This window comes from Psychrobacter sp. AOP3-A1-26, from assembly GCF_052378235.1.
Classification (GTDB): Bacteria; Pseudomonadota; Gammaproteobacteria; order Pseudomonadales; family Moraxellaceae; genus Psychrobacter.
This window is the reverse complement of record NZ_JBQSXN010000003.1, coordinates 1-95,565: the sequence shown is the minus strand read 5'-3', so window position 1 is coordinate 95,565 and position 95,565 is coordinate 1. Positions and strand designations below refer to the sequence as shown.

Genomic DNA, 95,565 nt, shown 5'->3' with positions numbered 1-95,565 from the left:
AAATATATAAATTGAATAGCACGTATAAAGGATATTGACTAGTGGATGGTAAAAAACAAGGAAATGAAACAATAAGAATAAGCTCTGATGGCCTTTATCGAGGAGCTACAGTTCATACCCCTTTCCCTCTAGAAAATAGTGATTTCCTAAAATTAACAAAGGTTAATAGCTTACTACCAATTTGGGCACACACTTTTTTTACTGGTACGAGTGTTTTTTCTATTACAGTATTAGCTAAATGGCTAAACCATAAATATTTTAATGGGATCGAAACTGTATCAAACACCGAAGGACTCACTCTACTAATCCTCATAGTATTGGCAGTAATATTCGAGGCTTTATATATAATATCACCTTCAGATAAGAAAAAAACGATCTCAAGAATTGAGAAGCACTTCTCAGAAAACAAACCTAAAGCAGCAGGATTCGGAAATGAATAAGCAATTGCCTAAAGAATATAGTCCTTTTAATAAAGTCTGGGTTTGCAGCAACACGTTCAATGAAGGTGAAATAATTTTTGAGGTTGAAGGTAATCCTGTTTTTCTCATAGGACGTGACAATGAAAGTCACAAAACATTATTATGGTTTAATGCACCAATAAAAGGAAATAATACAAATAGATGGCACAATATAATATCAAAAAATAAAGTTAATGATGTTAAGTATGAACTAAATACTACCGAGTATGGTAATGAAGTGACTTTCTTAGACCAACCTTTGCTTCAATTTAAAATAATGGACGATAATTTGGTTATTAATATAATAAACCTTACACCCATTGGTTTAAATATTTATGGAGGATTATCGTCATTAACTATTGTAGGCAACACTTTATCCGGCAATACATTTACTGGCGTTAGTACTATGATAGCTATTGGCAAATGATGATTGAGATTTACAATCTTACAAAGTACTAAATATCCGAACTCTAACTATATAAAAAAACAGCAAGATAATCTACCTTGCCGCTCTTATAAGCTCTAATTTAAATTCTAAATACTCGCCGCAACCTCTGCGCCATCACGAATGGCGCGTTTGGCATCTAGCTCAGCGGCTAGCTTTGCGCCACCGATTAGGTGATATTGCGCGTCTGGTGCATCACCAACATTTGGCATCAGCTCAACCACTGATTCTTGACCAGCACAGACCACGACGCTATCGACACGTAGCAACTGGCTTTGACCTTGATTGTTGGTGATCCAAATACCCTCATTGGTGATTTTATCGTACTGCGCGCCTGATACTTGGATGACACCATGCGATTTAATGTGCGCACGATGTACCCAGCCCGAGGTTTTATTGAGACCACGGCCCAAGCGACCTTTGGTACGCTGCATTAAATATACCTGACGAATAGGTTTAATGGCCTCAGGCTTAATCAACCCACCATCGGTTTGATACTCAGTATCCTCCGTTACGCCCCACTCTTCACGCCATTCGCTGACCGATTGCGCTTTTGGACGATAGCTTGGATCTTTTAGCAATTCAGGGCCTAGCTCATCGAGCGGCTGACCATGGCGCGCTGTGAGATATTCACTAACATCAAAACCAATACCGCCCGCACCGATGACAGCAACGGTATCACCGACTGATTTTTCACCAGAGAGCAATTCAGCATAGCTCATCACTTGTGGTAAATCAGCGCCTTCCAATTTACCTGCAAGACTTCTAGGAACGACACCAGTAGCAACGATGACGTGATGGAATTTGGCTTTCTCTAACATGTCTTTATCGACTTTGCTATTGAGTTTAATCTCAACGCCTAAGTGCTCAAGCTCGTTGATATAGTAGCGAATGGTTTCAAAGAACTCCTCTTTACCAGGGATAACTTTGGCGTAGTTAAACTGCCCACCCAAGATATCTTTTGCTTCAAATAAAGTCACATCATGACCACGCAAGGCAGCGACATGAGCGGCTGACATACCAGCCACACCACCACCGATAACGGCAACTTTTTTAGGTTTTTTGGTTTTCTTATAAACCAACTCAGTCTCGTAGCAAGCTTGTGGATTGACCAGACAAGTCGAGCGTTTATTTTCAAAAGTATGGTCTAGGCAAGCTTGGTTACAAGCGATACAGGTATTGATGCGATCGGCTTGACCGTTTTTGGCTTTATTAACCCAATGCGCATCGGCTAAGAATGGGCGCGCCATCTGAATCATATCTGCTTGACCACTAGCGACGATTTCTTCAGCCGTTTCTGGCATATTGATACGGTTGGCGGCCATCATCGGGATACTGATGTGCTTTTTAATTTCAGCGGTAAAATCAACAAACGCGGCACGCGGTACGCTGGTAACAATCGTTGGGACGCGCGCTTCATGCCAGCCGATACCGGTATTCATGATGGTCACGCCCGCCTCTTCTAAGGCTTTGGCGACGGTGATAACTTCATCCATGACGTTGCCGTCTTTGACCAAATCAATCACTGATAAGCGGAACAAAATAATAAAATCTTCACCGGCCGCTTCGCGTACTGCTTTGACCACATCGACAGCCAGCTTCATACGACCTTGAATATCACCGCCGTATTCGTCGTCGCGCTTATTGACATGACGCGATAAAAACTGATTGAGTAAATAGCCTTCTGAGCCCATGATTTCAACGCCGTCATAACCCGCTTGCTTAGACAATTTTGCACAGCGTGCATAGTCTTTTACCGTCTGCTCGATGTTTTTGATACTCATCTTACGCGGTTTAAATGGTGAGATTGGTGATTTTATCGGACTTGATGACACCACAAATGGATGATAACCATAACGACCACTGTGCAATATTTGCATGATGATTTTGCTATCATATTTATGCGCAGCACGGGTCACACGCTGATGATTAATGACGTCAGCTTTGGTATTCATCGTACCGCCAGCAGGCAGCAACCAGCCTTCGCGATTGGGCGAGATGCCGCCCGTGATCATCATCGCCACGCCGCCTTTGGCACGCTCTGCAAAATATGCCGCCAACTTACCGTAATTATAAAAACGGTCTTCAAGACCCGTATGCATTGAGCCCATGACCATGCGATTTTTTAGCGTGGTAAAGCCCAAATCCAGTGGCTCAAATAAATGCGGATAGTGTTCATTGGTGCTAGCAGTCTCAATGGTATTGGCAGTATGGCTGGCGGACATATCATTTTCCTTATGAATGGTTTATCAAACTACTTCTTAAAAGTAGAGCGGCTATGGGATTTAGCGTTACCACTATCGTAACACACCGCCATTATTATCAGCTATGCAGACAAGCGACTGATGAGTGAACACTATGTTCTCCTAGCTATCGATGACAGCTATTGACCTCACTGATCGATAGCATTTGGTTAAGTAAACACCACAAAATCAGCCCAATCTTTCACCGCGATTGTCTATAATAACCAGTTACTGATACAGTAGTTTCGATAAAAAATGGTATTACCGAATACTAGAACAACGATAAAGGACTATCACAATGACTGACTTTCACACCGGTCTTGGCAAAAATCCTGCCAACCATCAACCGCTTACCCCTATTGATTTTATCATCCGCAGCGCGCAGGTTTATCCTGATAAAACCGCCATCATCTATGATGACCTAGAACATAATAACCTAACCCAAAGCTGGCAGCAGACTTACGATCGTTGCCGGCAGCTAGCGGATGGTCTGCGTAAATTGGGCATTGATAAAAACGACACGGTGGCGGTTATGATGCCGAACACGCCAGCGATGGTTGAGTGTGCCTTTGGGGTGCCGATGTCAGGCGGCGTGCTGTGTACACTGAACACCCGACTCGATATCAATGCGCTGACCTTTTGCTTGCAGCACTCAGAAGCCAAAGTATTAATTTTAGACAGTGAGTTTGCTGAGCACGCTGAAATTATTGATGAAGCTTTTCCTAACCTTACTGTTATTCATGCCACCGATGCTGCCGTCGATACCGAGCGTTTTGGGCAAATGACTTATGACGAACTCATTGCCAGCTCCGACAGCTTAGACAACTGGGAAAAACCATTAGACGAATGGGACGCCATCGCCCTCAACTATACCTCTGGTACGACTGGCAAACCCAAGGGCGTGGTCTACCATCATCGCGGCGCGACGCTCAATGCCATCTCCAATATTCTAGATTGGGACATGCCCAAGCATACGATGTACCTATGGACGCTGCCATTATTTCATTGTAATGGCTGGTGCTTTCCGTGGACGATTGCAGAGCGCGCAGGCGTCAACGTCTGTTTGCGTCAGATTAATGCGGATTTAATTTTGCAATTGATTGCCAAGTATAAAGTCAGCCATTATTGCTCAGCGCCTGTGGTACACAATATGATTGCCAGCGGCAAGCCTGAATATAAAGACGCCATCACCCACGAAGTCAACGGCTGGGTCGCTGGTGCGCCGCCCTCTGAAACCATGCTCGCTGCTATGGAGGAAATGGGTTTTCATATCTCCCACGTCTATGGACTGACCGAAGTCTATGGACCGGTCACCGTCTGTGCGGAGCAAGAAGAATGGAATGCGCTCGATGTCGCAGAACGGTCACAGAAAAAATCACGCCAAGGCGTCACCTCTCATCTTATGACAGGATTTGATGTGTTTAAGCAAGGAACGACTGAACCCGTTGCTGCCGATGGTGAAGAAATGGGTGAGTTGGCACTGCGCGGCAATATGGTGATGAAAGGCTATCTAAAAAGCCGAAAAGCCACCGAAGCGGCCTTTGCTGATGGCTGGTTTCGTACTGGTGATTTGGGCGTTAAATATCCTGATGGCTATATTAAAATTATGGATCGCCTCAAAGATATCATCATCTCAGGCGGTGAAAACATCTCCAGTATTGAAGTCGAAAACGTCTTATATAAAATGCCAGAAATTCAAAGCTGTGCTGTCGTCGCCGCACCGCATGATAAATGGGGCGAAGTGCCCGTTGCCTTTATCGAGATTTATGCTGGCAGCACTTTACAGCGTGACCATGTAATGGAGCATTGCACACAATATTTAGCGGGTTTTAAAGTGCCAAAATATATCGTTTTTGCCGAAATACCGAAGACCAGTACCGGTAAAGTGCAGAAGTTTGAGCTACGCCAAGCCGCTAAATCACTGGCCCATGAAACGCCAAAAGTAACTTTTAGCACAAAATAATATCTTCAAAAGCTAAGGTGGCAAGGAAAACGAGCGTAAGCACTACAATCGGTAGGTTTAGCGAGTTTGACAAAGCTAACTTATTTTTGAGGATATTATTAAACCAGCCCATGCTAATTAAGCTTGGGCTCAAGCCATTGATAGATTAGCATGCCCGCTATCATCGCTGGGATAAAGACATAAGCCTGCCACTGTCCTGTTCCAAGTAGCACGATACCGGGACCTGGGCAAATACCAACCAAACCCCAACCGATACCAAATAGCATCGCGCCGATTAATAGTTTTTTATTAATCATCGTTTTACTTGGCATTTCAATTAACGTGCCAATCCAGCTGGTCTGTTGACGCTTCGCCAGTTGTACACCGACGATTGCCACTATCAAACCACCGCCCATCACTAGCGCAAGTGAAATATCCCACGCCCCAAAGACGTCCAAAAACCCTTGTACTTTAACAGGATCGGTCATTCCAGATATCAGCAGTCCAAAACCAAATAGTAACCCTGCTAGTAATCCAATTATATTTTTTAGCATTATTATTTCTCGCTATTCTCTTTTATTAATTTTTCGCTGGTATAGTTAATTCGTTTTAAAAGGTTATAGAGAGGCGGATAGAAATTTTTGCAGCCTCTGTCTGCGCAGGCACAGTACGCCAGAAATTTTTTATCCGCCTCGTGTATAAATGACATACTTATTACTCATACTGTGATTCAAAACACACTCAAAATATGCCGACCCAAATAAACCGTCACAATACCAAAGAACATAAAAGTCACCGTCGCCGCCATCGAACGTGGAGACAGGCGCGCATTACCACAGATACCATGTCCACTGGTACAGCCTGAGCCTAAACGTGTGCCAAAACCGACCAGCAACCCCGCGCCAATTAATAACGGCAGTGAGGTACTAACTTCTATATCAGGTAACGGTTTTACCAAACTATAAAATAGTGGCGAGACGACCAGACCCAGTATAAATAATACCTGCCACATCTCTACACGCTTGGGCTTTAATAAACTTGAGAAAATACCACTAATCCCAGCAATACGCCCAATACCTAATAACAGGATGACGGTTGCGACGCCCAGTATCAGACCACCTACTAAAGAGAGTGGCGTAAATGCTTGCCAGTCTATTTGTATACTCATAATAGTTACCTAAGCCAATTTTTATTAATACCAAACTCAAAAAGTACGATTAGCTGGGTCAAACTCGTTTAGTCTACAGTACGTAGCACTTGCACTCGTTTTCCTTGCTACTCTAATTTTTGTGAATGCTATAAGAACAGTTTTAGAAATCGATTTATAATAAAACATTATATAATAAAACATAATAAATAGGTAAAAAAATACTGAACCCCGCGTATGCAAGGCTCAGTATCTCTTTATTTGATTACTGACTGGCTAAATAAACCTATTGGCTAATAAACCAGTCAACTGCTCAAATTATTTTGCTAATACTTCATCGAGTGCTTTTTCAAAACGCTCTACCGCACCGTCAACGTCCGTTAGTTTATCTAAACCAAACAGACCCAAACGGAAGGTTTTAAAGTTATCAGGCTCACCAACATTTAATGGTACGCCAGCGGCAATTTGTAATCCAGCTTCAGCAAAGGCACTGCCCTTATGGATATCATCACGGTCGGTATAAGAGACCACAACGCCTGGCGCTTTAAAGCCATCAGCCGCCACACTTTCAAAACCTTTGCCAGCCAATACTTCACGGATGCGGTTGCCCAATTCCCACTGTGCCGCGCATAGTTTATCAAAGCCAATTTCTTTGGCCTCGTTAATAGTATCGCGGAACTGGCGTAAGCTATCAGTTGGCATGGTGGCATGGTACGCATGACCGCCATTTTCATAAGCGCGCATGACCGTTAGCCATTGTTTCAAATCAAGACTGAAGCAATTAGATTCAGTACTTTCTACTTTTTTGATTGCAGCGTCGCTTAGCATGACAAGACCTGCACATGGGGTACTGCTCCAACCTTTTTGCGGCGCACTGATTAGGACATCAATACCCAAGTCTTTCATATCGAGCCATACGCAACCTGAGGCGATACAGTCGATGACCAATAAACCACCAACGCTATGTACTGCTTCACTCAATGCTTTGATGTAGTCTTCTGTTAAAATAATACCCGATGAGGTTTCAACGTGCGGGGCATAAACGATAGCTGGTTTGTCTTCTTTAATTTTGGCAACAGCACTGTCGATATCGACTGGCGCGAATGGTTTTGGTGCTTCACCATCATCAGCACGCTCAGCCGTTAAGACTGTAGACGATTTGGCAAATTTACCTTTTTCTAGAATTTGCGTCCAACGATAACTAAACCAACCATTACGGATGATTAGGCAGTCTTCGTCAATGGTCAGCTGGCGGGCGACCGCTTCCATACCATAAGTACCAGAACCTGGAATGATAACCGCTGCTTCAGCGTTATAAACTGTTTTTAGGTTGCTCAATAAATCATTCATCACCTCTTGAAAGGCTTTTGACATATGATTGAGGGCGCGGTCGGTATAAACCACTGAGTATTCTAATAAGCCGTTTGGATCAATATCTTGACGTAATGCAGTCATGTGACGCTCCTGTCTGTTGTAATGTTTTTTAAGTATGGGTTTGAACAAAATTTAGATATTATCTTAGCAAATTTAGGCCAACTATTATTTTGATTAAATGTTTTTTTGACCAAAAAATAGGATAGCCAAATACTACTATAGATAGTATGAACTAAGTACTAATATCGAGTAATAATCGAGAGTTTGACGCTGGGTTGACGATATAGCACTTTATCCTAGCGCTATTGCCGTTGATGGTTGTATCTTTTACGTCGTTGGTGTTCTTAACGTTAAACGAAAACGCATATGATGTGCGCACCATCATTATTGCTACGCAGAGGTAGAAGGATAATAATGGTCATTGATAGCTAGTGAAATGAGCAGATATTAAGTGAGAATAAATGCGCTGGGATTTTTTAAAACGTAATTTTTAAAAAAATAGTAGTCAGCGACGTACTATTACAGCATAACAGCAAATTATCACTACTTAATATATTCATAACAGCTTGATATTAGCACTGATAATGCAGGTTGACAACGCTATATTTGCATAATAATTTTGCATGGGAATAGCGTTTATGTGATTTAAAAATTATTGATAAATAGATGACAACTATCGATGGCTACGGTGAGCATCTTGTAGCCCTGATACCACAAAGTCTAGCAATTCATTATCACCCTCGCGCGCCGCTTTTCGCATCAATTTCGATGGTGCGTGCGTTAACGTCTGGGTCAAACGCCGTGACAATTCAGTGATAATGTCTTCAGGACTGGCGTTATCCTGTTGCAGCTTAGCAATAGACTCATGCAGCAGTTTATCGACTTGATCGTGGGTGCGCGCCCGATACTTTTGAATGTCCTTGCCCACTTGACGCACTTGAAAACGCCGATCCATCTCAACAACCAACTGGCTGACTAACAGCTCAGCATCTACCGCTGCTTGGCGGCGTTGCTCAATATTACCGGCAATCACATGCTGCAAATCATCGACAGAATACAAATACACATCATCGATGCGGCTAATGGTCGAGTCAATATCGCGTGGAACTGCCAAATCGATCATCAGCATCGGTTGATAGCGACGAATTTTAAGCGCTCGCAGCGTCATGGTTTTATCAATCAGTAAATCCATACTCCCACTACAGCTACTGACAATATCGGCTTCTGCCAATACTTGCGGTAGCTGTTGTAGAGGCTTGACCTCAACGAGACGTCCTGGTCGACGCAGCTCGGCAGCTAAAGCTTCAGCGCGCTCAGGATTACGGTTACAAATAATAACCCGCCCAACCCCAAGCCCAGCAATATGCGTCGCCACCAAGCGATTCATCTCGCCTGCGGCAACCACCAATAAGGTGCGATTGGATAAATCGTCAAATATTTGCGTCACCAATTTGGCCGCAGCATAGCTAAGCGATACCGCTTGAGCGCCAACTTGGGTTTCGTTACGTACCCGCTTAGCAGCAGCATAGACTTGATCGACAACCCAGCCCAGCTGATTACTGAGTGCGTTTTGATCTTGCGCCAGATGGACGGAGCGCTTGATTTGACCCAGTATTTGCGGCTCACCCAGTATCATAGAATCAAGCCCAGCGGCGACTCTCAGCCAATGCGTCAAAGCATGAGTATCACGATGGACATACAGATAAGGGTCGACTTCACTTAGTGGCAACTGCTTAAAATCCGCCAGCCACTGTTTGATTTTTAAGATATGGGCGCTGATGGCCGCTGAAGAGGTCTGAGAGCTACTAGTATTATTGGTAGAGACAACAGTAGCAACTTGCTGTTCTGATATTGGCGCGCCTGATATCTGTGGGACTAGCGCATAAATCTCAGTGCGGTTACAAGTCGAGACTATCACGCTACCATCAGTAAAGCCTTGTAGCTGCCTAAGCCCGAGAGCCACATCGTCACCCACAAGCACCAAGCGCTCACGTAGAGCGACTGGTGCAGTTTTGTGATTGACCCCAATGACCACTAATCTCATTATTGATAGACCATAAATATAACGTTCACCTGCCAGCCAAACTCTATTAGAGCTTTAACAAACAATTTTAACCAGCAACTTATCAAAGATATTTTTTCAAAAATAGCTGCAAATCTAACCATAGCTGCAAACACAGCACTGGATAAACTGCCTTTGAAAAAATCTATTCAAAAAAAGTATATTTAAAGAGCCCTGCCAAAGCAAAACCCTAAAAGCCGCTTATTATATCATCATTGCCAGCTTTATTTAACTCTCGCCCCTCTGCGAAGGCTATTTGTCTGTATCTGGGCGCAGATGTCATAAATCAACTACCGAGACCATTTGTAAAACCAATCTCTAGATTTTAGCAAGTATTTATAAAGTCAGACCCATACCACTCGCTTATTTGAAGCTAAATTGTTATATTTTTAACCTGGTTCAATTATGCCGTATTGAATACTCAATCATGGCATTGATAGAGACTGTTTTTAGACGATTCGACGTTATAAGATATTATAAGACGTTATAAACAGTCCGCTTAATCATTCTAAGGGCTTATTTTTAGCAGTGCAGCGGCTAAAGGAACCCTGACTCTAGGGGCTGATGCCGATATCTGAGTAACACGACCACTATTGTTTGTAGCATATATCTACTCTTATAATGTTTGTCGTGGGTATTCGTAACCGACATTTAGGGTTTGTTTAATATTCAAATACTAGGGCGTGTCCGCAATCTGAATAAAAGTGATTAAATAGGCTAAAAATGAGGACAGGCCCTAGGACTGCTGATGATATGGGTTTTTTGCTGCCGCAGCACGTTGCTATGAATGTATCTTTTTTATTGAGACCTAACTATTAGGTAAATAATGGGCGAATACGGTTATCTATGATTTATTTTGAGTCATTATTTCGATCAAATCCGGCGCATGACGACCAAGTGAGCCTTCGTGATTTATTGCGTGTTGTCATTGAGCGTCTCTGCCACCGTTACAAGCTAACTTTATCATTGGCCGTTTGCTTATGCTTGTCATATTCGGCTCATGCCAACCCCATAAGCCCATCATTGATAAACGCTTCTTCAACAAATGCACCTATAATGGCCTCAGCACTAACCAATGATAGTGCCACCTCTGATAAGGTTTCTAATAAAAATAATAACCGTCAAATACAAACTATAGAAGATTCTATAGACGTCAATCGTCTGGCGCCGAGCGGTGCGTCGTCTACCCTTAATAAGCCAAGTTTTAGCGAGCCAAGCCTATATGCTGTTTTGGATGCCGAATTTGCAGCAGATCGTGGTGACCCTCAGCGAGCCATCACTATTTATAAACAGCAATCCTTCAAAGAAGATGCGACAGCGGTATTTGAAAGGGCGCTTAGTCTGTCTTTACGTAGCGAAAAGGTCGAGAAGTCATTACACTTTGCCCAATCGTGGCAAAACCAGAATCCTGACCACGTACCTGCTTGGTTTTATGTGGCACATTTAGCCCTGCGAGCACATGACTATATATTGGCGGGTGACACGCTAAACCGTATTTTGCGTTATGACCCTCGAGCAGATTTAAGCGAAATCCTTATCGGTATTTATCCCAATAACGATAAAGATAAACGCGACCTACTCGCCGCTTTGCAACCACTGGACAGCGAGGAAAACGCCTCCTTGTCTGTATTAAAAGCGGGTTTGCTCTACCAGTTTAATGAGCCTGAGAGTGCCATTGTTCATATCAACCACGCTTTAGAGCACCAGCCTGATTATGTGCCTTTTATCACCTTAAAAGCCGATATCTTGCGTAAAATAGAACCGGCTGAAGCGGTCATCAATTATGTTGCCCAAGCGCGCCTACGTCATCCTGATAATAAAAGTTTATATCTATATGAGATTCGCTATTTGCTGGATTTAAAACAAAGCCAAGAAGCATGGCAATTATTGCTTGAAGCGCATAACCGCTTTAGTGACGATGCCGAGATTACTTTATTAGCCGCATTGGTGAGCTTGGATATCGAAGAATACGCCAGTGCCGATGTGCTACTTAACCAGTTAGCCAAAAGCCCTACTTATCTTGATCAAGCCTACTATTATCTCGGTATCAGTGCCGAACGCCAGCAGCGCTTTGAGCAAGCCAAATACTATCTCAATGGCGTCATGCAAGAAGACTTAGTGCTAGAAGCCCGTCGAAAGGTGGTGGCTTTTGAATTGCTCAATGATGATATCGATGCAGCCATCGCCACTCTAGAAAAACTCCGCAAAGATTTTAGTGTATTTGCCCCTGATAGCCTTGTCATGCAAGCTGATATTTTATGGCAGCAAAACGAGAGCGAAGAAGCGTTGCGTTTATTAACTAAAGCCACTCGTAAGTACCCTGATAGTGAGATGCTTTTGTTTGCGCGTGCCCAACTCCTTGATGACCAAGACGACTATATCGTTAAGCGCACCCTTCTCAATCATTTGCAGGCACTAGATCCTAAAAACTTGGCTTACCAGCTCAGTTATGCACAATTACTACTGGCTAATGAACGTGGCTCTGAGCAAGGGTTGGCATTAGCGACGGCTATTATTCAGATTCGCTACGATGACCCACGTTATGATAATGATCTGCACCTGCAAGCACTGAATGTGCTGGCGAGCAATGCGTTAGCCAATAAAAATCACCAACAGGTTATCGACTATTTACAAACACCTTATGATGTATTCCCTACCTTGCGTTCAGGTACATTGCTACTACGGGCTTATCAAGGGTTGGGCGATAATGAAAAAGTCGAGGCGTTGCTCGCAGATTTACAGCAGCGCTTTTCATTTGGGCAGCACAACATCAATGACCGTATACAGCTTTATTAGGCCGTGTTGAACATCGACCATAGCAGTGAAAAACCGTAAAAAACAATCGATGGTTAATGATAAAAGTAGCAAAATATAGTTACCATAAAAGCTACAAGCCACTTATAAGAAGCTAACAGCCACGCATCACTGGGTAACAAATAACGCTTAAGCTAACCTATTTTCTAGACAATAATTTTGCAAATTTATCCATTTTTGAGGAAACATCATGTCAGCACTACCCCTTTCTTATAAGTCTAATAAGTTAATTCTCCTAACTGCGATCACCGCAACAATGGCCATCACCGCAACAATGGCCATCATGTCCGGCTGTCAATCGATGAAAACCGCCAGCGCAACCAATCAGCCCACCACCATCCAAGGTCAAAACGCTGAGCAACCAAAAAAGCTAGAAAACTTTAACATCACTGGCAAGATTGGGGTGACAACGCCTGGTAATGACACCTCAGGAACCCAAGGCGGTAGTGCGTTTTATGCATGGGGACAACAAAATGATCGCTTTGCTATCGAATTGATTGGTGCGCTCGGTATTGGTAAAACCAATATTGAATTTAACGGTCAGTCGGCTACCTTAGTGAGCGAAAAAACCGGTACATTAACCGCTGATGACCCCGAAACCTTGCTAAAAAAGGCCACCGGTTGGCAAGCGCCTATCTCACAAATGCCGTATTGGATATCTGGTCGCCCAGCACCATCCGATAGCACTCCACAATTGGATGCCCAAAATCGTTTAATCAGCTCGGTAAACGGTGATTGGCAAGCCAGCTTCACTTATAAGGGTGCTGATAAACTGCCTAACAAAATCAGCGCGGTTCAAGCACAAGGCAATAAAGTCGTAATGACCATTAACCATTAAACCGTCATTGATTCATGCCCCAATATTTAGCCCACACTCTACCACCACTGCTTATTAAGATAGCTATTAATGACTGAAAGTTATGATTAAAAACTTAGCCGCGCTGCCCGCTTCTACCATTTCCCGTTTATCACCGGCGAAAATTAATTTGTTTTTGCATATTACGGGTAAGCGTGCCGATGGTTATCATAACTTGCAGACGATTTTTCGCCTGCTCGATTGGGGTGATTACCTGCATTTTTCGGTTATTAATAAAGCAACGGTTATAGAGAGCACAGCAGATATCAACCTCCTTTGTAGTCGACTGCTAATACTGACTGGCGCAGACACCATCACCAGCAGTGTAGAAGATAATCTCATCTTTAAAGCCGCCCGTGCATTACTAGTGTTTGTCATTCAATCAAACAAGCTACCTAAACAGCTGCCGCAGATACAAATCACTCTAGACAAACATTTACCGATGGGTGCAGGCTTAGGCGGTGGCTCATCCAATGCCGCGACGACATTAATTGTACTGAACGAAATCTGGCAACTTAATCTTAATCAAAATGAGCTGATAAAAATTGGCACAAGTATTGGTGCGGATGTACCTATATTTATCTTTGGTCAAGACGCTATTGCCATGGGTATTGGTGAGCAGTTGACTGCCATTGATTTGCCGGATCAGCAATATTTAGTACTGACACCAAATGCTCACGTCAATACTGCTGAGATTTTTTCGCATACCAAGCTACAGCGAGATATCGCCCCGCTATCAATTGAAACCATGAAAAACCAGTCTAATGATTATAGGCAACATTTAAATGCGCCTTATCAAAACGTCTTTACCCCTGTAGTCACTAGCCTTGCCCCTGCCGTCGATGAAGCATTACGTTATTTACATGGGCTAGAGACGCAAGCACTCGGCACAGCAAGAATGACTGGCTCAGGTAGCGCGGTATTCTTGCCGTTGGATGCGAGTATTACGACTGATAAGGCGCTGTTAGCAAAATGGCTTGAAGATGCACCTTGCTCGGGGTATGTGATTGGGAGTTTATAAGTTGGACGTTAAGCCCGCGTAAGGTGCGCCCAGCGTACCAAATGGACTACCAAAACCACATCAGTATTCGTTGTTTACGAATAAAAGCCAGAAAAAGGCGCAAATGACTTGCAAAAGCTGAATATTTATTTATAATAGGTCGCCTCAATAGGGGTATAGCCAAGTTGGTAAGGCATCAGGTTTTGATCCTGACATCCGTTGGTTCGAGTCCAGCTACCCCTGCCATTTTTAAGCTCAAAGCGTTTGAAGTGCATTTATGATAAGTGGTTTAAGATAGCTGCTTATTGACATTGACAACGTTATCCCAGTTTCGGTATAGTTCGCAATGAGCACCGTTAGGGAAAAGTTATGTTTTAGACGATTTACTCGTTTATCAGATAACGAACAGGTCGTGACGCTATTCTAATAATGACTTTTAATAGAAATTACTTTTAGATATCGACGTACACAGCCTAGACATTACAGGGGTATAGCCAAGTTGGTAAGGCATCAGGTTTTGATCCTGACATCCGTTGGTTCGAGTCCAGCTACCCCTGCCATTTTTTACTGTAATAGTAGTCATCAATACTTTTCACCACTCTTTTCTGAATTTGAGCAGTTTGACACTGCTTAGCGGTCGCTGCTTGAGTCAATCAATAGGACTTCTGTCATGCCTTATTTGGCGATTTTTACGGGTAATGCCCACCCAGAATTAGCAAAAACCGTAGCCGATCATCTCCATATACCTCTTGGTAAAGCTGACATCACGCGTTTTTCTGATGGCGAAATTGCCGTGGAAATCAAAGAGCACGTACGCGGTAAAGACGTGTTTATCATGCAGCCTACTTGTGCTCCGACCAATGACAATTTGATGGAAATCATGATGATGGCCGATGCTTTGCGTCGTTCTAGTGCTGGTCGTATCACTGCTGTCATGCCGTATTTCGGTTATGCCCGTCAAGACCGTCGTCCACGTTCTGCTCGTGTGCCTATCTCAGCCAAAGTCGTCGCTGATATGCTCAACATCGTCAGTATCGATCGGGTGATGACCGTTGATTTGCACTCAGACCAAATTCAAGGTTTCTTTGATATTCCTGTCGATAACATCTATGGTACGCCGGTACTATTAAACGATCTACAAAAACAAGATTATGACAACATCATGGTTGTCTCTCCTGATGTCGGCGGTGTGGTTCGTGCGCGTGCCATGGCCAAGCAATTGGGCGATACCGATATGGCGATTATTGATAAACGCCGCGCCCGTGCCAATGAATCACAGGTAATGCATATTATCGGTGATGTTCGTGACCGTGATTGCGTCATCGTTGATGATATGGTCGATACCGCAGGAACCTTATGCAAAGCCGCTGAAGCGCTAAAAGAAAATGGCGCACGCCGCGTATTGGCCTATATCACCCACCCTGTCCTATCTGGTAACGCCCTGAAAAATATCAGCGAATCAGCATTGGATGAGATTGTGGTTACCGATACGATTCCATTGTCTGATGCCGCCAAAGCTTGTAGCAAAATTCGCCAAGTCAGCATCGCGCCGATGTTAGCTGAGAGCTTACGCCGTATCAATAACGAAGAATCTATCAGCGCCATGTTTGATGCGTAAGGTTTAAGCCATCACTCCTGGAATTTTTGGTAGCAATACTCGTTAGGATAAACGATAAGTAGCTTCTAACTAATAGAGTATCAATAGAGCGTCAAGTTTAATTACTTGGCGCTTTTTTTGCATAACAGTTTTGTGCTGTTATTTGCATAGGCCTTTTGCATAGCGATTTTACGTAGGTCTTTATTATTACTACATAATCACGTATAATGCGCGCCTGTGCCGACCGTTTATTTAATTTAAAAGGTCGGCCGACTAAAAAGTGCTGATCATGCTTAAAAGTAACGGCTACTATGATAATTAACATCATAAAAATCGTTATATTGAGCAAATAGCCAAACTTAGACCTTGTGCGTTTTAGCAGCAACGATAAGTCTTAGCTATCATCACGTATTAGTGGATTGGTCGCAAATCCACTTTTTTATGACCAGACACTTCATCATTCTTTTTATAGGATTACATCCATGAGCATTAATCATTTTGAACTAAACGCTGTTGATCGTTCTGCTGAACAGCAAGGTAAAGGTGCGAGCCGCCGCCTACGTAAGCAGAATCTAGTTCCTGCTATCATCTATGGTGGTGGCGAAGAGCCAACGGCTATCTCTATCAAGATTAACGAGTTGGTAAAATCACTTGAATTCGAAGCTTTCTTTTCACACATTTTAACGCTAAATGTTGATGGTGAAGAGCATCAAGCCGTTATCAAAGACTTGCAACGCCATCCAGCTAAAGGCTTCCCAATGCATGCTGACTTCCAGCGCATTGTAAAAGGTCAGAAAATCAACATGAACGTTCCTGTTCATTTTGCTGGTCGTGAAGAAGCACCAGGTACTAAGGCTGGCGGTATCTTGTCTACGCTAGTTTCTGATATCGAAATCGTTTGCCTACCATCACAGCTACCTGAATACTTAGAAGTTGATGTGTCTGGTATGGAAATTGGTGATTTATTCCGTCTATCAGACATCGATCTGCCTGAAGGCGTTATCATCTTTGAACTTGATATGGAAGATGCACACGACCGTACTATCGTTAACATGCAGCCACCAACGGTTGAAGAAGTTGACGAAGACGCTGACGACGTTGATGCAGCTGACGTGCCTGCTACTGAGCAAGGTGCTGAAGCTGAAGACAAAGACGGCGAATAATAAACTACTTCTATATAGCGACCTATCGTTTGCTATATAGAAGCTGGTTCGTTTAGTCAAAAAACAGCAGGTGATGAATATCTCCTGCTGTTTTTTTAAGTAAGGTTTGAAAAGTAGGATAGCTGTTATGTAGGACAATTATCATAGATTCATCTTACTTTTCAAACCTTACCACTCATTTATTAAATTTAAGCAGGATATTTTTATGGCCATAAAGCTTATTGTCGGTCTTGGTAATCCTGGTCAGCAGTATATGTTTACGCGTCATAATGCAGGATTTTGGTTCGTCTATCATTTGGCTCAGCAGTTTAATATCACCCTTGCCCATGACAAAAAATTCCATGGAATGACAGGACGTGGACAAATTCACGGGCACGATGTGCGTTTATTACTGCCACTGACCTTTATGAATAAATCTGGCCAGTCAGTAGTGCCGATGGTCAATTTTTATGGTATTGATAATAATGAGCTATTAATTGCCCATGATGAGCTCGATATTCCAGCTGGTAGCATCAAACTCAAAACCGCTGGCGGTCATGGTGGACATAATGGTTTGCGTGATATCACCCCACATATTGGTAACGATTTTCATCGCCTGCGTGTGGGTATTGGTCATCCTGGTCACAAGTCTAAAGTCAGTGGGCATGTGCTTTCTAAAGCCTCTCCTGATGAGCAGACAGCCATCGATAGCGCTCTAAGCGCCGCTTTTGATGCTTTACCACTGTTATTAGATGGTGATATCGAAAAAGCACGCGCACAAATTAATGGTTTTAAATTACCTGAATAGTATTCGGTCATTCGGATGAGCTGTTTAAATAGCTAAATCGATAATTTATGAGTGACTTTTATTCAAATAACTTTTATTCTACCAATCTTGTCCCCATTAAGCTTTTGATTTGGTTCATTTATATCAGTTACGCTAAGGAAGCAACCTATGCTACTTAATATGCTCAAATGCAAATTACATCGCGCCCGTGTTACTCATGCCGAACTTCACTACGAAGGCTCATGCGGTATCGACGGTGATCTGTTAGACCTTGCCGGTCTGCGTGAAAACGAATCTATCGACATCTATAATGTCACCAATGGCAAACGCTTTCGCACCTATGCTATCCGCGCTGAAGCCGGCTCTGGTATCATCTCATTAAACGGTGCCGCCGCTCATATGGCAGACTTAGGTGATATTGTTATCATCTGTGCTTACGCGCATTTTGATGAAGCCGAGGCCGAAACGTATCAGCCAAAACTGGTCTATTGCAACGAAGACAATACCGTTAAAGACACCGCCAATATTATCCCTGTACAAGTGGCTTAACTGTCATAGTGTTAAGCCGCTGACGTTTATCCGATTGGATACTTTACTAAAATAGCTGAATCTGAATAAGGTTTGGCTTTTTTTTATACAGCCCCTATTTTTAAATTCATAAGGAAGCCTACTAGGGCGTGTCCTCATTTTGAAAATGGTGATAAAAACGAGATAAATTGCAGTCAAACAAGGAAAATAGCGTAGATAATATCAGGATATTGACCAGCTATTTGACGCAGTTTGGCAAAATTTAACCATTTTTAGCCCATTTAATCATTTTCGTTCAGATTGAGGAGATGCCCTAATGTGGTTGGCAGTTATTGCAGTGCTCATTGGTCTGGCTATTCTGGTTTGGAGTGCTGACGTTTTTATTGATGGCGCAACGACCTTAGCCAACCACTTACGTCTCCCTAGCTTCCTTGTTGGTGTGGTTGTTTTGGGTTTAGGGACGTCAGCACCCGAGATGGTAGTCTCTGTATTAGCAGCACTAAACGGTAGCCCTGAGCTGGCGTTAGGCAACGCCTATGGCTCGAATATTATGAATATTGCTCTAGTCTTGGGTACCACGGCACTTATTAGCCCTATTGTTATCCAAAAAAGCATCGTCAAGCGCGACTTACCGCTGTTGCTACTTATCACCCTACTGGCAGCGTGGCAGCTACGCGATGGGCAACTTAGTCAAACAGACGGCGCGCTGTTATTACTAGGGTTGGTAGCGGTATTAACTTTTCAGATTTTGGTAGCTCTGCGGGAAGTGGGTAAAAAAGAAAACAAGAAGAATAATGTGAATGGTGAAGCGCAAGCAGCGGGTCTATTTCGTGGTTTGGCAAGCTTAATAATTGGTATGCTGATAATAGTCTTCAGCTCACGCGCTATCGTTTGGGGTGCGGTTGAGCTTGCAACCTACTGGGGACTGAGCGAGCTGATTATCGGCTTAACGATTGTCGCAGTGGGTACGTCATTGCCTGAATTGGTGGCTAGCTTATCAGCGGCCCGTAAGGGTGAGCATGATATGGCACTGGGCAACATTATCGGCTCTAACCTTTTTAATACCTTGGGTGTCGTAGGACTTGCTGCACTCATCGCCCCTATTAACGCTGATCCCATTATTTTGTCACGTGATGTGTTGGCGATGGTGCTACTCACCGTATTATTGGTGGGGCTCTGTACTTTTTGTTTTATCAGCAAACGACAATTTGGTCGTATTTCTGGATCAATACTGCTGCTGTTCTTTATCGGTTATACAGTAATACTGTCGCAAACTTTTAATCTATAAATTAAAATGGCAGCTATCTGTTTATTTGCTTTGTTTGCGGTTTCTAATCACCCGCCACAGCCCTTCATTCTCTGTTTTTGGCATTTTTAACGTGATGGTATTCGATAGCATATCTTGCACCGCGAGGCCGCGAGGGTTAAACAAGCAAAATGCATAATTAAAGACAAAGCCCAAGAATACACTGGTTAATAAGATAGGACGTGAGCCGCCAATAATACTACCAATAATACCAAATATAAGCGGCATGATACTGGCTGCTAAAATCCGTTTGAATGATTGTCCCCACGTCAGCAAATGACCATTACTATTAACCGTCTTTAAACGCCAGGTCTGCATACCCAAAGTTTGACCACCGCGGCGCCAAAATAAACCATAAAATCCAACCAGCGTCAGCATAAAAGACGGCGTCATAATAAGGTTTTGGTACCATCTCGGCAGTGACTGGGCTTGCGATGATTCTGTACCCGTATTCATGGTCAATAAGGTTCCAATAACGGTCAACACGGTACCGACCAAAAATAATAACGCTAAAATCAACATACCATCATAAAGAATAGCCGCCATACGAGTGCCAGGCTTAGCAATCATTAGCTCTTCAATTTCAGGGGTATGATGCGCTGATGATTTATTTTTCGTAGCAGCTTTTGACGGGCGTTTAGGTAAACTCTTTGACATGGTACAAGCTCATAGCCAGCAGTGAATAGTGGCTCTATTGTACCGTAATTCATCGACTTATCGTACATTATGATGGGAGAAGAATGGCGAGGAAAAGAGTGCTTACTGAAGTTTAGTAGAAAATTAGCACTATTATAAATATAACAGACATAAAAAAATCGCCAAATTGTCATAAGACAGGCGATTGATTTAGTTTTTATCTCAGCTTAATAGTTATATTAACCAATAAGCTTTTATGCAAATGGTGCGCCTGGAGAGATTCGAACTCCCGACCCCTTAGTTCGTAGCCAAGTGCTCTATCCAACTGAGCTACAGGCGCGTATTTTGCACATCATCCACTGCGTTGTTAACAACAATTGCAGCAAATTAGATTGGTTATTATATAGATAATATCGCTTGTGTCAACATCTTTAACCATTAAAACCAAATTATTTTTTGCTTTAATTTATAAAGTTAAGTAACACCAGTTTTTTGCGTTATTACTCTAAAAACAACGAAATAAATGGCGGTGAAGGAGGGATTCGAACCCTCGATACGCTTACACGTATGGTTCCTTAGCAGGGAACTGGTTTCAGCCACTCACCCACTTCACCGAACGATTTAAGACACTTATCAAAATATTTATATTAAAAAATGTATTTAAACAAAACACTCTTTAAAATACAAAATATTCTTTTAAATATAGTATCGAAGCTAACGATACGTCTCATGTCGTGGGCGAGTATTATAACAAAGCCAAAATGAATTGCAAGCATTGTCTACAGTTTTAATCCTGCTTTTACTATAATTATTTATTCATATGACTTTATGGCTTTTTTGACAATGGGTAGCTATAGTATTTGCTACTGATTATAGACTATATTAAAGGATGTGTTATGCGACCAGTCGTATTATGTTTTTCGGGGTTAGACCCCTCTGGCGGAGCTGGGCTACAAGCGGATATTGAAGCCATCGGTCAGGCAGGGGCGCATGCTGCGATTGCCTGTACTGCGATTACGATACAAGATTCGCAGCAAGTTTTTGGCTTTGAGGCGTGCGCGGCAAATTTGGTAAAAGAACAAGCGACAGCGGTACTCGATGATTTACCGGTCAGCGTCATCAAATCGGGAATGCTGGGTACGACGGATAATATTGCCATGCTGACTGATATGTTTACTGAAAACATCATCGCTGAAGGCACGCCTTTTGTATTAGACCCCGTATTGGTGGCCAATAGCGGAGGCAGCTTAGGCGATGAGCAAACGCTAGTTGCTGCCTTTAGAAAGCTATTGCCGTATGCGACTTTAATCACCCCAAACACGCATGAATTACGCGCCTTAAGCGGTGAGCAAGATTTGCATAGCGGTGCACAGAAATTATGCGAACAAGGTACCTATGGCGTGTTGGTCAAAACATCACACGACTTTGATAGTGGCGATATTGAGCAGTATTTATATATAAAGGGTGAAATGGTACATCAAAGTATTTTACCGCGCTTAAATGGCGAATTTCATGGCTCTGGCTGCTCATTGGCAAGCTTTATTGCTGGACGCTTAGCGATGGGTGACGCGCTTGTCGATGCGGTTAAATCAGCAGATAGCTGGATTACCCAAACACTGCGTGCCGCTGATGCCCCGCATCCTGATAATGCTACAGCCCAGCTGATACCGAACCGCTTTATAGATTTTTCAGTATAACTTCTAAATGATAAATAAAAAAAGGCACTCTAATTAAGTTAGAGTGCCTTTTTTATGATATAGCAAAATTATTGCTATACTTCTTAAATCTCACTTATCCCAACATTGGCATAAAGCTCGATGCAAATCCACCAATAAACATCTCAAGTAAATAAAAGGCAAAAAAGGCGACCATTGGCGATAAGTCAATCATACCTAAGTTTGGAGTAATACGGCGGAACGGTGCTAATATCGGCTCCGCTAACATGATAATGATACCAATAATCGGATGCTGAGACTGGGTAAACACCACAATCCAGCTGACGATGATGGAGCCAATGACTAGATAGCGACACATACGCAAAAAGTCTAACACCAAGCTAATGGTACCCGTAAAAAACAGCGGAACGGGCGCGATACCTTTATGCGTCAACGCCGCCTTGCCCGAGATATCAATCAGACGAATTAAAAACATCAAGACGATAGCCGCAATACTGATACGCCCTTGCCCGACCGTTGGAAAAATACGCCCAAACACATCGACAATATGAGTCGCTTTATAAGCAGGGGCAATCATAGGATTGCTGGCATCCATCCCTGCGAACTGCAGCATAAAACGGATAAAAACCAACATCATGGCGAAGGTGGTGACCAAATCAAAGATTTGAAATAACATGTTGTTCATGAAGTGCTACTCAATGTGACATTATTAACAGATTTTAAGATGACGAATGTTATTATCAGGTATTTTTATTACAAATAGGGTATCTCACTAATAAGTGACATACCCCATAAATAGATGGCTACCAGTTAATGAGCGATGGCTATTTACTCATCTCCTCGCTCAGCGCTTGGCTGCGATCGTAGCACGCTTGCATGGCTTCAACGATTTGGCGACCGATTTCATTGGCTTGCATCGACTCAACCGCTGCCTGAGTAGTACCGTTCGGTGAAGTAACCTTGCGACGTAGCTCAGCAGGCGCATCATCGCTGCCCATTGCCATTTTTGCGGCACCCAGCATGGTTTGCATGGCCAGTGCTGATGCTTGCTCTTTATCCAGCCCTAAAGCCACTGCCCCATCGACCATCGATTCGATAAAGTAAAACATATAAGCGGGCGCTGAGCCTGATACGGCGGTCACCGCATGCATGTGTTCTTCATTATCTACCCACATGACCAAGCCTGAGGCTTCCATGACGGCGGTTGCTAGTTGCTTTTGCTCAGCCGTGATATTATCAGTACCGTACAGACCCGTCGCGCCCATTTGAATCATCGCAGGCGTATTAGGCATCGCACGCACGATATTGCCATAGCCGTTCAGCATGTCAGATAAAAGATCAGTCGACAAACCTGCTGCAACAGAAATCACCAGCTGATTGTCCAAGGCATCCGCAAAAGCACTCACCACAGGTTTCATCACTTGCGGCTTTACGGCTAATACCACGATGTCAGCATCAGTAATAGCCGCTGTTGCATCTGCTGTTGGATCAACCGTGCTCAGGCCTTTAGCAGCCAGTTGCTCGCGCACTTCGCTACTAGGATCAGCCACTGTAATCGAACTTGGTTTGATACCGCAGCTCACAAGCCCGCTAATTAAAGCTTGCGCCATGTTTCCGCCGCCTATAAAGCTTATTTTCTTATTATCTAATACTGACATACTTGTCTCCTACTCAAAAAATTCAAAGGTATTCAAACTAACATAACGATGGATAAAATGACACTCAGTTTACCATACTGCTACTGCCATGGTTTGATAAATTGCTGGCGCTGAAGATAGCCCTAACTTTTAAACAATCACTATCAAATAACTACTATTTAGCCTGTTTTATGTAAAACTAAATGATTGGTGATTATTTCAGGAAGCTGGTTGCGTTCAATCTCAATAAATGACTTATCAGACCCTAGCGCCCAACTCTCAAAGGGCGATAATAGTAATAACGGCAACTCATCCTTATGAGCGAATACAGCACTAACCACCACTAAGCTATCACGCAACCAGACAGGCACGCCAAGTGTTTGAAACAGTTTTTTCCCCGCTTGCGTTCGTGATGCCAGCGCAGTGTGTATGCGCTGTTGCCGACCTAATGGCGCAAATGTAATCTCAACCTCACCTTTATCCTTATTTAATAATTGTGCCATCACATTTGGCATAACCTGCACTTGCCAAGTAAAATATTGGCTGCTACGTAAGGGGAGAAAATCAGGTTGATGGTTGGTTAAATTATCACTAAATAAAGAACGTTTAGATAGTGTCTGCGCTTGCTCAGTAAGCGGTATTTTAAGCCATGTTAGCCAGTTATTGCTTAGGCGATACAGCTGCTTACGATAACGACGGATGGTGTACGACTGCTTGCGACCTTGCCAAAAAAGCTCAGTTTGATGGTCGTGGTCATGGCGCTGGCTTAGGTTCAATACATCATCGACAAGCTGCTTAGCAGGCGGTAATGACTCATCTTGCCCCAGCCAATGATGTAGCAATTGGCGTTGGCGCTGGATAGGTCGTTTTTGTAACACCTCAATATTTAGCACCCGTTGCGCTGGAGCACAGCAGAGAGAGCTGACCTCACTATCATGCATATCTTTTGCCGCTTGTGCACTGATTGTTAATTGAGCATCACTTAATAACTGTGCACTACGAGCAATATTATCGATAACATTTGGATTGTGTTTCGCCAATATCGGCATGATGTCACGGCGCAGTCCACTACGTACGTTATCGCCGCCCTCATTGGTAGGATCATCGATATAGGGCAGTTTTAGATGTTGAGCATAGGCGCTAATATTGGCCCGCTTTATAGTGAGCCAAGGTCGCCATAATACGATACGATGCACGCCTTGCTGTTGTACGCGCCACGGCTGCATACCCGATAAACCATTAACCCCAGCTCCTTGAATCAGGCGCATTAATACCGTTTCCGCTTGGTCATCAGCATGATGCGCTAATAATAAAACATCGTCTTGACTGAGTTGCGCGCGCATCACGTCATAACGGGCTTGGCGGGCGGCTTGTTCATCATGGCCCTTTACCTGCGCCTGTAAAATAGTGCAAGGTATGTTTTGAGCTGCTGCCCAATCGGCAACATGCTGCGCCCAAACACCACTATCTGCCTGCAAGCCATGATTGACATGTAAAAGCTGGGGTAAAAATGACAGCACGCCTTGTTGGTATAATTGCACACACAATGCTGCCAATACCAATGAATCACGCCCACCGCTACATGCCAGCCAAAGTCGCCGACCGTGTAGTTGTGCACCATGTTCAGCCACACTGTCCAATAATGCTTTTGCCAAACTATCCTCTATCGGCAGTTCTGCGATTGGCTCGATAGGATATGGAAGAATTGCACTGCTAGTCATAATCGCTCTTATTGTTTGACATATATAATTAAAATACTTTAAAAACGCTACGATACTGCGGGTATAGTTTTTTTGCAGCCTCTGTCTGCGTAGGCACAGCAAGCTAGAAAAAACGGTACCTGCAGTACGTGATGTAGCGATATTACTTCTCACTGACTATAAATGAATCAGTCTAGAAGCTTAGGGGCTGTATAGAATTCAGCCCCTAAAGGTTCATAAGTTAATAGACACAAAAAAACGCGCCATAAAATGACACGTTTTTATTTTAACATTAAGCACAGACTTATAGGATTAAAAGCTACCTATTAGCCGTTCTAAATAACATCGATGCGCTGGTCGATACACTGTTAGCCACGTGCTACTATTATCGGTTTTAAAGTGAGTCAACTATACGGCCCTCTAACAATACAAAAGCTAGTAAAGCATAAAGCCAGAAAAACAGTACACTAGCAAGGCAACATGACTTCAGAATCAAAGGACTTCAACCTTTCATAGCGTTGCTCACAACGCTCATGCGCATCCAAATCTTTGAGCCCATCTAATTGCTCAACCAATAGTGCTTTTAGCGCATTCATCACTGGCTGTGGCTCAACATGAGCGCCCTCACCCTCATCAATGACCGCATCAATTAAGCCCATTTGATATAAATTAATAGCGTTCAACTTCAATGCTTCACTGGCATCTTGGGCTTTTTCAGCGGTTTTCCATAGAATGGACGCACAGCCTTCAGGAGAGATGACCGAATAAATACTGTTTTGCAGCATGTTCACTTTATCACCAACGCCAATCGCTAATGCGCCGCCTGAGCCGCCTTCACCGATAATAGTGACGATAATAGGCACTTTTAAGCTAGAAAAAACTGCAATACTTTCAGCGATGGCTTGCGCTTGACCACGCTCTTCGGCACCGATACCAGGGTAGGCGCCTTGGGTATCGACAAAGGTCATGACCGGAATATTAAAGCGCTCAGCCATTTTGACCAAACGAATAATTTTGCGATAACCTTCAGGGTTTGCCATCCCAAAGTTATGGGCGATACGCTCACGCGTGCTACGACCACGGTGCTGACCGACCACCATCACTGGCATACCATTTAGACGCGCAAGTCCGCCAAGGATGGCCTTATCATCAGCATAGGCACGGTCGCCATGCAACTCATCAAATTCAGTAAACAGCTTATTCACATAGTCCATAAATAATGGACGTTTGGCATGCCGTGCAAGCTGAACGCTATCCCAGACGGTACTCATAGACGCTTCCCTTTCATAGTTCTGTTTAATATAGTGACGTTTAGTATAATGATATTTAATATAGTGACGTTTAATCTGGTATCGTTATCGGTCTAAAATAATAAAAGTACAGTTGTAAACTCAATAAAAGCTATAGTAGCACATCTTATATGGCATGACATTATCGACGAAGGCGCTTTTGTTACGTTTATATTTAACGTAATACCTATAATCGTAACCACCAAAAACTGTAACCACTAAAATCTAGGCTTCTACAATACTCAACTTCACACCCCATTTGGCGAACTGATCAATTTCAGTATGTAGGTCGGGCAATAAGAAAGCATAGTGTTCGTTGCTCTCGCCAACGGTGATTTGCCAGCAATTTTCATCAATGACTTTTAGCGCTAATGCCGGTAATTCATAATCACTGCGGCTGTGATGCGCCAGTACGGCCAAACGTAGCAACAAACACAGGTAAACAAGCGCATTGCCGCCAATCACACAAGTCTGCTCTAGCATATCGGCCTTAAGCTTTCGGCGATGATTGAGCATCAACTGCGCCATACGCTTTTGATCGACTTGCGAAAACCCAGGTATGTCCGAATATTCCATCAAATAGGCGCTGTGCTTATGATAGCTACTGTGGGCAATCGCCAACCCTATTTCGTGTAAGGATGCGGCGCGTCTGAGTAAATCCCCGTCATCACTACTCAAGCCAAGCTTATCTTGTACTTGCTCAAATAAATGACGACTGGTTTTTACCACTTGTTTGGCTTGTTTTTTATCGCCTGAATAACGCTTAATCAGCGCCAATACACTGCGGTCACGCACATCTTCGCTCGCAAAACGCCCAAGCATGTCATACATAACCCCTTCGCGTAGCGCACCGTCTGAGTAAGTAATGGTCTCAACACCCAGTACTTTCATCACTGCTCGCAGTACCGCAACACCCGCTGGGAAGACCGCTTTTCGGTGTTCTTTGACGCCTTCTAAGTCAATATCTTCGACGTTACCGATTTTAAGTAGTAATTTTTCTAATTTTTTGACCCCTTTATAAGTGATGCGCTCCTGTTCATCGGCCCAGCCTTTAGAAACAAGGACGTTACGCACCGCTTTAATCGTACCACTTGAGCCAACCACACTGCTCCAGCCCGTCTTTTGATAACGACCACTAATCGCCAGCACTTCTTTGCGAGCGCCTGATATCGCATTAGTAAACGCTTCTTTGGTAATCTGTCCGTCAGCAAAGTATTTTTGGGTAAAAGCAACACAGCCCATCTGTAAGCTTTCGGTCAGTAATTGATTGAACTCTTGACCAATAATAAATTCTGTCGAACCACCACCAATATCAATGACCAAGCGCTTATCACTACTGGCATTGGTGTGCGAGACGCCCAAATAAATCAAACGCGCCTCTTCACGCCCAGCAATGATTTCGATAGGTTTAGGTAAAATCTTATTGGCACGGGTAATGAAGTCATCGGCGTTTTTGGCTTGACGTAAAGCGTTGGTCGCGACAATTCTAATACGCTCAGGAGGTACCGAATCTAAGCGTGCGACAAAGCGGCTTAGGCATTCAAGACCGCGCTTTTCAGCAGCGGCACCTAAAATATTATGCTCATCCAATCCTGCCGCCAACTGTACCTTTTCAGACATAGACACTACTTTTCGCACCTCACCATGATCCAGACGAGCAATGGCCAAATGAAAACTGTTGGAGCCGATATCGATGGCTGCCATCATTTCATCTTCAGCAAGTGGTGGGTTTTTCAGGTAATTATTGGGCATAAGAAAAATCGTACCGTGTCAGATAAAAAGAGAGTATATTTAAAAGATTTCGCACTTTTAAAATATAGAATGTAGGGGATAAAAAAGTAATCACACTTAGGAATTAAAGACATCAAACTTATAGCAATTCAGCACTGAACAGAGGCATTCATATCGATAGCGCCGTATAGCACGGTTGCGCTCTTAAATCGAAGCAATTATATAGCAATTTTTGCCATTAAAGCATTTATGCCAAATGCTGGCAAGTAAGCAACCAGCATCGCTAAACACTGTTTTAACCATCATTAATAAAAAACTGAGAGTCAACTTTTAAGCTTGTGTTGCCAATGCTGGTTTGCTACATTGAAAATATAGATATATTGCGATAAATAACAATTACTTATCTTAATATTTATGAGTGCTATTAGACAATAGCCGCATTTACTTTTTTGCACTAAATGCACCTCATGAACCAACTAGGTTATATAGCCAGCAAGGAAGCTAATATCATGAAACAGCCTACCGCCCCAACAACGCAAACCAAAACAATCATCGCCGAAAAGGCCAGTAATGGTTATCTTGTCAATGCAGAAAACCCAACCAAACAGAAGTTTTATGACTTTTATTTAGACGAGCATCAAAACATGGCCTGCCGTCGGCTACATTTCGCCGGCAGTAGCTTTGGTCTGCTAGGATTAGCAAAGTCTCTCAAGAATCGCTCAGTAAAACCTCTTGTTAAAGGCATTGCCGCCGGATACGCCTGCGCATGGGTGGGACATTTTTTCTTTGAAAAAAACAAACCCGCCTCTTTTAAATCTCCGCTAAAAAGCTTTGCCAGTGATTTTCGTATGTACACCGATGTACTGCGCGGCAATTTAAGCTTAAAAGATAGAAAATTTGATAAAGCTCGATAAAAATAAGTATAGTCGATCTACTATAAAACAAACACAGTAAAACGAACACCGCGCTACTGGGATAAATTTTGCGCAGCCTCTGTCACGCTTGCGAACAGCAAGCAAAGAAGATTTATCCCAGTAGCGCGTTATAATATTTGTACTTATTTTATTTTTTAGTACACAGCTATTTAGCGCAAGGATTTACGGAGTATTTTACCCACAGCCGTTTTAGGGAGCTCATCAATAAAGGCATAAGCTTGCGGACGTTTATAGCCTGTCAAACGCTCTTTGGCAAACGCAACCAACTCATCAACCGTCAAGCTTGGATCATTTTTAACCACAAACGCTTTGGGTACTTCACCGCTATGCGCATCTTCAATCCCAACGACGGCTACCTCCAGCACTTTAGGATGTTCGGTCAGCGCCGCTTCCACCTCATTAGGATAAACATTAAAACCTGACACCAGTATCATGTCTTTTTTACGATCAACCAATGTCAAAAAGCCCTTTTCGTCTAACCTACCGATATCGCCAGACTTAAAATAACCATCGTCGGTAAAGGTCTCTGTATTATCAAGACCCCAATAACCTTGCATCACTTGTGGTCCTTTAATCCCCACTTCTCCCGGTGTTCCAATCGCACAGGCCGATCCATGCTCATCGATGATTTTGATATCCATCATGGCCAAAGGTAAACCAACACTGCCATTAAAGGTATCTATCCCTGGTGGATTAAAAGAAATAACCGGCGAAGTCTCTGACATACCATAACCTTCATTGATAATCATGCCAGTCACACGCTGCCAGCGTTCAGAGACGGCTTTGATAATTGCCGTACCGCCACCGATAGATAATGCCAGCCGACTAAAATCAAGACCAGCAAATTTTGGATGATGCAGCATGCCGTTAAATAAGGTATTAACCGAAGGAATCACGTGTGGTTGATGCTGCTCAATGCTATTGACTAACCCATCAATGTCACGCGGATTGGTGATCAAAACATCTTCCCAGCCGCCATAAATACCCAGTAAACCACAAACGGTAAACGAGAAAATATGATAAAGCGGCAAAGGATTCAGTATTTTAACCTGCTCGCTACGATCTGCTTCGACAACTGTCCCAAACATCGCATAACACTGGCAGATATTGGCCATCACATTATAGTGCGTGAGCATCGCACCTTTTGGCTTGCCCGTTGTGCCACCCGTATATTGTAGTAACGCCAAATCTTCGCGTGCAATCGTCACCGGCTGACATTGCCCAGCATGGTATGACTGCATAATATGAGCAAAACTAATATCACGTTTCACATCAGTATTAGCTGATGTGGCATTGGTGGCACTAGATGCTATAGTTTCTGAGCGTTTGTTAATAACGTCGTCGCTCTCATTGGTAATAACTGACAAATCATTAATTTGACTAAGTAACGCAATATCGTTGTCTTGCGCGGCAGCGCTTGGGTCAATAGAACAATGTACGACTAAGGACAGTTGCGCTTTAACCTCATCGTCCAACTTATCATAAGCAGCTGTCATACCACCAAGAACAATCAAGCCACAGGCTTGAGAATCTGTCAGCTGATGCGCCAATTCATAGTGGGTATACATCGGATTGACGTTTACCAATACTGCCCCTACCCTAAAACAGCCGAGTAATACCACCGCATATTGCAATATATTTGGTAATTGCACCGCAATGCGCTCACCTTTTTGGATATTTTGCGCTTGCAAAAAAGCAGCAAAGCGGTGACTCGCAGTATCTAACTGTGCAAAAGTTAAGGTGGCCGCGCCCATACTAAAAGCAATAGAATTACTGTGCTGATCGATTTTCGGTTGTAGTAAGTCGAGCAAATTGTGCTTATCGTTTAATACATCCAAATTATTTTTTAATCCATACTCCTCGTAAGCCGTTTGCCATAATGGTGGAACATGGGAGCTTGGCGCGCTATTTTCAAAGCTATTATTCATCAGGTTGCATCCTTGCTAAATCGTGATTGTTATCCTCAGGATAGCACAACTGGGTCTTTGTATTACAGGCTCAGAAACAAGGAGACTTTTAGGTTGTAGAGCATTTTTATTCCTAAAAAACACCCTATATTTATTAAAAAATGCTTTGCTAAAATAAGATTCAACCACAAAAAAACCAGCACAATAACTTTAGCTACTGATGCTGGTTTTTATTTTAGTTATTTAGCGCTTGATACTTTCAGTAAATGACTTAGGCTTTTGCCATTTCAGCAAATATCTCATCAGCGGCCTGAATCGTTGCTTCGATGTCTGCATCGCTATGTTTAATAGACATAAAACCCGCTTCATAAGCAGAAGGCGCCAGATAAATACCGCGATCTAGCATACCGTGGAAAAAAGTGTTAAATACGTTCATATCGCATTCGGTCACTTCATCAAAGTTTTTTGGTGCGCTCGTTGCAGTGTCTTTGACAAAGAACATGCCAAACATGCCGCCCAATTTATTGGTGCGTAGATTAATGCCATGTTTGTCAGCAGCAGCTTGAATACCATCTATAAGCTTATCTACTTTAGTCGATAGTTCATCATAAAAACCATCTACCGTTAAGTCTTCAAACATGGCGATACCAGCACGCATTGCTAGCGGATTACCTGATAGCGTACCCGCTTGGTAAACGCCGCCTAGCGGTGCGATACAAGACATGACTTCTTTTTTGCCGCCAAATGCACCAACGGGTAAGCCGGCGCCGATGATCTTGCCGAAGCAAGTCAAATCAGGGTCAATACCAAAATGCGCTTGCGAACCGCCAAGTCCAACGCGAAAGCCAGTCATGACTTCATCAAAAATCAATACGGCGCCATTTGCTGTACATTCGGCACGCAGCGTATCATGGAATTCTTGCGTCGGAATAACCATGTTCATGTTGCCGGCGATTGGCTCAACGATAACACAAGCAATCTCATCGCCCCATTTCTCAAAGCACTCTTTTATCGCTTGTGGGTCATTATAAGGCAAAGTAATGGTGTGCTTAGCAAAATCCGCTGGTACACCTTTAGACGTTGGCTCGCCGATATCGAGCATGCCCGAACCCGCTTTTACCAGTAAGCTATCTGAGTGACCATGATAGCAACCTTCGAACTTAACAATCTTATCACGCTCAGTATAGCCGCGCGCCAAACGAATCGCACTCATGGTCGCTTCTGTACCTGAGCTGGTCATACGAATCATTTCAACACTTGGAACGATTGCACAAATTTTATCTGCAACGGTAGTTTCAAACGGTGTTGGCGTACCAAAGCTTAAACCATCGTCAGCAGCTTTTTTGACCGCATCGATAACTTTTGGGTGCGCATGGCCCAAAATCATTGGACCCCAAGAGCCTACATAATCAATGTAAGCATTGTCTTCGGTATCATAAATTTTGCTGCCGTTAGCACGGTGCATAAAGATTGGCGTACCGCCAACCCCTGCAAAGGCGCGGACGGGCGAGTTCACACCGCCAGGAATATGTTTGCGAGCTTGCGCAAAAAGTTGTTCATTCTTTGTACTCATAATTATTCTCTATTTATTATTTCTCTATCACTTTATTAGGGCGTATTGAACATTGATGGTCTTAAGCTTTTTTAACTACTGACGACTTCAGCTTCATTTGACCAAAACCGTCAACTTTACAATCAATGTCATGCCCATCTACTGGATCATCTAGCAGACGGATGCTTTTAACTTTTGTGCCAACCTTAATCGACGTCGAGGAGCCTTTAACCTTTAAGTCTCTAATTACCGTCACTGCATCACCATCTTGCAGCTCATTACCAACGGCATCACGAATAACCGCCTCTTGGTCTTCAGCATCTGCCGCGTCGGTTTCAGCTGCGGTCCACTCATGAGCGCACATCGGACATACCAGTAACGCGCCATCTTCATATGTATATTCAGCATCGCATTTTGGGCAATTGGGTAAGCTCATAATTTCCTCGTCAGCCGTGATAAATTGGGTGTATTCTAGAAATATCATTGTACCGTAACTCGCCAGCTTTAACCAATTTGTAGCGTTGAAAACGCTGCGTTGCGCCCAACTTACATCTTAACGATTGTCTTATTGATGACGTTTTTTATGATGGTGTTTTTTATGGTACTCTTCTTTAACTTGACTTGTCTTTAACTTGATTCGGTTCTACCCCTTTTATCTTTAAAGAGTAAAACTGAAATAGACACTCTAACAATGGGGTTTTACGTTAAAGTTTCGATAAACACAAACCTTTGATAAATACATACTTATAAATAGGATAATAACAATGGCTCAATCTATAAATGAATCGACACTGCCACAGTTTTCCCAACTAACCATTCAAGGTGAAGATGCCGAAAAGTTCTTACAAGGGCAGTTGACTTGCGACATGACCAAGCTAGGGCTCAGCTATCAAGCAGCAGCCATCGGTAACCTAAAAGGTCGGATTGAATTTGGTATTTGGATTAAAAAACAGGCTGAAAAGCATTACGATGTGGTGATTAGCGCTGATTGTGGTGATGCGCTGCAAGCCCACTTAAATAAATTTGGTGCATTTTCTAAGTTTGAAACCAGCGCGCCTACTGCCATTTATCCTTGCGTGCTTGCTGATGAGCCGACTTTTAGCCACAAGGACGACCACAATACACTCGATGACACCCAAGCTTGGATGCAAGCTAGTATCGCAGCGGGCAACTATTGGATTGTAGCGGCAACGCAAGGTGTGTTTCAGCCACAAGAGTTGCGCCTACACCAGCGCGGCGGTATGGACTATGATAAAGGCTGCTATCTCGGTCAAGAAGTCATTGCCCGTATCTATTTTAAATCAGCACCGAAAGCATTTTTACACTACGTGCAAGGGTCAGGCGAAGTGCCAGCCCCAGGTGAAAAGTTAGAGAAAATCCAAGTGGTTAATGCTATCGAAAATGCAGAGGGTTTTGCAGCCCTAGTTGTTGCCCGTCCAGAATATCTTGCTGATAGTGAGCTGACGATATTAGCATTACCGCCTGCTTTGCAAGCTGATGTTGCCCGCCAAAAATAAAGCCAATCATCAGCACTATTTAATGCAGTTTTACTAAAACGCAGCAGAGCAATTTATGAGCCATATTGCGGTACTCGGAGCAGGCGTGGTAGGTGTTACCACCGCATGGTATCTTCGCCAAGCGGGCTATGATGTTACCGTTATTGAGCGTGAATCTGCCGCAGGGTTGCAAACCTCATTTGCCAATGGTGGGCAAATATCTGTCTCACATGCCACGCCTTGGGCCAATCCTTCAACTCCGATGAAAGCAATCAAATGGCTGTTTCACGAGGATGCGCCACTACTTTATCGTCTACGTGCGGATAAAGCGCAACTGAAATGGGCGCTGCAGTTTTTACAAGAATGCCGCGCAGATAAAGCCGATGCCAATTTGGTACAAATGGTTCGTTTAGGACTATATTCACGCGACGCTTTGCAGCAACTGCGTGCTGATATCGGCATTGATTACGAGCAACAAACCCGCGGTATCATGCATTTTTATACCAATCAAGCTGAATTTGATGCCGCCATCGCGCCGACAGAGCGCATGCAAGCGTTAGGCTGTGAGCGTTATGTGATTGATATCAACAATGCTGTTAGTCTCGAGCCTGCCCTTTATCCCATCGCCCATAAGTTAAAAGGCGCGACTTATACCAGCTGTGACGAATCAGGCAATGCCCATTTATTTACCCAGCGTTTGGCGCAACGCTGTGCCGAATCGGGCGTGCGGTTCTTATACGATACTGACATTTTAGCCATCAATATCGACGCCCATTCCGCTCATCCACACATTCATAGCATTACCATTCAACCCAAAGATCAAAATGCGCAGACTTTTAGTGCCGATAGCCATGTACTGGCACTTGGTAGCTATAGCGTGTCGCTAATGAAGCCACTCAATATTCATTTGCCTATTTTCCCTGCCAAAGGCTATTCTGCGACTTATCAGGTTAATCCACGAGCCCCGCATTTAGCGCCATTTATTAGCTTGATTGATGATGAGTTTAAATTGGTCACCTCACGCCTTGGAGACAAGTTGCGCGTGGCTGGTACAGCAGAGTTTAATGGTTATAATCTAGATTTGAATAGCACACGCTGCGAAGCTATTACTCGCCGAGTGCAGCAATTATTTCCTAAAGGCATCGTTGCCAACTCAGTACAATATTGGGCAGGACTACGTCCGATGACCCCGTCAAATGTGCCGCTCATTGGACGCGCCCATATGGGTCAAGTCCGTCATGGTAGCCAAAACGCGGATGCTACCTTTGATAATTTATGGCTCAATACTGGTCATGGCACGCTTGGCTGGACGCATGCTTGCGGCTCGGCAAAAGCCATTAGTTTATTGATACAAGGCGAGAATCCACAGGTAGATTTTGATTTTATAGGTAGATAGTCGATCCACTATAAAACAAACACAGTAAGCGAATACCGTGCTACTGGGGTAAATTTTGCGCCGCCTCTGTCTGCGCAGGCAAACCATTCATCACCGCATTACCACTTAACTGATTCATTGAAGTATCGCTGATCAGCTCGTTACGTACAGCGCGGATAAAACACCTCAAACTTACACAAGGATACTGCACATAACATAGCAAGGGCTTTTATCATAATTAAGTAACACTACAAACATTGGTCATACAGACAAAGCGTTTGAAAATTCATATATTGGTATCACAAGTTAGCCATTGGCTGTCTGCATTGCAGTTTCAAGTAATCGTAAGCAGTCAGAAATAAGCTACTTATTAAAAGCAGTACTGAGTAAGAATCATAAATAATAACTTGGATACTAAAGCGCTTTATAAGCTATTAATTTAACTTTTAATTAATTAACACTATAAAAGACGCAATAACTTATAAAAGGAATATAACTATGAATGAACATACTCTAAAAGGCGATTGGAAACAAATGAAAGGCTCAGTAAAGCAAAAGTGGGCTGACCTTACCGATGATGACCTATTACACATTGAAGGTAGCCGTGATAAGCTCGTGGGTAAAGTCCAAGAGCGTTATGGTCACAGTAAAGATGACGCTGAGCGCGAAGTAGATACGTGGCGTACTGAAAACAAATACTAATTCATGACTTTTTTATAACATGATTTTCTATAAAGAATCATTTTTATAAATAGTTAGCTAAAAGCCGCATTAACCTTAATGCGGCTTTTTTATGGGCTAGATTTATAGTTTGGCGTATACGGTATTAGGAAAACATAAAACCCAGACACGATAAAACCGCATAGCAATCGACTGTTATGCGGTTTTATTGTTAACTATCCATGTTACTTATCACGACTGTCTTTTATGCATCCTTGCATAGCATTCAGTATATTGTGATACTGGGCATCCTGCCCTATTTACTACGTCTATCAGCAGTTAACGCTGACATCAGCAAAGTTTATGTGTCCTTACTTCATTTACGTTTATCATCCTGATAGTGGTAAATGAATCATTATCCTTAATGCGGTCAACTCAATCCTTGAGTCACATTCCCTAATGCCGTGTGACTATAATGCCCAATTCCCACTCTCATGTTAAGTGGCGTAAACGTCATTACGTGTAAGCATATGCTTACAACGACGTTATAAGCACTTATTTTTAGCCCATTTAATCGCTTTCGTTCAGATTAAGGACACGCCCTAGTATCGACTATAGACTCAATCTTAAAAAAGGTATTCTTAAGAGAAAACACCCTGAATGAGCGTCTCTCATACGGTTAGCGATAAACGCCCTACTTAGCAAGAGTTATCTCACTCAAAACATCGCATCATTACGAAATTATTTGAAACATTTACAACTTACTAACGTGAAAGACATCTGTTACCAAGTTTTTCGCCTTAAAATGTATGTAAGAAATTATTTCAATAAGTTATTTGAGCACGACCAAACTGTCAGACATTATAAGAGATATAGTTATGAGAATATTACAACATCCCAAAATTAAAACAGCCTTATCTGCTGGGCTTGGTGTGGCATTATTAGGCGTCACTGCTGGCGGTACTGCTATGGCCTACGATAACCAGCCTGTCTATCGCGGTGATAGTAGCTATGGTAATGATTATCGCAATGGTGACTTTGGCCGTATTAGTCAGAAATTACGCCAAGACCTGCGTCGTAGCGGCTACCATGTGATGGACATCAAACCTGATACTCACCGCGGCAATCGTTCGCTCACGGTTTATGCCAAAAAGGACAATCAGCCATACGAACTTAAGTATACTTATCCTGGGCTTAAGCGTATTAGTTCAAGTAAAAAAGAGTGGTCAAACGTCTGGCAAGATAAAAACCACCATAACGGCAACGGCTATTATGATAATGGCAAGTATAAAAACCACAATAACCGTTATAAAAACGACGATATTGAAGATAATATCAAAAGAGAAGCACGCTACCCTACTATCAAAAATCGAGCCATCAGAAAGGTAGAAGGTATGGGTTATCGGGTAAAAGACATCGAGCTTGACGAAAAAAATAATCGTGGTGTCTTTGAGATAGAAGCCAAGCGCGGCTCACAAGAGTATGAGATATTACTGGGCTATCCAAACTTAAATGTAATTAAGATTGAAAAAGATTAATCCCAAAAAATAGCCAACGACCTCTTACTGGCAATAATTTATATACCATCAATCTGGAGCGTTGGCGTCATTTCTTATGTGATGCCTTTGGGTAGATAAGCCAGTGCTAGGACGAGTTAGCGTTTTCTGATGACCCTTTATTGGTCAGTATTAAAAAATAATAATTCATGAAATATTAGGAGCATTTACTATGAAGATATTAGCTTTCTCAACGCTAAAAACCGCTTTTTCTACCGGCATGGTAGTTGCCTTATTAGGTACCGCCGTTGGTTGTACTACTGTGACGCCAGGATACGATAATCACAAAGTCTACTCTTCACAAGGCAATCATCACGGTAATGGCAACTATAAAAACAATGGCCGTTACCATCAGGGCAATTATAATAACGGTCGCTACAACAATAATAATGGTCGATATAATAACAATCGTCGATATAATAATAAAAAAGGCCATCATAAAAACAATAACGGCCGCTACAACAATAACAATGGTCGATACAATAATAACAACCGCTACAACAATAATAATGGTCGCTATCAAAACAACCATTACCGTTATAAGTAAAACAACACTCTCAGAGACATCATAAAAAGAACGTATGCCGCTTAATGGTTATGCGTTTGGCTTTTAATTTTGGCATCGTTGACCTCTTGATGCCTTCGGTCAAATAAACCAGCCTTTGGTTTGTCTGGCCATTTTTTTATCGCTCTACGCTAGGTGCTTTACCATAGCCATTTTATGATAGACACTTTTAATATATAGCCGATCCACTATAAAAAAATACAGTGCTACTGGGATAAATTTTGCGTAGCCTCTGTCTGCGCTGGCACAGCAAGCAAGAAAAATTTGTCCCAGTAACACGTGATAATATTTGTACTTATTTTATTTAGGACTGACTATAATTAGACACTTTTAATATAATAATGGGATAACCTTATGATAAACAAAACCTTTTTAAAGACCACCACTGCTACTGCTATGGTTGCTGCTCTATTAACGATAACAACAGGCTGTGTCAGCGCTCCTGGTGGCTACAATGCTTTTGGCGACGTTTATGAAGATATTTATAAAGACAGCAGTGTGTATAAGAAACACAAGAAAACCATTAAGAGCATCGATAAGGATTTTTATCGCCCTGCGATCGAGCAGCAAGCGGCCAATAAAGTCAGCAGTATGGGCTACCGGGTTAGAGATGTTAAATATAAAAAGGGCAACAACACTATTAAAGTAAAAGCCGAACGCGGCGGCGAAGACTATAAAATCGAGCTAGGCTATCCTGGGTATAATGTGCTTAAGGTTAAAGAAGATTAAACATTTAGCCTAGAGATCTAATACTTCGATGATATCGTATGCAGGCGTCTCATAAGGATGCGCCTGCTTTAACGCTGCAATAACCTTATGAATGGCGGCTTCATCAACCACCATTTCTACTCGCCACTCATCGACCCTCTCTACCTTATCATGTGACCCTATATGGGGATTACTGCCTGCCAGTGGCATAAACTGCCCTGTTCCTTTTACTTGCCAACAACACTGCTCATAACGCCCAATCGTCCCAGCTCCCGCAGCAAACAACGCTGACTTAACCTGCTCCAATGCTTCTTCTGGAATAAAAACGGTGAGTTTATACATAAACGGCTCCCATAAAATCTAGTGATAAAAATTAGCTGAAACTATAGTGAATTCACTTTAAAACTGAGACAGTGCTATTGGCTATACGACGATCGTATCGCTTTTATTTTGAACCGACTATATAAGTTTTACTATTTTTTAGATAACGAGGCATGGTTTGTCCATATATAACGTAGCAGCCAATCCTTTGCCTCACCCGCATAATCGATGCCAATATATGGACGCAGTGACACAGGTGGCTGACAACCATCGTCTTCAACCCAGACTTCTGAGGCAGGAATAATAGATTCGAGATTAGGTAACATCAGTTATCACCTGCTTTCAAAAGTTTGTATTTACACTCTATTATTACCGCAGTATAAATTTAACACAAAAGCACTTAACTAAGGTTTAACAGCGCATACCTTTACCTATTGCAACTGATGTTATACAGACACTTAACTTTATATGATAGTAATCTTAATAATGGCTCTACACATTAAAATTAATATAATCAAAGGGATAAGATCATGAGTAACTCTAATACGCAAAATGATAAGCAGAAAAACAACAATGATAAAGCAGAAGATAAAAAGGACGACGTAAAAAATAATAATACAGCTCAAGATTCAAAAGATCAGAGCACTAATAAAGAGTCAGACAATAAAGATAAAAACTCACACAACAAAGACAACAAAGACAACAAAGACAACAAAGACAACAAAGACAACAAAGACAACAAAGACAACAAAGCATCCGATAATGACAGCGAAAAAGATAGTGATGATTCTGATAAAAAAAGTTCTGATAAAAAAGATAAAGACAGTAAAGACTCTAATGCCGATGATAAAGACTCATCATTGACAGACACGGCAACGACTAAAGCAAAAGAAATGGCTGGTACCTTAGCCGATAAAGCAGCCGATGCAATGGATTTTGCTTCTAAGAAAATCAAAGAAGCACGTAAAGACAGCTAATTTATTTACTTGCATAAAAAAGCTGAGCCCATGGCTCAGCTTTTTTTCTATACTATAAAATTAACCCAGATAAATTACTTAACTTAATGGCACACCAATACGCTTAGCGACTTCTTCATAGCCTTCGATCACATCACCTAATGACTGACGGAAACGGTCTTTATCCAGTTTTTTCTTAGTGACTTTGTCCCAAATACGGCAGCCATCTGGTGAGAACTCATCACCTAGGACGATACGATCGTGGAACACGCCAAACTCTAGTTTGAAATCGACCAATATTAAATCGCCTGCATCAAATAGTGCTTTTAGTACGTCATTGACTTGATAGCTCAGCTCTTTCATTCTCGCCAGCTGTGCCTCATTAGCCCAATCAAGAGAAATAGAAAGTGATTCATTGACCATCGGATCGCCAAGCGCATCATCTTTATAGAACAGCTCGTAGGTAGGCGGCGTCAAAGCCTGCCCTTCTTCTACACCCAAACGACGCACCAAACTACCAGCAGCAAAGTTACGTACCACGCACTCAACCGGAATCATCTCTAAACGTTTGACCAAAACTTCATCATCAGACAATTGCTTTTCAAAATGCGTCTCGATGCCAGCATCCGCCAATTTTTGCATGATAAACGCATTAAAGCGATTATTGACGACGCCTTTGCGTGCCAACTGCTCGATACGTTTGCCATCAAGCGCTGAGGTATCATCGCGAAAGTGTAGAATCAGCAGATCGTTGTCTTCTGTTTCATAAACGGATTTGGCTTTGCCTTTATACAGCAGTTGTTGCTTTTGCATTATCGGGATTCCTGTTCGTTCAAGCTTATGTGGTAAAAACGCGCAGATATCACTGGATCTGATAATACAGTATTAATGATATATGCATTAGTGACCGTGAAAACCAGCGATACAAATAGAGAAATGGATTTAATTTGAGGTAGGGCTTACCGTACGCTGAGGCTTCGGCAATTGATACTGGCTGCCTGATTCGTTTTGTAATTTGAGCGTATTTGCACCCGCGTTAGGGGTTTGATATAAAGGCACAAAAGGGGCTGTTTCTTTGGTAGCTGGCAGCTCTATAGGCGCCAATTTTTTGCTTTGTTGGTATTCTAGGCTACCGTTGTCACGCTTACCCAGTAAGTTTTTAGCAGTTTGGCAGCCGCTCAATACTAGGGTGCTGCCCAAAACTAAGGTTAGCATCGCGGGGAATATCTTTGTAGTCGGTGATGATGTTTTCATCATGTTATCTCTCTAAGTTAGCAATTAACACTCATTTGGGCAACTGGCGTATTATTTTACCAGACCTTATAGCAGCTACTAAGCCTATTTATTAATAACTGGCTTAGCCTCTATAACGCTTGGTTTTATAATAATCTTGCGCGCATCTATAGTAAGTTTGCACGCACCAAGGCTTCATCAATCGTCGCATGATGTTGTTCTGCTAGCCAAACCAATGGCAAGCGGATACCGTTATCTATCATGCCCATTTTATATAAAGCATATTTAACAGGAATAGGGCTGGACTCGATAAATAAGTCACGGTGTAAGTGTTTGATGACATCATGTGCTTTATTAGCCGTGTCAAAGTCGCCGCGCAAGGCTGCGGTAAAAGTTTCGCTCATGGCTTTTGGTGCCACGTTGGCAGTCACCGAAATATTACCTTTGCCGCCTACTTTCATCAGCTCAAGCGCGGTACCATCATCACCAGATAGAACAACCAATCTGTCACCAACAGCTTTAATTAATTGCTCACCGCGTCCGACCGACCCTGTTGCGTCTTTAATCGCTACGATATTGTCTATATCTGCTAAGCGCTCAACCGTTTCTTGGGCGATATCAACGACCGTACGTCCTGGTACGTTGTAGAGCATCTGCGGGATGTCCACTGCTTCAGCGATGGTTTTATAATGCTGGTATAAACCTTCTTGCGGCGGTTTATTATAATAAGGCGCGACCAATAACGCACAGTCTGCACCCGCATCGGCAGCGTCTTGGGTCAGCTTAATCGCTTCGGTCGTATTGTTGGCGCCTGTACCAGCAATCACTGGCACACGGCCTTTGACATGCTGCACAAAATAGCGAATCACCTCGCTGTGCTCTTGCATAGATAACGTCGCTGATTCACCAGTGGTGCCAACGGCGACTAGGCAATGTGTACCTTGTTCAATCTGCCAATCTATGAGGTCTGCCAGACGTTTATAATCGACCTTACCGTCAGGGTGCATGGGCGTTACCAAGGCTACCATTGAGCCTTGTAGTCGGGTTTTGATTTCGTCGTATGCTGTGCTCATAACCGTGCCTTACTGTATTATCCTAGCTTTTATTAAAGCTGTCACATGATAGGTCGTTTGCAAGTGCCTTTTAACTTAAAGCTCAACGTTTAATAAAAATAACGTAAAAGGCAATATCTTGCGTGATGTTAATACTATTTATTTATCTCTTCTAAAGTCATTAACGCTATTTTTATCGGCTGCCACTGTAATTGGCTGATAGCAATAAAAACGCCTGTTAGTGTAGCATATTTTACTTTAACCGCTATCAATCAATTGAGATGCAATATCTAAATTGAGCGCCAAAATACGCCTACTTTCTCTCGCCGCATCTCATCAACATTCGGCTCAAGCCTTATTGCCAAGTAGAATATTCGCTTAACAGTCAGTTTAGCGCAATGCATCAGCACTGATAAGTCTTTTAGATAGTATTAACGAATCGTCAACACATCGATAGTGGGACGATACAACCGAAAAGGCAATCCTCGAGTACCAATACCGCTACTAACAAATATCTGCGCACTACCGTGCTGATATAAACCGCGCTGCTGACCCATACGGCTGCTATTTAACAAGGTTGACTGCTCACGACTACGCTCGATATCTTTTTGTTTTTGTGCCAGCCATATATTTTTTTGCGTTGTTTTTGCCGCGCCAGTAATCAATAGTGGTCGCGGCTGCAAGGCTTTTGGTAAATCTCTAATACTATCGAATCGTGAAGCCAAAATAATGACTGGCTTGGTAGCAGTCGCAATTTCTGCCCCTAGAGCGGCCTTACCTGTTGCATTGGCATCCTTAATATCAGTGAATTGCTTCGGCACATCCTGCCAGCCGCAGAGCGCTGCGACAATGGAGTTGTCTTGCAAACTCTTATTGGCAGACCCAGCACATTTCAGTGGTAACGAGGTACATTGCTGTCCGATATAACTGATATCGAGCACATCAAAGGTACTGGCCAAGGTGTCTTCTAATAGGGGCTGTCCCTGCTTGGTGGTGTTAATCGATTGATAGCGTAAATCCGAGGTGCTCATCACCGTATAAACAGGTTTATTAACCCCTTTAAACAGCATCAATTGTCCCACCAAATCTGCGCTTGGATAATATAACCAATCACCCGTAATCAATACCGCATCTGCTTGTAGCGCATTAATAGTGGCAACAAGCTTGCGAATATGGCGCGGCTTTCCGCTATATATTCCTATGCGTAAATCAGCCAGTACAGCGACCGTGAGCGGTGTTGATAAGTCCAAATCAATCGCCTGATGCGCTAAGCGTAGACGGTTGGGCTGCACCACCACGGTATAAAAGTATAGCCCCATTACTAGTGAAATCATCAGCACAGATAATAAAGATAACTGCGCGAGCATCGGTGACACTGCTTGCAACCAACCGATGATTAATAGCACAACCCAAACAGGCATGGTATAAGCCGCGTAATATAACGCTAACTTAAACCAAATGCGCATAAAACGCTTGGTAGGATTGGCATTGAAGGTTTGTAATCCTGACCACAGTACGATATACGCGAGCAATGCTGCTGCCGTAGAGATACTTAGCGTATAAAAAGCGTGGTCATCAATCATAATTACCTGATAATTATATAAGGGTACAAACCAATTAAATGGCTCACCCTATGTTAGAACGTATTGAACAATAAATAAATCACTCAACGAATAAATTAAAAGATGCCCTACTAATAACAGTCATAAAAACGGGATAAACATCAGCCCATTCAGATAATGATCGTTTAAATTGAGAACATACCCTGATCATCGGATAACAACAACCACCTGATTAAAATAGACATCTGATAAAAAAATCAGCCATTATAGAGGTCGACCTCTATGATAAACAAGTACAATTATCACTAAGGCATATTGTGACGTACTTGTTTTTGAACGGGCTATTTGTGACTGGCTATCTATAACGGCTACTCAATACGTAAGCCGATAATACCAGGAATCCCCTGACGCATAATCTCAATGGTCACCACACCTTTTTCGGGTAATGATGAAACAGCACCAGAAAAGTCATTGACGGTTTTAATTGATTTTTGATGCAGGTTGGTAATAACGTCACCCGCCAATATGCCCGAGCGCGCCGCTAGCCCTGTCGGCTCGACAGCAGTGACTAATACGCCAGTCTTATTATCAGAAGCCAACTCTATTTGCTCCTCTGAAGTTAGATTACGCAGTGCCAACCCTAAGCTTATCTCGTTATCTTGCTGAGCACGTCCTTGTGATTGCATATTATTGGATGCGTTACGAAGCTTGCCAGTGATAATCGATTGCTTGCCATCACGCTGAATCTGCACACGAAACGCATCATCAGGACGTGCCCGATTAATCAGGTTCAATAAATCTGACGCCTCCATAATCTGCACATTGTTATATTGCAAAATAACATCCCCTGATTTTAATCCCGCTTTTTGAGCCGGCGAGTCGGGGGAAACACGAGTCAATAACGCCCCTTGCGGACGCGCTAAATTATAAGCCTCTGCCAGATTGCGATCGATATCTTGCGGATAAATACCTAAATAGGCGCGAGCCACTTCACCATTGGTTTTTAGCTGCTCGTAGATATCCATCGCTGCATCAATCGGAATAGAGAACGACAGTCCCATATAGCCGCCAGTACCACTAAAGATACGCGAGTTAATACCGATGACTTCACCACGCTGATTAAATAAGGGGCCACCTGAATTTCCAGGATTGAGTGCCACATCGGTTTGGATAAATGGCACACTGGTCTCACGTGAAAAATTACGCGATTTGGCGCTGACGATACCCGCCGATGCTGAATAATCAAAGCCAAATGGCGAGCCAATCGCCAGTACCGGCTCCCCTACTTTTAGGCTATTTGAATCGCCAATAGGCAACGCAGGAAACGTGGTACCTTTTATTTTTAGTACGGCCACATCTGAGCGCTCATCACTACCTACCAAGGTCGCATCCAGCTCTGTGCGGTCATTGAGGGTGACAGTAATGGTGTCAGCGCCTTCGACCACATGATGATTGGTGAGCATATAGCCATCTTTGGTGATAAAAAAGCCGTCCCATAAGCGTGCTCAATCGCGGGTGTCGCTGCCTGCTCAGGGATACGCAAGCGATCACCAAAAAACTGCCTCAATAACTCAGCAGTTTGAGCCTTGGCAAGTTCCGCTTCGCTGACAGTTTTGGTGACATTGACGCGGGCGACTGCTGGGGTGACTTGTTGAACTAAGCCAGAAAAATCTGCCGTAGTGACTGCTGCTTCAGCGGTCGGCATGGTAGCGACATTAATACTGGCTACCATCGCTGTGCCAATGGCAAGCGCTAATGTACTATGCTGCAACCAATGCTGCATTTTAAAATTGGATTGTCCTCTAAACATATTAATAGGCATATTTCCCTCCATATAAGTGATAATTATTATTGTTGAGATAGTCGATACTACATAAATAAATACACAGTATTATGACGCAGGACTGGTACAAAGCTTGCTTGCTTGCTTACTTGCTGTGCCTGTGCCAACAACAGAGGCCATAAAAAATCTATACCAGTCCCATGTATCTCTTTTATATTGACCTGATAAATCTATTAGGTTACTGGCTTTTATAAATTTTTGCCATCGACCATTTATATTTATGGATTATACCCTTTAACACAGATTGTCATAGTCGTGACGTGCATGACAAACGCGGCTACTGTATGATAAATAAAAAAGCGCTAATTTGCTGTAGTAATAATCAAGGATAGGTCACGGCACAGTTATTGCTTACTTGCTTTGCAAAGCATTACTACTTATCGAGGCTATCTGAAAGAGGTAACATCGATAAGGACGAAATAAAACCATGCTATGATAGCAAGCCAAATAATTTCATAAGCAAACAAAAGTCATATTTTAATAATATTATTGACTATACGTTAGTCATATTGATTAACATCACCCTTATTTGCATTTCTAATGATTTAGGAATGCTTTTGTCTATACTTATTTGTAGTAGTTATATCATACCTAACTCATGTGGTGATTTATGCTGTGATACATAGCGGCTACTCTTAGCGACCAACACTATCGCTCAGCTGTTCATGTTGCTTGCATCAACCCATAAATATGCTGCCTATAGCAACTGCTCTATAGTGGCTATTGATAGGTATGAAATATGACAAGATTATAAAAGGATTAATTTATGGATACCGCCCTACTGCTATCCGGCGTGGTTGGGATTGGCATCGCCGCCCAATGGTTGGCTTGGTATTTAAAGCAACCGTCCATTTTATTTTTATTATTGATTGGTATTATCGTTGGCCCTGTGCTCGGCGTATTTGACCCCGACTTGGTATTAGGCGAGCTGATGTTCCCCTTTATCTCCTTGGGGGTGGCGATTATCCTATTCGAAGGCTCGCTAACGCTCGAGTTCGATGAAATCAAACAACACGGTACCGTCGTGCAGATGCTGGTGTCCGTCGGCGTCCTTATCACCATTGCCATCGTCGCGTTATCGACCTATCTATTATTCGATGTCGACCCGCTGATAGCTTTATTATTCGGTGCGCTGGTGTGCGTGACGGGCCCAACGGTGATTATGCCGCTACTGCGTAGTGTGCGTCCCAATAAAACCATATCCAACATCCTTAAATGGGAAGGGATTATCATTGACCCGATTGGCGCTATCGCCGTGGTTTTGGTCTATGAGTATATTATCTCAGGTGGCGAAGCCAGTAGCATTTTGCTATTTGCCAAAATCGTAGTATTGGCGACTGCGCTTGGCATGGCGGGTGCTTGGGTATTGGCATTCCTCATGCGCCGTCATATGATTCCTGAGTTTTTGCGCAATGTCTTTACCCTTGCTTTTGTCTTAGTCTTATTTTCAGTATCAAACCATTTAGAGCATGAATCGGGTCTATTGACGGTTACGGTATTGGGCGTTGCTCTTGCCAACTGGCCAAAATTCCCGCGTGAGACGATTTTAGAGTTTAATGAATCGTTAACCATTTTATTAGTCTCGGTATTGTTTATCATTCTTGCTGCCCGTGTTGAGCTTGAAAGTCTGCTTAGCGTGGGCTTTGCAGGATTGGTATTGCTAGCAATCGTGATGTTTGTCGCACGCCCCTTATCGGTGTGGGCATCTTCTATTGGCTCCAACTTAAAGACCAATGAAAAGCTGATGATTAGCTGGATTGGCCCGCGTGGTATCGTTGCGGCTGCTATCTCATCGCTGTTTGCTATTCGCTTGCAAGAATATGATATTCAAGGCGTTGAACTGCTAGTGCCATTAGTATTTTTGGTCATTATTGGTACAGTAATGATTCAAGGTTTGGGCGCAAAAATGGTTGGTAATTTCTTGGGCGTACGTGAGCCTGAAACCAACGGGATTCTTATCGTTGGCTCAAACCCTATTGCCCTGTTGGTAGCCACCTCGTTAAAGGAGCAGGGCTTCGATGTCATCGTCGCTCATAATAACTATACCAATATTGCCCGCGCACGCATGAGCGGTCTACGCACTTACTTTGGCAATCCCATCTCAGACCATGCCGACCATCATCTTGATCTTATCGGTATTGGCCGTTTATTTGCCATGAGTATGGACAAAGAGATGAACACCTTGTCTGAGATTCATTACCGTCATGAATTTGGCGAGCGCAAGTTATATCGTCTCAAATTCAGTGATGAAAAAGTTAAAAGTGAGCGTGATGATAAGCAATCAAACTTCCACTCACAATGGCTGTTTGATGATGCCACTTATACCAAGCTTGCCAGCATGCTATCGAAAAAAGCCCGTATCAAAATCACTAACATCACTGACAGTTATAGCTTTGAGCAATATAAAGCTGATAATAAACAGTTTGTTCCGCTCTACACTATCGACAAAGAAGGCAAGCTACACGTCATCACGAATAAGTTCGATGGGACAGTACCCCGTGATCGCAAGCTCATTTCACTGGTCGTGGAAGATGAAGTACAACCAAAGCCAGTCGATGTAACGCCTAAGCAAGAGCAGGCGCGTATGGCTGCCGATGCCAATTTTGAGTCCAAATCAAAAGCACCTGATAAGCGTAAAGAAAAGGAGTTAAGCGACGATAACGCTGACGTAGCAGAGCAAGACCCTGCAACAGCGACCGACAAAGATAATAACCCTGAAACAGACAATGAGCAAAAGGTCTCAAGTGACTCATCAACCAGCGCTAATGATAGTTCCTCGTCTGAATCAGCGCCAGCCAAGCCAACAACGGCTAACGATAAGGGTGCAGAATCAAAGTCTGAACCTGCTAACACTGTTGATAAAGGTGTAATGTCAGCCAATTCGACCGCAGAGTCAAAGACCACTTCTAAGAGTAAGCTATCTAGCAATACCAACGGTGATGGTAACGCCCCTAAAACTAAAAAAGGCTCACTTGATCCAAATCGTCTGCCAGACTCTGGTCAAAACAATGCGACTAGCACTGGCGCTGATGCTAGTTCTGATGCTGACGCCAGTAAAGACGTTGTGCAGAAAGATCTAGATAAGAAGAAGACAGGTAAAGAATAACTGCTGCTTTTTTAAAATTAGTCTATAAAATACAAAAGCCCCAACGGACAGTTGGGGCTTTTTTCTTCAGAGCTATAGGCTCTAAATAAAATCGATACGATTGTAATAAAGTAAATAGCCACGTGCTACTGTTATAAATTTTTCTTGCTTGCTGTTCACAAGCGTGACAGAGGCTGCGAAAAATTTACTCCAGTAGCACTCGTATCGGTTTTAAAGCGTATCAACTCAGCTCAAACCTGTCCTGAACCGCTTGCCATATACGTGCGCTAACCTCACTAGCCGTGCCAGTTGCATCAATACGCTGTATACGCTCGGGGTACTCGGTCGCCAGCGTGCTAAAACCTTTATGCACCCAAGTAAAAAACTCTGTTGCTTGTTGCTCAAAGCGGTCGGCTGCGCTACGTTTATTGGCGCGCGCCATACCTTCTAATACGGGCAAGTCTAACCACAAGGTCAGCTCAGGTAATTGCGTCAAAAACTGCTCGATAAGCAACTCAATCTTGGCACGTACTGCTTCATCACCATGCGCCCGCCCAAACCCTTGATAAGCAATGGTCGAATCAGTAAATCTATCACATATCACCCATGTGCCGCGTTGTAGCGCTGGCAATATCACTTGCTGCATATGGTCACAGCGTGCGGCAAACATTAATAGCAATTCTGTATCATCATTGATAATCGTCTCAGGGTCTAACAGGATAGCGCGCAAACGCTCCGCAAACGGACTACCGCCCGGCTCACGAGTACGCAGATAATCAATACCACGCGCCTGCAAATGTGCGCATAACTGCTCGATAGCGGTGGTTTTACCCACACCTTCAGTGCCCTCAAAACTGATAAAGCGCCCTTGAGTCGGTGTAGTGGTGTTTTGAAACAACGGTGTTTGGGTGGATGCTGACATGCTATGACCTTATGTCATTGATGAGCGTTATATTTATAATGATAACGCTCAATAAACGAAATGCTCAATAAACGATAGGCTTCTTATTTAACAACAAGCTAAAGAAACCACTTACTGCGCCGGTGTTTGGGCTTTCTTTTCACGCATGACGCTGAGATATTTTTTTACCGCTTGATTGTGCTCACTCAAGCTGCTGGTAAATTTATGTCCGCCGTTACCGGTCGCCACAAAGTATAGTGCCTCACTATCAGCAGGATGCAAGGTCGCTTCGATGGAAGCCGCAGACGGTAGGGCGATTGGTGTGGGCGGCAAGCCATCAATTTGATAGGTATTATAAGCAGTTTTTTCATCGATGTCTTTACGGCGGATATTACCGTCATAGCGACTGCCCATACCATAGATAATGGTCGGATCGGTTTGTAGGCGCATGCCTTTATTGAGGCGATTATTAAACACTGCTGATACCAAAGGACGCTCTTCTACCACGCTGGTTTCTTTTTCGATGATAGATGCCATCACCAGCGCTTCATAAGGTGTTTTATAAGGCAAATCAGGCGCACGGTTTTCCCACGCGTCGGTCAGCGCTTGCTGTTGACGCTTATACAAGTCAGTCAGCACTTTTTTATCACTGGTGCCTTCACCGTAATAATACGTATCTGGGGCAAACCAGCCTTCAAGGTTATGATTGACGATAGCATCATCACTGCTGGTCACCGCATCGGGCAATATACCTGCCAAATCCAATGTCTGAGCAATACTGGCATTGTCGTTATCATTGCCACTAGCGTCGGTCAGTGCCTCTTTTATGATATTGTCATTATCGCGTAACGTTTGATATAAATCCTTCGAGGTTTTGCCTTCGATGATTTGTACCTTGACCATCGCCGCTTTTGCCCCTTGCCCCAGCACTTGTAGTGCTTCAGCAATGGTGGGATTTTCTGGTAATTGATAGATACCCGCATGCAGTGGGCCATCGACTTGCGACTTGATATACAGCTTGGCGATACTGGCAGAAAACAGCGGAATCTGCTGTTGCCATTGCGGCAATAATCCATAATACGTCTGACCCTGCTCAATCGTGACCATCTGCTTTGGCTGCTCAACACGTCCAAATAATGTCTGATAAACCATCACTAGCAAAAATGCAGCTATGAGCCCCAGCACGAGTAGCACCTGATAGCCACGCTGCATAAAAAACGATTGATTGTCCGCTTTATACTCTCGCGGCTTACTGTCTCCACTGATGAGTGAGACATCCGTTGCTGGCGGCTGCTCTACCTCATCGACCTCTGGTTGTGTATCCGCCAGCGTGGTATCAACCGTATCGACACGCTCGTCAACAGTGCCATCTTGCTTATTCGATGGCGTATCATTAGGACGTTCAGGAGGCGTTTCAGGTGTGGGCTTGCTCATGGCAACTCGCGAGGCAGAAGTTTGCTAGAATTTAGCACTGAACTGTGTGATTTTCAATGGTATTTGCTTAGCTTATGCATTAACTTGGTGTTTATAACAAGTTATATCGCTATATCGCTTATTAATAATTTTAAATTTTAATTCTGATAAGAAAATGGGTTATGAATCTACATTTTAATCAAAGTCTTGCCAAAAACTATAAGTCTGAACCTCAAAGGATTAGGGTACTAAGTGAAGATTGGGTCGCTAATCAAGGCTATTGCCCAAATTGTAATGCCGAACCATTGGTTGAATTTGCTAATAACCAACCTGTCGCTGACTTTTATTGCGGATATTGCAGCGAGGAATATGAGCTAAAAAGTAAAAAGGCAAAGTTGAGTAACGTTATTAATGATGGTGCTTATAACACCATGATTGAACGTATCAGTAGCGAAGATAATCCCAGTTTTTTCTTTTTAACCTACTCTCAAGAATATACAGTCAATAACTTTTTAATCATTCCAAAACAGTTTTTTAAACCAGACATGATTATAAAACGCAAACCTTTATTAGCCACTGCCAAACGCGCAGGTTGGGTTGGCTGTAATATCGATTTGCGTAAAGTGCCCGAATCAGGGAAAGTATTTTTGGTCAAAGACCAGCAAGTTATACCACGCGATAATGTCACCGAACAATTTCAAAAAACCTTGTTTCTACGTAAGCAATCTACAGCTTCGCGTGGTTGGACGCTAGATGTGTGGCAATGTATCGATAGACTAGAAGACAGCTTTTCTCTCAATCAAGTTTATGCGTTTGCTGACTTATTAAAACTCAAATACCCTGAAAACAACCATGTTAAAGATAAAATCCGTTAGCAATTACAAGTATTACGCGATAGAGGCATTATTGAGTTTTTGGGTCGTGGACATTATCGAAAATTATATTAAGTTTGATTATCATCCCAAAGAGGCAAATAAGCGCTTGCCACCAATCGTTCATAGAACTTGTGCGGAGGATAGTCCATCTCCAACCCATCATTTACTTTAAAAAAAGTGTCCATATTATCCTTAATGCATTTAGAAGATTTATTTTTTACATGTTTATTCCAGCCTACTAATAGTCCTAATGGCGTACGAGAAGCTTTGGTAAAAGCTTGTCTTTTTACGGTAAGCGCACACATCACAGGTTCATCATGAAACAGTTTGTCTACGCCTTGCTCTATGACTTCTTGACGTATATGCGCATACTTAAATGTCCCACCAAATGCTGTATATTTTTTATCTTTTTCAGAATAAATAATATTGAATGCTATCTTTGAATAACCCGCTAAGTGAACGACTTCATCAGGATATTTTTTTGCTTTACGACATATTTCACTAAATAGCATTAATCGGCGGATTTGTAGTGGGATACGTTTTTCTTCATAGGTAGTACGCATTTATTATCTCCTGTTAAATAATATTTAATAAAATACGATCAATTTCTAAACACCTTAAATTATATTAAACGTTTCTCATTAAAGCGTTCAGGCCTCGGTTGTCCTTTATTATCACGGTATACGTCTGCGATTAACTCCTCTCTATCGTCCCATAAAGGTAAACGTGCCGTTGCAACGAGACGGTCATGAAACTTATGCGGTGGGTATTCTGATTCAATTTCATCATTGATTTTAAAAAAGTGTTCTTCACGATAATCGACGTAAGCGTGCATTCTATTTTTAACATAGTTATTCCAATACCAAACCAGCTGGATAGCTGTGCGCGCGGGCTGAGTAAACTGCTTTAAATTGACTGTTAGCGCCCTTGTTACTGGCTCATCGTTAGGGAAAACTCTAATACGTTGCTCGATAACTTCTTCTCTTGTTTCTGCATACTCAAACACACCACCAAACGCAATAAACTTTTTAAAGTCTTTCAGATACATAACACCGAGCGATAACTCAGTAAATCTTGATAAGTGAATAATTTCATCAGGTTGTTTCTTTGCTAATTTGCAAATCTCATCAAAAATTAATAGTCGACGGATTTGTAGAGGTATTCGTTCATCTTCGTAGATGTATTCCATAGATTTCCTTCCTTATCAAATCACTATAATTGATCGATTTTCCTTATCGCACAAGGCTACGTAACAAAAGACGATCACTTCTTTTTGAGCGCCCTTGCTAATCTAGCGGATATAACTACTAAAGAAATTTTGATAAGCGTATATCGGGGATAGTAAGGATGAAAACAGATAAGAAATTAAAGAAAGTCTTTCAGATAGAGATTGTCGAGACGTTGAGTAATATCGTAGAAGTTGGCGCAGAGAACGAGCAAGAAGCACTATTAAAGGCGCGGGTAGGTATCGCAATGAGGAAGTTATTTTATATGCTGATGATTTTATTGACACTAAATTTAATATTTTTAAATACGATTAAAATCACTTAAAAACCTACCACTTCACCCGATAATAACGTCAGACTATTCATCGGCATGACCCCGCGCAGCGCATTGCAAAAGAACAGTTGGCTTAACTGTGATAAATCTTCGTCTTTTAATGACCTGATAATGACAGGATTTTTGCTATTCGACAATGTATCGATAATGACTTGTCGCATCACGCCCGCGACGCCCGATTGTGCCATAGACGGCGTGTACCATTGTCCTTGAGTTAAATAATTCGAGTCATGTTTATTGAGGTCTAAAAGGCTGTCGGATTGTGAGGATTGCGGCTCTAGCAATTGTGAGTCTGATAATTGATAAAACACATTGCTCATCGTGCCTTCAACCCAGCGCCCGCTCATATCACGCAGCAAACCTTCGCCAACACTAGCACTGTCTAGCCCTGCATTAGACGCTAATCTATGAGCCTTGATGGCTTGAAGCTCGCCACTTGCCAGCACATTATCCAGACGATTAAGGCTTTTGAGTCCTGCTAATGGCGGCGGTAGGCAGGCGAGCTGTGAAGACAAGCAAACGGCAGTACTGACAGGCTGCATGGGGACTAAACGCTCACCAGATAAGCGCAACTGCTCAGCCGTGCCAACGAGCATCGTAGAAGATTTTAGCCAAATCTCGCAAGCGCTACCAGAGGCGCTGGGCGTATAACCATAACCACCAATATCTTGCGCGGCACGGGAGACGATGAGCTTGAGCATACCTTGTTGTAGCTGCTCGGCGTGCGTTTGCAAGGCCACTAATAAGAGCTGGCTATCTAAATCGAGATGCAAAGAGCTGGCGTGAGAGTCAAGCCGCTGCTGATGATAGTCCAACCACAATATCTGACCATCGATGACGCCCATGGTAGTAAAAAAGCCATCACCGTATGCCAAACCGCGATTGTCTAATGAGGTAGTTACTGCTGTAACATCTGTACTGTTGCCTTGTGAGTTTAGGCATAACCAGCGGTTAATCGGCGACATCATCGTTACTATGGTTCCTACAAAATAGTTATCACAAGCTTAGCTATCGTCTGGCTGGACAGCGGTTTTATTGATGATCAGCATACAGCTATAGAACTCACATTTTGCCAGTTCTACTTTGTGTCCACCGACGACTTTATTTTTAGCAATTTGACCATTAAGCATATCAGCGATTAGTCTACCACCCTCTTCACCCATCAATTGGCGCGACAGTTTATAAGCCTTTTTGGCATGATTTTGACTCAGCTCTTTTTCTTTGTCAGAATCAGTAGGATTAGCAAAGTACCAGCCAAGCTCGAGATATTTTTCAGAGTCAATCACATCCAAATAAGGCTCATCCGTATTCATAAAGCGATATTTGGCTGCTGGATTACTGGCATAGTCTAGGCTATTTTCATCAGTACTCCGCACCTTCCCAAAAGATGATTTAATACCCTCTAACTCAGTTATATTGAGCGACTTTACCTTATCAGTACCCCAAGCCGATACATCATATTTCACTTGTGTGCCTTGCTGAGCAGTCGCGCCATCCAAGTCAGCATTAGAGGCAGCATTGTCCTGCACTGGCGCATTATTCTCTGTTTGCTTGCTGTCGTCTACAATTGTTTCAGCATTGGTATCTGATTTTTGGAGATCGTCTTTGCTGCTGTCACAGCTACTCAACGATACTCCAACTGCCATAACCATACCAACCACAAAGGTTTGTAGCGTGCTATTCCACATGGGCGATTTACTCACAGTTTTAAGTTAGTCTCAGGATAATATCAACGTGCTGGCAAATATAGCGCTGATAATGAAAAATTTTATTAATAAAAAGCGTGGTTAATAAAAGCTATAACCCAGCAATCATTAGAGTAGATTGATAGAGTGTTTTACTATTATATAGTTTACCGAACTGCTTAACACTTGACCACCCTTTACGTTACGGATAACACTCCAAGAGGGTACAGATTTGTTAAAGACCTTTTTGGATAAAAAACCTGCTTAATGAAAGGCTTACTGTTCAAGCATCAAGTTTGTTAATCGCCATGTTATCCCTTATGATGATTGGGTTTTGATGATTGCATTATCGACTGTTTTATCGATTTTTTATTCTTAGTTTATTGCTTCCTTTAGCCAGTGGACCCTTTATGAACCAACACTTTATCGTTATCGGCAATCCGATTGCCCACAGCAAATCTCCTGAGATTCATCAGCAATTCGCCGCACAAGTCGGTATCGATATCTCGTACGAACGCCAATACTGCCCCGATGAGGCCACAAGCTTTACCGCCGTGATAGAAGCGTTTTTTCATGGTGGTGGCATCGGTGCCAATGTCACAGTGCCGTTTAAGCAAGTCGCTTATGATGACTGTGCGGCGCGCGGTGGTTTATCCGAGCATGCCAAAGTTGCTGGTGCGGTCAACACCCTGCTGTTAAATAGTGAAATGTTGAAAAATGGCGCATCAATAGCAGAAGCACTATACGGCGATAATACCGACGGACAAGGGCTGGTCAATCATATGACAAGCCTAAACTGGCCGCTGAATGGCGCACGTGTGGCTCTCATCGGTGCAGGCGGCGCAGCACGTGGGGTGATATTGCCCCTTATTCAAGCGGGTATTGGCCAGTTAACTATTGCCAACCGTACAGTAACTAAAGCAGAAGTATTGGTCGATGAGCTTAGCGCGGCTAGTCCTACTATCGCTGATAAGCAGATTAAAACCTGCCCTACAGCGGCATTAACTGGCGCGTTTGATATCATCATCAATGCGACCTCTATCGGACTGTCAGGTGAGACATTGCCATTGCACGATGGGCTCAGCTGCCAGTATGCTTACGACATGATGTATGGTCGCACGCTGCCATTTTTAGAGCACTTTGCTGCGCACAGTGCGCAAACCTCAGACGGCTATGGCATGCTGATTGGACAAGCTGCTTTGAGCTTTGAGCGTTGGACAGGTCATGCTGTCGATGTTGGACAGGCAAGTGAGGCATTAAAAGCCCCGTCAGTATAAATGATATTTCATCAATGATATTGTTTGCTAACCAAATCGTGTCAGTAGCCAATTCTCAATACGCCGTAGCGGTACGCGCAAATTGGTTGAATGCATAACGATGCCGCCACCAAGACCGACCATACAGCCGAGTAAGGTATCAAACAGACGCGCGCGCATCACCTCTTGATAAGCCGTTGGCATAAGCGACATACCGCTACCGTATTCGGCAATAAATATCGTCAATGGCGTAATAAATATAACAGCGAGACCATAATGCCTGTCCACTAATGACTCAATACACAGCATCATCACCAATATCGAAGCGGCCACGCCCCATATCGACAAACCCCAAGAGAGCATCCAACTCGCCAGCCCTACCCCTATCAATGTCCCAAGCAAACGATGAAACTGCTTAATCCACATCGTCCGCAAATGAATACCTTGAATGATAAGAAAACAGCTAACTGCTGCCCAATACGGGTTGGACATGTCCAGCGTCACTGCGATTAGTAACGACAAACTGACGAAGCCTGCGACAATAATGCTTTCGCTGATGGTATCTGGCTCATAACTATAAATCGGCGTCGGTGACGAAGGACGCGTCGCCAATAGAAACAGTGAATATAGCAGCCCCATGATTAAGGCAAAGCCACTGCCAAGCATCACCAGCCCCATTGCTGGCATGATTTGCTCCATGGGTACAGGGATAAATAAGGCAATGGCACCTGACATCATGATAAACAAACCCGCGGGCGGCGGCTGGCGATAGTGACGTCCAAAAACAATAATACCAAAGGCCATCAATGCAAATACGGGCAGCCTGAGCCATGGTATTTGCTGAGCTAATAGCCCAAGCGCAAAACACAGCGACATAGCAAAGCCCCATGCCATCATCGTGATTACACGGTGCGGCAGCGTACCGACTAGAGGCAGGTTTAAGATAACCATGGCCCCGAGCGATGCCTTGATACCCGAAGATAAATGACCAAAATAGGCGCCGACAAATACAGGAAAGCTAATCGCAATCGCGGCAATAACTGGCAAGTGCCATGGTCGCTTACTGCGATTTACTTTTAATAGATGGCTCAGCTCCCCATTAATTAAACGCTTTAGGCTAGCCAATACTTGATTCAGCCAAGATGCTCGCTCTTTTTGCTTCAATGCGCTCATCTGTGGTTTCTCTTATATAATAAATTCATATTTCTTTAATTTTTTGTCCGATTCTTCTTTATGGTATTTAAAACGCCCTAGTATAGTCATCGCTTAATTATGGTCATTGCTCGACTAAAATATAACTAAAATTTATACATAAAACACCAACTAATGAATATTAGTTATAAGTTGTATATTTGTCGTCCCAGAAGATTTATACTCGTATTAACACCATAACAGCTAACTTTTATCAAGGACGACTTAACGACTATTATAACGGATAAGCTGTTACTCATAAATCCACATGACAACCGATCATATGACAATCAAAACAGTGTCTACCGCTATTCAAAATAAGTAAATATCGCTGACATGAAATGGCTCGAATGCGATGCCATAAGTCTATGATAGCGAATCAACCAAAGAGAGCGATTATGTTAACTTACAAAGCACCCTTACGTGATATTAAATTCTTGATTAATGATGTTTTTGATTACCAAACGCATTATAAAGATCTAGACAATGGTGAGAACGCTGATCCTGAAACCGTCGATATGATTCTTCAGGGTATGGCAGATTTTGCTGAAAACGTTTTAGCGCCTTTATATCAGCCCGCTGATGCAGAAGGCTGTCATTTTGATAATGGCGTCGTGACCACGCCAAAAGGCTTTAAAGAAGCTTATAATCAATTTGTAGAAGGCGGCTGGCAAGGTATCTCATACCCTGAAGAATACGGTGGTATGAACTTACCGACTTCATTGAACCTCATTAAAGCTGAAATGATTGGTACCGCTAACTGGCCTTGGGCGATGTACCCTGGTCTATCAACCGGTTGTATCAATACCATCATGCAATATGGTACCGATGAGCAAAAAGAAACTTACCTGCATAAATTGGTCGAAGGCTCTTGGGCGGGCACCATGTGTCTGACTGAGCCACAATGTGGTACTGACTTGGGTCAAGTTAAGTCAAAAGCCATTCCACAAGAAGACGGCAGCTATAAGCTTAGCGGTACCAAAATCTTTATCTCAAGCGGTGAGCATGATTTAACCGAAAACATCGTCCATATCGTACTAGCGCGCCTACCAGGTGCGCCAGAAGGCACACGCGGTATCTCATTATTTATCGTGCCGAAATTCTTACCAAATGCTGAAGGCGAAATCGGTGAACGTAATGGCGTCACTTGTGGTTCGATTGAGCACAAAATGGGTATTAACTCATCAGCAACTTGTGTTCTGAACTTTGATGATGCAGTCGGTTACCTCATTGGTGAGCCGAACAAAGGCCTCAAAGCCATGTTCACCTTTATGAACACCGCGCGTATCGGTACTGGTATCGAAGGTCTTGCCCATACTGAGCTAGCATTCCAAAACGCCCTACCTTATGCCAAAGATCGTCGCTCAATGCGTACGTTATCAGGTACCAAAGATCCTGAAAAAGTAGCAGATGCCATCATTCATCACGCTGACGTACGTCGTATGCTATTGACCCAAAAAGCCTTTGCTGAAGGTGGTCGCTCAATGATTTATCATTCAGCACGCTATGCGGACAAAATGGCGCAAGGCATTATTAATGGCGATGATGAAGAATTTGAGAAATGGGATGATAAGTTAGGCTTCTACACGCCAATTCTTAAAGGCTTCCTAACTGAGCTTGGTATTGAAGCGGCCAAACATGGTCAGCAAGTATATGGTGGTCACGGTTATATCAAAGAATGGGGCATGGAGCTGATCGCTCGTGATGCTCGTATCGCCACTATGTACGAAGGCACCACTGGTATCCAAGCACTAGATTTACTAGGTCGTAAAGTTATCTTACAGTCTAAAGGTAAAATCATTCGCGACTATACCTCAAGCATCATGAAATGGTGTGGTGAATATGCCTTAGACAAAGACATGCGCAAATTCGTTTGGGCATTGACTAAGCTATGTGCTGAGTGGAACACGCTAACCGTACGCTTGATGCTAATGGCACGTAAAGACCGTGAAATTATCTCAGCAGCATCTGATGACTTCTTAATGTACTCAGGCTATGTGATGATGGGTTATCATTGGGCGCGTATGGCGGCAGTTGCCTATGACAAGCTAGAAAATGGTGGCACTGAAGCACCGGAATTCTACAAAGCCAAAATCCAAACCGCTGAATTCTACTTTGATAAGCTATTACCACGTACGTCTGGTCACGCCGAAAGCATGGTCGCACCAAGCGAAAGCATGACTTCAATGGACATTGATAGCTTTTCATTCTTAGACTAGGATTGCTTAAATACCAATCTTTAACATTTAGAATTTAAAAAGCGCCCAGTTAATAACTGGGCGCTTTTTTATGCTAGATTATACCAAACCCAAAAAGTACGATTAGCCGTGTCAAACTCGTTTAGCCTATAATGCGTAGCACTTGCACTCGTTTTCCTTGCTACTCTAACTTTTGTGAATGGTATTAGAAAGTAACCAATAATTATATTTTATAGGAGGTAACCATGACCCTATCCACTTTTATCCCTTCTTTAACCTCTGTGCTTATGATTGGCTTCATCAGTATTAGTGGCGCGCAAGCGAGCGACACCCCTATCCGTTTTGCCAAAGGTCAAATCAGCACCACGATTACTGGCAAATTAAAACCCAATGTAGATGAGCAATGGTATCGTTTTAATGCGGAAAAAGGTCAATATGCGCTGATAAATATCGCACCGCCATCAGGTAAAAATAAAGCGACGCCTGAGACTGCCAATGTCGGTGTGTTACATATGCCAGACGGCAGCCAAGATGGCACCAAAGGCGGTATCATTTATCAGAACTGCTTGCCAATGACAGGAGAATATCGACTGCGCATTGCCCGCAACCTAATGGCGACGCAAGGTAAAACAGCTGGATATCACGTTGAAGTTATTATGCTACCTAAATATGCTAGTAAAGAATTATGCGAAAATGAATAAGCTAGGTAATAAATCATTCTGGCTAGGTATTAGCTAAGCATTTTTTTATGATAAACCATGCTAATTTCCTCAACTTCAACACATATCTGTAACTCGACCCGCACTGATTGCTCTGACTTTATTGTTTCTTCTATGGTTGTAACCAATAGCTCAGCGAGCTGATTACGAATCAAAAGATCACGACCGCTCATTATTTTTAAATGAGCATAAACAAAACCATTGGCTTGCTCGTCATCTTCAACACCCACCAAAAATGTCTCTATAGGCACTATTCGTGCTTTGATATCAGTTGGTTTACCAAAATGACCACTGTCCCACAGCGCTTTATTTAACGCTTTAATAAATGATTCTTCATGAGCAATCATGACATTAGGGGTTACTTGAATGGTTAAATGCGGCATACGGCTACTATCCTTTTGCAATTTGAAAATTATAAAATTTAAATAAAAGATAAATATAGCTGAATCACTTTAAAACTGATACGAATACTACTGGAGTAAATTTTTCGCAGCCTCTGTCACGCTTGCGAACAGCAAGCAAGAAAAACTCACTCCAGTAGTACGTTTTTATTAATGCGGCGATTCTATTTCTAACTGACTATACCAGAGATTATCTTAGTCCAAGCTCAATGCCGAATTATTAAGGACACTTTTAATCATCAACAATACTGCCAAATCGAGCATCAAGAATGGCAGCCAGTTGTGCAGGGGGCAGCTCAATCTCTAAACCACGCCGACCACCACTCACATAAATAGTTGGCTGCACTTCAGCTGAACTATCGATAATAGTTGCCAAACGCTTTTTTTGCCCCAATGGACTGACGCCGCCGAGTACGTAGCCAGTACTGCGTTCGACTTGTTTTGGGTCTGCCATTTGGACTTTTTTGCAGGACAGTACTTTATTAGAAGACAGCTTATTAACAGACAGTGCTTTGGCCATTTTTTTAAAGTTTAAGGTTTTCTCTACGGGCAATACCGCAACTGCGAGCGCACCAGCATCGGTCAACACGACCAAGGTTTTAAACACTTGAGCGGCATCAACGCCGAGTTTTTCTACCGCCTCTAAACCAAAAGAGGCGGCGTTACTGTCATGGCTATATTCGTGCAATTGATAATTAAGAGCGCACTTTTTGGCAAGATTGATGGCTGGCGTCATAATATTTTAACTCAAATCAGTGAGGTTAAATGATAGGCTTACACATGGTTGGTCGCGGTTGTAGGCAAACTATTATTACGCTAAATAGGTTAATCTTCAAATACGAGACCTTATTAAAAGCGGCCTAACTCACTATATACTACCTCAAACCTGTGAATAGTGGCAGTATATACAGACACTATATATCGCTTTGATGGCTTTTATGGCATTATAAGCGCAACACATTTGACTAATTTTGATACTGATTATGATACCGAAGTTCTTAAAAAAACGGATTTTTAAAGCGCCAGTTGCGACTGACAGTTCTTCTGAAACTGATATCAATCCAATCGCCACCAAGCCTTACTCTAATGCACCAATCAATCAGCTCTACCGTAAACTCTCGGGGCAGATGCTCGACGTCGCTGTCAAACCTAAATTATTGGGTGAGTTACCCGAGTTCGACGCTGACGATCAAACCTTAAGATTTTATGTGTTGCAAGATTACTCACGTTCCAACAGCATTTTGATTGATTTGCAAACGCAAGAGCACAACCTACCACCAGCATTGGTTGGGGTAAATGATGTCGCTCATAATATTAAAGAAAATGCGGCCATCATATTTTTAAATCATCCAAATGCCAAAGACAGTCAGCTATCACCGCGCCTGTCACGCTTGGTTTCTGCTGTCCTGCAATATCCAGAGTTAAAGGTGCGTTTGGTTCCCGTATCTATCCTATGGGGACGCGCGCCAGAAAAAGAAGATTCGCTATTTAAACTGCTGACCGCTGACAACTGGGAAGATCCAAGCATCACCAAGCAATTATTTAATATTGGGGTGATGGGACGCGATACCTTTGTGCAGTTCCATCCACCGCAAGATTTACGTACCCTTATTAATGATAACGTTCAAGGGGATGGTGAAGGGTTTTCTATCTTTGATTCAGTAGCTACTGATAAAAAAGACAGTGATTCAAAAGATAGCAACCATACGACGGTGAAGGATGTTGACGAAGCACCAAGCTATGCATTGGTCGCGGCTGCCGATGGCAATCGTGAACTGGTGCGCTCGTTGCAACAGCAGCTAACGATTTATCTGGATAAACAGCGGGCCAGTATGCTCGGTCCCGATTTATCAGACAGGCGTAACTTGGTAGACAAGCTCGTTTATTCACCGGCCATTAAACATGCGATAGAAGCGGAAGCGGCAGAAACCGGTACCAGCACTCGTGAAACGCGTCTACTCGCAAAAAACTATGCCAATGAGATGGTCAATGATTATTCACACTCTATCGTGCGCGGTTTTTATAAGTTTTTAACCTGGTTGTGGACGCAGCTATATGACGGTGTAGAAGTGCATCATTTTGAGCGCGTACGAGAGCTAGCGGCTGATTATGAACTGATTTATGTGCCTTGCCATCGCAGTCATGTCGACTACCTTCTACTGTCTTACGTCATCTATAAGCGCGGCTTAAGTATTCCTTATGTGGCAGCCGGTGACAACTTAGATGTGCCAGTATTGGGTCCGCTATTACGCGGTGCCGTTGCCTTTTATATACGCCGTAGCTTCCGTGGTAACGCGCTTTACACCGCGGTATTACGTGAATATATGCACACGCTAATCACGCGCCATACACCGATTGAATACTTCATTGAAGGCGGTCGCTCACGTTCAGGACGTTTATTGCCACCGAAAATGGGCATGCTAGCAATGACCGTACATAGCCAATTGCGCCAGACCAATAAGCCCGTGGTATTTATTCCAACCTATATTGGTTATGAGCGCATCATGGAAGGTGGTACTTACGTTGGTGAGTTAAAGGGCAAACCCAAAGAGTCTGAGTCTTTGATTGGATTGCTTAAAGTCGGCCGTAAGATTGAGCGTATCTTTGGCAATGTGCACTTAAGCTTTGGCACACCGCTACATCTTAGCGACTTTATGACCAAATTCGATGTACCAGCTAATAGCTTACCGGCAGATCGCACTGACACGCCACTCGATGATAAAGCCAGTGCGATGGTCGATAATATTGGCGTGAAAGTCATGCAGCATATTAATAAAGCCGCGGTAGTCACGCCCGTATCACTATTGTCATTGGTGCTATTATCAGCACCCAAAGCCGCTCTAGATGAAAATATCTGCCGCGAGCAAATCGCCCTCTATCAAGGTCTTGCTCAACAGCTGGCATATTCGGATGACACGGTTATCACTGATATGAGTCCGCAACAAATCATCGATTATGGTATTAAGCTAAAGCTCATTGAGCGTACGCCGCACATCTTAGGCGATATCATTCAAATTGCAGGCAAGCAAGCGGCATTGCTCAGCTATTTCCGCAATAACATCTTGCATGTGTTTATTCTACTGTCTTTCTTATCAGCACTCGTGGCGCGTAATGGTCGTATCGAGCGCAGCCGTTTAGATAATATTGCCAAACAACTCTATCCATTCTTACAGAGCGAGCTGTTTTTACATTATCCAGCGCATGGCTTAGCGGAGACGCTAAATAAGAAAATTGATATCTTAATCGCGCACGGACTGATTATAGAATTGAGCGATGGCATACTTAGCGTACCTGAGACCAATAGTAAATGCTATCAGCAGCTGCAAGTTCTCGCCACTCCCGTTGGCCAAAGTCTTGAGCGTTACTTTATGACGCTTGCCCTACTCGCTCAGCAAGGCTCAGGCAATTTAACCGAAAACGAAGTCGTTGACTTGTGTCATCTGCTTGGTCAACGTTTATCTGTGTTATATGCAGATGATATTCCTGATTTCTTTGACCGCGCGTTATTCACCAGCTTTATCAGTGCCTTGACTCGTCTTGATTACTTGCAAAAAGATGATGAAACTGGGGTATTGACCTTTGACCAGCGTATCAACGATATTGCCCATCATGCCAAGTACGTCCTGACACCTGATATGATGCAAATTTTGCAGCAAGTGGCCAGCTTAGACGAAGCAGAAATCACCCATGCGATTACTGAGATTAGTAATAAAAAGCAGCGTAAATTTGGTCGTAAGCGTTAGGTTTTAGTCAGGTATCTTGAGCCAATTATAGGGGCTGTAAAAAAAACCATACCCGCAGTATCGTAGCGCTTTTAAAGTATTTTAACTATATCTTAACCAAGTGACGCACAAAAAAAGACCTCTAAATAATTGGAGGTCTTTTTTATGCTATTAAACTTGCTCTTTTTAAGCAGCTCTCTTAGTTAGTAATCTTTTTGTATTTCATACGCTTAGGAGTGGCATCATCACCCATGGTCTTTTTGCGATAAGTTTCAAACTCAGAATAGTTGCCGTCGAACCACACTGGGCCTTCTTCTTCGAACGCCAAGATATGGGTAGCGATACGGTCAAGGAACCAACGGTCATGCGACACCACCATGACGGTGCCTGGGAATACTTGAATCGCATCCTCTAGCGCACGCAAGGTCTCGATGTCCAAATCGTTTGAGGGTTCATCAAGGAGCAAGACGTTCGCGCCCTGCTTTAGCGTCTTCGCTAATTGCAAACGGTTACGCTCACCACCAGATAATTGACCGACGTGCTTTTGTTGGTCTGAGCCTTTGAAGTTAAAGCGACCGATATAGGCACGGCTTGGCGTGGTGTAATCACCAACGGTAATAATATCTAAGCCGTCAGACACTTCTTCCCAAACGGTTTTTTCATCATCTAAATTGTCACGTACCTGACCGACATAGGCAACCTTGACACTTTCACCCAAATCGACTGAACCCGTATCTGGCGTATCACGTTCGGTAATCATGTTAAATAGCGTGGTTTTACCTGCACCATTTGGACCAATAATACCAACGATAGCGCCAGCTGGCACGTTAAAGCTCAGGTTTTCATAGAGCAAACGGTCGCCAAATGATTTAGAAATATCATTGATTTCAATGACTTTATTACCCAAACGCGGACCAGGTGGAATATAAATCTCAGAGGTCTCGTTACGTTTCTGGAACTCTTGTGAGTTCAACTCTTCAAAACGCTGTACACGAGATTTAGACTTGGCTTGTTGGCCTTTTTGGTTTTTACGAATCCAATCCAGCTCTTTTTTCAGCGCTTTAGCAAACGATTCTTCTTGCTTATTTTGCTGCTCTAAACGGGTATTCTTTTGCTCGAGCCATTCAGTATAGTTGCCTTCGTACGGATAGCCATGACCACGGTCAAGCTCCAAGATCCACTGGGCGACATTATCCAAGAAATAACGGTCATGGGTAATGGCAACGATAGTACCGCTGTAGTTCTGCAAGAACTGCTCTAACCATGCTACGGACTCAGCGTCCAAATGGTTGGTTGGCTCATCTAGTAATAGCATATCAGGGCGTGATAATAACAGGCGGCATAGTGCCACACGACGTTTTTCACCACCCGATAACTTGCTAACGTCAGCATCCCACGGCGGCAGACGTAGCGCATCAGCTGCTTTCTCTAATTGGGTATCTAAGGTATGCGCGTCCCACGTTTGGATGATGTCTTCCATCTTGCCTTGTTCTTCGGCCAACTTATCAAAATCGGCATCCGGTTCCGCATATTCTGCATAGATAGCATCGAGACGTGCTAGTGCATCTAACGCCTCGCGCATACCGTCTTCGACGTTACCACGTACGTCTTTACTGTCATCAAGCTGTGGTTCCTGTGGTAGATAACCGATTTTGGTGCCAGTTTGCGCGCGGGCTTCACCGCTAAACTCGGTATCTACACCCGCCATGATACGGAGCAAAGTTGATTTACCTGAACCATTGATACCCAATACACCAATTTTGGCACCAGGGAAAAATGATAAATTGATATTTTTTAGAATCTCGCGTTTAGGCGGAACAAGTTTGGACACGTTGTTCATCGTGTAGATATATTGAGCCATTAACACTCCGATAGACTACATAGAAGAGGCGAGCAAATCATACTCAGCAATAATGCCAAGCGCGCTACACCTCAAAATCAGGGTTACAAATTATAAGCCATTATCGCATTGTGGCGCATACCCTGCAAGCCGACAGGTTGCTTTAGCACTGGTTTTACAGCTTTTGTCCTAGCGCGCTGTAATTTGTATAGCTGATACTGAATAAAATGGATACACGATACTATGCTGCGTGACTGGGCTGCGTGACTGGTACAAAATCAGCCAGTAAACGGCATCATTCTTAACATTTGCCCTATCTACTCTTACGGTAAAGGACTATAAATTTAAATTAAAAAGATCGATAATAGAATCAAGTTGGCTGCAAGCAGCACTATAAGTAGATTCACTGTAAAAAGAATACCGTGCTATTATTTTGAACGGACTATATAAACAAGTCACATCCGACGATAACAATGGAGAATACATATATGAGTAAACAAAATATAAATATCACTCACAATGAACAGGCCAAACGTTTTGAAACGACGGTTGAGGGACATACGGGCTATATCAGTTATAAAGAGCGTGATGACAAACTGGTTTATGATCACACGATCGTACCGCAAGAATTGGGTGGACAAGGCATCGGCTCGACACTAGTCAAACATGCATTAGATTATGCACGCGAGCACGATAAAAAAGTGGTCCCACAATGCTCATTTGTTTCGTCTTATATCGACAAACATCCTGAGTATCAAGATTTACTATAGTCTAAAGGAAATAATTAGGTTTTATAACCGCATGTCTTATGACGACATACAGTATGTAAATTCTATCGCTGTTACCTAACATATTATTACTACCTTCTAAACGTAGCTGTACCCCTGCCCTCCTATTTTTCTGATATCGCTCATTGTATGTTTGTAGCCAAATATATAATAAGACATCAGCAATAGGTGGGTTTTTTGTCCTATACTATTGATAGAGTTTATGATGCTATTTAGTCATCAATACAGACCTTAATACAGACCTTTAAGTTACCAGTTAAAACAAGCTAACCCACTATAATAATAAAGGATATCACCATGAGTAGTTTATCTGACAAACAAGTAAATTTGCAGCTAGAAGGGTTACCCGGCTGGCAGCGCAATGGTAATGCAATCGTAAAAACCTACCACTTTAGTGATTTTATCGAAGCCATGAGTTTTATGAACCAAGCAGCATTTCATGCTGAAGCACTCGAGCATCACCCTGAATGGCGCAATACATACAACATAGTCGAAGTACGCCTTACTACTGGTGATACAGGTGGCATCACCAGCCATGATATTCGTTTGGCTAAACGTATGGAGCATATTATTCAGCCAAAACGCTTATGATACTTCTCAAGGATATCCCACCCTTTCAAAAGCTGTTTTATTAATTGTACCACTCACAAAAAAGCGTCCTTTAAGGACGCTTTTTCTTATAGATTATTCTTACCGTTAAAGGGTTCAACCATTACATTTTTCTACCAACAAAGGCAACGATGAACAAGATAACCGCTACTACTAGGAAGATATAAGCTAAATTACTAGATAATCCAGCGACACCACCAAAACCTAGGAAACTTGCTAACAATGCGATTACCGCAAAAATAATAGCCCAGCGAAACATAAACTTCTCCTCAAATTATTGTTGAGATACCAGATATTTAGCTCATATTCAATAAAGAATAATAAGACCAGCATTATGGATATCCGTATTACCTTATCTAATATCTCTTTTATTTTTTGTTTTCTTAATACTTGTTAGAACTGCTTACAAACATAGATTAGCAATTTCTATCTCCAGAAAACGTACCTTTTAGTAATGATATCGGTAGGTTATGTAACCTTTGTAGCGAATCTTAATACTTTACCGCCTTTTACCGAATTTATAGAACTTATGTTTATAGAGATTTAGCTATTATTCTATCTCTATCATTAGCATCATACAATCTACTATAAACAATAACTTACAAGTCATTTTTACGACCGATAAATACTTTACTATATAGTTATCAGCAAGATATAAATATTTATCACTGATTCAGTCATCAAATACCTATTAAGGATAATAAATATGGATACCTATACGGATACTTCAAAGACACCACAGAATAGTCATGAAAAACGCCCTTATGCTGTCGTTTTATATGGCGCCACAAGCTTTGTGGGACAAATAACAGCGCACTATTTAACCGAGTTTTTGTCTAATGCTAAAGATAAAAATGGCAACAATGTTACCTGGGCAATAGCCGGTCGTGACGAAGAAAAGTTGAATGAATTACAGTCTAAACTTGCCAGCAAAGTCGATACTATCATTGCTAACAGCAAGGATGCCGCCAGCCTCGATGAGATGACCAAACAAACCCAAGTCATTATTTCAACCGTCGGGCCTTACCTTAAATATGGCGAACCGCTGATTAAATCTTGTACCAGTAACGGTACTGACTATGTCGATCTAACTGGCGAAGCCATCTTTATCAAAGATATGATGGACAAATATCAGGACGCGGCAAAACAAAGCGGCGCTCGTATCGTCAACTCATGTGGGTTTGATTCTATTCCATCAGACTTAGGCGTTTACTTTACTCAGCAGCAAGCAGAAGATAAGTTTGGTGAGGCGTGTGATGTGATTCATATGCGGGTCAAAGCAGCAAAAGGTGGTCTATCTGGCGGTACGATAGCCTCGATGGCGACTATTTTTGAAGAAGTCGGCCAAGATAAATCACGTCGCAAACAAGTGGCAAACCCTTACTTGCTTAACGATGATAAAGACGCGCCAAATGTACGCCAAGCTAATGTTAGCAAACCTGAGTACGATAGCGAACACCAACGCTGGCTTGCACCTTTTGTAATGGCAAGCATCAATACTCGTATCGTCCATCGCAGTAACCAACTGCTTGGTTACGAATATGGTCGCGATTTTAAATATGACGAAGCAATGTGGATGAAAGATGGCGTCAAAGGTAAATTATCGAGCTATGCGATGAGTGCAGGTTTGTTTGGGTTTGCCACCGCAATGATGATTAAGCCAAGTCGTGAGCTACTTTCTAAACACGTATTGCCTAAATCAGGCTCTGGCCCGTCTAAAGAAGACCAAGACAATGGCTATTATGATATTCGCCTGTTCGGTACCACTGCTAATAAAGACACGATTAACACCAAAGTTACTGGTGACAAAGACCCCGGTTATGGCAGTACCTCACGGATGCTGTCACAAGCGGCATTGTGTTTGGCGCAGGACGTTAGTAAAGAAGAGGTAGGCGGTGGATTTTGGACACCTGCCTCTGCAATGGGTGACAAACTGCTAACCCGTCTAAAAGAGCACGCTGGTCTTAGCTTTGAAGTGATTGATGCTTAATATAAAGTTAATTTAATCATTCTTAAAATATCAATGACCGTATCTTGAAATAAGATGCGGTTTTTTATGGTCTATATTTTCTAGCATCATTCAAGCAAATGTTAATGAATAATAATAACGTACTTCTTTAGTAAACGATGTTGCCGCTTTTCGATTTTTTAATACATTATGCTACACATTCCTAGCCTAATGTCACAGCCATATCGTAATGATTGACGTAGGATAAAACAGGTCATGGCATTATTTTTATGACTCAGCTTTTATCACTCAGCTTTACCATCTCATTTAACCGACTCTCTATACGGTCAGTTAACACATCAAAAATTCAGCTGCGCTAAATGCTACTAATCATTGCCATTAACCAGCTTTGTTAAAAAAAGCACGACTAAAAAATACCAATTAAAATTAACAGTCATAATTAAGAGGAAATAATCATGAAATTGAATGTATTGACCGCCGCTATACTGACATCAGGTCTGGCTATGTTTGCAAGCTCTGCTAATGCGGCAATGACCACTGACAGTCATGGTAACGTTGGCTATGATAGCTATGATGAGTGTGCCATGGCCGTGAAGGATGGCTCAGCCAAATTTTATACGCCTTATACTTATCAGAACCCAAAACGCCAAACGGGTGAAACGGCGGTCAAAAAAATGCGCTTGTCAGAAGTCATGATTCCACAAGATGTTGTTAATAATAATAACTTAGCGACCAGCAGTTATTCAGCAGGCGCCTGCGATTTAGGGGTTGGCCAATCAAATGGTCGCTACGGTGTTTCGGGTGCATTGGTTGGAAAATATGTGCCTATCGCTGCCGATATGCCTGTCAACGTTTACACTGACAAAGCTGGCAACCCAGTACGTCTAAGTATGCAGCAGTGTGATAACCACTTTGGGGCTAAATTCCCAACGCCTATCATGAGCGAAGCAAAAGAAGTTGAAGCGCCGGAAGCGCAAATCGCCATCGATGAAGAGCGCAGTGTAGAACCTGTCACCATTGAAACCAATCGTGTTATTCGCCCTGCTAAATATAGCGTTAAAGAAGTCTATATTGTCCCAGACGATCAAATCAAAAAAGTGAACACGGCTGAAGGGACAGCAGTCGCTATCGAAGATGGTACTGATCGCACGGTTGTCGTTGGTGAAGAAGCTGAGGCTGATGCCATTGACAAAACCGAGGTCAATCAGACTTTTCCAGTGACTCGCGTACCTAATAATGAAACGCCACAACGTGTCGTTGACCCGAACACTGGTAAATATATAGTCGTTGAATAAAAAACGATAGTGTATTTAATCTTAGGGGCTGTATAGAATTCAGCTAAGGAACTGACAGGGACTATTTTAAAGAAAGCAGGGGGTTGACAGTTTCATAACCTCACAATAAGACATAGAACAGTTAGAAATTTAATGCATTCACTACTGAAACATCAGTCGCTTAGTTGATACTCTCCTGCTTAGAGATTATAAGTGATTTAGATTAGCTTGTAAGTCTCCTTATACGAATCGATCATGATAGTCGTTTAACGATTATCATGATTTTATTTTATCTATGTATAATATGTTAGATATAGTAAATATATACATTTGAAATACTAAATAGATTCGTAATATAAGCAGAAGGCTAAATACAGGTCAAGTTTAAAACCCTTTAAACTGACACTATGAGAATGTAAACTAAGGAAGTAATTAATGAAAAACCGTACCCTACCTTTATCGTTACTAGTTGGCGCTGCGCTTACTATCCCAAGTCTAGCAATGGCAGCTCCTGCTGAAACTGCACCAGCAGATATGCAAAATACTGCTACTGCAACCACGCTTGAGGCTGAAAACGAATCAGGATCAAACCAAGCTAACCCATTTGAAATTAGCGAAACCCAGTCTGTATCAAGAGCGAGCACGAATAACAACGCCGATCAACAACAGGCAATGCAATTAGAACAAGAAGCAATGCAAAACCAACAAGAGCCTATACAGCAACAAGATCCACAAGAAGCCATGCTACAACAAGAAGCTTTATTAGAATCACAAGAGCTAGAATCACAAGAGAACCTACAACAGGCTCCTCAACAAGGCGAAGCCGTAGAAGCGCTATAAATTACGCAATATATACGCTTATTAAGTCATATAGCTTGGAAGTTACCTCCTAGCTACCTTAGTAATTATCAGCGATAAATAGTTATCAGCGAATTTCTGTCAAAACAACAGTAATCACTTGATATTTACTGATGAAATTCTTAAAATTTGTGCTTAATACTATATGTGTTTAATACTATGAGAGAAAAGAGAATCTCAGCTAGTTGAGTTACTAACTACGCTAAAACCCACTAGCTAGTGAGCCAGCTCTCAAATATATTCCAAACTAAAAAAGGCAGCCATTAGGCTGCCTTTTTCTTTACTCGCTATTATTCACATTAATACTATTACTTATTTCTTGGTTTTAGTCACGCCTGCCTCTTTTAACAAAGCGCCCAAGGTACCCATTTTGCTAGGAGCTTCCGCTTTATCTGCTCTTGGCGCCTTGCTACGATTATTACTGGCATTGTCTTTATCTTGGCGATTACCACGAGGCTTCGATGGACGCTTATCTGCGGCTGGATGGCTATTATTTGAACGGTTGCTGCGTGGACGACTGGCTTTCTCATCATTGCCCGTGCTTGTCGTCGTTGTTTTCGCTGCTGAGCGTACAGGCTTTTCTGCTTCAGGCTTCATACTAAACCCAATGCGACCACGTTTTTCATCGATAGATATGACGCGTACCGACACAATATCACCTGGTTTGACCCGGTTCATTGGATCAGCGACAAAGTCATTGGCCATCTGTGAAATATGTACCAAACCATCTTGATGCACGCCGACATCAATAAAACAACCAAAGGCGGTGACATTGGTCACTACGCCTTCTAAGGTCATGCCTTCACTCAAGTCTTTAATACTATTGACATCATCACGGAAGTTAGCCGTTTTAAACTCAGGACGTGGGTCACGTGCAGGCTTGGCAAGCTCTTCTAGGATGGCCTTCACACTCACGTTATCATCGTTAGCAGCTAGTGTCGTGGTATCGATACTGTTTAGCACACCATCATTACCGATGATTTCTGGCAATGCTTTACCTGTTTGCGCCAATAAACCATCGACCAGTGCATAACTCTCTGGATGTACGCCTGTAGCATCAAGTGGATTGCTACCATTATGGACACGTAAGAACCCAGCGGCTTGCTCAAAGGTTTTTACCCCTAAACGTGGGACGTTCTTTAGTGCCTCACGGCTATCAAAAGCACCATGTTCTTTACGGTAAGTGACGATTTGCTGAGCCACGTTACGGTTTAGACCAGCAATGTGCGCCAAAATAGCAGGACTGGCGGTATTTACATCGACACCAACGGCGTTGACGCTGTCTTGAGTCACTTTATCCAAGCTATCCGCCAACTGATTTTGGTTAACGTCATGCTGATATTGACCAACGCCAATGGCTTTTGGATCAACCTTGACCAACTCTGACAATGGGTCTTGCAAGCGGCGTGCAATAGAAACCGCACCGCGAACTGACACATCCAAATTGGCAAGCTCATCACTGGCCAACTCACTGGCAGAATAAACAGATGCACCAGACTCATTAACGATAACCGCTTTAGCTTTTAGTTCACTATTCGCGGCTAAAATCTCTTTAATCATTGCATCGGTTTCGCGGCTCGCCGTACCATTGCCGATAGCCACTAAATCAACGCTATAAGTGCTTAATAGCTTATCGATAACTGCTTTCGCTTCATCCATCTTATTATCAGGGGCAAACGGATAAACCGTGGCGACGACAGGCTTGTCTTCGCTATCTAGCATGACATGGCCTTGAGCATCGACGATGGCCATTTTTACACCATGGCGAATACCAGGATCAACACCTAAAATAACTTTGCGACCAGCAGGCGCTGACATCAATAAATGCTGTAAGTTATTAGCAAACACATCGATGGCATCGGCTTCAGCAGTCAGACGTTTTTCAGTCAATAAACGATGCTCAATGTGCGGACGCCATTTATCTTTCCACAAACTACTCGCTGCTTCTGTTAAAAACTCACGGCGCTCGGCTGGTGCCTTGGCATCGACATCGAAATGGCTGATGATTTTTTCGATAAAAGGTGCATCTTCGCCTTCAATTTTGATACCCAAGACATTTTCTTGACGGCCGCGCAGCATCGCTAGTAAGCGATGGTTTGGCAAACGTGCAAGGCTTTCGCTATGCTCGAAATAATCTTTGAATTTCTCACCGACTTCACGTTTCTCATCACTAGCAACTGCTGAAACGATACTGGCTGTTTTAGCAAAGCCGCTGCGTAAGTTGTCCAATAAGTCTAACGCTTGCGTCCACTCATCAACGATGATGGCTTGTACGCCCGCTAACTGTTTGTCAATATCACTAAAATCAACCTCAATCTCATTACCACTATCGTCGGTAATGCTAGATTGCACTTGATAGTCAGCTAGCGCCTCAGTCGGGGTAACCTCTTGAGTTAAGACCGCTTGAGCGGCAACGTCAAGACCAGCAGCACGTGCTTTGGCCGCTGGCGATCGACGACGCGGACGATATGGCAGGTAGATGTCTTCAAGCTCAAGTTTCGACGTCGCATTATCAATGCGTGTCTGTAGCTCGTCGGTCAGATTGCCCTGCGTGCTTAGCAGCTCAGTAATTTTGAGGCGACGAGTGGCCATGTCACGCTCATAATTGAGAGACTTCTCCAAAGCTCGCAACTGTGCATCGTCAAGATTTTGCGTCTTTTCTTTGCGGTAACGGGCAATAAACGGAACAGTCGCGCCTTCATCGTAAAGCTTCACAAACGCATTGACTTGAGCAGTCTTAATGCCAAGCGCGCGAGCAAGCTTGTCGTGAATATTCGCGTGTGTGGTTGCATCCAAAACCTGTGCTTTTGTCGAGGTTTGAGATGGCGTTAAGGTATCAGTGCTACTCATATACGTATCAATCGTTGAGAAATGTAGTTCTGCATTATAGCAAAAGCTGCATGAATAAAAATCCTTTTTATACTTTCCTTATTTATGACGTTATTTATAGCAAAAATCATCGCACAAGCTCAGTTATTGTGTCTTATTAAACAAACGCATACAGCATTTATCCTTATGGGTGATGCAATTATGACCGCAATCTTATACACTAAAGTATCAATAGCACAAATATTGGGATGTGCTGATATATTGAACAATAGTTTTATAAAATATTTGATAATCGACGGAATGACGCTTAAACAGCAACCATAACAGTGATAATTTTTTATTCCCAAAGATTTTTGCTGGCAAAGAAATATTTTATTTACCAAGATATTCTTATTCGTGCTTTTTAACTATAATTTATTGCTAATAATAATTTTTATAAGAGGATGCCTGTATGACAGATAATAACAGCCCCGATACTTTAACCCAGCGTATTTTAGTCGTCGATGATGATGCCCGTCTGCGCTCTTTATTACAACGTTTTCTAGAAGACGATGGCTTTGTCGTACGTACCGCACACGATGGCAGTCAGATGGATAAATTGATGCAGCGTGAGCTTTTCTCGTTAGTGGTGTTAGATTTGATGCTACCTGGCGAAGACGGTATCAGCATCTGTAAGCGGCTTCGTGAAGAAAACGCTGATATTCCTATCATTATGCTCACGGCTAAAGGTGGTGATGCGGATCGTATTGCAGGGCTTGAAGCTGGCGCAGATGATTATTTGCCCAAGCCATTTAATCCAAAAGAGCTATTGGCTCGTATCAAAGCCGTATTACGTCGTCAAAATCGTGAGCTACCTGGCGCGCCAAGCCATCAGCTTGAAGTGGTTGAATTTGGCCCTTGGACCCTTGATTTGTCGACTCGCACGCTCAAACGTGACGGCAATGTAGTCACCTTAACGACTGGTGAATTCTCAGTGTTAAAAGCATTGGTTCAGCATCCACGTGAGCCACTAACCCGTGATAAATTGATGAACCTAGCGCGTGGTCGTGAATGGGGTGCGATGGAACGCTCTATCGACGTGCAAGTATCACGTCTGCGTCGCCTGATTGAAGACAACCCTTCACAAGCGCGCTATATTCAGACGGTCTGGGGTGTGGGCTATGTATTCGTACCCGACGAAGCAGAAGTAGAAGCTGCTAAGAGTGAATAGTTTTAACCATTTATAATACTTACTGATACAAAAAAGCCCTGCATAATAATGCAGGGTTTTGTTTTATTAACTGATAAAGCTATAGTCAGTGAGAAGTAATATCGCTACATCACGTACTGCAGGTACCGTTTTTTCTAGCTTGCTGTGCCTACGCAGACAGAGGCTGCAAAAAAACTATACCCGCAGTATCGTAGCGTTTTTAAAGTATTTTAACTATAGTTGATAAAGCACAATATTTGAAGTTAACGTAGTTGGCTGTCTTTACTGCCGCGACGATTAAACAGCTCAGCGGCCTTTGCTTCTTGCTCCAGCTCATTTTGGCAACCTATACAATGTTGAACCCCTGGCACAGCGACCCGCCGTGCTTCTGGTATCGGCTCGCCGCATTCATCACAAAACTCTGCGCTAACGCCTGTCGGCAACGCACGTCGTGCGCGTTCTAGCGCATCATTAACGGTCGCATCCATTTGCTCATGCTCCGCCCCATCTCTTGACCAGCCACCTGCCATAACTTTATCCTATTTATTATTAACTATAATTAGACCCTATAAAAGTCTTTAATAACAAATAGATGGGGTTATATCCCATTATTTTCAATGTGGCAGTAGTTATAAATTGACAACTAGTCCTTGGGTTGTAACGCCACCACTTGCCCGCGCACCCCTATACTTTCATCACTCATTAAACAAACATAACCTCCCATGATATCTTCTGGGGTTTTAAGAGACATCGGGTTTTCACCTGGAAAAGCATGGGCGCGCATATTAGTACGCGTACCACCGGGATTGATACAGTTAAAACGCAAATTGGTGGTGTTCTGCGTCTCTTGGGTAAAGATATCGCTCATACCCTCAACCGCTTGCTTAGAGAGCGCATAAGCACCCCAAAACGCGCGTGGATGAGTACCAACACTGCTGGACGTAAAGACAACTGAACCATTATCAGCATCTTTTAATAACGGTAGTAGCGCTTGGGTGAGCATAAAAGTCGCGGTAAAATTGACCTTCATTACTTGAGCAAACGTATCGACATCATACATCTCAAGCGGGGTTAATTGCCCCAGCATGCCTGCATTGTGCAATAAGCCATCTAATTGGCCAACTTCTTTGTGAATCAACCCTTCTAATTGCTGCATCTCAGCATAGGTTGCCCCTTCTAAATTCATCGGAAGCATGGCAGGCTGCTTACCACCAAAGCTCTCAATTTCATCATAAACATATTCAAGTTTACTGCTGGTACGCCCTAATAACAGTACCGTGGCGCCATATCGTGCATAAGTCAGTGCAGCAACGCGACCAATACCGTCACCCGCGCCTGTTACCAAAATAGTTTTACCGTCTAAGCAGTTTTTAGCTGGTAAAAAATTACGAATATCGTCATGGCTTAAAGGTTGTTCAGACTGTGGCGCGGCTTGTTGATTAGAATTGTCACTCATGGTATCGCTCACTACTTATCGTTTAATAATTGAAAGGCTAAAAAGGCTAAATAGGTATCTTGCTACGTTAAAATAAAAATCGATCATAAATCCGATTTATAAATAATCGAATTTACCAGACTTTAGCAGCAGTTTACTCAATTGCTGCGGGGTTTCGGTAATATAATCAGCGCCCCATTTTTTGAGGTTTTTTTGATCTTCAGGTGGAATATAACCATAAGCAGCCAAAACCGTTATCATGCCAGCGGCATTGCCAGCTTCGATATCACGAATATGGTCGCCGATATAAATTACGCTTTCTGCTGCGCCACGTGGAATAGCCAGCTTCTCCAACGCGACATACATAGGCTCTGGATCTGGTTTTGGCCGTGATACATCATCAGGACAGACCAAAACGGCACAGCGCTCATCTAACTGCATTTTTTCTAATAACAGCTCTGCCAAATAGCGCGGCTTATTGGTCACAATACCCCAAGGTACGTTTTGTTGTTCAAGCGATCGCAACACTGTTTCCAACTCGTCAAACACGCAGCTATCGACACATATTTCTGCTTCATAGTCGTCTAAAAACTGCTGACGAAACTCCAATAATGCCTCTTCACTCACTTCTAGCTGGTTATTATGTCGTAACATCAGTTGAACCATCGCTGACGCCCCCGCAGAAACCTGTTCGCGAATTTGGTCTTCTAGCGGTGCTTGCCACGCATTTTCGCGGCTCATATTGCCGATAATACGGACAAAGTCGGCAGCAGTATCGATTAGTGTTCCATCAAGGTCGAATAAAACTGCTTTTACAAACTGACTCATAGTGAATGCTCTTAATATTGAAAAGGTATTTAGCAAAAAATAGCGCAGTAAAAATAACGGCGTACTATTTTTAATATGCGATTTTAACGTGCGATTTTAGGGTTTGTTATTGATGTTTGATGATATTAGCGCATCGGTTTTTTAACCGCAGTCATATAATTAACATCGACGTTCTGTGCTAGCCAGTAGCGCTTGGTGATGGGGTTGTAATGCAGGCCAATGATGTCTTGACGCGTGAAGCCTGCATTACCAGCCATTTTATCCAGCTCAGCTGGGGTGATAAATTTGGCATAGTCATGGGTGCCGCGATCGAGCAAGCGCAATACATACTCGGCACCAACGATAGCAAATAAGTAGGATTTAGGGTTACGATTAATCGTAGAAAGCACACAAACGCCGCCCGGCGCTAATAGCTCAAAACAAGCCCGAACGATTGAGCTGGGATCAGGAACATGCTCCAGCATCTCCATACAGGTCACCACATCAAACTGCCCTGCGTGCGTTTTTGCCAGTTCTTCTACTGGAATATGTTGATAGCGTAAGGTCTCATTTAGACCGCTTTGTTCGGCGTGCAGTGCAGCCGCTTTTAGGTTTTCGGTGCCCAAGTCTACACCAGTCACATCAGCACCGCGGCGTGCCATAGACTCCGATAATATACCGCCACCGCAACCGACATCGATCACCTTCTTGCCAGCCAGTCCTGTCTCAGCTGTTTTGTGCGCATCATTACCACTATCGCTCTGATAGCCACGCTTGACGTTTTCTTCTGTCCAATTTAAACGTAGCGGATTGATTTCGTGCAAAGTCGCAAATGCGCCCGTCGTACTCCACCATTCACTCGCCAGTTTATTGAACTTTTCAACTTCGCTGGGATCCACATTGATATTGGCAGACTTAGTATTATCGAGATTACTGCTGAGTTGTTCATTCTCAGAAGGTGGAGAAGATAAAGTTGAGCTCATCGCATTTTTCCTTTATTGTCATTATAGTTTTTGTCGTATACAGGGTACGATTATGCTTTTAATGTTAGCATGATAGCAGCGGCTTTGTCGTGAGTACATCGTCACCGATTGTGAACTGGTTTGCCAATAGCCGATCGTTGTTAACCTCTTAAACTTTCACAATCATAAGCCCAAATATGACAAGCGAAAGGATACGTAAGCTCCCTTTACTAATAACTCACCGCTTTACCATGATTCTTTAAGAATCGGGTTCACAACTACGCGTGCTTTACGTTATTATAGTCGTTATTGTATGATAGGTCGATGTAAGCGGCGTATGGTCGTTTAGTCATTCTAAAACTCATAAGAACACCTCTGAAATTCGATACCTCAAGGATAAAGTATGAAACGTGTCATCACACTGACTGGTCTGGCCATGGCTATTGGGTTTGCCTCTATGGGCGCACAAGCTGCCGATTATGTCGCTGGAAAAGATTACCGCGTGCTGGACAATCCAGAAAAGATCAGCGGTGATGCTATCATTGTTCGTGAGTTTTTCTGGTATGGCTGCCCGCATTGCTACACCCTCAATCCGCATATGGAAAAATGGGCAAAAAGTAAAAGCAAAGATGTGGCATTTTTCAAAACCCCAGCAGCGCTAAACCCTGTTTGGGAAGCCAGTGCCCGTGGTTTTTATGCCGCGCAGTTGCTAGGATTTGAAAACAAGACCCATGACGCATTATTTGAAGCGATTCACAAAGACGGCAAAAAAATCTTTGACCAATCATCATTAAGTAAATGGTATGCGTCAAAAGGGGTTAATGAAAAGAAATTTAATAGCCTTTATAACTCATTCGCCGTCGGCACAAAAATTGGCCGCTCACAAGCGGGTGCTAAACGCTATCAGCTCTCTGGTGTGCCCGCAGTAGTGGTACAGGGCAAATACGTGGTGACTGGCGAAAGCGCCACTGTGCCTAAAGTTGTTGATTACTTGGTGGATAAGGTCCGTACTGAGAAAAAATAATACCAAACTCAAAAAAATAAAATACATAAGCTGGACACATAAAAAAGCCAATCCATAAATGATTGGCTTTTTTGCAGCTTAGTATTCTACTTTTAGCACTTTATACCTATCTATAGTCAGTGAAACGTAAAATCGATAAATCACGTACTACAGGTACCGTAGCGTTTTTAAAGTATTTTAACTATCTATATATCTATCAACTGAACCAAATGTCCATCGACTGAACCAAGCTCACTTAACTGTGTATTTTTTCTCACTGTTTTTTTAACTGCGACAAAATAGCCACTTCACGAATATAGCTTGCCAAATCTTCTTTTGATTCTGCCATCAGCTCATCATCGTTCATATGCTTAGCATACTCAATCCAGAGCAATAATTGATACATACTATTGTGTTCAGAGGCTTTGTATTGCTTGACGAACTGTTTCAGCGTGCCTTCGTCATTGATATTTAAACGCTCATACCAGCTTTCTATTTTAGAGACTTGCTCTTTGGGAAAAAATGCATCGAACAATGCTTTTACCAACTCGTGGCGATTCTCTTCGCTGATGAGTTTACCGACGCGCTTGGTCTGTCGATTACGGGCATTGGCGCTGGTGATATCAGCCAGTGCCATCAGTTCTGCCATAAAGTAATCGCTGGCTGGCAAAGACTTTAGCTGTTTTTTCGATAAGCTGGCAAGCGGTATCGACAACTGCTGTAAGCGCTCATGGGCTTTTTTGAGCTCTGTGCGCGAAACGCGCATATCCTGTTCTGACCAATCAATCATAAAAGCTCTCTGAGAATAAGGGTAATAAAATAGACACTATTTGGGCGATAACGATGATAATAATAATGACGTCAAGGTAATAATGACTTAACGATTACCAACGGCCTTTTTCGCGGTGTTTAGCCACAACCGTCAAGGCTTCTGGCAAATGTTCAGTGAGATGACGTTGTAACTTTTCAGTGATAAAAACCGAACGATGCTTACCACCTGTACAGCCGATAGCAACGGTTACGGTATGGCGATTATTATGCAAAAAGTCTGGCAACCACCGCGTCAAAAACTTGGCGATATCATCACTCATCTCGCTCACTTCAGGATAATCTGCAAAAAATGCCTCGACTTCGCTATCTAATCCTGTGGCGCTGCGCAAAGCGGCATTCCAATGCGGATTGGGTAAAATTCTAACGTCAAAGACAAAATCGGCGTCAATAGGGCTGCCATACTTGAAGCCAAAAGATAACAGGTTAATCACAATCTTATTATCTGCCCCGACTTGATCGCGTAGGCGTTCTTTTAGCTGATGAATATTGAGCTTGCTAGTATCGATAGTAACGTCAGCGCAACGGGCTATCGGCTCTAATAATTCAATTTCTCTCTTTATCGCCGCTGGTAAATTATATTTGGTGTTTTCAATACCATCAGCATCTTGCGCCATTAACGGATGGACACGACGCGTAGCGTTGAAGCGCGCGACTAAGATTTCCTCTTGCGCAGTGACATAAATGACCTGCACCTTTAATTCGCCATAGACCTGATGCAACTCTTTTTGAATCGCAGCAAAGTTGGAGAGGTCGGCGCGCGGTGAGCGAATATCAACGCCCAACGCCACGCGTTTGATACTACTCTCGTGGATCAACTTATGCGCCGCTTCCGGGACTAGCGATAAGGGCAAATTATCAATGGAGTAGTAACCTAAGTCCTCTAAAGTATTGAGTACAGAAGTCTTACCCGAGCCTGAACGTCCGGAGACAATGAGCACGCTCAGCTTGTCATCGCTCGGTGATGGCGTCTGAGGATTTACAGTGTCACTATCTACTACCATACTATTACCTTGATCCATTACCCGATTGATTGATAGGCTTGCCATACCCTAAACGACTAAAATCTTAAACGGTCTTTATATCTATAGTACGCTATTTATTCGAAACTGATTATGCTATTTAACAATGACCAATTGATTATCTAATAATCGCGCTTTGCCCAGTTTTGCCGCTATTAAAACGATTAACGCTTGTGTTTTATCTGCTAAACGAGGGCCGTCAAAACTAATAGGCTGCAGGTCAGTGGTCTTAACCTCTAAATAATCCATCTCAAATCCAACATCAACAATACGCTGACGAGCGTGCGTTACTAGTGACTGAAATACTAACTCAGTAAGGTTTTCTTCTTTTAGTTTCTGCGCTAACTGCTGGGCTAAATCTTGTAAGACTTGATGCAATACTGGCGCGACTTGTCGTTCAGCTACTGTCAAATACTGATTGCGCGATGACAGCGCTAACCCATCAGCAGCACGAACGATGGGCGCGCCAATAATTTCAATGGGATAACTTAAGTCACGTACCAATTGCTTGATAATCGCTAATTGCTGATAATCTTTTTGGCCAAATATTGCCACATCTGGTTGTACAATATTAAATAGCTTAGAGACGACAATACCAACACCATCAAAGTGACCAGGTCGCGATTGACCACATAACTGAGTAGTAATCGCACCAGCAAGAACCAATGTCGGCGGCGGTAGTACGGGGTACATCTCATCAATACTGGGCACAAACACATGGTCTGCGCCAACCGTCGCTAGTTTAGCCACATCCTCATCCAGCGTACGAGGATAACTGTCAAAATCCTCTCCCTCGCCAAACTGAGTAGGATTGACAAAGATGCTCACTACCACCACATCCGCATGCTGTTTGGCAATTTTGACCAGTTCAAGATGACCATCATGCAGGTTGCCCATCGTTGGCACTAACGCGATACGTTGTTGACCACGATAAGGCTTTAATACGTCGCGCAGTGCTGAGATATGGTGATGAATAATTGGCATTATTGACATTTCTTCTACTGATAATCGTAAAATATATCGACGGAACGGGGTGAGCTACATGCAATGAAAGAAACTGATTAACTAGCTAAATTGATGTTGTTCGCTTGGGAAGCTACCTTCGCGTACTGACTGCTGATAGAGTGCAAAGGCGCCTTCGACACTATGTGCCTGGTTACGCTCATCGGTCAAAAAGTCATGTACAAAACGTGGGACACGGCCGTGAGCCATACCTAGCATGTCATGCATCACCAAAACCTGACCGTCGGTATCTGCGCCAGCACCAATACCGATGACTGGCACTGCAACAGCCTCGGTTATCGCTTTAGCAAGTTCAGCAGGTACGCACTCTAGTACTAACAGCGCCGCACCAGCAGCGACGACGGCTTTGGCATCAGTAAGTAGCTTGTCAGCAGCAGCATCGCCGCGACCTTGGATTTTATAACCGCCAAACACATTGACCGATTGCGGGGTCAAGCCTAAATGCACACAAGTTGGCGTGCCCGATTGCGCTAACGTTGTGACCAAATCACCAAGCTCGCTACCGCCTTCAATCTTGATCACATGGGCACCAGCCTGCATCAACTTGCGGCTATTCGTCACCGCTTCTGGCAGCGTCACATAGCTCATAAATGGCAAGTCCGCTAGAATGAGCGCCTGCTTATTACTACGGGCGATATTGGCAGTATGATAAGCCATATCATCAACGGTCACTGGCAATGTTGAGTCATGGCCTTGTACCACCATACCCAAACTATCTCCAATCAAAATAGTATCAATTTGCGCTTTTTCCATCATGCGTGCGAACATCGCGTCGTAGCACGTCAAGCAAGTAAATTTGGTACCGTCTTTTTTGAATTGTTTTAAAGTAGATAATGTCGTCATATGTCCCTCAATGAATCTGCAATACTTTTTATCTGTCTTCACCCATCATTCTACTGCTGGTTAAAAACTTCATCAATCATTCGATAATAAGGTTAAGCCTGACCAGTCTGCGCTTTGTGGATATTCCTCTATTGGTTTATCGGCAATCACTACTGTTGGAGCAAGCTCGCGCAGCGGTACCAAGACAAAATTACGCTTAGCCAATCCTGCATGCGGAATGGTTAGTTGCGGCTCAGTAATCTGCACTTCACCGTATAATAAAATATCGACATCGAGGCTACGCTCACCCCAATGTCGTAAACGTGCCCGCATAGCCTGTTTTTCTAACTGCTGGCAAAAGGCGAGCAACTCCGAAGGCGGCAATGTCGTCTCAAAACCAGCGACTGCATTGACAAAGTCTGGCTGATCTTGTGGTCCCATAGGCGCCGAGGCATAAAATGAAGACACAGTAACCTCACGTATGTCCTCGTGTTCGCGCATAGTTGCAATTGCTTGCTGCAAATGCTCAACAGGTGAACCAAGCTCATTCGCTAGATTGCTACCCAAACCCACATAGCAGGTTATCCAATTAACGTTGTCCGCATTGTTATCGATATTAAACATTATCGGTACTGGGCTGACGGCGGCGACGCTTCGATGGTACAGGGCCTTTATTGTCGCTTATATGCTTACTTGTAGTGTCATTTACTTTGCGTGCAGCAGGCTGTTTTTTAGCCGCTTGACTAGTTTTATTCGGCTTAGCGTCTGTTACTTTAGCTGATTTATTAGCTTTAGTATCCGTTTTATCAGTAGACTGTGCACTAGATTTGGGGGCTTTTTTTGCATACTTAGCAGCAGGTTTAGATGCGCGCTTAGCTTCTTGTATCTCTACTTGTGCCTCTACGCTATCTGCATTATTCGTGCTAGCTACAGTAGGCTGACGACGGCGACGCTTATACGGAACCGGCTCGTTATTCATACTGACTAACGCAGGTGATCTTGCTATAGAACGAGTAGAAGTTGCTGTCGAAGATGAAGGTTTAGCCTCAGTTTGTTTAGCACTAGACGGCTTAGCTTTAGACGACTGCACACGACTTGATTGCTCAGTTTTCTTGTCAGATTTTGGCTGTATGTCTTCAGTCGAGGTATGCTTAGGGGCTGGTTTTTTCTGCACAGACTCTTTACTGTGCTTAGGGCTTTCATCATCTGTCAATTGCTTTTGGAAGGGCGGCACGACTTTTTCGTGTTCGATGACAAACAATGGCGCAGGCTTAGAGTGATGGCGCTTATTTGCCGCTTGGTGACTGTTATTGGCAAGCGATAATTGCTGTAACTGTGCAAGCTCATGGCTGTCTTGTGTTGCTTGCTGCGACTCATTATCCTTATTAGCACTATTGTTATTGGCACTACCCTGATTTTTATTGCTACCAGACTGCTGAGCAGGGGCCGACTGACTCGCCGCTCGGCGACGGCGTGATGGAATATTTGACGAATCATTTACCATAGTTTGGCTATTCGTACCCTTCTCAACATTATCATTGGCTTTATTTTGCTTAGCAGTATTTTGATGAGAAGTTGAATCATCCGCCGTGCTTGTCTCTGGCTTTTGGCGATTACGTCCACGACCACGTTGCGCTTGTTGTCCTTTTTTATAGGCACCGCGACGAATATTTTCATCAAACTCATCGATGGCTTGCTCTTGATCTTGCTCAGATAAGGTTTGGTAGGTCTGCCACCAGTCGCCCATGCCATTGGTCGACTCTGATAGCGGATGCTCGGCATCACCGCATTGCTCACGCAATAATAAAAAGTCAAAACCTGCACGGAAACGTGGGTGCTCAGAAAGCTGAACGATTTGCTTACTACGCGGGGCGGCCAATTTTGGCTGCAATATCCAAATATCACGGATAAACTGCTCGGCAAATTTTGGAATTGCGGTCTTGATACGCTGACGGTCGATAACTTTACTAGCAGCATGCATTTGCGCTTCAGCAAATGGCATGTTACGTTTTTTGGCTTTTGCCAATTGATGCAGATAATTTTCCCACAGCAATGCAGCGTAAAAGAACGCAGGGTTGATACTTTTGCCAGCCGCAATACGTTTGTCGGTATTGATAGCCACTTGAGTGACCAGTGCACTTGGCTCAGACGGCGGGTAGATAATTAAGCTATCAATCGCGCCCGACTCAAACAATAGTGGCAATAGTGGCACCAAATAACCGCCCGTGAACATCTTTTGTGTCTCATCATAGAGACGATGCGGTGATATTTGCTCGAGTAGCGCCCAGTTACCATCATGAAACTGCTGAGACAACTCTTCATCAAACTCAAAGCCTAATTTGGCTTTGAAACGTAAGGCACGCAATAATCGTACCGGATCTTCTTCGATACGTACCGGCGCATGGCCCAATAGGCGAATGATTTTATTATCGATGTCTTCAAGCGCACCGCAAAAATCATGAACCACGCCTTTTAATGGCTGATAATAAAGCGCATTGATAGAGAAATCACGACGAGAGAAGTCTTGTTTGATATCACCCCAAACATTGTCACGTAGGATCATGCCGTCTTGATTGGTGGTGCCACTGCTGGTTGGTGGACCACGAAAGGTAGCAACTTCAATGAGCTCACGCCCTGAGTAGACATGCGCCAATTGGAAGCGCCGACCGATAATACGGCAGCGCTTACCAAAGACGTCTTTTATCTCATGCGGCTTGGCATCAGTAACGGCATCAAAGTCTTTTGGGCGCAGACCCAACAAGGTATCGCGCACGCCACCACCGACGATATAGGCATCAAACCCAGCTCGGGTTAATGTGGCAATCACTTCAGTAATGGAATTGGGTAATTCAGATTTATTCAGTTCTAACTGCTTGGCGGCACGCTCGGCCATGCATCTACTCCTCGCCGGTATTCTTTAACCACCTCTGACAGACACAGCGTTTATCAGGCGGATGTATCTGCTAGTTTAACAAATTTTACGCTTGCTGGGTGTGTAATGACCGTTACTTACGTGCTATTTTGTCAATATTGGGATTAATTAATGCAAAATACGCTTATTAGTCTTGCACGCTTAAACGCTGGCGATTTTTCTCAACGGTTTTTGCACCGATGCCTTTTACCTTAGTCAATTCATCAACCGTTTTAAAACCACCAAACATCTCACGATATAGGATAATCGCCTGCGCCTTGCTGCTGCCAATACCATGTAGCGAGACCAGTTGCGCTTCCGTCGCCCGATTGATATTAATACTTGCTTGCGTATGCGCTTGATTCTGCGCCGTTTCTTGCGCCAATAGATACTCATACGCCCTTTGCGGACTATCAAAACAAGGCGCCGCGTTAGCATAATTGAAGGTCCTAATAGCCAATGCTAGACAACAAGCTAGGCCAAGAGTAGCCTTCTTTATTAAGCTGGTTAACGTGGTTAAGCTGGCAAAAGCGGCTTTATGATGAGCGTTCATGCTGTTTCGCCGCTTCCCATAATGCGTCCATTTCTGTTATATCGCTATCCTCTAAATACTTGCCAGCAGCGGCTAGCTGTTCTTCAATATAGCCAAAACGCGATTTAAACTTATGCACACAAGTCAGGGTGGCGGTTTCCGCATCCAGATTAAGCTTACGTGCGACATTAACTAAGGCAAACATACAATCGCCTAACTCCTTCTCAATATCGCTAATATTAGCTTTAACCTCCGCTTTGGATTTGTCGGTCAGCTCCACCTTCAATTCATCGATCTCTTCTTCTAACTTCTCGAAAGCTCCTGCTACGCCTTCCCAATCAAAACCCAGTTTTGACGCCTGCTTTTGTAACTCTTGCGCTTGCATCAGTGCGCTACCTGCTTTGATATTGTCCAAACGACGCGGTGGCTTGCCACGCGCTTCGCGAGCTTGCCGCTCTTCCACCTTGATTTCATCCCAACGTAATTTAACAGCGGCATCATCTTTTAGGGTTTCTGCCTCAAACACATGCGGATGACGACGAATCAGTTTTTCTTGTAAGGTAGTAATGACGTCACTGATATCGAAACGCCCTTGTTCAGCGTACATCTGACAATGGAAGACCACTTGCAATAGCACATCGCCAAGCTCGCCTTTGATATCTTCGTCATCATCGCTTTGTACCGCTTCCCCTAGTTCATAGGCTTCTTCAATGGCGTAAGGAATCAGGCTATGATTGCTTTGTTTTTTATCCCAAGGGCAATCACTACGCAGCCGCGCCATTAATGACAGTAAATCGTCTAACTCACCGCTCGCTACAGGTGTTCCTTGTACAGGCTGAGGCGCTATTATTGCATTGTCTAAAGTAGTCATAAAGGATGCTCTTATTCTTGAATATTGCTGCATTTAATAGTTATAGTAGATTGACTATAGTGTAGCATTGAACGCGATTGGCTTATAATCGTGTTATTACTAAATATTTTTCTCATTGCTTATGCGTAAGGAACCTTATCATCATGTCCACTTCTGCGACTACTGGCTATCAACCAGCCACTGAATTTAATCCTATTACTATCCATTCATTTAAGGCCTATGATATCCGCGGTGAGCTTGGCGTCAATTTAGATGAAGACATCGCTTACCGTATCGGTCGTGCCTTTGCCCAGATTTTATGTCAGCATTATATGGCAGTTGATGCCACCACTGAACTAAAAAACTTAAATCCAGCTGTCGTTATCGGTAGCGATATCCGTCATTCAAGCGAACAATTAAAACAAGCCAGCATCAAAGGTATGCTAGATGCGGGGATCGATGTGATCGACTTGGGGATGGCTGGAACCGAAGAGGTCTATTTCGCCACTAGCCATTATCAAGCGTTGGGCGGTATTGAAGTGACCGCCAGCCATAACCCTATCAATTATAACGGCTTAAAACTGGTGAAAGAATACTCAAAACCAATTAGCGCCGATGATGGTTTGGCAGAGATTCAAGCGCTGGCAGAATCAGGGCAGTTTACCACTGATAAGCCATCTGGGAAGTTGCAGCTATTGACTGATAAGAGTGCCTATATCGACCATGTGATGACTTTCATTGATACTGATAAGTTAAAACCTCTTAAGCTGGTTATCAATTCAGGCAATGGCAGTGCGGGGCCCGTGGTTGACTTATTAATCGATAAACTCGTGCAAGCTGGCGCGCCAATTGAGGTGATTAAACTCCATCATAGCCCTGATGGCAGCTTCCCAAATGGTATTCCTAACCCAATGATTTTGGCCAATAGAACCGCCACCCAGCAAGCAGTTTTAGAAAACAAAGCCGATATTGGCATCGCCTTTGATGGTGATTTTGACCGTTGTTTTTTATTCGACGAACACGGTGAATTTATCGATGGTAGTTATGTCGTTGGTATGCTGGCGCAAGCGTTTTTGAATAAGGAGCAAGATCAGGAGCACGATCAAGAGCAAGGCGAGTCGATTGTTTATGATCCGCGGGTAATCTATAACACCGAAGCTGTTATCAAAGAACATAACGGCAAGGCGGTCATTAGCAAATCTGGTCACTCTTTTATTAAACAAGTGATGCGCGATTCTGGTGCTGTTTATGGTGGCGAGATGTCGGCGCATCATTATTTTCGCGATTTCTTTTATTGCGACAGCGGTATGATTCCGTGGCTACTGACCATCGAGTTACTATCCGTCACGGGTAAAACGCTATCCGAACTGGTCAGCGGTTATATCAAAGCCTATCCAAGCTCAGGTGAGCTCAATTTTCGCCTGACTAGCCATGATGCACCAACCATCATTAGCGCGATTGAAGAGAGGTTCAGCGCTCTACATCCAACCAAATCAACGCTTGATGGCTTAAGCTTAAACTTTGGGGAGTGGCGCTTTAACTTACGCGCCTCGAATACCGAACCGCTGATTAGATTAAATATTGAAAGTCGCGGCGATGAGCAGTTATTAGCAGACAAAACCCAAGATATTCAGCAATGGCTGGCTGCCCAAGGTGCTGTACCTGCATAAGCACTTATGATTGTTAAAAAACAGATAGTTTATAAAAAAAGCGCCGGTTAACTTTTAGATTAACGGGCGCTTTTTTATAGATTTAGTTTAGGGCATGTCCTCAATCTGAACGAAAGCAACTAAATGGGCTAAAAACGGCTAAATCTTGCCAAACTGTGTCAAATAGCTAGCCAATATCCTGATATTATCAGCACTATTTTCCTTGTTTGGCGACAATTTATCTCATTCTTATCACCATTTTCAAAATGAGGACACGCCCTAGTGCCTGTTGTCTGCAGCGCTAGTTTTGTACTTGATAAAAAGCCTTATTTTGCGCGACCAATGCCCATGTAGTCTCCCAGCAGACTATCAATTTGCGAGCGTGTTAAGGCGTTTTGTGCGTCGAATATAGGTATCGCTTGCTGATTTAATTGTGCCACATCCAGCTGATCGTCTGCCGACCAACTGATGATAAAAATTGCTTGCGCTTCATTAAGCTGTTGGTAAGGACTAGTAATCAAGTGTAGTAATGGTTGCTGTCCATAAAGTGCGGCAAGCTCAGACTGCGCTTTATCGCTATAGACCAAAGTGCGAATATTATAAGACCATAGCAAGGCTAATAATGGATGAATGGCCGAATCTGCCGTACGCCCTGAGCCCGCTTTATAACTACCGCCCCAAATCATCACCGCCTTATTATCGATAAAACCATCAAAATACTGCCAAAACTTACGAAATATCAGCTCTTTTTGGTCTTCGTTGATATGCATGACTGACTGCAACAACGGCATATCTAAGCTATGTTTTTGGCTTGCCTGTTGTAGCTCAATAAGCTCAGTCGGCAAGGTATTACCACCAAAGCCCCAACCAGCTTGCAAGTAGCTGCTACCAACCCGCTGATCAAGTCCCATAATATGACTTACTTGCTGGATATCCACTTGTTGGCTGTCCGCCAAACGTGACATCTCATTCATAAAGCTAACACGCGTTGCCAGCATTGCCATAATGCTGCTGCGGGCAAACTCTATCGTCGCAATATCTGCATGATGAGCCGCGCGGGCATGCTGCATTAAAGGCTTTAACAGCTCTAAATGCTGGCTACTGTCTGAGGTTTTTTCACCTAATAACCATAACGATGGATTCAACATCGAGCTATAGGCATCACCGTCTTGTAAGAACACAAACGGCACATAATATACCCAAGCCCGCTGCAAACGCTTCGATAAGGCTGAAACCGCACCTAATTGTTCGATACCACTCATAATCAGCGGTAAGTTCTGCTGGTGGCTGTGGTTAAAAGCGGTAATCCAGTTATCTTCTACCCATACTGGCTTGATACTGTCTAAAAACAGCCAATACAGCGACACTGTCTTTTTTTCATCAATAGGACTCATCGCCTCATAGCGCTGTATAAGCGCATCAGCACTTTCAGGCAGTGCGTGACTGATAATCTGTTGTTGCTGCCCATACATCTGCCATAACGCCTGCAAATGATGCTCAAAACCATATTGCTGTAGTTGCTGTGACAGCACCTCTTCGTCTGCATACAGATGAACATAATGACCGAGACTTGCCAGCACCACGGCACTGGTAATCGCCTCAATGCTATGACCTATAAGGACACAAACCTCATTGTTTTTGACATCTTGTGATTGAGGTTCATAGTTTTGGTTATGTAACGTATCAGCGCTCATGAGCTTACCTTTTATTATTTAGGGCGTGGCTTTATTTTAAAAATGGTTATAAAAATGAGATAAATTGCAGTCAAACGAGGAAAATAGCGCAAATAATATCGGGATATTAATCAGCTATTTGACGATGTTTGCCAAAATTTAGCCATTTTTAGCCCATTTAGATACAATCGCTTGAATTGAGGACACGCTCTAGTAGAGAGCTAAAAAGACAGCTGTTGAATATGCTGTAATAGCTGATTGGTAGAGGCATCAAAATGTTCGTTACTGTCGTGCTGCATGGCACCATGAACTGACTCTGCCATCTGCTTACCCATCTCAACGCCCCATTGATCAAACGGGTTGATATCCCAAATACTGGCCATGACATAAACTTTATGTTCATAGAGCGCAATCAGTTCGCCCAAGCTGTGCGGGGTCAGCTCGTCGATCAACAAGGTTGTAGATGGCTGATTGCCTCGGTAGTATTTATATTTATCAGCGTCGCAAGCAACTTGCCCATCAATTTCAGCGATTGCGTTATTACCTAAAGCCAATACTCGACTTTGTGCCAGACAATTAGCTAACGATAGCTCATGCTGCTGCTGCAATGACGCATTTTGTACCTCGCCACTATAACGGCGTACACAAGCGATAAAGTCGCAAGAAACCTGCTGCGTGCCTTGATGTAGTAGCTGATAAAAGGCATGTTGAGCATTGGAGCCAATTTCACCCCACAAAATCGGACAAGTATCATAATCAATATGCCCGCCATGCTGCGTGACCGATTTGCCGTTACTCTCCATTTCAAGCTGGGTTAAGTAGCTCGGCAAATAACTTAAACGCCCATCATAAGGTAATACGGTATGCGCATTCACTTTTAAAAAGGTACTGTTCCATACCGCAAGCAAGCCTAACAATACGGGTAAGTTTTCTGCAAAATCTGCCTGGGCAAAATGCTCATCCATACGATGAGCACCGGCCAATAATTGTTTAAACCCAGCCATACCAATGCGAATCGCAATAGCCAACCCAATCGCTGACCACAAAGAAAAACGCCCGCCAACCCACTCCCAAAGCTGTAATTGATGCTCGGGATGAATACCCCAAGCGCTCATTTTTTTGCTATTGGCAGATATCCCGATAAAGTGGCGACGTAATACACTGCCTTCGGTGCCAGCGCGCAGCTTGGCAGTGGCAAGCAACCATGACAATGCCGTTTTAGCATTCGATAGCGTATCAACGGTACCAAAGGATTTGGATGAGATAATAAATAAGGTAGTCTCAGGGTTTAAATGCTTGAGCAAGTTATCGAGCTGGGTGCCATCCATGTTAGAAACAAAATGCACCTCAATATCTGTATCTGCCCATTCATCGAGCGCGGTCGTCGCCATTAGCGGACCAAGATCTGAGCCACCAACACCGATATTGACCACATCGGTAATCGCTTGTCCCGAAAACCCGCGCCAGGTGCCATTACGCACCCGATCAGATAATCTGGCAACCTGCGCCAAACTGTGATGCACATCCTTAACCACATTTTGGTCGCTAGTTTTCAACTCTGCCGTCTCTGGCAAGCGCAGCGCTGTATGCAAAGCGGCGCGCTCCTCACTGGCATTAACCATCGCTCCTTGCATCAAACTCTTGATTCGCGCTGTTAAATCACAGCTATCAGCCAGACTTAGCAGGCTAGATAACACTCTCTCATCAATACACTGCTTGCTATAGTCCATATATAGCGCACCAGCTTGCGTACTAAAATGCTTAGCACGATCATCATCGTGTGCAAATAAATTGGCAAGTGACCATGGCTGCTCAGCAAGTATCTGTAACTGCTGCCAGTGTTTAGAGCTGCGAGCGCTGCTATACGCTTTATTATCTTCTATACCGTTCATCAACTACTCTTTGTTTGCTAATTGCTGCTGAGCGAAATAAATAAAGGCCTGCATATAAGAGCGCATATCCCCAGCATCATAGCTATCGCCGCGCATGGTCGTCACATCGACCCCGTGCTGGCTAATTAGCGCATCAATAGCGTCAGTCAGTTGAATTTCACCACCAACAGAGGCTGTAGTATTGGCCAAATAATCAAAAATATTATTACTAAACACATAACGCCCTACTACCGCTAAACGTGATGGCGCGTCTGCTAAATTTGGCTTCTCTACAAAACCGGCGACTTTAAAGCTAGCATTCAGATCAGCTTCATCAACATCACTGGTATCACTAAACGCTTCATTCAATTGGGCGATGCCGTATTTATGCACGTCCTCATCAGCGACTTGCTCAACCAGTATTTGTGAATGAGCATCATCAGCGAAGGCATTGAGCATAAAGGCTAAGTTATCAGCAGTCATATCGCCAGTAAAAGGATCAAGCACCACGTCAGGCAATAATACGGCAAAATCATGCTCACCAATAATCGGGCGCGCAGCGAGTACTGCATGGCCCAAACCTAATGGCTGACCTTGACGTATCATTGATACTGTTACATCCTCAGGCAACCAGTTTAAACTATCGGCTAGCGCATCTTTGCCTTTATGACGCAACTGGTTATCCAGCTCTGCATTGATGTCGAAGTAGTTCTCAATGGCACTTTTTTGCGCATGACCGACCAAGACAATATGCTTGATACCGGCAGCAATCGCCTCTTCGACGACATAATGAATAGCCGGTCGATTACCAAGCGGCAATAGCTCTTTTGGTACGGATTTAGACAATGGCAACATACGCGTGCCAAAGCCTGCGACGGGAATGACGGCGTGGGTAATTTTTTTCATAATTTTTAGACTGTATTAAAAGAAGGATGAAGTAATAGTTGTTTTTTATAAAAGCTAAGCTAGATTATAGCCGTTAGGGTTCATCTTTTGCCAACGCCAAGTATCTTGGCACATATCAGAGATAGAGAGTTTTGCTTGCCAATTTAATAAATCTCGCGCTTTATCAGCACTGGCATAACAACTCGCGATATCACCAGCGCGGCGGCTAACAAACTGATAAGGAATATCTTGTTCCGACACTTTAGAAAACGCCGTTACTAGCTCTAAAACAGAAGTACCGGTACCCGTACCTAAATTAATCGGTAGAAATCCTATTGAGCTTTTCTTATTTGAGCTGTGTTCTTCTATGCTGGTTTGCTGCTCTAAGTAACTCAGCAAGTAATCAAGCGCGGCAACATGACCTTGTGCCAGATCAGTGACATGAATAAAATCACGGACACCAGTACCGTCAATAGTCGGATAGTCATTACCAAAGATACTGAGCTTGGACAGTTTACCGACGGCTACTTGAGAGATATAAGGCATTAAATTATTCGGAATGTCATTCGGGTCTTCGCCAATCTGCCCTGATGGATGTGCCCCTACTGGATTAAAATACCTCAAAGGAATGAGGTTCCAGCTTTCATCTGATACAGCAAGATCTTCTAAGATATGCTCGACCGTTAGTTTGCTTTGTCCATAAGGATTGGTACAAGAACGCGGTGAACTTTCATCAATAGGTAAGACTTCAGGATCACCGTAAACCGTTGCTGACGATGAGAACACCAGATTTTTAACGTCATATTCTGCCATGACTTCCAATAAGCTAATCGTACCAC

At 43.2% G+C, this 95,565-nt stretch carries 81 protein-coding genes, 4 tRNA genes and 3 pseudogenes; 37 read left to right on the top strand and 51 right to left on the bottom strand.

Annotated elements, in window-relative coordinates; genetic code table 11:
* Positions 1 to 41: 41 nt before the first annotated feature.
* Together ACT3TU_RS01480 and ACT3TU_RS01475 are read left to right on the top strand one after the other, a co-directional pair.
* Positions 42 to 440, top strand: a complete 399-nt coding sequence (locus ACT3TU_RS01480; RefSeq protein ID WP_192523791.1) for a hypothetical protein — start codon at positions 42 to 44, stop codon at positions 438 to 440.
* Positions 433 to 885 (top strand): hypothetical protein, encoded by a 453-nt coding sequence (locus ACT3TU_RS01475; protein WP_192523790.1) that lies wholly within the window; start codon positions 433 to 435, stop codon positions 883 to 885. Before ACT3TU_RS01480 ends, ACT3TU_RS01475 begins: the two co-directional genes overlap by 8 nt.
* Positions 886 to 992: 107 nt before the next feature.
* Here ACT3TU_RS01475 and ACT3TU_RS01470 read toward each other — a convergent pair whose 3' ends face one another.
* On the bottom strand, positions 993 to 3,128 hold the full coding sequence (locus tag ACT3TU_RS01470) for an NADPH-dependent 2,4-dienoyl-CoA reductase (protein WP_192523789.1): 2,136 nt from the start codon (positions 3,126 to 3,128) through the stop codon (positions 993 to 995).
* A gap of 316 nt (positions 3,129 to 3,444) precedes the next feature.
* On the opposite strand from ACT3TU_RS01470, the gene ACT3TU_RS01465 reads away from it, so the two are divergent.
* Positions 3,445 to 5,109, top strand: coding sequence for an AMP-binding protein (locus ACT3TU_RS01465; RefSeq protein ID WP_192523788.1), 1,665 nt, complete (start codon positions 3,445 to 3,447; stop codon positions 5,107 to 5,109).
* A gap of 113 nt (positions 5,110 to 5,222) precedes the next feature.
* Here the strand turns inward: ACT3TU_RS01465 and ACT3TU_RS01460 are convergent, their stop codons facing one another.
* The 4 genes from ACT3TU_RS01460 to hemA all read right to left on the bottom strand — a co-directional run bounded on the left by ACT3TU_RS01460 (position 5,223) and on the right by hemA (position 9,653).
* Positions 5,223 to 5,642, bottom strand: coding sequence for a DUF6691 family protein (locus ACT3TU_RS01460; RefSeq protein WP_192523787.1), 420 nt, complete (start codon positions 5,640 to 5,642; stop codon positions 5,223 to 5,225).
* A 176-nt stretch (positions 5,643 to 5,818) separates the two neighbouring features.
* Positions 5,819 to 6,256 (bottom strand): YeeE/YedE family protein, encoded by a 438-nt coding sequence (locus tag ACT3TU_RS01455; protein WP_192523786.1) that lies wholly within the window; start codon positions 6,254 to 6,256, stop codon positions 5,819 to 5,821.
* Between the two features lie 297 nt (positions 6,257 to 6,553).
* The gene (locus tag ACT3TU_RS01450) at positions 6,554 to 7,690 is read right to left on the bottom strand and encodes an aminotransferase class V-fold PLP-dependent enzyme (protein ID WP_192523785.1); all 1,137 of its coding nucleotides are present in this window, start codon (positions 7,688 to 7,690) and stop codon (positions 6,554 to 6,556) included.
* Positions 7,691 to 8,282: 592 nt separating this feature from the next.
* The gene (gene hemA, locus ACT3TU_RS01445) at positions 8,283 to 9,653 is read right to left on the bottom strand and encodes a glutamyl-tRNA reductase (protein ID WP_192523784.1); all 1,371 of its coding nucleotides are present in this window, start codon (positions 9,651 to 9,653) and stop codon (positions 8,283 to 8,285) included.
* A 1,074-nt stretch (positions 9,654 to 10,727) separates the two neighbouring features.
* Between hemA and ACT3TU_RS01440 the strand changes: the two genes are divergently transcribed.
* The 10 genes from ACT3TU_RS01440 (at position 10,728) to ACT3TU_RS01395 (ending at position 19,683) form a co-directional block, all read left to right on the top strand.
* Positions 10,728 to 12,467: a tetratricopeptide repeat protein gene (locus ACT3TU_RS01440; RefSeq protein WP_225735298.1), complete on the top strand. Its 1,740-nt coding sequence runs from the start codon at positions 10,728 to 10,730 to the stop codon at positions 12,465 to 12,467.
* Positions 12,468 to 12,675: 208 nt separating this feature from the next.
* Positions 12,676 to 13,323 carry a lipoprotein insertase outer membrane protein LolB gene (lolB, locus tag ACT3TU_RS01435; protein ID WP_192523782.1) on the top strand — a complete coding sequence of 216 codons (648 nt, stop codon included), beginning with the start codon at positions 12,676 to 12,678 and terminating at the stop codon, positions 13,321 to 13,323.
* A gap of 82 nt (positions 13,324 to 13,405) precedes the next feature.
* Positions 13,406 to 14,362 carry a 4-(cytidine 5'-diphospho)-2-C-methyl-D-erythritol kinase gene (gene ispE, locus ACT3TU_RS01430; RefSeq protein WP_192523781.1) on the top strand — a complete coding sequence of 319 codons (957 nt, stop codon included), beginning with the start codon at positions 13,406 to 13,408 and terminating at the stop codon, positions 14,360 to 14,362.
* 149 nt (positions 14,363 to 14,511) lie between these two features.
* Positions 14,512 to 14,587 (top strand) — tRNA-Gln (locus ACT3TU_RS01425).
* A gap of 238 nt (positions 14,588 to 14,825) precedes the next feature.
* Positions 14,826 to 14,901 (top strand) — tRNA-Gln (locus tag ACT3TU_RS01420).
* A gap of 110 nt (positions 14,902 to 15,011) precedes the next feature.
* Complete coding sequence (locus ACT3TU_RS01415) at positions 15,012 to 15,959, top strand: ribose-phosphate pyrophosphokinase (RefSeq protein WP_192523780.1); 948 nt, start codon at positions 15,012 to 15,014, stop codon at positions 15,957 to 15,959.
* 461 nt (positions 15,960 to 16,420) lie between these two features.
* Positions 16,421 to 17,101, top strand: coding sequence for a 50S ribosomal protein L25/general stress protein Ctc (locus tag ACT3TU_RS01410; RefSeq protein WP_192523779.1), 681 nt, complete (start codon positions 16,421 to 16,423; stop codon positions 17,099 to 17,101).
* Positions 17,102 to 17,306: 205 nt separating this feature from the next.
* Positions 17,307 to 17,888, top strand: coding sequence for an aminoacyl-tRNA hydrolase (gene pth, locus ACT3TU_RS01405; protein ID WP_192523778.1), 582 nt, complete (start codon positions 17,307 to 17,309; stop codon positions 17,886 to 17,888).
* Between the two features lie 147 nt (positions 17,889 to 18,035).
* A complete protein-coding gene (gene panD / locus ACT3TU_RS01400) occupies positions 18,036 to 18,416 on the top strand; it encodes an aspartate 1-decarboxylase (RefSeq protein WP_149490449.1) in 381 nt (126 codons plus the stop codon).
* 295 nt (positions 18,417 to 18,711) lie between these two features.
* The gene (locus tag ACT3TU_RS01395; RefSeq protein WP_192523777.1) at positions 18,712 to 19,683 is read left to right on the top strand and encodes a calcium/sodium antiporter; all 972 of its coding nucleotides are present in this window, start codon (positions 18,712 to 18,714) and stop codon (positions 19,681 to 19,683) included.
* A gap of 21 nt (positions 19,684 to 19,704) precedes the next feature.
* On the opposite strand, the gene ACT3TU_RS01390 is transcribed toward ACT3TU_RS01395, so the two are convergent.
* The 3 genes from ACT3TU_RS01390 to ACT3TU_RS01380 form a co-directional block, all read right to left on the bottom strand.
* On the bottom strand, positions 19,705 to 20,358 hold the full coding sequence (locus ACT3TU_RS01390; RefSeq protein WP_192523776.1) for an RDD family protein: 654 nt from the start codon (positions 20,356 to 20,358) through the stop codon (positions 19,705 to 19,707).
* Positions 20,359 to 20,600: 242 nt separating this feature from the next.
* A tRNA-Arg gene (locus ACT3TU_RS01385) sits at positions 20,601 to 20,677 on the bottom strand.
* Positions 20,678 to 20,861: 184 nt separating this feature from the next.
* A tRNA-Ser gene (locus tag ACT3TU_RS01380) sits at positions 20,862 to 20,951 on the bottom strand.
* A 282-nt stretch (positions 20,952 to 21,233) separates the two neighbouring features.
* Here ACT3TU_RS01380 and ACT3TU_RS01375 point away from each other — a divergent pair.
* Complete coding sequence (locus ACT3TU_RS01375) at positions 21,234 to 22,034, top strand: hydroxymethylpyrimidine/phosphomethylpyrimidine kinase (RefSeq protein ID WP_192523775.1); 801 nt, start codon at positions 21,234 to 21,236, stop codon at positions 22,032 to 22,034.
* A gap of 94 nt (positions 22,035 to 22,128) precedes the next feature.
* Here ACT3TU_RS01375 and ACT3TU_RS01370 read toward each other — a convergent pair whose 3' ends face one another.
* From ACT3TU_RS01370 to ppx, 5 genes are all read right to left on the bottom strand, one after another.
* Positions 22,129 to 22,698: a YggT family protein gene (locus ACT3TU_RS01370; protein WP_192523774.1), complete on the bottom strand. Its 570-nt coding sequence runs from the start codon at positions 22,696 to 22,698 to the stop codon at positions 22,129 to 22,131.
* A 139-nt stretch (positions 22,699 to 22,837) separates the two neighbouring features.
* Complete coding sequence (gene proC, locus ACT3TU_RS01365; RefSeq protein ID WP_192523773.1) at positions 22,838 to 23,671, bottom strand: pyrroline-5-carboxylate reductase; 834 nt, start codon at positions 23,669 to 23,671, stop codon at positions 22,838 to 22,840.
* Between the two features lie 158 nt (positions 23,672 to 23,829).
* Positions 23,830 to 25,371, bottom strand: a complete 1,542-nt coding sequence (gene tilS / locus ACT3TU_RS01360) for a tRNA lysidine(34) synthetase TilS (protein WP_192523772.1) — start codon at positions 25,369 to 25,371, stop codon at positions 23,830 to 23,832.
* Between the two features lie 446 nt (positions 25,372 to 25,817).
* Complete coding sequence (locus ACT3TU_RS01355) at positions 25,818 to 26,621, bottom strand: acetyl-CoA carboxylase carboxyltransferase subunit alpha (protein ID WP_192524949.1); 804 nt, start codon at positions 26,619 to 26,621, stop codon at positions 25,818 to 25,820.
* Positions 26,622 to 26,864: 243 nt separating this feature from the next.
* On the bottom strand, positions 26,865 to 28,391 hold the full coding sequence (gene ppx, locus ACT3TU_RS01350) for an exopolyphosphatase (protein WP_192524807.1): 1,527 nt from the start codon (positions 28,389 to 28,391) through the stop codon (positions 26,865 to 26,867).
* Positions 28,392 to 28,879: 488 nt separating this feature from the next.
* Here ppx and ACT3TU_RS01345 point away from each other — a divergent pair, with 488 nt between their 5' ends.
* Complete coding sequence (locus ACT3TU_RS01345; protein ID WP_192524806.1) at positions 28,880 to 29,284, top strand: DUF962 domain-containing protein; 405 nt, start codon at positions 28,880 to 28,882, stop codon at positions 29,282 to 29,284.
* 170 nt (positions 29,285 to 29,454) lie between these two features.
* On the opposite strand, the gene ACT3TU_RS01340 is transcribed toward ACT3TU_RS01345, so the two are convergent.
* From ACT3TU_RS01340 to ACT3TU_RS01330, 3 genes are all read right to left on the bottom strand, one after another.
* Positions 29,455 to 31,233: an AMP-binding protein gene (locus tag ACT3TU_RS01340; RefSeq protein WP_192524805.1), complete on the bottom strand. Its 1,779-nt coding sequence runs from the start codon at positions 31,231 to 31,233 to the stop codon at positions 29,455 to 29,457.
* Between the two features lie 250 nt (positions 31,234 to 31,483).
* Positions 31,484 to 32,785 carry a glutamate-1-semialdehyde 2,1-aminomutase gene (gene hemL, locus ACT3TU_RS01335; RefSeq protein ID WP_192524671.1) on the bottom strand — a complete coding sequence of 434 codons (1,302 nt, stop codon included), beginning with the start codon at positions 32,783 to 32,785 and terminating at the stop codon, positions 31,484 to 31,486.
* A gap of 61 nt (positions 32,786 to 32,846) precedes the next feature.
* Positions 32,847 to 33,200: a zinc ribbon domain-containing protein YjdM gene (locus tag ACT3TU_RS01330; RefSeq protein ID WP_225735297.1), complete on the bottom strand. Its 354-nt coding sequence runs from the start codon at positions 33,198 to 33,200 to the stop codon at positions 32,847 to 32,849.
* A gap of 328 nt (positions 33,201 to 33,528) precedes the next feature.
* Here ACT3TU_RS01330 and ygfZ point away from each other — a divergent pair, with 328 nt between their 5' ends.
* The 6 genes from ygfZ (at position 33,529) to ACT3TU_RS01300 (ending at position 39,145) form a co-directional block, all read left to right on the top strand.
* Complete coding sequence (gene ygfZ, locus ACT3TU_RS01325) at positions 33,529 to 34,281, top strand: CAF17-like 4Fe-4S cluster assembly/insertion protein YgfZ (protein WP_192524670.1); 753 nt, start codon at positions 33,529 to 33,531, stop codon at positions 34,279 to 34,281.
* A 55-nt stretch (positions 34,282 to 34,336) separates the two neighbouring features.
* Entirely contained in the window at positions 34,337 to 35,656 is a 1,320-nt protein-coding gene (locus ACT3TU_RS01320) for a D-amino acid dehydrogenase (protein WP_192524669.1), read from the top strand.
* A gap of 477 nt (positions 35,657 to 36,133) precedes the next feature.
* Positions 36,134 to 36,337 carry a CsbD family protein gene (locus ACT3TU_RS01315; protein ID WP_192524668.1) on the top strand — a complete coding sequence of 68 codons (204 nt, stop codon included), beginning with the start codon at positions 36,134 to 36,136 and terminating at the stop codon, positions 36,335 to 36,337.
* An 836-nt stretch (positions 36,338 to 37,173) separates the two neighbouring features.
* Positions 37,174 to 37,833: a PepSY domain-containing protein gene (locus tag ACT3TU_RS01310; protein WP_192524667.1), complete on the top strand. Its 660-nt coding sequence runs from the start codon at positions 37,174 to 37,176 to the stop codon at positions 37,831 to 37,833.
* Positions 37,834 to 38,023: 190 nt separating this feature from the next.
* Positions 38,024 to 38,398 (top strand): hypothetical protein, encoded by a 375-nt coding sequence (locus ACT3TU_RS01305; RefSeq protein WP_192524666.1) that lies wholly within the window; start codon positions 38,024 to 38,026, stop codon positions 38,396 to 38,398.
* A gap of 372 nt (positions 38,399 to 38,770) precedes the next feature.
* Entirely contained in the window at positions 38,771 to 39,145 is a 375-nt protein-coding gene (locus ACT3TU_RS01300) for a hypothetical protein (protein ID WP_192524665.1), read from the top strand.
* Between the two features lie 9 nt (positions 39,146 to 39,154).
* Here ACT3TU_RS01300 and ACT3TU_RS01295 read toward each other — a convergent pair whose 3' ends face one another.
* Positions 39,155 to 39,466, bottom strand: coding sequence for an NGG1p interacting factor NIF3 (locus tag ACT3TU_RS01295; RefSeq protein ID WP_444783949.1), 312 nt, complete (start codon positions 39,464 to 39,466; stop codon positions 39,155 to 39,157).
* Positions 39,467 to 39,597: 131 nt separating this feature from the next.
* Positions 39,598 to 39,738, bottom strand: a pseudogene (locus ACT3TU_RS01290) (DNA-3-methyladenine glycosylase); the annotation flags it as partial.
* Positions 39,739 to 39,975: 237 nt separating this feature from the next.
* On the opposite strand from ACT3TU_RS01290, the gene ACT3TU_RS01285 reads away from it, so the two are divergent.
* The gene (locus tag ACT3TU_RS01285; RefSeq protein WP_192524935.1) at positions 39,976 to 40,422 is read left to right on the top strand and encodes a hypothetical protein; all 447 of its coding nucleotides are present in this window, start codon (positions 39,976 to 39,978) and stop codon (positions 40,420 to 40,422) included.
* A 78-nt stretch (positions 40,423 to 40,500) separates the two neighbouring features.
* Here ACT3TU_RS01285 and purC read toward each other — a convergent pair whose 3' ends face one another.
* The 5 genes and pseudogenes from purC to ACT3TU_RS01260 form a co-directional block, all read right to left on the bottom strand.
* Positions 40,501 to 41,214, bottom strand: coding sequence for a phosphoribosylaminoimidazolesuccinocarboxamide synthase (gene purC, locus ACT3TU_RS01280; protein WP_192522692.1), 714 nt, complete (start codon positions 41,212 to 41,214; stop codon positions 40,501 to 40,503).
* A 129-nt stretch (positions 41,215 to 41,343) separates the two neighbouring features.
* Complete coding sequence (locus ACT3TU_RS01275; RefSeq protein WP_192522693.1) at positions 41,344 to 41,658, bottom strand: hypothetical protein; 315 nt, start codon at positions 41,656 to 41,658, stop codon at positions 41,344 to 41,346.
* A gap of 143 nt (positions 41,659 to 41,801) precedes the next feature.
* Positions 41,802 to 42,707 (bottom strand): 4-hydroxy-tetrahydrodipicolinate synthase, encoded by a 906-nt coding sequence (dapA, locus tag ACT3TU_RS01270; RefSeq protein ID WP_192522694.1) that lies wholly within the window; start codon positions 42,705 to 42,707, stop codon positions 41,802 to 41,804.
* 410 nt (positions 42,708 to 43,117) lie between these two features.
* Positions 43,118 to 44,269 carry a hypothetical protein gene (locus ACT3TU_RS01265; RefSeq protein ID WP_192522695.1) on the bottom strand — a complete coding sequence of 384 codons (1,152 nt, stop codon included), beginning with the start codon at positions 44,267 to 44,269 and terminating at the stop codon, positions 43,118 to 43,120.
* Positions 44,270 to 44,616: 347 nt separating this feature from the next.
* Positions 44,617 to 45,980, bottom strand: a pseudogene (locus ACT3TU_RS01260) (Do family serine endopeptidase).
* 877 nt (positions 45,981 to 46,857) lie between these two features.
* On the opposite strand from ACT3TU_RS01260, the gene ACT3TU_RS01255 reads away from it, so the two are divergent.
* Positions 46,858 to 49,197 (top strand): cation:proton antiporter, encoded by a 2,340-nt coding sequence (locus tag ACT3TU_RS01255; protein ID WP_192522697.1) that lies wholly within the window; start codon positions 46,858 to 46,860, stop codon positions 49,195 to 49,197.
* A gap of 220 nt (positions 49,198 to 49,417) precedes the next feature.
* On the opposite strand, the gene tmk is transcribed toward ACT3TU_RS01255, so the two are convergent.
* Positions 49,418 to 50,098: a dTMP kinase gene (gene tmk / locus ACT3TU_RS01250; RefSeq protein WP_192522698.1), complete on the bottom strand. Its 681-nt coding sequence runs from the start codon at positions 50,096 to 50,098 to the stop codon at positions 49,418 to 49,420.
* A gap of 111 nt (positions 50,099 to 50,209) precedes the next feature.
* Positions 50,210 to 51,511, bottom strand: coding sequence for an endolytic transglycosylase MltG (gene mltG, locus ACT3TU_RS01245; protein WP_192522699.1), 1,302 nt, complete (start codon positions 51,509 to 51,511; stop codon positions 50,210 to 50,212).
* A 161-nt stretch (positions 51,512 to 51,672) separates the two neighbouring features.
* Between mltG and ACT3TU_RS01240 the strand changes: the two are divergent.
* A pseudogene (locus ACT3TU_RS01240) lies at positions 51,673 to 52,437 on the top strand (DpnI domain-containing protein).
* Here ACT3TU_RS01240 and ACT3TU_RS01235 read toward each other — a convergent pair.
* A complete protein-coding gene (locus tag ACT3TU_RS01235; protein WP_192522700.1) occupies positions 52,434 to 52,928 on the bottom strand; it encodes a hypothetical protein in 495 nt (164 codons plus the stop codon). The pseudogene ACT3TU_RS01240 and the gene ACT3TU_RS01235 sit on opposite strands and share 4 nt — an antisense overlap.
* A gap of 59 nt (positions 52,929 to 52,987) precedes the next feature.
* Entirely contained in the window at positions 52,988 to 53,554 is a 567-nt protein-coding gene (locus ACT3TU_RS01230) for a hypothetical protein (protein ID WP_192522701.1), read from the bottom strand.
* Between the two features lie 158 nt (positions 53,555 to 53,712).
* Between ACT3TU_RS01230 and ACT3TU_RS01225 the strand changes: the two genes are divergently transcribed.
* A complete protein-coding gene (locus tag ACT3TU_RS01225; protein WP_225736884.1) occupies positions 53,713 to 53,916 on the top strand; it encodes a DpnD/PcfM family protein in 204 nt (67 codons plus the stop codon).
* On the opposite strand, the gene ACT3TU_RS01220 is transcribed toward ACT3TU_RS01225, so the two are convergent.
* Both ACT3TU_RS01220 and ACT3TU_RS01215 read right to left on the bottom strand, forming a co-directional pair.
* Complete coding sequence (locus ACT3TU_RS01220) at positions 53,913 to 54,893, bottom strand: aminotransferase class IV (RefSeq protein ID WP_225736885.1); 981 nt, start codon at positions 54,891 to 54,893, stop codon at positions 53,913 to 53,915. The genes ACT3TU_RS01225 and ACT3TU_RS01220 overlap by 4 nt on opposite strands.
* A gap of 36 nt (positions 54,894 to 54,929) precedes the next feature.
* Complete coding sequence (locus tag ACT3TU_RS01215; RefSeq protein ID WP_444783948.1) at positions 54,930 to 55,628, bottom strand: hypothetical protein; 699 nt, start codon at positions 55,626 to 55,628, stop codon at positions 54,930 to 54,932.
* Between the two features lie 392 nt (positions 55,629 to 56,020).
* Here ACT3TU_RS01215 and aroE point away from each other — a divergent pair, with 392 nt between their 5' ends.
* Positions 56,021 to 56,887 (top strand): shikimate dehydrogenase, encoded by an 867-nt coding sequence (gene aroE, locus ACT3TU_RS01210; RefSeq protein WP_192522703.1) that lies wholly within the window; start codon positions 56,021 to 56,023, stop codon positions 56,885 to 56,887.
* A gap of 27 nt (positions 56,888 to 56,914) precedes the next feature.
* On the opposite strand, the gene ACT3TU_RS01205 is transcribed toward aroE, so the two are convergent.
* Complete coding sequence (locus ACT3TU_RS01205) at positions 56,915 to 58,039, bottom strand: FUSC family protein (protein ID WP_192522704.1); 1,125 nt, start codon at positions 58,037 to 58,039, stop codon at positions 56,915 to 56,917.
* 416 nt (positions 58,040 to 58,455) lie between these two features.
* Here ACT3TU_RS01205 and ACT3TU_RS01200 point away from each other — a divergent pair, with 416 nt between their 5' ends.
* Together ACT3TU_RS01200 and ACT3TU_RS01195 are read left to right on the top strand one after the other, a co-directional pair.
* Positions 58,456 to 60,276, top strand: coding sequence for an acyl-CoA dehydrogenase C-terminal domain-containing protein (locus ACT3TU_RS01200; protein WP_192522705.1), 1,821 nt, complete (start codon positions 58,456 to 58,458; stop codon positions 60,274 to 60,276).
* Positions 60,277 to 60,500: 224 nt separating this feature from the next.
* The gene (locus ACT3TU_RS01195; RefSeq protein WP_192522706.1) at positions 60,501 to 60,956 is read left to right on the top strand and encodes a hypothetical protein; all 456 of its coding nucleotides are present in this window, start codon (positions 60,501 to 60,503) and stop codon (positions 60,954 to 60,956) included.
* 29 nt (positions 60,957 to 60,985) lie between these two features.
* Here the strand turns inward: ACT3TU_RS01195 and ACT3TU_RS01190 are convergent, their stop codons facing one another.
* Positions 60,986 to 61,357 carry a 5-carboxymethyl-2-hydroxymuconate Delta-isomerase gene (locus ACT3TU_RS01190; protein WP_192522707.1) on the bottom strand — a complete coding sequence of 124 codons (372 nt, stop codon included), beginning with the start codon at positions 61,355 to 61,357 and terminating at the stop codon, positions 60,986 to 60,988.
* Positions 61,358 to 61,607: 250 nt separating this feature from the next.
* Positions 61,608 to 62,111, bottom strand: a complete 504-nt coding sequence (gene ybaK / locus ACT3TU_RS01185) for a Cys-tRNA(Pro) deacylase (RefSeq protein ID WP_192522708.1) — start codon at positions 62,109 to 62,111, stop codon at positions 61,608 to 61,610.
* Between the two features lie 247 nt (positions 62,112 to 62,358).
* Between ybaK and plsB the strand changes: the two genes are divergently transcribed.
* Positions 62,359 to 65,118, top strand: a complete 2,760-nt coding sequence (plsB, locus tag ACT3TU_RS01180; protein WP_192522709.1) for a glycerol-3-phosphate 1-O-acyltransferase PlsB — start codon at positions 62,359 to 62,361, stop codon at positions 65,116 to 65,118.
* A gap of 178 nt (positions 65,119 to 65,296) precedes the next feature.
* Here plsB and ettA read toward each other — a convergent pair whose 3' ends face one another.
* Positions 65,297 to 66,958, bottom strand: a complete 1,662-nt coding sequence (gene ettA, locus ACT3TU_RS01175; protein WP_192522710.1) for an energy-dependent translational throttle protein EttA — start codon at positions 66,956 to 66,958, stop codon at positions 65,297 to 65,299.
* Between the two features lie 467 nt (positions 66,959 to 67,425).
* Between ettA and ACT3TU_RS01170 the strand changes: the two genes are divergently transcribed.
* Both ACT3TU_RS01170 and ACT3TU_RS01165 read left to right on the top strand, forming a co-directional pair.
* A complete protein-coding gene (locus tag ACT3TU_RS01170; RefSeq protein WP_192522711.1) occupies positions 67,426 to 67,707 on the top strand; it encodes a GNAT family N-acetyltransferase in 282 nt (93 codons plus the stop codon).
* Positions 67,708 to 68,022: 315 nt separating this feature from the next.
* Positions 68,023 to 68,316, top strand: a complete 294-nt coding sequence (locus tag ACT3TU_RS01165) for a 4a-hydroxytetrahydrobiopterin dehydratase (protein ID WP_192522712.1) — start codon at positions 68,023 to 68,025, stop codon at positions 68,314 to 68,316.
* 121 nt (positions 68,317 to 68,437) lie between these two features.
* On the opposite strand, the gene ACT3TU_RS01160 is transcribed toward ACT3TU_RS01165, so the two are convergent.
* Complete coding sequence (locus tag ACT3TU_RS01160) at positions 68,438 to 68,593, bottom strand: DUF1328 domain-containing protein (RefSeq protein ID WP_192522713.1); 156 nt, start codon at positions 68,591 to 68,593, stop codon at positions 68,438 to 68,440.
* Positions 68,594 to 69,040: 447 nt separating this feature from the next.
* Between ACT3TU_RS01160 and ACT3TU_RS01155 the strand changes: the two genes are divergently transcribed.
* The 3 genes from ACT3TU_RS01155 to ACT3TU_RS01145 all read left to right on the top strand — a co-directional run bounded on the left by ACT3TU_RS01155 (position 69,041) and on the right by ACT3TU_RS01145 (position 72,417).
* Positions 69,041 to 70,324, top strand: coding sequence for a saccharopine dehydrogenase family protein (locus tag ACT3TU_RS01155; protein WP_192522714.1), 1,284 nt, complete (start codon positions 69,041 to 69,043; stop codon positions 70,322 to 70,324).
* A gap of 434 nt (positions 70,325 to 70,758) precedes the next feature.
* The gene (locus ACT3TU_RS01150) at positions 70,759 to 71,598 is read left to right on the top strand and encodes a hypothetical protein (RefSeq protein WP_192522715.1); all 840 of its coding nucleotides are present in this window, start codon (positions 70,759 to 70,761) and stop codon (positions 71,596 to 71,598) included.
* Positions 71,599 to 72,012: 414 nt separating this feature from the next.
* Positions 72,013 to 72,417: a hypothetical protein gene (locus ACT3TU_RS01145; RefSeq protein WP_192522716.1), complete on the top strand. Its 405-nt coding sequence runs from the start codon at positions 72,013 to 72,015 to the stop codon at positions 72,415 to 72,417.
* Positions 72,418 to 72,747: 330 nt separating this feature from the next.
* Here the strand turns inward: ACT3TU_RS01145 and ACT3TU_RS01140 are convergent, their stop codons facing one another.
* Positions 72,748 to 75,285: a Tex family protein gene (locus tag ACT3TU_RS01140; protein WP_192522717.1), complete on the bottom strand. Its 2,538-nt coding sequence runs from the start codon at positions 75,283 to 75,285 to the stop codon at positions 72,748 to 72,750.
* 430 nt (positions 75,286 to 75,715) lie between these two features.
* On the opposite strand from ACT3TU_RS01140, the gene ompR reads away from it, so the two are divergent.
* Positions 75,716 to 76,474, top strand: coding sequence for an osmolarity response regulator transcription factor OmpR (gene ompR, locus ACT3TU_RS01135; protein WP_192522718.1), 759 nt, complete (start codon positions 75,716 to 75,718; stop codon positions 76,472 to 76,474).
* 242 nt (positions 76,475 to 76,716) lie between these two features.
* On the opposite strand, the gene ACT3TU_RS01130 is transcribed toward ompR, so the two are convergent.
* The 4 genes from ACT3TU_RS01130 to ubiG all read right to left on the bottom strand — a co-directional run bounded on the left by ACT3TU_RS01130 (position 76,717) and on the right by ubiG (position 79,678).
* The gene (locus ACT3TU_RS01130) at positions 76,717 to 76,983 is read right to left on the bottom strand and encodes a DksA/TraR family C4-type zinc finger protein (RefSeq protein WP_192522719.1); all 267 of its coding nucleotides are present in this window, start codon (positions 76,981 to 76,983) and stop codon (positions 76,717 to 76,719) included.
* A gap of 113 nt (positions 76,984 to 77,096) precedes the next feature.
* Positions 77,097 to 77,909, bottom strand: coding sequence for a YciK family oxidoreductase (locus ACT3TU_RS01125; protein ID WP_192522720.1), 813 nt, complete (start codon positions 77,907 to 77,909; stop codon positions 77,097 to 77,099).
* Between the two features lie 96 nt (positions 77,910 to 78,005).
* Positions 78,006 to 78,716: an HAD family hydrolase gene (locus ACT3TU_RS01120; protein ID WP_192522721.1), complete on the bottom strand. Its 711-nt coding sequence runs from the start codon at positions 78,714 to 78,716 to the stop codon at positions 78,006 to 78,008.
* A 125-nt stretch (positions 78,717 to 78,841) separates the two neighbouring features.
* On the bottom strand, positions 78,842 to 79,678 hold the full coding sequence (ubiG, locus tag ACT3TU_RS01115) for a bifunctional 2-polyprenyl-6-hydroxyphenol methylase/3-demethylubiquinol 3-O-methyltransferase UbiG (protein WP_192522722.1): 837 nt from the start codon (positions 79,676 to 79,678) through the stop codon (positions 78,842 to 78,844).
* Between the two features lie 382 nt (positions 79,679 to 80,060).
* Here ubiG and ACT3TU_RS01110 point away from each other — a divergent pair, with 382 nt between their 5' ends.
* Positions 80,061 to 80,681: a thiol:disulfide interchange protein DsbA/DsbL gene (locus ACT3TU_RS01110; RefSeq protein ID WP_192522723.1), complete on the top strand. Its 621-nt coding sequence runs from the start codon at positions 80,061 to 80,063 to the stop codon at positions 80,679 to 80,681.
* A gap of 253 nt (positions 80,682 to 80,934) precedes the next feature.
* On the opposite strand, the gene yjgA is transcribed toward ACT3TU_RS01110, so the two are convergent.
* The 8 genes from yjgA to mazG all read right to left on the bottom strand — a co-directional run bounded on the left by yjgA (position 80,935) and on the right by mazG (position 88,669).
* Positions 80,935 to 81,450, bottom strand: a complete 516-nt coding sequence (gene yjgA / locus ACT3TU_RS01105) for a ribosome biogenesis factor YjgA (RefSeq protein ID WP_192522724.1) — start codon at positions 81,448 to 81,450, stop codon at positions 80,935 to 80,937.
* Positions 81,451 to 81,544: 94 nt separating this feature from the next.
* Positions 81,545 to 82,492, bottom strand: a complete 948-nt coding sequence (gene rapZ, locus ACT3TU_RS01100; RefSeq protein ID WP_192522744.1) for an RNase adapter RapZ — start codon at positions 82,490 to 82,492, stop codon at positions 81,545 to 81,547.
* Positions 82,493 to 82,606: 114 nt separating this feature from the next.
* Positions 82,607 to 83,494, bottom strand: coding sequence for a pantoate--beta-alanine ligase (panC, locus tag ACT3TU_RS01095; RefSeq protein ID WP_192522745.1), 888 nt, complete (start codon positions 83,492 to 83,494; stop codon positions 82,607 to 82,609).
* An 81-nt stretch (positions 83,495 to 83,575) separates the two neighbouring features.
* The gene (panB, locus tag ACT3TU_RS01090; protein WP_192522725.1) at positions 83,576 to 84,376 is read right to left on the bottom strand and encodes a 3-methyl-2-oxobutanoate hydroxymethyltransferase; all 801 of its coding nucleotides are present in this window, start codon (positions 84,374 to 84,376) and stop codon (positions 83,576 to 83,578) included.
* A 72-nt stretch (positions 84,377 to 84,448) separates the two neighbouring features.
* Positions 84,449 to 84,979, bottom strand: coding sequence for a 2-amino-4-hydroxy-6-hydroxymethyldihydropteridine diphosphokinase (gene folK, locus ACT3TU_RS01085; protein ID WP_192522726.1), 531 nt, complete (start codon positions 84,977 to 84,979; stop codon positions 84,449 to 84,451).
* Positions 84,972 to 87,248 carry a polynucleotide adenylyltransferase PcnB gene (pcnB, locus tag ACT3TU_RS01080; RefSeq protein ID WP_192522727.1) on the bottom strand — a complete coding sequence of 759 codons (2,277 nt, stop codon included), beginning with the start codon at positions 87,246 to 87,248 and terminating at the stop codon, positions 84,972 to 84,974. Before pcnB ends, folK begins: the two co-directional genes overlap by 8 nt.
* Before the next feature lie 166 nt (positions 87,249 to 87,414).
* The gene (locus ACT3TU_RS01075; protein WP_192522728.1) at positions 87,415 to 87,819 is read right to left on the bottom strand and encodes a ComEA family DNA-binding protein; all 405 of its coding nucleotides are present in this window, start codon (positions 87,817 to 87,819) and stop codon (positions 87,415 to 87,417) included.
* The gene (mazG, locus tag ACT3TU_RS01070) at positions 87,803 to 88,669 is read right to left on the bottom strand and encodes a nucleoside triphosphate pyrophosphohydrolase (RefSeq protein WP_192522729.1); all 867 of its coding nucleotides are present in this window, start codon (positions 88,667 to 88,669) and stop codon (positions 87,803 to 87,805) included. The genes ACT3TU_RS01075 and mazG overlap by 17 nt, the downstream gene beginning before the upstream one ends.
* A 143-nt stretch (positions 88,670 to 88,812) precedes the next feature.
* Here mazG and ACT3TU_RS01065 point away from each other — a divergent pair, with 143 nt between their 5' ends.
* A complete protein-coding gene (locus tag ACT3TU_RS01065) occupies positions 88,813 to 90,318 on the top strand; it encodes a phosphomannomutase CpsG (RefSeq protein WP_192522730.1) in 1,506 nt (501 codons plus the stop codon).
* Positions 90,319 to 90,623: 305 nt separating this feature from the next.
* Here ACT3TU_RS01065 and ACT3TU_RS01060 read toward each other — a convergent pair whose 3' ends face one another.
* From ACT3TU_RS01060 to galE, 4 genes are all read right to left on the bottom strand, one after another.
* Positions 90,624 to 91,991 (bottom strand): UDP-glucose/GDP-mannose dehydrogenase family protein, encoded by a 1,368-nt coding sequence (locus ACT3TU_RS01060; RefSeq protein WP_192522731.1) that lies wholly within the window; start codon positions 91,989 to 91,991, stop codon positions 90,624 to 90,626.
* 200 nt (positions 91,992 to 92,191) lie between these two features.
* On the bottom strand, positions 92,192 to 93,862 hold the full coding sequence (pgi, locus tag ACT3TU_RS01055) for a glucose-6-phosphate isomerase (protein ID WP_192522732.1): 1,671 nt from the start codon (positions 93,860 to 93,862) through the stop codon (positions 92,192 to 92,194).
* Positions 93,863 to 93,865: 3 nt separating this feature from the next.
* Entirely contained in the window at positions 93,866 to 94,747 is an 882-nt protein-coding gene (locus ACT3TU_RS01050) for a UTP--glucose-1-phosphate uridylyltransferase (RefSeq protein WP_192522733.1), read from the bottom strand.
* Positions 94,748 to 94,801: 54 nt separating this feature from the next.
* Positions 94,802 to 95,565, bottom strand: a 764-nt coding sequence (galE, locus tag ACT3TU_RS01045) for a UDP-glucose 4-epimerase GalE (protein WP_444783947.1), incomplete at its 5' end; no start/stop codon positions are given.

Bases quoted from the DNA above. Each gene is read 5' to 3' on its own strand.
- ACT3TU_RS01475 (WP_192523790.1), top strand. From the start codon at position 433: ATGAATAAGCAATTGCCTAAAGAATATAGTCCTTTTAATAAAGTCTGG.
- ACT3TU_RS01470 (WP_192523789.1), bottom strand. From the start codon at position 3,128: ATGTCCGCCAGCCATACTGCCAATACCATTGAGACTGCTAGCACCAAT.
- ACT3TU_RS01465 (WP_192523788.1), top strand. From the start codon at position 3,445: ATGACTGACTTTCACACCGGTCTTGGCAAAAATCCTGCCAACCATCAA.
- ACT3TU_RS01460 (WP_192523787.1), bottom strand. From the start codon at position 5,642: ATGCTAAAAAATATAATTGGATTACTAGCAGGGTTACTATTTGGTTTT.
- ACT3TU_RS01455 (WP_192523786.1), bottom strand. From the start codon at position 6,256: ATGAGTATACAAATAGACTGGCAAGCATTTACGCCACTCTCTTTAGTA.
- ACT3TU_RS01450 (WP_192523785.1), bottom strand. From the start codon at position 7,690: ATGACTGCATTACGTCAAGATATTGATCCAAACGGCTTATTAGAATAC.
- hemA (WP_192523784.1), bottom strand. From the start codon at position 9,653: ATGAGATTAGTGGTCATTGGGGTCAATCACAAAACTGCACCAGTCGCT.
- ACT3TU_RS01440 (WP_225735298.1), top strand. From the start codon at position 10,728: ATGGCCTCAGCACTAACCAATGATAGTGCCACCTCTGATAAGGTTTCT.
- lolB (WP_192523782.1), top strand. From the start codon at position 12,676: ATGTCAGCACTACCCCTTTCTTATAAGTCTAATAAGTTAATTCTCCTA.
- ispE (WP_192523781.1), top strand. From the start codon at position 13,406: ATGATTAAAAACTTAGCCGCGCTGCCCGCTTCTACCATTTCCCGTTTA.
- ACT3TU_RS01415 (WP_192523780.1), top strand. From the start codon at position 15,012: ATGCCTTATTTGGCGATTTTTACGGGTAATGCCCACCCAGAATTAGCA.
- ACT3TU_RS01410 (WP_192523779.1), top strand. From the start codon at position 16,421: ATGAGCATTAATCATTTTGAACTAAACGCTGTTGATCGTTCTGCTGAA.
- pth (WP_192523778.1), top strand. From the start codon at position 17,307: ATGGCCATAAAGCTTATTGTCGGTCTTGGTAATCCTGGTCAGCAGTAT.
- panD (WP_149490449.1), top strand. From the start codon at position 18,036: ATGCTACTTAATATGCTCAAATGCAAATTACATCGCGCCCGTGTTACT.
- ACT3TU_RS01395 (WP_192523777.1), top strand. From the start codon at position 18,712: ATGTGGTTGGCAGTTATTGCAGTGCTCATTGGTCTGGCTATTCTGGTT.
- ACT3TU_RS01390 (WP_192523776.1), bottom strand. From the start codon at position 20,358: ATGTCAAAGAGTTTACCTAAACGCCCGTCAAAAGCTGCTACGAAAAAT.
- ACT3TU_RS01375 (WP_192523775.1), top strand. From the start codon at position 21,234: ATGCGACCAGTCGTATTATGTTTTTCGGGGTTAGACCCCTCTGGCGGA.
- ACT3TU_RS01370 (WP_192523774.1), bottom strand. From the start codon at position 22,698: ATGAACAACATGTTATTTCAAATCTTTGATTTGGTCACCACCTTCGCC.
- proC (WP_192523773.1), bottom strand. From the start codon at position 23,671: ATGTCAGTATTAGATAATAAGAAAATAAGCTTTATAGGCGGCGGAAAC.
- tilS (WP_192523772.1), bottom strand. From the start codon at position 25,371: ATGACTAGCAGTGCAATTCTTCCATATCCTATCGAGCCAATCGCAGAA.
- ACT3TU_RS01355 (WP_192524949.1), bottom strand. From the start codon at position 26,621: ATGAGTACCGTCTGGGATAGCGTTCAGCTTGCACGGCATGCCAAACGT.
- ppx (WP_192524807.1), bottom strand. From the start codon at position 28,391: ATGCCCAATAATTACCTGAAAAACCCACCACTTGCTGAAGATGAAATG.
- ACT3TU_RS01345 (WP_192524806.1), top strand. From the start codon at position 28,880: ATGAAACAGCCTACCGCCCCAACAACGCAAACCAAAACAATCATCGCC.
- ACT3TU_RS01340 (WP_192524805.1), bottom strand. From the start codon at position 31,233: ATGAATAATAGCTTTGAAAATAGCGCGCCAAGCTCCCATGTTCCACCA.
- hemL (WP_192524671.1), bottom strand. From the start codon at position 32,785: ATGAGTACAAAGAATGAACAACTTTTTGCGCAAGCTCGCAAACATATT.
- ACT3TU_RS01330 (WP_225735297.1), bottom strand. From the start codon at position 33,200: ATGAGCTTACCCAATTGCCCAAAATGCGATGCTGAATATACATATGAA.
- ygfZ (WP_192524670.1), top strand. From the start codon at position 33,529: ATGGCTCAATCTATAAATGAATCGACACTGCCACAGTTTTCCCAACTA.
- ACT3TU_RS01320 (WP_192524669.1), top strand. From the start codon at position 34,337: ATGAGCCATATTGCGGTACTCGGAGCAGGCGTGGTAGGTGTTACCACC.
- ACT3TU_RS01315 (WP_192524668.1), top strand. From the start codon at position 36,134: ATGAATGAACATACTCTAAAAGGCGATTGGAAACAAATGAAAGGCTCA.
- ACT3TU_RS01310 (WP_192524667.1), top strand. From the start codon at position 37,174: ATGAGAATATTACAACATCCCAAAATTAAAACAGCCTTATCTGCTGGG.
- ACT3TU_RS01305 (WP_192524666.1), top strand. From the start codon at position 38,024: ATGAAGATATTAGCTTTCTCAACGCTAAAAACCGCTTTTTCTACCGGC.
- ACT3TU_RS01300 (WP_192524665.1), top strand. From the start codon at position 38,771: ATGATAAACAAAACCTTTTTAAAGACCACCACTGCTACTGCTATGGTT.
- ACT3TU_RS01295 (WP_444783949.1), bottom strand. From the start codon at position 39,466: ATGTATAAACTCACCGTTTTTATTCCAGAAGAAGCATTGGAGCAGGTT.
- ACT3TU_RS01285 (WP_192524935.1), top strand. From the start codon at position 39,976: ATGAGTAACTCTAATACGCAAAATGATAAGCAGAAAAACAACAATGAT.
- purC (WP_192522692.1), bottom strand. From the start codon at position 41,214: ATGCAAAAGCAACAACTGCTGTATAAAGGCAAAGCCAAATCCGTTTAT.
- ACT3TU_RS01275 (WP_192522693.1), bottom strand. From the start codon at position 41,658: ATGATGAAAACATCATCACCGACTACAAAGATATTCCCCGCGATGCTA.
- dapA (WP_192522694.1), bottom strand. From the start codon at position 42,707: ATGAGCACAGCATACGACGAAATCAAAACCCGACTACAAGGCTCAATG.
- ACT3TU_RS01265 (WP_192522695.1), bottom strand. From the start codon at position 44,269: ATGATTGATGACCACGCTTTTTATACGCTAAGTATCTCTACGGCAGCA.
- ACT3TU_RS01255 (WP_192522697.1), top strand. From the start codon at position 46,858: ATGGATACCGCCCTACTGCTATCCGGCGTGGTTGGGATTGGCATCGCC.
- tmk (WP_192522698.1), bottom strand. From the start codon at position 50,098: ATGTCAGCATCCACCCAAACACCGTTGTTTCAAAACACCACTACACCG.
- mltG (WP_192522699.1), bottom strand. From the start codon at position 51,511: ATGAGCAAGCCCACACCTGAAACGCCTCCTGAACGTCCTAATGATACG.
- ACT3TU_RS01235 (WP_192522700.1), bottom strand. From the start codon at position 52,928: ATGCGTACTACCTATGAAGAAAAACGTATCCCACTACAAATCCGCCGA.
- ACT3TU_RS01230 (WP_192522701.1), bottom strand. From the start codon at position 53,554: ATGGAATACATCTACGAAGATGAACGAATACCTCTACAAATCCGTCGA.
- ACT3TU_RS01225 (WP_225736884.1), top strand. From the start codon at position 53,713: ATGAAAACAGATAAGAAATTAAAGAAAGTCTTTCAGATAGAGATTGTC.
- ACT3TU_RS01220 (WP_225736885.1), bottom strand. From the start codon at position 54,893: ATGATGTCGCCGATTAACCGCTGGTTATGCCTAAACTCACAAGGCAAC.
- aroE (WP_192522703.1), top strand. From the start codon at position 56,021: ATGAACCAACACTTTATCGTTATCGGCAATCCGATTGCCCACAGCAAA.
- ACT3TU_RS01205 (WP_192522704.1), bottom strand. From the start codon at position 58,039: ATGAGCGCATTGAAGCAAAAAGAGCGAGCATCTTGGCTGAATCAAGTA.
- ACT3TU_RS01200 (WP_192522705.1), top strand. From the start codon at position 58,456: ATGTTAACTTACAAAGCACCCTTACGTGATATTAAATTCTTGATTAAT.
- ACT3TU_RS01195 (WP_192522706.1), top strand. From the start codon at position 60,501: ATGACCCTATCCACTTTTATCCCTTCTTTAACCTCTGTGCTTATGATT.
- ACT3TU_RS01190 (WP_192522707.1), bottom strand. From the start codon at position 61,357: ATGCCGCATTTAACCATTCAAGTAACCCCTAATGTCATGATTGCTCAT.
- ybaK (WP_192522708.1), bottom strand. From the start codon at position 62,111: ATGACGCCAGCCATCAATCTTGCCAAAAAGTGCGCTCTTAATTATCAA.
- plsB (WP_192522709.1), top strand. From the start codon at position 62,359: ATGATACCGAAGTTCTTAAAAAAACGGATTTTTAAAGCGCCAGTTGCG.
- ettA (WP_192522710.1), bottom strand. From the start codon at position 66,958: ATGGCTCAATATATCTACACGATGAACAACGTGTCCAAACTTGTTCCG.
- ACT3TU_RS01170 (WP_192522711.1), top strand. From the start codon at position 67,426: ATGAGTAAACAAAATATAAATATCACTCACAATGAACAGGCCAAACGT.
- ACT3TU_RS01165 (WP_192522712.1), top strand. From the start codon at position 68,023: ATGAGTAGTTTATCTGACAAACAAGTAAATTTGCAGCTAGAAGGGTTA.
- ACT3TU_RS01160 (WP_192522713.1), bottom strand. From the start codon at position 68,593: ATGTTTCGCTGGGCTATTATTTTTGCGGTAATCGCATTGTTAGCAAGT.
- ACT3TU_RS01155 (WP_192522714.1), top strand. From the start codon at position 69,041: ATGGATACCTATACGGATACTTCAAAGACACCACAGAATAGTCATGAA.
- ACT3TU_RS01150 (WP_192522715.1), top strand. From the start codon at position 70,759: ATGAAATTGAATGTATTGACCGCCGCTATACTGACATCAGGTCTGGCT.
- ACT3TU_RS01145 (WP_192522716.1), top strand. From the start codon at position 72,013: ATGAAAAACCGTACCCTACCTTTATCGTTACTAGTTGGCGCTGCGCTT.
- ACT3TU_RS01140 (WP_192522717.1), bottom strand. From the start codon at position 75,285: ATGAGTAGCACTGATACCTTAACGCCATCTCAAACCTCGACAAAAGCA.
- ompR (WP_192522718.1), top strand. From the start codon at position 75,716: ATGACAGATAATAACAGCCCCGATACTTTAACCCAGCGTATTTTAGTC.
- ACT3TU_RS01130 (WP_192522719.1), bottom strand. From the start codon at position 76,983: ATGGCAGGTGGCTGGTCAAGAGATGGGGCGGAGCATGAGCAAATGGAT.
- ACT3TU_RS01125 (WP_192522720.1), bottom strand. From the start codon at position 77,909: ATGAGTGACAATTCTAATCAACAAGCCGCGCCACAGTCTGAACAACCT.
- ACT3TU_RS01120 (WP_192522721.1), bottom strand. From the start codon at position 78,716: ATGAGTCAGTTTGTAAAAGCAGTTTTATTCGACCTTGATGGAACACTA.
- ubiG (WP_192522722.1), bottom strand. From the start codon at position 79,678: ATGAGCTCAACTTTATCTTCTCCACCTTCTGAGAATGAACAACTCAGC.
- ACT3TU_RS01110 (WP_192522723.1), top strand. From the start codon at position 80,061: ATGAAACGTGTCATCACACTGACTGGTCTGGCCATGGCTATTGGGTTT.
- yjgA (WP_192522724.1), bottom strand. From the start codon at position 81,450: ATGATTGATTGGTCAGAACAGGATATGCGCGTTTCGCGCACAGAGCTC.
- rapZ (WP_192522744.1), bottom strand. From the start codon at position 82,492: ATGGTAGTAGATAGTGACACTGTAAATCCTCAGACGCCATCACCGAGC.
- panC (WP_192522745.1), bottom strand. From the start codon at position 83,494: ATGCCAATTATTCATCACCATATCTCAGCACTGCGCGACGTATTAAAG.
- panB (WP_192522725.1), bottom strand. From the start codon at position 84,376: ATGACGACATTATCTACTTTAAAACAATTCAAAAAAGACGGTACCAAA.
- folK (WP_192522726.1), bottom strand. From the start codon at position 84,979: ATGTTTAATATCGATAACAATGCGGACAACGTTAATTGGATAACCTGC.
- pcnB (WP_192522727.1), bottom strand. From the start codon at position 87,248: ATGGCCGAGCGTGCCGCCAAGCAGTTAGAACTGAATAAATCTGAATTA.
- ACT3TU_RS01075 (WP_192522728.1), bottom strand. From the start codon at position 87,819: ATGAACGCTCATCATAAAGCCGCTTTTGCCAGCTTAACCACGTTAACC.
- mazG (WP_192522729.1), bottom strand. From the start codon at position 88,669: ATGACTACTTTAGACAATGCAATAATAGCGCCTCAGCCTGTACAAGGA.
- ACT3TU_RS01065 (WP_192522730.1), top strand. From the start codon at position 88,813: ATGTCCACTTCTGCGACTACTGGCTATCAACCAGCCACTGAATTTAAT.
- ACT3TU_RS01060 (WP_192522731.1), bottom strand. From the start codon at position 91,991: ATGAGCGCTGATACGTTACATAACCAAAACTATGAACCTCAATCACAA.
- pgi (WP_192522732.1), bottom strand. From the start codon at position 93,862: ATGAACGGTATAGAAGATAATAAAGCGTATAGCAGCGCTCGCAGCTCT.
- ACT3TU_RS01050 (WP_192522733.1), bottom strand. From the start codon at position 94,747: ATGAAAAAAATTACCCACGCCGTCATTCCCGTCGCAGGCTTTGGCACG.